The 88106-nt window shown below is 48.1% G+C and carries 82 protein-coding genes and 1 pseudogene (1 of these 83 running past the window's edge); 28 read left to right on the forward strand and 55 right to left on the reverse strand.

Annotated features, from left to right (window positions below; all coding sequences use genetic code 11):
- The 3 genes in view from metH to cobO are tightly spaced (each overlapping or abutting the next) and all read left to right on the forward strand, a layout consistent with a single transcriptional unit that may run on beyond the window.
- Window positions 1-3723: the 3' portion of a methionine synthase gene (gene metH / locus FJM67_RS00840; RefSeq protein WP_140586757.1), read on the forward strand. Its footprint begins 9 nt before the window's first position; only the last 3723 of its 3732 coding nucleotides appear in the window; its start codon lies off the left edge, out of view; the stop codon is at window positions 3721-3723.
- Window positions 3710-4162 carry an SRPBCC family protein gene (locus tag FJM67_RS00845; protein WP_140586758.1) on the forward strand — a complete coding sequence of 151 codons (453 nt, stop codon included), beginning with the start codon at window positions 3710-3712 and terminating at the stop codon, window positions 4160-4162. The genes metH and FJM67_RS00845 overlap by 14 nt, the downstream gene beginning before the upstream one ends.
- Window positions 4159-4767 carry a cob(I)yrinic acid a,c-diamide adenosyltransferase gene (gene cobO, locus FJM67_RS00850; protein ID WP_140586760.1) on the forward strand — a complete coding sequence of 203 codons (609 nt, stop codon included), beginning with the start codon at window positions 4159-4161 and terminating at the stop codon, window positions 4765-4767. The genes FJM67_RS00845 and cobO overlap by 4 nt, the downstream gene beginning before the upstream one ends.
- A 4-nt stretch (window positions 4768-4771) precedes the next feature.
- On the opposite strand, the gene FJM67_RS00855 is transcribed toward cobO, so the two are convergent.
- The 5 genes from FJM67_RS00855 to FJM67_RS00875 all read right to left on the reverse strand — a co-directional run bounded on the left by FJM67_RS00855 (window position 4772) and on the right by FJM67_RS00875 (window position 8658).
- A complete protein-coding gene (locus FJM67_RS00855; RefSeq protein WP_140586761.1) occupies window positions 4772-5269 on the reverse strand; it encodes a cyclic nucleotide-binding domain-containing protein in 498 nt (165 codons plus the stop codon).
- A 123-nt stretch (window positions 5270-5392) separates the two neighbouring features.
- Window positions 5393-6226, reverse strand: a complete 834-nt coding sequence (locus FJM67_RS00860) for an MOSC domain-containing protein (protein ID WP_140586763.1) — start codon at window positions 6224-6226, stop codon at window positions 5393-5395.
- A gap of 137 nt (window positions 6227-6363) precedes the next feature.
- Window positions 6364-7530, reverse strand: coding sequence for a type III PLP-dependent enzyme (locus tag FJM67_RS00865; RefSeq protein WP_140586765.1), 1167 nt, complete (start codon window positions 7528-7530; stop codon window positions 6364-6366).
- A gap of 279 nt (window positions 7531-7809) precedes the next feature.
- A complete protein-coding gene (locus FJM67_RS00870; protein ID WP_140586766.1) occupies window positions 7810-8250 on the reverse strand; it encodes a DUF6691 family protein in 441 nt (146 codons plus the stop codon).
- A 9-nt stretch (window positions 8251-8259) separates the two neighbouring features.
- Window positions 8260-8658, reverse strand: coding sequence for a YeeE/YedE family protein (locus FJM67_RS00875; RefSeq protein ID WP_140586768.1), 399 nt, complete (start codon window positions 8656-8658; stop codon window positions 8260-8262).
- A gap of 209 nt (window positions 8659-8867) precedes the next feature.
- Here FJM67_RS00875 and FJM67_RS00880 point away from each other — a divergent pair, with 209 nt between their 5' ends.
- Window positions 8868-9311: a tellurite resistance TerB family protein gene (locus FJM67_RS00880; protein ID WP_140586770.1), complete on the forward strand. Its 444-nt coding sequence runs from the start codon at window positions 8868-8870 to the stop codon at window positions 9309-9311.
- Window positions 9312-9377: 66 nt separating this feature from the next.
- On the opposite strand, the gene trmJ is transcribed toward FJM67_RS00880, so the two are convergent.
- Both trmJ and FJM67_RS00890 read right to left on the reverse strand, forming a co-directional pair.
- A complete protein-coding gene (trmJ, locus tag FJM67_RS00885; RefSeq protein WP_140586772.1) occupies window positions 9378-10163 on the reverse strand; it encodes a tRNA (cytosine(32)/uridine(32)-2'-O)-methyltransferase TrmJ in 786 nt (261 codons plus the stop codon).
- A 20-nt stretch (window positions 10164-10183) separates the two neighbouring features.
- Window positions 10184-11485, reverse strand: a complete 1302-nt coding sequence (locus FJM67_RS00890; protein ID WP_140586774.1) for a J domain-containing protein — start codon at window positions 11483-11485, stop codon at window positions 10184-10186.
- A 139-nt stretch (window positions 11486-11624) separates the two neighbouring features.
- Here FJM67_RS00890 and moaC point away from each other — a divergent pair, with 139 nt between their 5' ends.
- The 3 genes from moaC to FJM67_RS00905 are packed head-to-tail and all read left to right on the forward strand — an operon-like array spanning window position 11625 to window position 12804.
- Complete coding sequence (gene moaC / locus FJM67_RS00895; RefSeq protein ID WP_140586775.1) at window positions 11625-12110, forward strand: cyclic pyranopterin monophosphate synthase MoaC; 486 nt, start codon at window positions 11625-11627, stop codon at window positions 12108-12110.
- Window positions 12100-12351, forward strand: coding sequence for a MoaD/ThiS family protein (locus FJM67_RS00900; protein ID WP_181161395.1), 252 nt, complete (start codon window positions 12100-12102; stop codon window positions 12349-12351). Before moaC ends, FJM67_RS00900 begins: the two co-directional genes overlap by 11 nt.
- Before the next feature lie 3 nt (window positions 12352-12354).
- Window positions 12355-12804, forward strand: a complete 450-nt coding sequence (locus FJM67_RS00905; RefSeq protein WP_140586779.1) for a molybdenum cofactor biosynthesis protein MoaE — start codon at window positions 12355-12357, stop codon at window positions 12802-12804.
- 12 nt (window positions 12805-12816) lie between these two features.
- On the opposite strand, the gene FJM67_RS00910 is transcribed toward FJM67_RS00905, so the two are convergent.
- A complete protein-coding gene (locus FJM67_RS00910; RefSeq protein WP_140586780.1) occupies window positions 12817-14064 on the reverse strand; it encodes a tyrosine-type recombinase/integrase in 1248 nt (415 codons plus the stop codon).
- A 63-nt stretch (window positions 14065-14127) separates the two neighbouring features.
- Between FJM67_RS00910 and FJM67_RS17930 the strand changes: the two are divergent.
- Window positions 14128-14202, forward strand: a pseudogene (locus FJM67_RS17930) (hypothetical protein); the annotation flags it as partial.
- A gap of 31 nt (window positions 14203-14233) precedes the next feature.
- Here the strand turns inward: FJM67_RS17930 and FJM67_RS00920 are convergent.
- On the reverse strand, window positions 14234-14650 hold the full coding sequence (locus FJM67_RS00920; protein WP_140586782.1) for a thermonuclease family protein: 417 nt from the start codon (window positions 14648-14650) through the stop codon (window positions 14234-14236).
- A gap of 386 nt (window positions 14651-15036) precedes the next feature.
- Between FJM67_RS00920 and FJM67_RS00925 the strand changes: the two genes are divergently transcribed.
- The 4 genes from FJM67_RS00925 (at window position 15037) to FJM67_RS00940 (ending at window position 20814) form a co-directional block, all read left to right on the forward strand.
- On the forward strand, window positions 15037-15297 hold the full coding sequence (locus FJM67_RS00925) for a hypothetical protein (RefSeq protein ID WP_140586784.1): 261 nt from the start codon (window positions 15037-15039) through the stop codon (window positions 15295-15297).
- A gap of 231 nt (window positions 15298-15528) precedes the next feature.
- Window positions 15529-16224, forward strand: a complete 696-nt coding sequence (gene imuA, locus FJM67_RS00930) for a translesion DNA synthesis-associated protein ImuA (RefSeq protein WP_140586786.1) — start codon at window positions 15529-15531, stop codon at window positions 16222-16224.
- On the forward strand, window positions 16225-17721 hold the full coding sequence (locus FJM67_RS00935) for a Y-family DNA polymerase (RefSeq protein ID WP_140586787.1): 1497 nt from the start codon (window positions 16225-16227) through the stop codon (window positions 17719-17721). It abuts the gene before it with no gap.
- Between the two features lie 9 nt (window positions 17722-17730).
- Window positions 17731-20814, forward strand: a complete 3084-nt coding sequence (locus FJM67_RS00940) for an error-prone DNA polymerase (protein ID WP_140586789.1) — start codon at window positions 17731-17733, stop codon at window positions 20812-20814.
- A gap of 16 nt (window positions 20815-20830) precedes the next feature.
- Here FJM67_RS00940 and FJM67_RS00945 read toward each other — a convergent pair whose 3' ends face one another.
- Window positions 20831-21718: an AEC family transporter gene (locus FJM67_RS00945; protein ID WP_140586791.1), complete on the reverse strand. Its 888-nt coding sequence runs from the start codon at window positions 21716-21718 to the stop codon at window positions 20831-20833.
- Between the two features lie 139 nt (window positions 21719-21857).
- On the opposite strand from FJM67_RS00945, the gene FJM67_RS00950 reads away from it, so the two are divergent.
- The 3 genes from FJM67_RS00950 to FJM67_RS00960 all read left to right on the forward strand — a co-directional run bounded on the left by FJM67_RS00950 (window position 21858) and on the right by FJM67_RS00960 (window position 25298).
- Window positions 21858-22298 carry a MerR family transcriptional regulator gene (locus FJM67_RS00950; protein ID WP_140586793.1) on the forward strand — a complete coding sequence of 147 codons (441 nt, stop codon included), beginning with the start codon at window positions 21858-21860 and terminating at the stop codon, window positions 22296-22298.
- On the forward strand, window positions 22288-24846 hold the full coding sequence (locus tag FJM67_RS00955) for a heavy metal translocating P-type ATPase (protein WP_140586795.1): 2559 nt from the start codon (window positions 22288-22290) through the stop codon (window positions 24844-24846). Before FJM67_RS00950 ends, FJM67_RS00955 begins: the two co-directional genes overlap by 11 nt.
- Before the next feature lie 98 nt (window positions 24847-24944).
- Window positions 24945-25298: a hypothetical protein gene (locus FJM67_RS00960; protein ID WP_140586796.1), complete on the forward strand. Its 354-nt coding sequence runs from the start codon at window positions 24945-24947 to the stop codon at window positions 25296-25298.
- Between the two features lie 113 nt (window positions 25299-25411).
- Here the strand turns inward: FJM67_RS00960 and FJM67_RS00965 are convergent, their stop codons facing one another.
- Window positions 25412-25777: a rhodanese-like domain-containing protein gene (locus tag FJM67_RS00965; protein WP_219845849.1), complete on the reverse strand. Its 366-nt coding sequence runs from the start codon at window positions 25775-25777 to the stop codon at window positions 25412-25414.
- Between the two features lie 146 nt (window positions 25778-25923).
- Here FJM67_RS00965 and FJM67_RS00970 point away from each other — a divergent pair, with 146 nt between their 5' ends.
- Window positions 25924-27999: a putative bifunctional diguanylate cyclase/phosphodiesterase gene (locus tag FJM67_RS00970; protein WP_140586798.1), complete on the forward strand. Its 2076-nt coding sequence runs from the start codon at window positions 25924-25926 to the stop codon at window positions 27997-27999.
- A 246-nt stretch (window positions 28000-28245) separates the two neighbouring features.
- Entirely contained in the window at window positions 28246-28902 is a 657-nt protein-coding gene (locus FJM67_RS00975; protein ID WP_140586799.1) for a HEPN domain-containing protein, read from the forward strand.
- A gap of 3 nt (window positions 28903-28905) precedes the next feature.
- Here FJM67_RS00975 and FJM67_RS00980 read toward each other — a convergent pair whose 3' ends face one another.
- The 23 genes from FJM67_RS00980 to dinG all read right to left on the reverse strand — a co-directional run bounded on the left by FJM67_RS00980 (window position 28906) and on the right by dinG (window position 53627).
- Window positions 28906-29835: a LysR family transcriptional regulator gene (locus tag FJM67_RS00980; RefSeq protein ID WP_140586801.1), complete on the reverse strand. Its 930-nt coding sequence runs from the start codon at window positions 29833-29835 to the stop codon at window positions 28906-28908.
- Window positions 29826-30830 carry an ABC transporter ATP-binding protein gene (locus FJM67_RS00985; RefSeq protein ID WP_140586803.1) on the reverse strand — a complete coding sequence of 335 codons (1005 nt, stop codon included), beginning with the start codon at window positions 30828-30830 and terminating at the stop codon, window positions 29826-29828. The genes FJM67_RS00980 and FJM67_RS00985 overlap by 10 nt, the downstream gene beginning before the upstream one ends.
- Entirely contained in the window at window positions 30823-31827 is a 1005-nt protein-coding gene (locus tag FJM67_RS00990) for an ABC transporter ATP-binding protein (protein WP_140586804.1), read from the reverse strand. Before FJM67_RS00990 ends, FJM67_RS00985 begins: the two co-directional genes overlap by 8 nt.
- Window positions 31827-32753 (reverse strand): ABC transporter permease, encoded by a 927-nt coding sequence (locus FJM67_RS00995; RefSeq protein ID WP_407943540.1) that lies wholly within the window; start codon window positions 32751-32753, stop codon window positions 31827-31829. The genes FJM67_RS00990 and FJM67_RS00995 overlap by 1 nt, the downstream gene beginning before the upstream one ends.
- Before the next feature lie 2 nt (window positions 32754-32755).
- Complete coding sequence (locus FJM67_RS01000) at window positions 32756-33736, reverse strand: ABC transporter permease (protein ID WP_140586807.1); 981 nt, start codon at window positions 33734-33736, stop codon at window positions 32756-32758.
- Window positions 33737-33784: 48 nt separating this feature from the next.
- On the reverse strand, window positions 33785-35308 hold the full coding sequence (locus tag FJM67_RS01005) for an ABC transporter substrate-binding protein (RefSeq protein ID WP_140586809.1): 1524 nt from the start codon (window positions 35306-35308) through the stop codon (window positions 33785-33787).
- A gap of 14 nt (window positions 35309-35322) precedes the next feature.
- Window positions 35323-36291, reverse strand: coding sequence for a peptide ABC transporter ATP-binding protein (locus FJM67_RS01010; RefSeq protein WP_140586811.1), 969 nt, complete (start codon window positions 36289-36291; stop codon window positions 35323-35325).
- Window positions 36288-37256, reverse strand: coding sequence for a dipeptide ABC transporter ATP-binding protein (gene dppD / locus FJM67_RS01015; RefSeq protein WP_140586813.1), 969 nt, complete (start codon window positions 37254-37256; stop codon window positions 36288-36290). Before dppD ends, FJM67_RS01010 begins: the two co-directional genes overlap by 4 nt.
- 8 nt (window positions 37257-37264) lie before the next feature.
- Window positions 37265-38155 carry a dipeptide ABC transporter permease DppC gene (dppC, locus tag FJM67_RS01020; protein WP_140586814.1) on the reverse strand — a complete coding sequence of 297 codons (891 nt, stop codon included), beginning with the start codon at window positions 38153-38155 and terminating at the stop codon, window positions 37265-37267.
- Window positions 38156-38164: 9 nt separating this feature from the next.
- Window positions 38165-39175: an ABC transporter permease subunit gene (locus FJM67_RS01025; protein WP_140586816.1), complete on the reverse strand. Its 1011-nt coding sequence runs from the start codon at window positions 39173-39175 to the stop codon at window positions 38165-38167.
- A gap of 110 nt (window positions 39176-39285) precedes the next feature.
- Window positions 39286-40884 (reverse strand): ABC transporter substrate-binding protein, encoded by a 1599-nt coding sequence (locus FJM67_RS01030; protein ID WP_140586818.1) that lies wholly within the window; start codon window positions 40882-40884, stop codon window positions 39286-39288.
- A gap of 257 nt (window positions 40885-41141) precedes the next feature.
- Window positions 41142-42242 (reverse strand): chorismate synthase, encoded by a 1101-nt coding sequence (aroC, locus tag FJM67_RS01035; RefSeq protein ID WP_140586820.1) that lies wholly within the window; start codon window positions 42240-42242, stop codon window positions 41142-41144.
- Between the two features lie 41 nt (window positions 42243-42283).
- Entirely contained in the window at window positions 42284-43189 is a 906-nt protein-coding gene (prmB, locus tag FJM67_RS01040; protein ID WP_140586822.1) for a 50S ribosomal protein L3 N(5)-glutamine methyltransferase, read from the reverse strand.
- Between the two features lie 64 nt (window positions 43190-43253).
- Window positions 43254-44027, reverse strand: coding sequence for a DNA-binding protein (locus FJM67_RS01045; RefSeq protein ID WP_140586824.1), 774 nt, complete (start codon window positions 44025-44027; stop codon window positions 43254-43256).
- Window positions 44028-44110: 83 nt separating this feature from the next.
- Window positions 44111-45040, reverse strand: a complete 930-nt coding sequence (locus FJM67_RS01050; protein WP_140586825.1) for a patatin-like phospholipase family protein — start codon at window positions 45038-45040, stop codon at window positions 44111-44113.
- Window positions 45041-45078: 38 nt separating this feature from the next.
- Complete coding sequence (locus FJM67_RS01055) at window positions 45079-45882, reverse strand: DUF4892 domain-containing protein (RefSeq protein ID WP_235889953.1); 804 nt, start codon at window positions 45880-45882, stop codon at window positions 45079-45081.
- A gap of 25 nt (window positions 45883-45907) precedes the next feature.
- Window positions 45908-46768 (reverse strand): alpha/beta fold hydrolase, encoded by an 861-nt coding sequence (locus FJM67_RS01060; RefSeq protein ID WP_140586826.1) that lies wholly within the window; start codon window positions 46766-46768, stop codon window positions 45908-45910.
- 11 nt (window positions 46769-46779) lie between these two features.
- A complete protein-coding gene (gene sixA, locus FJM67_RS01065) occupies window positions 46780-47271 on the reverse strand; it encodes a phosphohistidine phosphatase SixA (protein WP_140586827.1) in 492 nt (163 codons plus the stop codon).
- The gene (locus tag FJM67_RS01070; protein ID WP_140586828.1) at window positions 47261-47542 is read right to left on the reverse strand and encodes a DUF4389 domain-containing protein; all 282 of its coding nucleotides are present in this window, start codon (window positions 47540-47542) and stop codon (window positions 47261-47263) included. The genes sixA and FJM67_RS01070 overlap by 11 nt, the downstream gene beginning before the upstream one ends.
- Window positions 47543-47546: 4 nt before the next feature.
- On the reverse strand, window positions 47547-48566 hold the full coding sequence (locus tag FJM67_RS01075; protein WP_140586829.1) for an NAD(P)H-dependent glycerol-3-phosphate dehydrogenase: 1020 nt from the start codon (window positions 48564-48566) through the stop codon (window positions 47547-47549).
- A 20-nt stretch (window positions 48567-48586) separates the two neighbouring features.
- The gene (locus FJM67_RS01080) at window positions 48587-50005 is read right to left on the reverse strand and encodes a protein adenylyltransferase SelO (RefSeq protein WP_140586830.1); all 1419 of its coding nucleotides are present in this window, start codon (window positions 50003-50005) and stop codon (window positions 48587-48589) included.
- A 5-nt stretch (window positions 50006-50010) separates the two neighbouring features.
- Entirely contained in the window at window positions 50011-51420 is a 1410-nt protein-coding gene (locus tag FJM67_RS01085; RefSeq protein WP_235889954.1) for a DEAD/DEAH box helicase, read from the reverse strand.
- Between the two features lie 77 nt (window positions 51421-51497).
- Window positions 51498-53627 (reverse strand): ATP-dependent DNA helicase DinG, encoded by a 2130-nt coding sequence (gene dinG / locus FJM67_RS01090; RefSeq protein WP_140586831.1) that lies wholly within the window; start codon window positions 53625-53627, stop codon window positions 51498-51500.
- Between the two features lie 69 nt (window positions 53628-53696).
- Here dinG and lexA point away from each other — a divergent pair, with 69 nt between their 5' ends.
- The gene (lexA, locus tag FJM67_RS01095; RefSeq protein WP_140586832.1) at window positions 53697-54317 is read left to right on the forward strand and encodes a transcriptional repressor LexA; all 621 of its coding nucleotides are present in this window, start codon (window positions 53697-53699) and stop codon (window positions 54315-54317) included.
- A 34-nt stretch (window positions 54318-54351) separates the two neighbouring features.
- On the opposite strand, the gene FJM67_RS01100 is transcribed toward lexA, so the two are convergent.
- Genes FJM67_RS01100 through topA form a run of 3 tightly spaced genes read right to left on the reverse strand, consistent with a single transcriptional unit; the run spans window position 54352 to window position 57720 of the window.
- Window positions 54352-54618, reverse strand: a complete 267-nt coding sequence (locus tag FJM67_RS01100; protein ID WP_140586833.1) for a hypothetical protein — start codon at window positions 54616-54618, stop codon at window positions 54352-54354.
- Between the two features lies 1 nt (window position 54619).
- Entirely contained in the window at window positions 54620-55093 is a 474-nt protein-coding gene (locus FJM67_RS01105) for a DUF6586 family protein (protein ID WP_140586834.1), read from the reverse strand.
- Window positions 55093-57720 carry a type I DNA topoisomerase gene (gene topA, locus FJM67_RS01110; RefSeq protein ID WP_140586835.1) on the reverse strand — a complete coding sequence of 876 codons (2628 nt, stop codon included), beginning with the start codon at window positions 57718-57720 and terminating at the stop codon, window positions 55093-55095. Before topA ends, FJM67_RS01105 begins: the two co-directional genes overlap by 1 nt.
- A gap of 188 nt (window positions 57721-57908) precedes the next feature.
- Between topA and FJM67_RS01115 the strand changes: the two genes are divergently transcribed.
- Complete coding sequence (locus tag FJM67_RS01115) at window positions 57909-58724, forward strand: DNA topoisomerase I (RefSeq protein ID WP_140586836.1); 816 nt, start codon at window positions 57909-57911, stop codon at window positions 58722-58724.
- On the opposite strand, the gene FJM67_RS01120 is transcribed toward FJM67_RS01115, so the two are convergent.
- Complete coding sequence (locus tag FJM67_RS01120; RefSeq protein ID WP_140586837.1) at window positions 58690-59064, reverse strand: hypothetical protein; 375 nt, start codon at window positions 59062-59064, stop codon at window positions 58690-58692. The two genes, FJM67_RS01115 and FJM67_RS01120, sit on opposite strands and share 35 nt — an antisense overlap.
- Before the next feature lie 146 nt (window positions 59065-59210).
- On the opposite strand from FJM67_RS01120, the gene FJM67_RS01125 reads away from it, so the two are divergent.
- A complete protein-coding gene (locus FJM67_RS01125) occupies window positions 59211-59648 on the forward strand; it encodes a universal stress protein (RefSeq protein WP_140586838.1) in 438 nt (145 codons plus the stop codon).
- A gap of 54 nt (window positions 59649-59702) precedes the next feature.
- Here FJM67_RS01125 and cysS read toward each other — a convergent pair whose 3' ends face one another.
- From cysS to FJM67_RS01150, 5 genes are all read right to left on the reverse strand, one after another.
- A complete protein-coding gene (cysS, locus tag FJM67_RS01130) occupies window positions 59703-61085 on the reverse strand; it encodes a cysteine--tRNA ligase (protein WP_140586839.1) in 1383 nt (460 codons plus the stop codon).
- A gap of 10 nt (window positions 61086-61095) precedes the next feature.
- On the reverse strand, window positions 61096-62766 hold the full coding sequence (locus tag FJM67_RS01135) for a glutamine--tRNA ligase/YqeY domain fusion protein (protein ID WP_140586840.1): 1671 nt from the start codon (window positions 62764-62766) through the stop codon (window positions 61096-61098).
- Between the two features lie 99 nt (window positions 62767-62865).
- Window positions 62866-63195 (reverse strand): AzlD domain-containing protein, encoded by a 330-nt coding sequence (locus FJM67_RS01140; RefSeq protein ID WP_140586841.1) that lies wholly within the window; start codon window positions 63193-63195, stop codon window positions 62866-62868.
- The gene (locus FJM67_RS01145; RefSeq protein WP_140586842.1) at window positions 63188-63910 is read right to left on the reverse strand and encodes an AzlC family ABC transporter permease; all 723 of its coding nucleotides are present in this window, start codon (window positions 63908-63910) and stop codon (window positions 63188-63190) included. Before FJM67_RS01145 ends, FJM67_RS01140 begins: the two co-directional genes overlap by 8 nt.
- Window positions 63897-64856, reverse strand: a complete 960-nt coding sequence (locus FJM67_RS01150; protein ID WP_140586843.1) for a bifunctional helix-turn-helix transcriptional regulator/GNAT family N-acetyltransferase — start codon at window positions 64854-64856, stop codon at window positions 63897-63899. Before FJM67_RS01150 ends, FJM67_RS01145 begins: the two co-directional genes overlap by 14 nt.
- Window positions 64857-65024: 168 nt before the next feature.
- Between FJM67_RS01150 and queC the strand changes: the two genes are divergently transcribed.
- The 4 genes from queC (at window position 65025) to FJM67_RS01170 (ending at window position 67770) form a co-directional block, all read left to right on the forward strand.
- Entirely contained in the window at window positions 65025-65684 is a 660-nt protein-coding gene (gene queC / locus FJM67_RS01155; RefSeq protein WP_140586844.1) for a 7-cyano-7-deazaguanine synthase QueC, read from the forward strand.
- 113 nt (window positions 65685-65797) lie between these two features.
- On the forward strand, window positions 65798-66448 hold the full coding sequence (queE, locus tag FJM67_RS01160; RefSeq protein WP_140586845.1) for a 7-carboxy-7-deazaguanine synthase: 651 nt from the start codon (window positions 65798-65800) through the stop codon (window positions 66446-66448).
- A gap of 36 nt (window positions 66449-66484) precedes the next feature.
- Entirely contained in the window at window positions 66485-66979 is a 495-nt protein-coding gene (locus FJM67_RS01165; RefSeq protein ID WP_140586846.1) for a peptidylprolyl isomerase, read from the forward strand.
- Window positions 66980-66981: 2 nt separating this feature from the next.
- Window positions 66982-67770, forward strand: a complete 789-nt coding sequence (locus FJM67_RS01170; protein WP_140586847.1) for a UDP-2,3-diacylglucosamine diphosphatase — start codon at window positions 66982-66984, stop codon at window positions 67768-67770.
- A gap of 35 nt (window positions 67771-67805) precedes the next feature.
- Here the strand turns inward: FJM67_RS01170 and FJM67_RS01175 are convergent, their stop codons facing one another.
- On the reverse strand, window positions 67806-68117 hold the full coding sequence (locus FJM67_RS01175; protein ID WP_140586848.1) for a hypothetical protein: 312 nt from the start codon (window positions 68115-68117) through the stop codon (window positions 67806-67808).
- A 111-nt stretch (window positions 68118-68228) separates the two neighbouring features.
- Window positions 68229-68840 (reverse strand): tRNA-(ms[2]io[6]A)-hydroxylase, encoded by a 612-nt coding sequence (gene miaE, locus FJM67_RS01180; RefSeq protein ID WP_140586849.1) that lies wholly within the window; start codon window positions 68838-68840, stop codon window positions 68229-68231.
- 95 nt (window positions 68841-68935) lie between these two features.
- Here miaE and FJM67_RS01185 point away from each other — a divergent pair, with 95 nt between their 5' ends.
- Both FJM67_RS01185 and acnB read left to right on the forward strand, forming a co-directional pair.
- Window positions 68936-70696 (forward strand): SUMF1/EgtB/PvdO family nonheme iron enzyme, encoded by a 1761-nt coding sequence (locus FJM67_RS01185; RefSeq protein ID WP_140586850.1) that lies wholly within the window; start codon window positions 68936-68938, stop codon window positions 70694-70696.
- A 195-nt stretch (window positions 70697-70891) separates the two neighbouring features.
- On the forward strand, window positions 70892-73492 hold the full coding sequence (acnB, locus tag FJM67_RS01190) for a bifunctional aconitate hydratase 2/2-methylisocitrate dehydratase (protein WP_140586851.1): 2601 nt from the start codon (window positions 70892-70894) through the stop codon (window positions 73490-73492).
- 117 nt (window positions 73493-73609) lie between these two features.
- On the opposite strand, the gene hpf is transcribed toward acnB, so the two are convergent.
- From hpf to leuC, 6 genes are all read right to left on the reverse strand, one after another.
- A complete protein-coding gene (gene hpf, locus FJM67_RS01195) occupies window positions 73610-74005 on the reverse strand; it encodes a ribosome hibernation-promoting factor, HPF/YfiA family (protein ID WP_140586852.1) in 396 nt (131 codons plus the stop codon).
- 307 nt (window positions 74006-74312) lie between these two features.
- Complete coding sequence (locus tag FJM67_RS01200; protein ID WP_140586853.1) at window positions 74313-76247, reverse strand: FAD-dependent monooxygenase; 1935 nt, start codon at window positions 76245-76247, stop codon at window positions 74313-74315.
- 315 nt (window positions 76248-76562) lie between these two features.
- Entirely contained in the window at window positions 76563-77681 is a 1119-nt protein-coding gene (gene asd, locus FJM67_RS01205) for an aspartate-semialdehyde dehydrogenase (protein WP_140586854.1), read from the reverse strand.
- Window positions 77682-77754: 73 nt separating this feature from the next.
- Window positions 77755-78834: a 3-isopropylmalate dehydrogenase gene (leuB, locus tag FJM67_RS01210; protein ID WP_140586855.1), complete on the reverse strand. Its 1080-nt coding sequence runs from the start codon at window positions 78832-78834 to the stop codon at window positions 77755-77757.
- An 11-nt stretch (window positions 78835-78845) separates the two neighbouring features.
- A complete protein-coding gene (gene leuD, locus FJM67_RS01215) occupies window positions 78846-79496 on the reverse strand; it encodes a 3-isopropylmalate dehydratase small subunit (RefSeq protein WP_140586856.1) in 651 nt (216 codons plus the stop codon).
- A 9-nt stretch (window positions 79497-79505) separates the two neighbouring features.
- Complete coding sequence (leuC, locus tag FJM67_RS01220) at window positions 79506-80933, reverse strand: 3-isopropylmalate dehydratase large subunit (RefSeq protein ID WP_140586857.1); 1428 nt, start codon at window positions 80931-80933, stop codon at window positions 79506-79508.
- A gap of 95 nt (window positions 80934-81028) precedes the next feature.
- Between leuC and FJM67_RS01225 the strand changes: the two genes are divergently transcribed.
- Window positions 81029-81934, forward strand: a complete 906-nt coding sequence (locus FJM67_RS01225) for a LysR family transcriptional regulator (RefSeq protein WP_181161396.1) — start codon at window positions 81029-81031, stop codon at window positions 81932-81934.
- Here FJM67_RS01225 and FJM67_RS01230 read toward each other — a convergent pair.
- Window positions 81884-83065, reverse strand: coding sequence for an MFS transporter (locus FJM67_RS01230; RefSeq protein ID WP_140586859.1), 1182 nt, complete (start codon window positions 83063-83065; stop codon window positions 81884-81886). The two genes, FJM67_RS01225 and FJM67_RS01230, sit on opposite strands and share 51 nt — an antisense overlap.
- A 128-nt stretch (window positions 83066-83193) precedes the next feature.
- Between FJM67_RS01230 and FJM67_RS01235 the strand changes: the two genes are divergently transcribed.
- Entirely contained in the window at window positions 83194-84828 is a 1635-nt protein-coding gene (locus FJM67_RS01235; protein ID WP_140586860.1) for an alpha-amylase family glycosyl hydrolase, read from the forward strand.
- Between the two features lie 48 nt (window positions 84829-84876).
- Here FJM67_RS01235 and FJM67_RS01240 read toward each other — a convergent pair whose 3' ends face one another.
- From FJM67_RS01240 to FJM67_RS01250, 3 genes are all read right to left on the reverse strand, one after another.
- On the reverse strand, window positions 84877-86166 hold the full coding sequence (locus FJM67_RS01240) for an NAD(P)/FAD-dependent oxidoreductase (protein WP_140586861.1): 1290 nt from the start codon (window positions 86164-86166) through the stop codon (window positions 84877-84879).
- Window positions 86167-86237: 71 nt separating this feature from the next.
- A complete protein-coding gene (locus tag FJM67_RS01245) occupies window positions 86238-86690 on the reverse strand; it encodes a YaiI/YqxD family protein (protein ID WP_140586862.1) in 453 nt (150 codons plus the stop codon).
- A gap of 86 nt (window positions 86691-86776) precedes the next feature.
- Window positions 86777-87835 carry an AraC family transcriptional regulator gene (locus FJM67_RS01250; protein WP_140586863.1) on the reverse strand — a complete coding sequence of 353 codons (1059 nt, stop codon included), beginning with the start codon at window positions 87833-87835 and terminating at the stop codon, window positions 86777-86779.
- Window positions 87836-88106 lie beyond the last annotated feature (271 nt).

Raw genomic sequence — 88106 nt, forward strand, 5'->3', positions numbered from 1 at the left:
TCTGAGTCATACGCTCTAATCGAGCAGCGATTAAACGAAAACATTCTCATACTCGATGGTGGTATGGGTACCATGATCCAAAGCTATAAGCTAGAGGAGCAGGACTACCGCGGTGAACGTTTTGCGGATTGGCAAAGTGAACTGAAGGGCAATAACGATTTATTGTCCTTGACCCAGCCGCAAATTATTCGCGCTATCCACGAGGCGTACTTGGAGGCCGGTGCGGATATTATCGAAACCAATACCTTCAACTCTAACTTTATCTCCATGGCGGATTACCATATGGAATCCTTAAGCCGGGAGATTAACCTGGAGTCGGCTAAACTCGCCCGTGCCGCCGCCGATGCTTTTACCGCCAAGAACCCAGCCAAGCCACGCTTCGTTGCTGGTGCGGTCGGCCCTACGAGCCGTACTTGTACTATCTCTCCAGATGTAAATGACCCCGGTTTCCGCAATGTTCATTTTGATCAACTGGTTGCCGCTTACACGGAAGCCATTGATGGTCTCGTTGCTGGTGGGGTCGATATCCTCCTCATTGAAACCATCTTCGATACCTTGAACGCGAAAGCGGCTATTTACGCCGCGCTAGAGTATTTTGAGAACACCGGCAAGCGTTACCCGATTATGATTTCCGGTACCATCACCGATGCCTCCGGTCGTACCTTGTCCGGTCAAACCACGGAAGCTTTCTGGAACTCTATCGCTCATGCCAAGCCGATCTCGGTTGGTTTGAACTGTGCTTTAGGGCCAAAAGATTTGCGCCAATATGTTGAAGAGCTTTCCCGTATCGCCGATGTCCGGGTTTCTGCCCACCCCAATGCGGGTTTACCCAATGCCTTTGGTGAATACGATGAAACGCCGGAAGAAATGTTGGAAGAGATTCAAGGTTGGGTCGACTCTGGCTTCTTGAACATTATTGGTGGTTGTTGCGGTACTGAACCAAGCCATATCAAAGCCTTCGCCGACGCCTTCGCCCATAGCACACCGCGGGTGGTGCCTGAGATTCCGAAAGCCTGTCGTCTAAGTGGTCTGGAGCCATTCAACATCGACGATACCACCCTGTTTGTCAACGTGGGCGAACGTACCAACGTTACTGGTTCCGCCATGTTCAAACGCCTTATTAAAGAAGGCGATTTTGATACGGCGCTGGATGTGGCACGTCAGCAGGTTGAGAATGGTGCTCAGATCATCGACATCAACATGGATGAAGGCATGTTGGACTCGCAAGCGGCCATGGAGCGCTTCTTGAAGTTGATCGCCTCTGAGCCAGATATTTCCCGCGTGCCAATCATGTTGGACTCTTCTAAATGGGAAATCCTCGAAGCCGGTCTGAAGTGGATTCAAGGTAAAGGGGTAGTGAACTCGATCTCCCTGAAAGAGGGGGAAGAGAAGTTTATTCAACAGGCCAAATCCCTAATGAAATACGGTGCGGCGGTCATCGTCATGGCGTTTGACGAAGTAGGACAAGCCGACACCCGTGAACGCAAGATCGAAATATGCCGTCGTTCCTACGATGTGTTGGTCAATAAAGTAGGCTTCCCGCCAGAAGACATCATCTTTGACCCGAATATCTTCGCTATCGCTACGGGCATTGAGGAACACAACCGCTACGCGCTGGACTTTATTGAAGCAACTGGCGATATCAAACGTGAACTACCTTACGCAAAAATCTCCGGTGGCGTTTCTAACGTATCCTTCTCTTTCCGGGGCAATAACCCGGTGCGGGAAGCGATCCACGCAGTATTCCTTTACCACGCCATCAAAAACGGCATGACCATGGGTATCGTTAACGCGGGCCAGTTAGCGGTTTACGAAGATATCCCAAAACGATTGCGTGACGCGGTAGAAGATGCGGTCTTGAATCGTACCCCAGAAGCCACCGATAACCTACTGGCTATCGCCGGTGAGTTTGCTGGCACGGGTGAACAGGCAGAAAAAGAAACCCAAGAATGGCGTTCTCTGCCAGTAAACGAGCGTCTTACCCATGCTTTGGTGAAGGGTATTACGGAATTTATCGACGAAGATACGGAAGAAGCGCGCCAGCAAGCTTCCCGTCCACTTGAAGTAATCGAAGGCCCATTAATGGATGGTATGGGCGTGGTGGGTGATTTGTTTGGCTCCGGCAAAATGTTCTTACCTCAGGTAGTGAAGTCCGCCCGGGTGATGAAGAAAGCGGTTGCTTACTTAATGCCTTATATCGAAGAAGAGAAAGCCGCGAACCAGAGCACCGAGAGCTCTAGCGCCGGTAAGGTCATTATGGCCACGGTAAAAGGCGATGTGCACGACATTGGTAAGAATATCGTTGGTGTGGTGTTGCAATGTAACAACTTTGAAGTCATCGACCTAGGTGTGATGGTGCCGTCGGAAAAAATCCTGCGTACCGCTAAAGAAGAAAACGCCGACATTATCGGTCTTTCCGGTTTGATCACCCCATCCCTCGATGAAATGGTACACGTTGCCAAAGAAATGGAGCGCCAAGGCTTTGATATCCCAGTCATGATTGGTGGCGCGACCACGTCGAAAGCACACACGGCGGTTAAAATCGAGCAGAACTACAAGCGCAACCAAGTGGTGCATGTGACTAATGCCTCCCGCAGTGTCGGTGTTGCCAGTGCCTTGTTGTCGAAAGATGCGGCGAAACGCCAAGCCTTTATTGACGAGATCAAAGCAGATTACGAGAAAACCCGGATTCGCTACAAAGACAGAGCCAGCGCCGGACGTCGTGTTTCCCTAGATAAAGCACGGGAAAACAAAACTCCGGTGAGCTTTGATCAGATCGTCACACCGAAACAGTTGGGTATCACCGTATTTAACGAGCAAGACATCGACTTCAATGTTGTAAAAAACTACATCGACTGGACGCCATTCTTCCAAACTTGGGAATTGGCTGGTGCCTTCCCGCGCATTTTGACCGATGAAGTTGTTGGTGAAGAAGCAACTCGTTTGTTTGAAGATGCCAAAGCCATGTTAGATACGGTTATCCAAGAAAGCTGGTTGGATGCCAAAGCGGTAGTGGGTCTGTTCCCTGCGGCTCAAGTGGATCATGATGATGTAGTTATCTATGCGGATGAAAGCCGCGAGCAAGAGCTTACGCGCTTGTCTTTCTTGCGCAATCAGAACGAACTAACTGCAGCAGGTAAATACAACCAATGTTTGGCTGACTTTGTGGCGCCCCTAGACAGCGGTAAGAAAGATTACATGGGAGCCTTCGCCTGTGCCGCTGGGTTTGGTATTGACTCGATCGTTGCCCGTTATGAAGCGGATCACGACGATTACAACTCGATTATGATCAAAGCCGTCGCAGACCGTTTAGCAGAAGCCACAGCGGAGTATCTCCATGAGAAAGTTCGTAAAGAGCTATGGGGCTATGCACCGGAAGAAAATCTGACCAACGAAGAGCTAATCAAAGAGCGTTATCAAGGTATTCGTCCGGCTCCTGGCTACCCAGCGTGTCCAGATCACACCGAGAAGGACAAACTATGGTCTTTGCTCGATGTAGAAAACCGCATCGGTATGCAACTAACGGAAAGTTACGCCATGCTGCCGACGGCTGCAGTCAGTGGCTGGTATTTTGCTAACCCAGAGTCTACTTACTTTGGAGTCGGTAAAATTGGCCCAGATCAGGTGGACAGTTATGCCGCCCGTAAAGGCATGTCGAAGGACGACGCCGAACGTTGGTTGGCACCGAATCTAGGGTACGATCCAGAGGATGACCGCGTATAGTCCGTTTTGTCTTACCGACGAATTGATTGTTAATCATCCCCCAGAGAAAGTTTGGGGGATGATTGCTGCACCCCAGCAGAGTCGGTGGAACAAAGCATTGCCTGAATTTAGTACCAGTATGGGGGCGTTAACCGGCTCCATCTGGCAGTTGGTATTGCAAACCTTGGCTGGCCCAAAGGCACTAGAACTAGAAGTGTTAGAAAGTCAGCCGCCACTGCATCTGCAACTTGAGCACCAATTTCGCTACTGGTTGCTATCCCATCGCCTAACGGTGTCGATTCATTGCCTTCCGATTGATCCAAATCGGACGCGGCTGAGTATGTCTTTCGCAATCGATGGCTATTTCGCTTCCCGCTACTGGCCGCGATTTGCCCATCAATTTCAATTGAGCCTCGATTTGTGGCTAAACAGTATAAAAGAGTATTGGGAGAACCAATGAGTAAGGCGATAAAAGACCCTGAAAAGCACGCAAAACGCATGCAGACCATTAAAGAACACGTAGACCGTCGTATTGCCAAAGCTCAACAAGACAAAGGTACTTTTGTATTACTAACAGGGAACGGCAAAGGCAAGTCTTCGTCGGCATTGGGTATGGTGGCTCGTGCTCTAGGCCATGGGATGAAAGTGGGTGTGGTGCAATTCCTGAAAGGCACTTGGGATACCGGCGAAATCGGTTTCTTTAAAGCACAACCGAATGTCACTTGGCATATCATGGGATCGGGCTTTACTTGGGAAACACAAAATCGTGCCGCTGACGAAGCTAGTTCGGAGGAAGCCTGGCAACATGCGCAGACCTTACTGCAAGACGAGAGCTACGATTTAGTGGTGCTCGATGAATTGACCTATCTATTGCACTACGAATACCTAGATGCCGAGAAGGTACTTAGCGCCTTAATGAATCGTCCAGAGAATCAACACCTAGTCGTCACTGGTCGTGGTGCATCCGATGAGTTGGTTGAACTTGCTGACACGGTTAGTGAGATTAAAGAAATCAAGCACGCCTTTAAGCGCGGTATCAAAGCACAAAAAGGCCTTGAGTTTTAGAACGTTAAAATACCGTTCGGGTGACGTCCGTTAAATCAGCAATGGTGCCAGACAGGCGCTGGATTTGACGGGCCATATCCCGTGATAAGTTCAAAATCATAATGCCGAAATCAAAGGAGTGCTCATCATGAAAAGCCGCAAAGACATGGCTGTCGATGCGTAACAGCAAGCTGTTTTTTTCGGTACGTGCGGTGCCGGCTCGCGGACTCAAAGCAATCATGGTGACATAGCCAAGCGCTTCGCCGGGAACAATGGTGCGAATGAGAGTAGGGCGCTCTGCGTGCCCCTTATAAAAAGCCACATCACCGTACAATAAGATATAGAAAGAATCCCCTGCTTCACCTTCGTGGAAGATGACTTCTTGAGCGGCAAATTCACATAGTTTCCCCTCGGACAGCAAAAACTCAATGGCGCTGTTACTTATTGCCCCAAAGATTGAGCCTTGCTTCAATGTTGCTGGCGATAGGTCATATTGTTGTTGTTTTATGCTGATGGTTTGCATAACGACCTCCACATCAGGGATTACCTCTTTAGCCTATGTGCTTAGGAGAAAATGCGCCATTACTGATCAAGGATATTTGGTAGTCAAACCGTAACAATACGTATAAGGACGTAAGTGCATGATTTAGCGTAAATCTTGATATTGTTCCGGCTCGCGCCATGTTAAGACTTCTACTTTATCCCCTTGTTCAATGATCCCTTCATTTAAGGCGACTAAATTAATACCAAAGGTCACGCCTTTTTTCTCCCAACGACGAAACTTCGATAGGGTGCGTAACGGCTCTCCATTTGGGCTGCGCTCTGCTGTTTGTGGGTTTAGCGTCGTAAAAACACAGCGCACACAGGGTTTTACATTTTCAAACTCAACCGTACCGATGCGAATACGGTGCCAACTGTCCTCGATAAAAGGCGTATCCGCTGCGACAACAATATTCGGACGAAATTGACGCATATCGGTTTGCTCGAGGGCGGTGCGGTTAAGCTCTCCGAGGGAAGCCTCATTGGCGAGTAAAAATGGATAACCGTCAGCAAAAGCCACCGGCTGATCCGGTCGCCTAGAGGTGTAACGTGCTGATTTATCGCCAAAAAACACCAGTTTGACTGGCGTGTTTAGTAATTGACTAAACCATTCATCCGCATGCTGATCCACCCAGCGACCAGCCACGTCATCCCCCCAAATTTGGGTAGACAGATAGTGATCGCTAAAACTACTGGGTCTAAGTATGAGAGACTCCGGCATTTGTTGATGGGTTAGGGTCAAGACATCGGTAGTACTTGGCAAAGCATGCACCAGCGATAGGGCAGGGAATTGCCGGGCGGTGATAAACTTGCCTTCCATGTCGATCAACATGTAGCGCCTATCGTGTAACAAGCCAGAGAAAGAAACTTGTGCCTGATGTTGTGGGATGCCCATTACGGATTTAATTGGATAAATATAGAGTTGGGTGACAGCGCTCATGGATACCTCTTTGATAGAAAGTTCAGCCTAACCACAAACCCAAAGATGGGCAACTAGCGCTGCATAAAATTTGCTTCAAGGGAGCCATAAAAAAAAGAGGCTCGGGGCCTCTTTTTTCAGCTAGTCTGGTTTACTGCTTAGATGCAGTACTGGGTCAACGGAGGGAAGCCGTTAAACTCAACTGCACTGTAAGTAGTGGTGTAAGCACCAGTAGACAACCAGTACATACGATCACCGATGGCTAGGTTCAATGGCAAACCGTATTTGTAGTGTTCGTACATGATGTCCGCACTGTCACAAGTAGGGCCGGCAATGATGACTTCTTCAAGCTCACCGGTTTTTTCTACGTGAATCGGGTATTTGATTGACTCATCCAAGGTTTCAATCAAACCAGAGAATTTACCCACGTCGGTGAATACCCAACGATTTAGAGCAGTGTGAGATTTACGGGAAATCAGTACCACTTCACTGACTAGGATGCCGGCGTTAGAGATCAATGAACGACCTGGTTCAAGGATAATGCGCGGCATATCATCACCAAAGTCTTCCTCTAGGAAACGAGTGATTTCTTCAGCGTAAGTGGCTAGATCATTGGTACGGCTGATGTAGTTTGCAGGGAAACCACCACCCATATTGATCATCTTCAGGTTAATGCCATCTTCGTTTTTCAAACGCTCGAAAATAACTTTAACGCTGGCAATAGCCGCATCCCAAGCACCGATATCACGTTGCTGAGAGCCTACATGGAAAGAAACACCGTAGGGTTCTAGACCAAGCTCTTTGGCAAGAATCAAAAGATCCATGGCCATATCAGGACGGCAACCAAATTTACGTGACAAAGGCCAATCTGCAGATACGGTGCCTTCTGTCAGGATACGAACATAAACGCGGGCGCCAGGAGCCGCTTTCGCAATATTGCGTAGATCCGCTTCGGAATCCGTAGCAAACATGCGTACACCTTTTTCGAAGAAGTAACGCACATCGCGAGCCTTCTTAATGGTGTTACCGTAGCTAACCTGTTCCGGCGAAATACCACCGATATTCAGTAGTTTGTCTAGCTCATAGCGGGAAGCAACGTCAAAGTTTGAGCCACGGTCACGCAATAGCTTAAGGATTTCTGGCGCCGGGTTAGCCTTGATAGCGTAGAAGATATCGGCAGTTGGAAAGCCTTTGGTCAACTCAGAGTAGGCTTCATCGACCATCTGAGTATCAATCACAACAAAAGGGGTTTCTTTAGTGTCTGCAAAAGATTTTAGGCGGTTAAATTGTTCTGCAGTGTAGAAAGAATTTACATCGATAGACATAGCGCATTGCTCCTATTTCTATATAAAACATAGTCCGAAAGTGATCACGCCTTTACCTCCCTCCATCCTACTTATGGCTGTTACTTATCCGGCTCTAGGGCCTTAAGCGACGAGCGCAGCAGTTGAAGCGGTGCGGAATATGTTCAGCAACGACGCGGATGCGAAATGTAGAATCCATCGACTTTATCGTCAAGGACTTTTTGATGAATTATAGATGAAAAAAAGGAGCTGGTGAGGCAGCTCCTTTTTAGGTGCAAGTTATAAACAGCTGTTTAAGGTTTATGGGGCCTGATTTGGTTGCCCGGCGCGGCTACCATCCCGGCGTAAATGGTACAAAGTACTCCCAGCGATGACGGCGCCAATAAAGTAAAAACCCTCAGCAGGATTGTTCACTAAAGCGGTTAAGCCAGGGCCTGGACAATAACCAGATAATCCCCAGCCAATACCAAACATAACCGCACCGGAGAGTAAGTCTTTATCAATATCTTGGCGGGTCGGGATATACCATTTGTCTGCTAACCAAGGTTTGCTGCGGCGGTTGCGAATCATGTAGCCGATCATGCCAACGGCGACAGCGCCACCCATGACAAAAATCAGAGACGGATTCCAGTCACCAAAAATATCCAGGAAAGCGAGCACCACAGCGGGATTGGTCATTTCCGCGATAGCTAGCCCTAGACCAAATATCAAGCCAGTCACAAAGGTGATGAAAGCAATCATGACAATCTCCTAGTAAACGATAGCGACCGTAATAATACCGGCGGCCATAAAGGTTAAGGTGGCAACGATGGAGCGGGGCGATAGACGGGAAATGCCGCATACCCCGTGACCACTGGTACAGCCACTGCCCAAGCGAGTGCCGTAACCTACCAGTAACCCAGAGGCGATCAGTAATAGGGGATGACGCGCTTCTGGAAAAGGCACGGTTTGTGTGGTGAGTACGCCATAGGCGCTACCACCAATTAGCAAACCGACGATGAACAGCATTGGTAAAAACCGTGCTTTGCTGAACAAGGTTTGAGCTAATATGCCGCTGATACCCACTACTTTGCCGGTTAGTAGCAGATAAGTTGCCACTGCGAGACCTATGATCAAGCCGCCACTTAAAGGGGTCAAAATGGATTCCATTTATGAAAAACCTCTTAATTAGTTTGATTTTAATCAGTATATACTAAAATAATGCCGCATTATAGGTTGATCAAAGTGGAAACTTTGTAGAAATGAGCTACGCCGCAAGGAACAGTGAAAACCCCCATTTGTTGCGTAATACTGACAACAAATAGGCGTTATCTGACGTATAGTTAGGGTTTTAAATTACGATCTCGGCACTCGATTTTATGATTCAAGTATTAAAACAACTATTCCAACAGTCGATTCCCCAGCAAGCACCGCAGCTTTCCTACCAACGTGCGGTAGCGGGTTTGTTAATGGAGGTGATGTTTGCAGATCACCATATCGCCCCTGAGGAGGAAATTGCCATTAAAACCTTCCTGAAAGAGGCGACCGATTTGGGCGATGATGTGGATGTGCTTTATGAAGAAGCCAAGCAAGGTTTCGACGAAGCGACGGATCTTTATCAGTTCACCAAGGTAATTAATGCCGATGCCAGTCATCTGCAAAAATTTGAATTAGTAAAAGGACTTTGGCATGTGGCCTATGCGGATGGGGACTTGGACGCCCACGAAGATCATCGCATTCGGCGTATCAGTGAATTGCTGTTTATGCCCCACTCGGAATTTATTCAAGCAAAGCTGGCGGTGCAGCAAGAGTTAGCCCAGTAGAGATAGTCCGATGAAGCAAGAGGAAGGCTGTCGAAACTTTCCTCTTGCGACCCTATTTGAACCGGATTATTCCGCCTTATCGTCCTGTTCAGTTCGTTCCGCTTGGCGGCGTTTAACTTCATGACTATTGCCTTCCGTGAGACCAGCTTCCCGCTGTACGGCGGCTAATACACCTCGCAGAATGCCTAACTCTTGTTTCTCTGGTCGAGAACGATTGAAAAAGCGTTTTAGCTTATCTAACACCTTACCCGGATGGTTACGGATAATAAAATTGATACCGTATAAGGTTTCTTCTAAGTGCTCGTAGAATAAATCCAATTCTTGCTTTTGTGGGTATTCCGGCAGTTCTTGCGGTTGTTTGTCCCGCTGTTGGTGAGCCATCCAGACCTCATAGGCAATGATCTGTACCGCCTGAGAAATATTCAACACCGGATACTCGTCGTTAGCATCAATATAAACTTGACGATTACATTGAGCCATTTCCTCGTTCAACAGCCCCATGGTTTCCCGCCCGAACAAAATCGCGATATTGCTGTTATCGGCTTCTCGCACCACCTGTTCCGCACATTCTCGCGCACTCATAATTGGCAGTTGGAAAGTACGGTGGCGAGCACTGGTGCCAATCACTAAGGAGCAATCACCAATCGCTTCCGCCAACGTGGGTACGATGGTGGCATGTTCTAAGACATCCACGGCACCGGCAGCACGGCTGGTGGCATCTTCGCTTGGGTAGTCATTGGGATCCACCAAATAGAGGTTGGTAAGCCCCATATTCTTCATGGCACGGGCGATAGCCCCCACGTTTCCAGGATGAAAAGTATTGATCAGTACGATACGAATATTGCTTAGCATGGGTAGAAAACAGAACCAAATCAAGGGTTAGTTACGGCAGCGCGCAGGGTCAAGGTTTGCTCAGTACTGGCAAAATCCACGTCATCCAAAATGATGCGGCTACGATTTTCAAACAGAAAATGTTGGCAGGCGCCATGATACAGGGAACCGGTTTCCAATACCAAACGATAACGCCCACGGGGAATGAAATTGGCGGCGAAAGGCTGCGCCGCATTGAGGTATATGGCGAAAGGGGCCTGACCATCTAAGGATTCAAAATGCAATAAACTGGGGCGTTCTAACTGATTCAGTAGTCGTAAACGGCTGGTTCCATCCGCTTTACCAATCACTTCACCATGGTCAGGAGCTAGCCCAGGTTGGCCGTAACAACCGGTTTGCTGGGCGTGCTCAACACTACCAAAGGCAAAATCTTCGGCCTTTGCCCAACCGGTGATGTCACCATAACGTAGGGTGAGCCAGTCCCCTTGCAGTTTAATCGCCTGTACATTGGTATGGGCGGGGATTGCCGTTACTTCGCTGGCATCCGCACTGGGTTCGCTATAAAGGGAGGCGTCCACTAGGCTGTAATTTTGACCTTCACGGAATTGGGGATACAAACCTGAAATATAAGCACTGGCGTTATCGGTTGGTGGTTGCTGAGAATCGAGCCAGAACAGGGTGCTATACACACCGGCACCAAAACAAGCCAAATAAGAAGCCGCAATATACACCATTTTTGCTACGTTACGACTACTTTCTGTCTCGGCTAGCGGTTTACTTGCCTCCGGTTGACTGGGTGGTTCCGGATCAAACTGACCTTGGGCGGCAGTGAAACCCTCGTAAAACGCCTGATAATCGCTTTCTTGCCGTGGCTGAGACGTGGCGTTGTGTTGATGCTTCTGCATTTCCTCATACAAGGCTTTCACTCGGCGCTCATGGAGGGTATTGCGTGCCGTACGCAAGGCTTCTTCCCGCACCCGATCCTGTTGGGCGCTATTGCGCTTCATTTCTTGATAAGCCCGTTGCTGCTCTTTAACAAAACGACGTTGTTGCGCATCCGTAGCAAACTCATAACCGGATTCGTCAAATTGGGAAGGTTTAGCGGTATTGGTAAATTCGTAGGGACGCCAGTTGGCTTGCCCGCCGGCATTCTGCGACTGCTTCATGGCCGCCAACACATTACGATAGGCGTCCTGAATGCGCTGAAAATGCTCCGTGGTATCCATCCCAGGGTTTTTGTCTGGATGATAGCGACGGGCCAAACGACGATAGGCGGTTTTGGCATCCTGCTCGGTTGCATTGGTGGGCAACTCTAATAAGCGAAAATCGTCGATGAGGCTCATGAAACGGTTCCAGTTAAAGTGCTTCCATTATGCCTGAATTATGCGCTTGAACAAACACGACACTGGGCTTGCAATTCTCTCAGGCTTTGCCACTATGGCGCCTAATTAGTTATTTAACCCGTAAGAGAACGATTTATCCATGTCCGATAGGCTTACACACCTCAACGACCAAGGTCATGCCCACATGGTGGATGTGTCCGATAAAAGCATAACCAAACGTGAAGCCACCGCCCGTAGCCGTGTCGTAATGGCACCAGCTACCCTAGCTGCGGTTATGGCTGGTGGACTACCAAAAGGGGATGTGATTGCGACAGCTCGTCTAGCAGGCATTATGGCGGCTAAGAAGACGCCGGAACTTATTCCACTATGTCATCCACTGATGCTAACCAAGGTAAGTGTCGAGATAGAAGCGATTAATGATACCTGTATCGAAATTCGCTGCACCTGTGCGTTGAGTGGTAAAACTGGGGTAGAAATGGAAGCGCTGACCGGCGCTAGTGTCGCAGCCTTGACGCTTTATGACATGTGTAAAGCCATTGATAAGGGTATCGTTATCCAAGAAACCTGCTTGCTCACCAAGCAAGGGGGTAAAAGTGGTGATTGGAGTCGTACCCATGAAAATTAATGTGCTGTTCTTTGCCTCGGCAAAGGACGTATTTCGCTGTGCCGCAACCGACGTAGTGCTTGAAGAGGCTTGTACCGTGCTAGCCTTGAAACAACAATTGGCTAGTCAGTTTGATGTGCCATTAGCAGAAGTAGAGAAACTACGAGCATCCATTGATCAAGATTTCGCTCGCGATGAAGATTTGGTTGATCCGCAGCAGCACCGGGAAGTGGCCCTATTTCCACCGGTAACCGGGGGATAAACCATGGTCTTGGTGCAAGAAGCAGATTTTAACGTACAAGCCCTTTATCAAGACTTATGCATTGCCAATGACACCGGCGCAGTGGCCATGTTTGTTGGGCGAGTTAGACAGTTTACCGAGCAAGTGGATCAAGATGCGTCCTTTTTGCTCGAACATTATCCTGGCATGACAGAGCGCAACATCGAAAAAATCGTCACCGAAGCCAAGCAACGCTGGCCGTTACTTGCGGTGACCGTCGTTCATCGGGTCGGTGAACTGCGGGTGGACGATCAGATTGTATTTGTTGGCGTCAGCAGCGCCCACCGTGCGGAGGCGTTTCAGGCCTGTGACTTTATTATGGATTACCTAAAAAGTCGGGCGGCTTTCTGGAAAAAAGAAACCAGCCAAGGCCAAAGCCACTGGGTGGAAGCCAAAGCCGCCGATGAAGCATCGCTGGAGCGCTGGTCGAAGTAGCTAGCCGCTATGCTAATGGGGGCGCAGTGGTTTTTTGCGGGCACTGGCATGGCGCTCGCGGTATTCGGTATCGATGTATCTGTCTGTGGTTGCCATGCTGGCGTGTCCGGCATCTTCTCTGACGTGTTCTTTCGGGCGCACTTTCACATCTTCGGAAATCCCCGTGTGGCGTAACCAGTGGACGGTTGCTACACGTAAATCTTCCGCGTCGGACTTCATGCCATCACTGCACATACGCTCGTAGGCTTGATCGAAGCAAAACTGCACAATATTGCGTATTTGCCGAGAACTGGTCATCGCACCTTGACCACGATTTTTCGGAATCAGCGCCGTCGTCTCGGCAACGGTGGGTAAATCCGGCAATTGCCGAAAGCGGCGGTAACGGACTAGGGCGTCTAGCATTTCATCGGACACACTGACAAGGCGCTCTTTATTGCCTTTCGACAGCACTTTGAACCACCAATGACCATCAGTATCCTTAATGAAATCCCCCATTACTGGGGCGGAGCGTTCATCGGCCACCAGTTCTGAAATCCGCAAATACATACCCAGTAGGGCGTTCATAATAAACAAAGTGCGCTCGTGGGTAGCGGGATCTTCTTCCGCTAATAATTCCGCCGTTTCGATCACATAATCCCATTGTAGATTCGAGATGCGACGCACTTGGCGGCGGGTTACTTCCTTTTTAATAAACTTGCTTTTCTGGCGAATTAACGCGACGGGATTTTGCTGCACCGCTTCTTCTTGCATCAAAAAGCCGTAAAAAGACGACAAAATCGAGAAAGTGGCGCGTATCGCCGCCTGGGAAAGATTGTAATGTTGTGATAGGGGCGCTTCCCCGTTACGAAACGCCAATTTAGAGACGTGGGCAACAAAGGGACGCCATTCATCATTGGGGACACGCTCCCCCATATGCGATTTAAAGCGCGCCACGTTCTTAGTGCCAATCCAGTCTTCCGGTGGTGAGACACAGAAGTGGATAAACTCCTCGATTTCATCCCGACGCAGATGACTAGCAGGTGAGTCTTTCACATGCCAAGCCCAGAGCAACAAACGCTCTACTTCGCGACGATAGGAGTTAAACGTGGCTTGAGAACCGTTGTAGCTGTAAATGAAGCACAAAGCCAGTTGTAGATCCCGACGAAAATCTGGGTTTTGCAGTTTAGGCTCTCCACCGACTAACGCACTGTGGATTCGCTCAAACTGGGTAAAAGGGTTAGCAAGATGCTCTAAGTTGTCGATTAAAGGATACGGTGCCATGCATCAGTCTCTTTCAGAATGTGCCAAGGTTACCACTTATCCCAAGGGGCATGAACACTGTATTTGCTCGGTTATACTGTAGAAGAAGTACCACGTCTAATATATCTTGAGGCGGTTGGGTCTCACGAAAACTTCTACTGGAATCTTAAGCGTTTGGTGCTTGTCGGTGTTAACACCAACCCTGCCGACTCCCCCCGTCGTAGGGGCGCGCTAAACCAGATTGGAGTAGGGCGTCGGTCAGTGAGTGGCCGTCCACATAGACATCGGCCAATAAGCGGAAATACTTGCCCCGCTGGATGTTTCGAAGTTCTATCACTTGGCCGTTGGCCAGGAATTGACGGGTAAAGTCACGGGCTTGGCGAGCCAGTTGTTTTTCCCCTTCGCATTTGCCGCGTATTTCTGCGGCATCTACGCCGTTCACGCGTACCGACATGTTCTTGCCGACGATATCGGGCCAACCGGCGATATCAACGCGAAAGGTATCGGCGTCATACACCGAAATCACTTTATCTACACGCACATTTTCGGCATAGGCAGTAAACGGCCATGACAACAGGAGGGCACCCACAAGGATTAAACCGCGCATTCGTACAACCTAATCGAACCCGCACATCCCGTGCTGAAAAGAAGTCCATGGCGCTCATTCTATAAATTGAAGGAGACTTCATCAATATCTATTGATCGTCAAACCATCGTCCTGCTGCCCCTCCCTGATCGCTCGTATCCGCCTTAAATTTTTGCACAATCAATGAAAACTGTTCTCATTTCATAAATTGGTCATTAATCTTGGCTTAATTAATAGGATATTTAAGGATTTTGTCACTTAAAGCATTAATATTGAAACAGAACTTTAGGGGCTTTTTTATAAATTTTTTCTAAATAATAATTAACTCACTGACAGGGGAAACCCAAGAGTTAATGCTCACAATATTTATTGAGCAGAATTTAAACAATTATTTGGAGTAACATGCAATGAAAAAATTAGTGAAATTATCTTTAGTAACTGCCATCTTTGCTGCTGCGACAGGCTCTGCATTTGCCTCTTCTTACGATGATATGCGTGAAGCGAAAGCCAAGGTTGACGCGCTTTCAGCGCAGCTTGGCACTATGGGTGTAACAGTTGAGCCGGTTTCTTTTGATCGTCCAATGACGTTCTCACAAAAAGAAGATGCTTACAACAATAAATATGCTGAACTTCAAGCAACATTCAATAAAATTCACTTCGCTAAATAATATATAAGAATATCTAGTATTCTATAATTGATATCTAAGAGTTTAAAAAAGCCGGCTAATAAATGCCGGCTTTTTTCGTTTTATTTATTATCTTTTAAATATTATCAAACGAAATATTTTAATAAATTGATCAAAAAAGCTGTTCTATTCATCATGTGTCTGTCGTTCTGGAGCTTGTCATAGGTTCGCACTTGTAAGATACTGTATGCATGTACAGTATTTGAGGTGTCTATGGGTTCTCTGGGGCAACTGTCAGAACAAGGGCTGATCTGGAAAGGGAATCAGACTCGGTCCGCCGATGGATTAAATCAACAAATCGCGCCAAATCGCTCAACGGGTTTTGAGGCGCTTGATCGGCTGTTGTTGTGTGGTGGCTGGCCCGAATCTGGATTGGTCGAGCTGTTAGTGCCTGCTAATGGGGTCGGCGAGTTGTCGTTATTGCTACCTTGGCTTGCTCGGACGATTCAAGAAGAAGGCAGAAAGGTGGCATTTATTAACGCGCCATTGATACCCAATATTGCCACTTTGGTTGCCTATGGTATTGCACCCCAACAGGTGTGGTTGCTGCGTGCTCAAAACCAGCGGGAAGTGCTCTGGTCACAGCAACAGTGCTTACAGGAAGGGCATTGTTGTGCTCTATTTATGTGGCATGACGCTAAAACTTCCCCGGCGACATTACGTAAGTTACACCATGCTGCCCAGCGAGGGCGCTGTTTGGGTATTAGTATTCGTCCTACCTCTGTTCAGCAATCTGCTACGCCAGCCCCTTACCGTTTGCAACTGGAATCCGTTGCGGGACAGGCTCAAGTAACCGCTTTAAAACGTCGTGGTGGTTGGGGTGGTGAAAGTGTTCGGCTGGATTTGACTGCTAAGCCTAAATTACCACCTTTGCCAGGGAACAATGTCGAATTACGGAGTCTCAACTAAATGTGGCTTGGCTTTCATTTTCCGTTATTACCCCTTGATGCCCACGGTGCTGGTGTTGTCGAAACACCATCCATTGTGCTCAATCGACGTGGTAATCGAGTTGCGTTGGCCAATCCTGCTGCTTGTCACCAAGGCATTAAAGCCGATATGCCGTTAGCCCAAGCTTTTACCCTGAGCCCCGAACTACAGGTATACGAAGTCGATCCTCTCGCTGAACAGCAATTACTCGACAGTTTGTGTCAATGGTTGAGCCAATACTCGGCTACTGTTTGTCAGCGGGGGGGTAATGCCATTGTCATTGAAGTAGCTTCCATGTGTCGCTACTTTCATGGGTTGGCGACATTAATTTCCGAGCTACAAAACACCATTCCAAATTTCATTTCTGGCTGTGATATAGGGCTAGCGCCGACGCCGCTATTGGCCCTTTGGCGTGCTCGGAGTCACTTGGCACTTTGGCCCCAAGAAGACGTAAAAGACCTAGCAGACTTACAAACCATGGCCATTGAAACTTGGTTAAGTAATTTACCTATTACGGCGATAGGATGGTCACAACAAGAAGTGCAACGATTATCCGGTTTAGGAATAAAAAGCATAATATATTTACATAAATTACCTTTTTCGGATCTCAGGCGTCACCTTGGCGAGTCACTTTATCAAGACTTCGGTAAAGCGGTCGGCGTTATCAAGGACCCGCAACCTCTCTATGTACTTCCTGACCAGTTTGAAAGGCATGTCACTTTTGATCGTGAAATTGAATACAGTTTAGGTCTGCTATTTCCTTTGCGTCGGATTGTGGAACAACTCGCTTTGTTTCTACGTCGTCATCGGTGGCGTTTGTTTGATTTGTCTCTGACTTTAAAGCTGGCTTGGCACGCAGAAGGGCAAGACGAGGTTGTCCTGTTACTGCGCCATGATCTTGGTAGTGACAGGGCCGAATTATGGTTAGAACTTGCGGAGCTAAAGCTCGGCAAAATGCTATTGCCAGCACCGGTACGTGAACTCACGGTGGTTAGCGGGCGTTGGGAAGCGAGCCATGAGGAAAATGCCGATCTTTTTGATGACAACCGACAACGCAAGGCTGACGAAGCCATATTTCTCAGTCGGCTAAGGGCGAGACTTGGGGAGCAGGCCTTGAGCGTGGCCCATTTTTCAGGGCATCACCTGCCTGAAATGAGCGGCAGCTATGTTCCATATCATCTGAAAAACAGCCAGCCGATACCGGAAGAACGCCCTGAAATCCATGGACCTCTGCTCCGCGCTTGGCGCTATCAGCGCCCGAATTGGTTATTGCCTCAACCCCAAGCGGTGAATATTGCAGAATTTACCCAATTAAAAGTATCAGAGCGGGTGGTAGGGCATTGGTGGCAAAAGCAACCTACGGAAACGCTGCAACCCTACCGACGGGATTATGTTATTGCTCGAAGCCAAGATGGTCGCTTAGCTTGGTTATTTCGCGATGATCAGGGTATCTGGTACTTACATGGCTGGTTTGGATGAGGTGTAGCCATGGACATTCCCTACATCGAATGGCACTGCCGGAGTTGCTTTAGCTTTCAACAGGGGGCTTCTCACCCGGAAGAATTGGTCAGTCGAGCCATGCAAATCGGCTATCACGGCATTGGGATAACCGATGAATGCTCCCTTGCGGGAATTGTGCGCGCCTATCGTACCGCCAAGGAATTAGAATTCCCCTTTTATATCGGTAGCGAATTTCGCCTACAGGATGTGATCGTAATCGCCATCGTCACCAATAAAAACGGCTACCATCAGCTTTGTCAGCTGATCAGTCAGTGTCGACGCCGAGCTCCCAAGGGCAGTTACCAAATTGAGTTAGATGACTTTGCCTGTTTACAAGATTGCTTGGTTATCGCGCTACTGGAACCCATGGCCTTGCTGGATAATCATGGTCGATACCATGATCAATTAACCCGTTTACGTCAGCTATTTCCAGAGCGAATGTGGCTTGGGGTAAGGCAACGTTTAAACCTCTACGATGACGATTTATTAGCTTTAACCCAGCGCAGCGGGCAATTATTGCAATTGCCTATCGTCGCTATTGGTAGTGTGGATATGCATGTGCCGGAGCGACAGCCCCTTCGGGATGTGATGTACGCGATTCATCACCATACCAGCGTGGCAAAGTTAGCGTCCCGACAGGCCTGCAACGGAGAAAGCCATTTACGATCCAAACGCAAACTTCAGCGTCTCTTTCCCAAAGAGTATTTGGCGGAAACCTTAGTTATTGCCGAACGCTGCCATTTCTCTTTAGAAGAGCTGCGTTATGACTACCCCAAGGATCTGGTGCCCGCCCATACCAGCGCCGCCGCTTATTTACGCTTGCAAACCTATATTGGTGCGGAACTACGTTACCCCAATGGTATTCCCGCCGGTGTGCAAGCTCAGTTAGAAAAAGAGCTGCAAATCATTCATGAACTGGAATTTGAGCATTATTTCCTGACGGTTTGGGATTTGGTGCGCTTCGCCCGTAGCCAAGATATCTTGTGCCAAGGGCGCGGTTCCGCTGCCAATTCTGCCGTTTGCTATTGTTTGCATATCACCGAAGTGGACCCAGCCAATACTCAGCTGTTGTTCGAGCGTTTTATCTCGAAAGAACGCCACGAGCCACCGGACATTGATGTGGATTTTGAACACGAGCGCCGGGAAGAGGTGATTCAATATATTTACCAACGCTATGGTCGTGAGCGAGCTGGGCTCACTGCCACTGTGATTCGCTATCGGGTGAAAAGCGCCGTGCGAGAAGTTGGTAAAGCCCTAGGGATTGATGGGCACTACTTAGGTAAATTGCTAAAGCAACTGGACCGACGGGATAAGGCCGAGCCTTGGCAACAGCAGTTACGCCAATTAATTGGCGCTAGTGGGGATCACCGGCTACAACAGTTATTGCACTTGAGTCAGGAAATTTTAGGGTTCCCCCGGCACTTGTCACAACATGTGGGTGGTTTTGTGATCGCCGCAGATCGGGTTGATCGGCTGGTGCCGGTGGAGAACGCTGCCATGGCGGAGCGCACCATTATCCAATGGGATAAAGATGATTTGGAAACCCTAGGGCTATTAAAAATCGATGTATTGGCATTGGGGATGTTATCCGCTATCAAAAAAGCCCTTAAATTATTGAGTGGCCGTGATGGGCGAGTTTGGCGGCTGCAAGATATTCCGCGAGAAGACCCCGCCACCTATCGTATGTTGCAGCAGGGGGATAGTGTCGGGGTGTTTCAGGTGGAATCCCGCGCCCAAATGAATATGCTGCCTCGGTTAAAACCCCAGCAGTTCTATGATTTAGTGGTGCAGGTGGCGATTGTACGCCCAGGACCAATTCAAGGGGGAATGGTGCACCCATATTTGCAACGTCGCCAAGATGCAAGTTTGGTCAGTTATCCTAGTTCGGCGGTCAAAGAAGTATTGGAGCGAACTCTCGGCGTTCCCATATTTCAAGAGCAAGTGATTAAACTGGCCATGGTGGCAGCGGGCTTTAGTGCCGGTGAAGCGGATAAATTACGCCGAGCAATGGGGGCATGGAAACGCACCGGTCAACTTAAACCCTTTCAAGACAAGCTCAAGGCAGGCATGTTAGAACGGGGTTATGATAGCGAATTTGCCGATCGCCTTTGTTTGCAAATTCAGGGGTTTGGGGAATACGGTTTCCCCGAGTCCCACGCAGCGAGTTTCGCTATCTTGGTCTACTTTTCTGCTTGGTTAAAATGCCACGAACCGGCGATCTTCTGCTGCGCCTTGCTAAATAGCCAGCCTATGGGATTTTATAGCCCCTCCCAATTGGTACAAGACGCCATGCGTCATCAGGTGCAGGTTTTGCCCCCCTGTGTGAACCATAGTGAATGGGATCACACCCTAGCTGATCCCAACAGCCAAACATTACGATTAGGCTTACGACTTGTGAAAGGCTTGAGCCAAGTAGCGGCTGATCAGTTGGTCACTGAGCGCCAGCGATCGGGTAATTTCACTTCTTTAGAGCAATTGTTACAGAGAGTGAGCTTAAACACCCGCGACCGGGAAGCATTAGCTGCCGCAGGGGCATTGGCACAGCTGGGCGGTCATCGTTATCAGACCAGATGGCGTATGCTGGGATATCAGCAACCTACAGCATTACCGTTATTACTGGAACAAAACCCTGAGGTGGAATTTAACGCTCCAACTGAGACCGAGAATTTGTTGGAGGATTGGCAAACCCTAGGGTTGTCTTTGCAGCGTCATCCCTTGGCTATTCTGCGCGAACAGGGCAAATGCTACCGCTGTACCCCTAGCAATGAATTACTGCATCACCCCCATGGTAGCCTAATTCGTGTTAGTGGCTTAGTCACCGGTAGGCAACGCCCCGGTACGGCATCCGGTGCGACTTTTGTCACCTTAGAAGATGAATTTGGCAATATCAATGTAATTGTGTGGCTTGCGACCGCACGGGCACAGCGGCAAGCCCTGCTAGGGGCGCAACTTCTCGAAGTACATGGTGTTTTGGAAAAGGAAGGGCAGGTCTGCCACGTGATCGCTGGGCGTTTGCTTGATCGATCCGATTTATGGCATGGGCTTAATGTTGCGTCACGGGATTTTCATTAAGCCCAAGATAAGTCTGTTAAACTTGTGCGAGCCACCAGACACTGCCGGCAGCGATCAGTGATACCGGCAAGGACAGCAAAATCATCAAGGCGATTTCGTCCTTCGGGCCTTCATAACGGGTTGCCAACATATAGCTAATCACCGCCACCGGCATGGTGTGTAACATCACAATAGTTGCAGCTTCAACCGGCGACAGCGGCAAGAATAACACTAGGGTCGAGGCAACAATGCCTCCAAGAGCGGGTCGACTTAGGGCAAGTAAACCGGCACGTTTAAGCATACCTCGATTTTCAAAGGTTAAATCGGCTAACGAGCGACCCAAGAGCATCAGCATGATGGGCAATGTGATATTACTGAGCATGCTCAAGGTTCCCATAATAGGGGCAGGTAAGGTTATATTAGTGATCAGCAAAAGTGCCCCTAATATCAATGCAATGACGGGGCCATTTTTAAGCAACTGCTTTGGGTGATAGCTGCCGGACATGAACCCCACCCCTAAAGTGAAGTGGCTGATTTGCACCACGGACGACACCACTACCGCCACTGCAAGCCCTTCCTGCCCAAATAAAGCGAAGGCCATAGGAATGCCCAGATTGCCAGTATTGGGGTTGACCAACGGCGGTAAGTAAAAGCGGAGCGGTAAGCCAGCTAGCTTTAAACCAACGCCCGCTATAATGGCGACACTCGCCAGAATAGCGACAGTCGCGCCAATCAACAGCAGCATACCAGACGCTTCCATTTCCATTTTGAGCACAGAGTTGAGCAGTAGCGCCGGTACGCCCACATTTGATACCAACTGACCCAGCTGCGGTGGACTGAGGTAGTCGGTTTTCTTAGCAAGCACAAAACCGAGACCCGCTAGGAGTATTACCGGCACCAGTGCTTGAGCAAAAACAGTGAGCATAGGGATTCCTTTATCAATTAGGAAGTTAGGGATAAATAATGTAACAGCAAAGCTAGGAGCTTGACCTTGGTGTTAGGCAAAGGTTTTATGCTACAAACATTGATGAATACCAACAATTAGACGAATGTTTGGAGCACCTATGAAAGTCAGTGAACTCGCCAAAGCGTGTGGCGTGACCCCAGATACAGTGCGGCATTATACCAAAGAGGGTTTGATCACGGCGGATAAAAACCCAATTAACGGTTATCACGAGTATAACCGGGCGGCATTACAGCGGGTTAAATTTATCCAACAGTCTCGAACTCTTGGCTTTAGTTTGAAGCAAATAGCGGAAATTTTAGCCGAAGCTGACAAAGGGGATTCTCCATGCCCCCTAGTGCGCGAGCTGCTGGAACAAAAAGTCCCAGAAACCAAGCGCAAAATTGCCGAGTTACAGGCTCATCTTGCCAAAATGGAAGCCGCCTTGGCTACTTGGGCAACCATGGCCGATGGCACCCCCAATGGTCATTCCATTTGCTGTTTAATCGAAGAGTGGGAGCAAAACCAAGACTCCCAAGGAGCGTGTTGTCATGGCAACTAACGTTAACCAGTATGATTGGCATGTCACCGGCATGAATTGCCAGGGCTGTGTCAAAAAAGTCCGCACTGCCATTCAGGAGCAAGATCCAGACGCCAATGTGGTTGGCACCCCGAAAGCTTTTCGTCTGGAAGTGGAAACCCAGCTTACTGCGGAGGCCATTGATGGCGTATTGGCGCAATTTGGCTATCAACATCATGGGGACTACGTGCCCACCGAGTCCGGTGATCAAACCCAAGCAGAGGTTAAGGAAGCTGTAGAAACGCTGGCAGAGCCTGAACAAGCCGCTATTCCAACACCGACAAAAGCTGTGCCAGTTACATCGACCAGCTCAAATAACGCCATTCAGCTGTCATTGCAGGGGATTACCTGTTCCGGCTGCGTGAATACCATTCAAAAAGCCTTGAGTAATGTCCCTGGCGTTGACCAGGCAGAGGTAAACTTTGCTACTCGCACGGCTCAAGTGATGACCGACGTAGATGCCGCCACCCTAATAGCAGCCGTGCAGCAAGTAGGGTACGGGGCGGAGGAAATCGAAGATCCTAATAAAGCCTACGACAAAAAAGCCCAACAAGAAGCCCAGGAATACCAGCGCAAACTGCGTAATACTTGGCTCGGTGTAGGGTTAGGCGTACCTATGATGCTGTGGGGTTGGCTCGGTGGCAGCATGATGGTAACGACGCCGACCGATCAAATTACTTGGGGGGTAATTGGCCTCGTCACTTTGATCGTGATGGTATTGTCTGGCAGACACTACTTTAGCAACGCGATCACAGCGCTACGCCACGGTCATGCCAATATGGACACCTTGATCGCCATGGGCACAGGGGCAGCGTGGCTCTATTCCATGTTTGTGGTGTTGTTCCCGGAAAGCCTACCGAACCATGCACGTCACCTTTACTTCGAGGCCAGTGTGATGATCTTAGGTTTGATTAACCTTGGACAAGCATTGGAAGTACGCGCCCGCGGCAAAACCAGCGATGCCTTACGCCGCTTGCTTGACCTGCGTCCGAAAACCGCTTTAGTCGAACGCTCCGGTAGTTGGCATACGCTGGACGTTCACCAAATACAAGTAGGAGATCGCATCCAAGTTCGTGCTGGCGAGAAGATTCCTGTAGATGGCACCGTAACATCGGGTGAGTCTCAAGTGGATGAGTCCATGCTCACCGGTGAACCCATGCCAGTCAGTAAACAAGCGGGGGACTCCCTTGCTGCGGGTACGGTTAACGGTAATGGCGTGATAACGTACCAGGCAACTCGAATTGGTAGCGATACCTTATTGGCTCAAATCATCGACATGGTGGGTAAAGCACAAAACTCTAAACCCCCAATTAGTCGACTAGCCGACCAGATCTCCGCCATTTTTGTACCAGTAGTGGTATTGATCGCATTGCTGACCGCCGCCCTTTGGTATGCCTTCGGCCCACAGCCAGTAGTGGTCAATATGTTGGTTGCGGCAGTTTCGGTGCTGATCATTGCCTGTCCTTGTGCACTGGGTCTGGCAACGCCCATATCCACTATGATCGGCGTAGGTAAAGCCGCAGAGTACGGGGCGTTAATCCGCAACGGGGAAGCGATGCAAACCGCCACCCGTATCAATGCCATCGTATTGGATAAAACCGGTACCATCACGGCTGGGAAGCCAACGGTTACCAAAGTAGACTGGCTCACCAGTAACACCGACCAAGCCCTAGCTTTAACCATCGCCAAAGAGTTAGAGCAAAGTACTCAGCATCCATTAGCTGATGCGGTCATTGCCTACTGTGAACAACAGGGCAGCGCTGCGCCAATTTCTTTAGATCAGGTGCAAACCTTGTCCGGTAAAGGCGTCACTGGTGTTTATCAGGGTAAAAAATATGGCATTGGCAACCAGGCTTTGCTCAGTCATCTAGGAGTAACTTTACCTAGCGTTGCTACAACTCAGCCAGCGGCATCCTTGGTTTATTTAACGGATGGCGTCGAGGTTCTTGCTTTGTTGCAGATTGAAGACCCAATTAAACCGGGTGCCAAAGCCGCGATTGCTCGCCTGCATGAGCTAGGTATCCACATCACTATGCTAACCGGCGACCAAGAAAGCGCCGCCCAATATGTAGCCAGCGCCGTAGGCATCGACCAATACCGTAGCCAGCAGACTCCAGAAGACAAGATTCGAGCGGTGGAAGCCCTGCAGCGCGAAGGCTATATGGTCGGCATGATTGGGGATGGTATTAATGATGCTCCAGCACTAGCACAGGCAAACGTCGGTTTTGCCATGGGAGCCGGAACGGATGTGGCGATGGAGAGCGCAGATATCACCCTTATCCGTAATGATTTGAATAATGTTTCCGACGTAATCGCTATTAGCCGTGCCACCCTCGGCAATATTAAGCAAAATCTATGGGGGGCCTTCGCCTACAATAGCTTGGGGATTCCTCTGGCGGCAGGAATTCTATTCCCTGTTACCGGTTGGTTGCTTAGCCCAGTGATCGCCGGAGCGGCCATGTCCCTGTCTTCCATTACGGTAGTCTCCAACGCGAATCGACTACGACTTTATCGTCCTAAACAGCGTTAAAGAAAATTCTTGACCCAAAGCAGCAAAAAGAGCTTTCTTGATTGCTGCTTTGGGTTTATTCCCCTAGATTGAACCCCTTAACTTTACTGGATTCGCCAATGTCTACTGGTCGCTCGATACTGTTTTTTGTCTGCTGGTCAGCGTATTTCGCTGTGCCACTGGCAAATGGTATGGGCGAAATCAATGGACGCCAGTTGATCTTATGTACCACCGCTGGCACACAAGTTATCTATGTAGACGAGCAGGGGGCGAGCACCACATCCCAAAGTGCTACCACTCATATCAACCAAAGCTGCCCTTGCACGCAATTTTTCTATGATACCGCTACGGTATTTCAATCTAACTTAGGGAACTTGGCCGCCATCGCCAGCAACGATTGGCAACAGCCAAGCCCCGCCAAAGATGTACTCAGAATACACAGCGCCAGAGGGCCACCGATTTTAGTCAGTTGAGTGTGTATTGAAAAACTAGCAGAAGGCGTTTTGGAGAGATCCAAAGCGCCTTTCTAGTTTTATAAGGTTTTCAAGGAGGAGCTACTTTGGAGAATAAGTAGCTATAGAAAAAATTACTTCGGCTCAGCCTCAAGCATTTCGCTCACGCCACCACCGTTGTGGACTTTGGTAAAGCCGTTTTGCAGCAAGAAAGATTGTGCCTGTCCTGAGCGATTGCCAGAACGGCAGTAAACTACAATGTTGGTGTTTTTATCGTACTTGGCGAAGCCTTGGGCGACTTGATCAAGGGGGATGTTGATCGCGCCTTTGACGTGTCCGCTAGCAAATTCCGCTGGTGTACGTACATCAACCACCACAGCACCTGATGCGATTTCCTGCCAAGCTTGTTCAGCACGGGCCGATGGCCCTGAAGCAAATAGTGAACCAAATAGACCCATAATGAATACTCCTACGAAGGCAAATTTAAGATACTTAGACATTAGAACTCCCTAATCAATGAATCTGATGGTAATAGTATTTCTTTTGTTTAGCAATATCTAATATATAAAAATCGTTAATATCTGTAGCGAACCTCCTAGACACCAACTATACATAAGAAAAGCATTGATAAGTTCAGGGACTGTATATGGATCGACTCAAAATACAAAGTAGTGACTTGATGCACCTGATCGAGGCTTTCCCCGCTGCTTGTTGCATTTTCGACAAAGAGACCGGTAAGGCGAGATATTACAACGAGGCCTTCGCTAGCTTGTGGCAGCTACCACGTTACTTAGAGTCAGAACGTATACTCACTACACATACCATAGAGCAACGGATAATAGAGGACTTTCTTCCTGTTCATGTTGATCGGGCTCTTGTTCAAACGACGGTAAATAAAAGTCAGCCGATCCGGGACTACTCTCACAAAAAGGCAGAGATAAGCTATCGGCGAGCTACGTTTGAGATGACCTTCACTAACGGTATGGTCGGAGAAATCGAAGTTTGGCGTGATGTGACCCATGAGTACAACCTATACAACAAACTTCAAGATGAACATGCCTTGTTGGTTTCCTTGATTAATACCATCCCAGAGCAAGTCTATATCAAAGACAACCAATCACGGTTTTTGCGTATCAACCCAGCATTGGCGCAACGCTATGGCATAGCCGATCCCAATGAAGCGATAGGACGCAGCGATGCGGACTTTTATACTCAAGAGCATGCCAGTGTGACAGCCAAAGAAGAGCAAGAAATTATGGCGACAGGGAAAGGAATCTTTAATCAACTACATCATGAGACTTGGCAAGATGGGCACGAGACCTGGAACCTTTCTACCAAGTTGCCGTTAAAAAATAGGTTAGGGGAGATCATCGGCATTATCGGGATTTCACACGATATTACTGAACATAAAGAAAATGAAGCGCGTATCTGGCAACAGGCTAACTTTGATGCTTTGACTGGGCTGTCTAACCGAACCCATTTGAAGGCAGAATTTCAGCGTATTCAGCTAAAAAGCCGGCAACAGCATTTACCCATGGCGGTGATCTTGCTGGACTTGGATGGTTTTAAAGAGGTAAATGATACCTACGGCCATGAATGTGGCGATCTTTTACTAACTGGCGTAGCCAAACGATTGCAAACCACCTTGCGCTCAAGTGATGCCATTGCTCGGCTTGGTGGTGACGAGTTCGCTATTATTATCGGAAATATCAAAGATCAAGCGGATCTCACTCGGGTTGCCGATAAGTTATTAGAGTGTCTAACCGTGCCGTTTGAAATCGACCAACATATCATCAATATCAGTGCCAGCTTGGGTGTCGTATTGGGTAACCCCCAGTTTGCCACGCTAGAAACCCTAATGCGCCAAGCTGATCAGGCTATGTACCAGGCCAAGGAATGCGGTAAAAGCTGTTATAAATTGTTCACCAATGAATTGGCAATAGAAAACTCTCGGCGCAATTATCTGTCTGGAGAGATCAATAAGAGTATTCAAGCGCATGAGTTTTCCTTGGAATTTCAGCCGTTGCTGTGTGCTAAAACCGGTGACTTTGCCATATTTGAGGGCTTAACCCGCTGGCGTCACAGTAAATTTGCCCGCATCGAGCCCAAAGAGTTTCTCCCCATTGCAGAAAGCACTGGGGCGATCATTAAGATCGAGTCGCTCAATATCATCAAAGCGGTTGAGTTGATTAATCATCTGAAAAAACGGGAGTTTGAGATCGAAATATCGCTCAATATTTCCCCATTGTTTCTAGCGCAGCCAGAAGAAATGGAGGCCTGTTTACTACAATTGGATGTGGAAGGTAACTCACTGAGTCAATTGTATTTTGAAGTGGATATGGACATTTTGTTTCAGCCATCGGAACGTATTATGCAAACTTTAGCGGTAGCAAGAAGCTATGGTATTGGTTTGATTTTGGATAATGTTGGTGAAAGCTATTTTTCCATCGAGCTTATTAGTGAGCTGGATGTGAAGCTGATTAAGTTGGCTTCTAATCTGACGATTGAGGCAGAAACGAATCCGATTAGAGCCAAAACTGTGGCTGCCGTGTGCGCTATGGCAAAAGCGATGGAGGTCGATGTGGTGGCTAAGCATATTGAAACGCCAGCTGAAATGACCAAGATGACAGAACTAGGGTGCGATTATTTACAAGGGCATTTTATCCAGAACCCAATTAGCCATGAGTTTATTTTAGAACTGGGTCAAACTGAGGTTTCATGAGCTTGATAAACGGAAAAAGCTGAGAAATGGGCCTAATTCCTAATATTTCACTATTTCCGATAATAACATTTATCGGAAATATCATGGCTAAAATCAGCCTATCAAAGCGATTCTTGGAATTACACGGATAAAACCTCTCGTTAGATCAAGATTGTCAGTCATTCTTAAAAGTTTCATCGGTTTGCAGTTGATTTATTGGCGGTTGTCTTCAATCATCAGACTATTCAAGGACACAAGGAAGCTCACATGACGTACACCTTCGCCGCATTAAAAGATCAGCACCGTTTAGTACGAGCGCAACAGCAAGAGTCTTTATCCCTGCGTATTCATCGATCCCTAAGTTGGTTAGGTAAAGCCGAAGATAGCAACGATGAGGATTCACGTTTTATTTTTCTGTGGATTGCCTTCAATGCAGCCTATGCGCAAAAGCATCAGGAGCGCACGTTTTTTACAGAGCGTGACCGTTATGGTGCCTTTATCAGTAAATTAGTGGATTTGGATAAGGATGATCTATTGGCTGACCTAGTGTGGTCAGAGTTTTCTAATACCATCCGAATTATCTTGAATAATGAGTTTATTTTTCCCGATTTTTGGCGCTACCAATCCGGGGAAATATCCAACCAAGAATGGCAACTAGCACGGCATAACGCTACCGCGGCGGCTCACGCAGCACTAGGCCAATCGGACACGGCCACTGTACTGGCGATCACCCTCTCCCGCTTATATATCCTGCGCAACCAAATTATGCACGGGGGTGCTACCTACAACAGTCAAACCAATCGTAAACAGCTTAAAGATTGTACACAGTTGTTAGGCAAGCTAGTGCCGCGAATTATCGCTATTATGATGAATAGTAACCACACCCTCTGGGGCGAAGCGGCTTATCCCGTGGTGAAGGATTAATACTCACTCTTGGCGTGATATTGTCGCTTGTAGGCGTTGCCAAAACTGGTTGGCTTTGGGGTGGGGATTGCGTTTGTCCCGGTACAAGCGTATCTCTAATGGAATATGCCAGCTTGTATCACCGGCTTTGACTAATGACCCAAACTGAAGGGAATCGGTCACTAAGCGCTCGGGCAGCCAACCAATCCCGAAGCCTTCTTTTACTAGCGCTTTGATGCTCGCTGCGTGCAAATCACTAGTTTGCACCTGTAGCTGGGCCATTTCAGGTTGCCGTTTTAAATGTTCACTTACTACCGGTGCCAAAAATGCACCGTCATCATAGGCAATGTATGGTAGTGGCTTTTGCCGAGTTCCAGGAAGTTGGTGGCGTGGTTGGCCGGCATTATCAGCTGCGACACAAGGAATGAGTAACTCTTTATCCAGTAAGATAAATTCAACATGCTCTGGGTCTAAACCAGAGAAAAAATCCATGGCAGGATGCCAAAAGCACAGCATCACGTCACATTCGTTACCGTTAATGGCATCAATAAACATGCTGCTGGGCCAGGAGCTTGCTTGCATGTTGACTTCAATATTCAGCTCTAGTTTCTGGCATAGGGGCTCGAAAACATCTCGGAAATAGCCTAGCAACAGAGACTGAGTTGTCACCAGGCGAACAGTAGATTGGTCTTGCTCTTTAATCGCCTGACAACGGGCCTTGGCTTCACGTATTTGACGGGTAATTTGCTCTGCGCTTTGCAGAAATATCTCCCCAGCAGGCGTTAACGTCAGTGGCAGTGTATTACGATCAACCAAAGTGACCCGCATTTCTTCTTCCAATAATTTAATGCGTCGGCTAAAAGTCGGTTGGGTAACATTCTGCTCGTCTGCAGCGCGGGAGAAATGCCGGGTGCGGGCTAAGGCAATGAAGTCTTCAAGCCATCTTATTTCCATGCTCGCCCCTCCTCAACCGCATGGCAGGCAACCATGCTACCGTTGCGCTGGGGCAGTAATCGCGGCACTTCTTCGTAGCAGCGTTGGTTCACTAACGGGCAACGTTGACAAAAACTGCAGCCACTTGGCTTGCTTGTCGGGGGCGGAACTTCACCTTCCAACTGCAAAGGGGCATTATCAAGAGAATCAAGACGTGGTATTGAAGCCAACAATGCTTGCGTATACGGGTGTTGTGGTTGGGAAAATAAACTTTCCCGACTGGCAATTTCACAGATACGCCCCAGATACATGACAACGACACGGCTAGCTATATGTTCTACTACCGCTAAATCATGGGTGATAAATAGGTAGGTCAGACCTCGTTCTTGCTGCTTATCCATGAGCAGATTCAGAACTTGTGCCTGCACCGACACATCTAGGGCGGCTAACGGTTCGTCGGCGACGATAAATTCTGGCTCCACAGACAAAGCTCGGGCGATGGCGATACGCTGACGCTGGCCACCTGAAAATTCTCCCGGTAACCGATCCTGAATGTCCAATGGCAACCCTACCGAGGTCAGCAATTCGTTGATGCTGTCTTGAACTTGCTGACGTCCATAGCTTGGGTGATGCAGTTTTATCGCTTCGGCCAAGATTTGATAAACCGTCATGCGCGGATTTAAGGAGGCATAAGGGTTTTGAAAAACCATTTGCATCTGGCGGCGATATGGCATGCGCTCTTGTTCGGATAACTGATCAATGCGCTTACCCCGATAATGAACTTCACCCGCGCTCGGTTCTACCAGCCCCATCAAGACACGGGCTAGAGTGGATTTGCCGCAACCGGTTTCCCCAACCAAACAGAGCGTTTCCCCCGAATGAACCGTCAGGGTTACGCCATTTAGGGCGTGTATATCTTGCCCAGGGCTGGGTTTGAGCCAGTTAAACCAATGTCCTCGCCGTTTACCACGGAATGATTTTTCAATCTGTTGTAATGCAATAAGGGGCTTAGTCATGGTTGTCATCCCCCTCTTCAAGATTTGTTTCTGCTAGCAATTCCTCGATAGCAAAACAAGCTACCGTAGAAATACCGCTATATATCGGGCGAGGACGCTGCCATCGACATTTCTCAGTGGCATAAGGGCAACGGGGATGAAAGGCGCAGCCAGATGGATGCTCCCCAAGACTTGGCATATGTCCGGGAATCTGATTCAAACGCTGTCCTGCTAATGCCATTTGTGGCAATGCATTGAGTAAGCCTTGGGTGTAAGGATGCTGGGGATCGTTAATGATTTCTAAAGTGGGCCCCCGTTCTACAATCCGTCCTGCGTACATGACCAAAGTACGCTCTGCAATACGAGAGACAACACCAAAATCGTGGGTGATGAGTATTAGCGCTACCCCCTGCTCTTCGCATAGCTGTTTTAGCAGGTGCAGAATTTGCGCCTGAATGGTCACATCTAGTGCGGTGGTGGGTTCGTCGGCGATCAGAATCTCTGGATTAAGCAACATAGCGATAGCGATCACTACCCGTTGCCGCATCCCGCCGGAAAGCTCATGGGGATATTGTTCGAAGCGTTGCTCGGCAGCACTGATTTTTACCTGACTCAGTTTATGAATAGCCAACTGCTTTGCTGCCTGAGCGCTAATCTTTTGATGTGCTCGGATAGCCTCTACCATTTGCTCCCCTACGGTAAGAACGGGGTTTAACGTCACCATAGGATCTTGAAATATCATGGCGATCTTCTTTCCACGGATTTGCTGCCATTGGCGGCTACCTAGCTTGGTAAGGTTTTGTTCATGAAAGTGGATTGCCCCGGCACTGATATAACCTGGTTGGCGTAATAGGTTCACAATGGCATAACCAAGCAGTGATTTACCCGCACCGGACTCCCCTACAATGGCCAGCCGCTCCCCAGGACTCAGCGTAAAGCTAATGTCATATAGAGCCGTTAGTGTTTGCTGGCGCAAGCGAAAGTCTACTTGTAGATGCTCCACGGTCAGTAACGCCATCAACGCCATCCTCCATTGGGATTGAGATGATCACGCAACGAATCCCCCAACAGGTTCATGGCAAAAATGAGAATGACTAGGGTAATGCTGGGAAATACGGCAATCCACCACGCACCAGCAAAAATGTAATCGAAGCCTGAAGCAATGAGTGCACCAAGTGAGGGTTGCGACGGCGGCATACCCAACCCCAAGAAAGATAAAGCAGCTTCGGCAACAATCGCGTTGGCGATTTGAATGGTGATGATCACCATCAAGGGGGAAACCGTATTTGGCAAAATATGGCGAAACATTATCCGGGAGCGGCTTACGCCGAGTATTCTTGCGGCATCTACATATTCTTTATCTTTTTCAGCAAGCACGCCTGCCCTGACCATTCGGGCGAATATAGGCCATTCCGCCACACCCAATACTAGAATTAACATCAGCATCGCCAGTTGCTGATAGGCCGCACCGCCAAACATGGATTGAAAGACAGCTAACACAACAATGGCTACCATCATGGTGGAAAAAGACAACTGAATATCCGCGTAACGCATTAAGAAAGCGTCTAATTTCCCCCCTAAATAACCGGACAGCAGCCCAATACAAATCCCCAAACAAAGCTGAATGAGTACGGCTCCGATTCCTATGGTAAGTGACAGTCTAGTGCCATACAAAATACTAGAGAGAATGTCCCTACCCTGCACATCTGTACCAAGGAAAAAGGCGGCGTCACCGCCGAGCCATACCGGAGGTAATTCACCGTTGATAAGATCCATAAATGCAGGGTTATCGATATCATAAGGGGCAAGGAATGGAGCCAATAGCGCAACCAAGCAATAAAAGCTAAAGATACATAGGGCAAGCAGGGCTAATTTGTCACTCTTAATGGCACCCCAAAGATGAGATAACCGCGTTGGTGCTGTTGGCGGCTGCCGCTCGAACATATTCATTGACCGTACCCCGGAATTCTCACGCGGGGATTAACCCAGAGATAGATCAAATCCACTAGCGTATTGATCAATACGAAGATCAATCCAACCACAATCAGATAGGCAGAGATCAAGGGCGCATCGACGCGGCTAACCGCTTCCATAAACAGTAGTCCCATTCCCGGCCACTGAAAAATGGTCTCCGTCAATATGGTATAAGCGATTAAGGTGCCTACTTGAATCCCACCCACGGTAATCACCGGCAACATAGTGTTTTTTAAGGCATGAACAAAATACACCCGGTGCGCTGGAATGCCCTTTGACCAAGCATAACGAACATAATCGCTGTCGAGTTCTTCTAACATCTGTGCCCGTATTAAACGTACAAATATGGGGGCAAGCACAAAAGCGAGGGAAACAGAAGGCAATAAGAGGTGTTGTAAACCATCTTTAGTGACCAGGCCAGAAGACCAAAATCCGAACAGTAAGTGCGTTTCTCCACGGCCAAAGCTGGGTAACCACTGCCACTCTACGGCAAAGAAATACACCAGAAACATCGCCACCACAAAAATAGGCACCGACAAACCTAGGGTACTAACGATAACAATCAGTCGTGACAGGATATGACGGGGGCGAATAGCCGCGAACACACCTAATGGGGTCGCAGTTAACAAGACGATTAGCAAAGCGCAAAAAGATAACTCAAGTGTGGCTGGCAGACGATCACCAATCACGGCTAAAGTGGCTTGCTTATGGTAATAGGATACGCCGAGATCTCCCGATAAAGCATCAGACAAATAACGGGCATACTGTTGTAGCAGTGGATCATTTAGGCCAAGACTTTCTGTCAGTTGCGCGCGCTCCGCTAAGGTGACATTTTGACCAACCATTTGCGTCACCGGATCACCCAGTTTCCCTTGTATAACAAAACTGGCAAAGCTAATGGTCAACATTACCAAAACAGCTTGCAGCAAACGTCGCAAAATAAAACCGATCATTCGTCCTGTTCCATCCGTTTCCCATTAATCGCTCTTACCAAGCGAACCTCAAGGTACTGTCAAATCGCCCCAATAGGGAACGTTTAGGAAGTTTATCACGCTTTCAAGGGGTACTTCTTGCTTAGATGCCCACACCAGTGGTTGCCAATAAAGCGGTAGCACAGCTTCTTCTTCACGGGCGGTACGCTCTATCCGTTGTAGCGTCCGTACCCGTTGTTCCGGATTCATTTCTCGGTTGGCTTGGGCGATGTCACTGTCGATTGCCGCGGAACAAAAGCCTGCGGAGTTGTAGACGCCCGTCCCCTTGGTAATATCAGAGCAGGCCAAGACAAACTCAAAGATATTGTTGGAATCAAAGGTATCCGCTTGCCAGCCGAGCATTAAGATATCGGCGGCACGTTGGTCATAGAACTGGAAATATTGCGCTTTGGGAAATGTCTTGAGATCCACATGAATATTGATTTTCGCCAACATGGCAGCCACCGCCTGAGCAATTTGCTCATCCGCCATATAACGATTGTTGGGGGCCATCATGGTCAAGCGAAATCCTTTTTCATACCCGGCTTCGCGCATCAAGGCACGGGCCAAGTCTGGATTATATTCCGGTTGTAGATCCTCCAAGTGTCCGAGAAAGCTAGGGGCGCTCAACTGCCCTGCTGCCGTCCCCATGTTGCGCAACACTTTTTGTACTAGCAAAGGTTCATTGATGGCTAAACGAATAGCCTTACGTATGCGGGGATTTTTAAGCTCTGTGCGACGTTGCTGGTTAAGCTGTAACATCACAATACGAGTCCCCGGTTCCACAAACATCTTAAGAGCAGGATTTCGCTGAACTCGCTCAATATCCACTGGAGCAATAGGGCTTGCCACATCCACTTCGCCAGAAAGCAATGCAGCCAACCGGGTTGAATCGGAACGAATTGGAATAAAGGTTAGCGCATCCACATTACCGGTAGCTTCGCTATCCCAATAACGGGGATTGCGAGTAACCTCTAGTACTTGTCCTACAATGCGTTTGGTAACTGTGTAAGGGCCACTTCCTGAAGCGTGCTGCGAGGCAAACGTCGCTTGGTACTTTACCACCTCGTCTCGCCCTGCATAGAACTTACTATCTAGGATAAAGGCATAGGCCAATACATTTAGTAACAATGGGTATGGATGTCGAGTGTGTAAATCGACGGTGTAGTTGTCGATCTTTTCCACTCGTTCAATCACATTGAATAAACCTTTGAAATCAACCGAACGTTGTAGCCGCGCCAGTGAAAACAACACGTCATCGGCAGTCATGCCGTTGCCTGAGTGAAACAGTACGTCTTTTCGCAGGAATAACCTTAGAGTGCTCCTATCCAGTTGCGCCCAGCTAGTAGCCAGACGGGGCTCAAAAGTACCGTCTTGCCGCCAACGCACTAAGGGGTCAAATACCGTGTGGGCGTATTGTTCGCCGGTCTCAGACAGCTGTTCATGGGGGTCAAGGGAGACGAGAGCGCCTTCCACCGCAATGCGCAGCTGCTTACTTTGGGCGTGGCTTAACCATACCGTTAATACCAAGCAAATCAGCGTACGCATTACCATGTTTTACTCCTAGGTTATTGGTTGACTAAATGACAGGCGATCAAATGACCATCAGCAAGGCTGCGTAGGGATGGCATCTGACTGCGGCATTGATCCTCGGCGTACTGGCAACGGCCATGGAAGGCGCAACCACTGGGTGGATTTAATGGCGAGGGCAATTCTCCTTGTAATTTAATACGCTGTCGTCGTTTCTCTGCTGCCAATTGTGGAGTACTGGATAACAAAGCCTGAGTGTAAGGATGCTTTGGCTGTTCAAATACTTGAGCACAGGAACCATGCTCAACCACCTTGCCAAGATACATGACCATCACTTGATCAGCAATGTGCTCCACGACAGATAAATCATGGGAGATGAACACATAGCTTAGGCCAAATTCCTGCTGTAAATCCATCATCAAGTTCAATACTTGTGCTTGAACTGACACATCCAAAGCGGAAACAGGCTCGTCCGCCACAATGATATCTGGGTCCAGCATCAGCCCCCTAGCGATAGCAATACGTTGCCGTTGACCACCAGAAAACATATGGGGGTAACGTTCATAATGCTCAGGTTTCAGACCTACTTTTGCCATCATTGCAAAAGCCTTTGCCTTGCGTTCCCCTGCTGAAAGCTTGGTGTTAATTACTAGGGGCTCTTCCAAAATAGCACCGATTTTTTTGCGGGGATTTAATGAGCCATAAGGGTTTTGGAAGATAATTTGAATTTTCTGGCGCAACCTTGCTTGGGCCTGTTTCGATAGGCTTAGCAGGTCTTCATCCCCATATTTCAGCTCCCCGGAGGTTGGAGTTTCAATCATGGTGAGCATCCGCCCTAAGGTCGATTTGCCACAGCCAGATTCCCCAACCACGGCTAAGGTTTCCCCTTTACCAAGGGAAAAACTCACGCCATCCACTGCTTTTACATGGGCGTCAGGTTTGAATAGCCCTTGTTTGACCTGATAATGCTGCTTCAGATTTCGTGCATCTAGGATTGTCTGCTTCATTTAATTGGGCTCCCGTTCATATCTAGCGGCGTATGGCACTTCACTTGTCGAGTTAAAGGTCCCTGCGCTGGAGGGACTTCTTCATGACAGCGCTCTGTTGCATAGGGGCAACGGGGACTCAAAAGGCAGCCGCTTGGGCGATCAAACTGTCCCGGTACCACACCAGGTAATGCCATTAAACGGGACTTTCCCGCCGCGGATTCTGGAAGGGATGCCAGTAATGCTTGGGTATAAGGATGTTTGGGGGTGCTGAATACTTCTGCTGCTGGTCCGCTTTCAACGATTTGTCCGGCATACATGACGATGACTCGATGAGCTACTTCCGCAACTAAGGCTAAATCATGGGTGATAAGCACCAATCCCATTTGTTTTTGCTGTTGCAAATTGATCAAGAGGTCAATGATTTGCGCCTGAATGGTAACATCAAGTGCCGTAGTCGGCTCGTCAGCGATCAGTAATTTGGGGTTGCAGGCAATGGCAATAGCGATCATCACCCGCTGACTCATACCGCCGGAAAGCTGGTGAGGATAAGCACTCATGCGAGTTTCGGGCGCTGGGATGCCGACTAAAGTTAACAACTCAATGGCCCGTTGTTGTAGCTGCTTTTTATTGCCACCTTGGTGCGTTTTCAACGCCTCGATGATTTGATAGCCCACGGTATAACAGGGATTCAAGCTCGTCATTGGATCTTGAAATATCATAGCGATATCGGAACCGGTTATTTTGCGACGCTGTTTTTCCCCCATAGCGAGCAAGTCTTGACCCATAAAGGTTAACTGCGCTGCCTTCACTTTGCCTGGATGGTCAATCAGTCCCATCACAGATAGGGAGCTCACGCTTTTGCCCGAGCCGGACTCCCCTACTATGCCCAAGACCTCGCCGGCTTCGACGCTGTAACTAATTTGATCGACGGCGCGAAAGTTACCGAACGTCACAGAAAGTTTGTCTAAAGTTAGTAATGACATAACGGCTCCTACTGCTTCAATTTCGGGTCAAGGGCATCACGCAAGCCGTCACCCATTAGGTTGAAGGCCAACACGGTCAGCAAAATCATCAGGCCAGGGAACGTAACGACCCACCAAGCTCGCTGCACGAATTGCAAGGCATCAGCCAACATGCTGCCCCACTCAGGGGTGGGAGGTTGCGCTCCTAAACCGAGAAAACCCAGTGCCGCCATATCCAAAATCGCGGAGGAAAACCCCAGCGTTGCTTGCACAATAAGTGGTGCAAGACAGTTTGGTAAAATACAGATAAACATCAGCCGCAGAGGGCCCGCACCAATAACGCGAGAAGATGTCACATAATCCCGAGACATCTCCGCCATGGTTGCTGCCCGGGTCAAACGTACATAGTGGGGTAAAGAGACAATAGAGATCGCCAGGGCGGCATTGACGATACTAGGGCCAAGCACCGCAACAATGGCAATCGCCAATAGCAAGCTCGGCATGGCTAGCATGATGTCCACAATACGCATAATGATGGTGTCGATCATGCCTTTGAAATAGCCAGCCACTAAGCCGAGCAATATTCCCATGGCGAGGGAAGCCGTTACCGCCACCATCCCCACGGCCAGAGACAGACGCGCCCCATGGATCAAACGGGATAAGATATCTCTGCCTACGTCATCTGTCCCAAGTAGATAAGCCCAATTTCCCCCTTCCATCCAAGCGGGAGGCAAGAGTAAGGCGTCCCGTGCTTGATCCGATGGCGAATGGGGGGCAATCACATCGGCGAATATAGCCATAAAACCAATGACTACAATAAAGCCAAGTCCAGCGACGGCCCCTTTGTTGCTGCTAAAGTAATACCAGAACTCTTGTAATGGTGTTCTTGGCGTCGGAGCAGAAAGTGTTTGCGTTGTCATAGGTGCTCCTTAACGACTGTGACGAATACGTGGGTTAACGATGCCGTAGGTAATATCCACCAACAGATTGACCACAATAATGATGGTGGCGACGATAAGTATCCCGCCCTGTACGACCGGATAGTCACGGCGACTGATGGACTCAATTAGCCATTTACCGATTCCTGGCCAAGCAAATACGGTCTCAGTTAGGATTGCACCGGACAACAATATCCCGACTTGCAAACCGATGACGGTAATGACGGGGATGAGCGCATTGCGCAGAGCATGAATAATAATGACACGCCACGGTGCGATGCCTTTGGCTCTAGCCGTACGAATGTAGTCCTCGCTCAACACCTCCAACATAGAGGAGCGCGTCATACGTGCAATCACGGCCATGGGTATGGTCCCAAGAACAATACTGGGCAGAATCAAATGGGCGACAGCAGAACCAAAAGCCCCTTCTTCACCGGAAAGAAAGGCGTCGATCAACATAAAACCGGTGACATCATCAATCCAATACACTACGTCAATACGTCCTGATACCGGCGTCCATCCTAAATTTACAGAAAAAATAAGCATTAATAGCAGTGCCCACCAGAATATGGGCATCGAATAGCCGGTAAGAGAAAAGGTCATCACGCTGTGATCAAATAATGTCCCCCGCTTAACCGCAGCGATAATGCCAGCAGGTAGTCCTACTAATATGGCGAAAATAGCGGCACACAGGGCCAGCTCGATCGTTGCAGGAAACAAGGTTAAAAATTCCCTCATGACCGGTTCCTTAGTGACCAGGGAATTGCCTAAATCACCTTGCAACACACCACTAACATAACGGAAATATTGTAAATAGAGGGGCTGATCAAAGCCTAGTTGGGCACTTAGCTCCGCATGACGTGCGGCGCTAACGCCCCGCTCCCCTGCCATCACTTCGATGGGATCGCCGGGAATTAGCCGAATTAGGGTAAAGGTCAGTAAGGTGATACCGATAAAGGTCGGAATGACCAGGCTCAAGCGGCGTAAAATAAACTGAATCATAACAGACTTGCTCTTGGGCTAGAGAGGTAGCCGCCCTTGGTAAAATCAAGAGCGGCTATATTTCACCCAGCTAGTTGGGTGAAGCTTCTAGGGTTCAACGATAATTGAGCCTATTTTTCTAGGCTGACGTTGTAGAAGTAGTGACCGCCAAGTGGGTCAATTTTGTAGCCTTTCACTTCTTTACGGATCGGCTCGTATACGACGGAGTGAGCCACTGTGATCCATGGCGCTTCACGTTTAAATACTTGCTGAGCATCCTCGTAGTACTTGGTACGTTCGGCCTTGTCAGCCGTGCGTTTAGCAGCCAACAGCAAATCGTTAAACTCATCGTTACACCATTGGGCACGGTTTGAACCGCCAACTCCATCACAACCTAGTAACACATAAAGGAAGTTATCTGGGTCGCCGTTGTCACCGGTCCAACCTAGTAGAACGGTATCGTGCTCACCTTTTTTCGAGCGGTTTAGGTATTCCCCCCACTCATAGCTGACGATTTCCGCGTCTACACCAATTTTCTTCCAATCTTCTTGGATGATTTCCGCCATACGGCGTGCATTTGGGTTGTAGGGACGCTGTACTGGCATTGCCCAAATATTGGTCTTGAAGCCATTCTCGTACCCTGCTTCTTTCAACAACGCTTTGGCTTTAACCGGATCGTAGCTGTAGTCCTTAACTTGCTTGTTGTAAGACCACATAGTTGGTGGAATTGGGTTTTTGGCAACTTTACCGGCACCTTGGAATACGGCGTCGATAATGGCATTTTTATTGGTAGCTAGACTCAATGCTTGGCGCACTTTGGTATCGGTAAAAGGAGCTTTTTGAGTATTGAATGCCAAATAGCCAACGTTCAGGCCTTCCTGACTCATAAGATTGATGTTCTTATCCGCTTCCATTTGGGCCAAATCAGCTGGATTCGGATATGGCATAACATGACACTCACCCGCTTTTAGCTTGGCGTAACGTACTGATGCATCTGGAGTAATAGAGAAGACTAAACGGTCGATTTTGGCTTTGCCTTGCCAGTAGTCTTCAAATGCGGTGTAACGGATCAAAGAGTCTTTTTGATACTGGACTTTCTGGAATGGACCAGTGCCCACTGGGTTGATATCAAGTTGCTCCGGCGTCCCTTTTTTCATTAGGTAATCGGCCTGTTCTGCCGAGAAAATTGAGGCGAAGTCCATAGCGAGGTTCGCAACAAATGGCGCTTCTGGTTGATTAAGCACGAATTTCACCGTGTAGTCATCTACGCGGACGATATCCTTGATCAAGTCCTGCATACCCATACCATTGAAATACTCGTATGCACCACCGGATACGGTATGGTAAGGATGGTTTTTGTCCCACTGGCGAGCAAAGGAGAAAATGACGTCATCGGCATTGAAGTCACGACTTGGCTTAAAGTCCTTGCTGCTGTGGAATTTCACCCCTTTTCGCAAATGGAAAGTGTATTCCAAACCGTCTGGCGAGACTTCGTAGCTTTCCGCTAAGCCTGGCTCAGTTTCCGTTGTGCCTAGTTTGAACTCGACCAAGCGGTTAAACATATTTTTTGAACTGGCGTCGAAGGTGGTACCTGAGGTGTAAAAAGTTGGGTTGAATCCTTCAGGGCTTCCCTCTGAGCAATAAACCAAGGTAGTTGCTGCGTGGGCCGAAGTGGCAATGGCACCGGCAGCCATAAGCGCAAGAGGTAATGCCGCTAACTTCATTTTCATAGTAACTCTCCGTAATTATCATTATGTCGATCTACTGTTCCTCATACGAAGCGCATCAGAATAGGTAGTCGGTTCTTTGTGATATGACCGCGCTATACAAATCAGCAAGGAAGTTGCACAGATCGCGTACAGGAAGAGTACTGAAGCAAGGTGAATGGAGACAATCGAAATAGTGACATGCCTTATGCGTCAGACGCATAAGGCAGTAGAGAGAATCTGCACAGGCTGCCACAAGCGGCCTATGCAGAGAACACCAATTAGTCGGCTTGCGCTTTGATTACCGGCGTTTGGCAATCCACTTCGAGGTTCTGGCCGCGGTGACGCAATAGATGATCCATTAGGGTCAATGCCAACATGGCTTCGGCGATTGGGGTCGCGCGAATACCTACGCACGGGTCATGACGACCTTTGGTGATGACCTCAATGGCGTTCCCTTCACGGTCAATACTGCGGCCCGGGATAGTAATGCTAGAGGTTGGTTTAAGAGCCATGTGAACCACGATATCTTGCCCAGAGGAAATGCCACCAAGCACACCACCGGCATGATTACTGAGGAAGCCTTCTGGCGTCATTTCATCCCGATGCTGGCTACCCTTTTGCTCTACCACATCAAAGCCATCACCGATTTCCACGCCTTTAACCGCATTGATACTCATCATGGCTTTGGCAATATCCGCATCCAGACGATCGAATACAGGCTCACCTAACCCTGGCATAACGTTTTTCGCGATCACAGTGATTTTAGCGCCGACGGAATCCCCTTCACGGCGCAAGTTGGTCATGTATTCTTCAAGCTGAGGAATGGCATCAGGATCTGGGCTAAAGAAGCTGTTTTCGTATACTTGAGACAGGTCTTTCGCTTCGAGTTTGATTGGCCCAAGTTGTGAAAGGAACCCTTGAATCTCAATACCATAGGTGGTTTTCAGGTATTTCTTAGCGATAGCACCGACAGCCACACGCATGGCTGTTTCACGGGCTGAAGAGCGGCCACCGCCCCGGTAATCACGGAAACCATATTTTTGATCATAGGTGTAATCCGCATGGGCAGGACGGAAGGTATCTTTGATATTACCGTAATCTTTGGAGCGCTGGTCCGTGTTTTTAATTAATAGACCAATGGAGGTGCCGGTAGTTTTGCCTTCAAACACCCCTGACAGGATTTCAACCTCATCCGGTTCGCGACGTTGGGTTGTGTGCTTAGAGGTCCCCGGTTTACGTAGATCAAGATCCCGCTGTAGATCGTCAACAGAAATTTCTAACCCCGGTGGGCAACCATCAACAATTGCTCCTAACGCTACGCCGTGACTTTCACCAAAGGTAGTGACGCGAAAAAGTGTTCCAAATGTATTGCCAGCCATGTGCTAGTTACTCTTTATCAATGTTCTTGTAATGCTGGATACTAATCCAACAGTGCTTCTAATTCTTCTTTGCCGAGCACAAAGACGCCGTTGCCGCCATTTTCCAAATCTACCCACATGAAGGGCACATCAGGATAAGCTTCTTGCAAGGCGACTTCACTGTTGCCTACTTCATAAACGATGATGCCACCATCGTGAAGATAATTCGCCGCTTGGGCAAGGAACTGCCGGGTGAAGTCCAAGCCGTCATCGCCGGAAGTGAGTGCCAATTCCGGCTCGTTATGAAATTCCGCTGGAGCGGTAGCAAAATCTTCTGCATCTACATAAGGTGGGTTACAAATAATCAAATCGTATTTGCGTCCTTCTAAGGCCGCGAACATATTAGATTCAAAGGCCGCAACCCGATCTTCTACTTCGTGTAGTGCGATGTTCTTCTCTGCCACTTCAAGCGCCTTGGGGGAAATATCGGTAATATCCACCTGGGCATCTTCAAAAGTCAGTGCAGCAGCGATACCTAAACACCCAGATCCGGTACACATGTCCAAGATACTTTGCGGGTAACCACCTAGCCATGGAGCAAATTCATTCTCGATCAACGCCATAATCGGAGAACGAGGAATTAATGTGTCTTTAGTGACGTAGAATGGCAGACCCATAAACCAAGCTTTGCCAAGCAAATAGGGTAACGGCTCCCGTTTGGTAATACGGGTGTCGATCAGTTTAACTATGCGTTTACGCTCATCGGTGGTAAGGCGTGCATCGAGCATATCCCGATCAAAATCAAGGGGCAGCTCCAGTGCACCAAGCACCAGATGTACGGCTTCATCCCACGGGTTGTCAGTGCCATGTCCATAAAACAAATCCGCTTTACGAAAGCGGCTATAAGTCCAGCGTAGAAAATCTTTAATCGAATGAAGGTCGCGAATCGCGGATTGATGTCGGCTCATTGGGCTCTGTTAACTGATTGAATTTGTTGCGTAGTATAACGTGAACCCGCACTCGACTCTATCGTTACCGTTTTTTTCCATGTACTTCGGCATGTTCCAACACCTGCATTTTACTAACAATCTCATCCAATTTTTGCTGCATTGCACTGCTACTAGCATACTCTTTGAGTAGCTGACTTATATAGCTTTCCCGTTCCGCCAGCGTGCCCACAAGTTGCTCGTTGTTTTGGCGTAGCTGTTGTAGCTGGATATCTTGTTTAGCCAACTCTACCTGTTGCTGGTGGTAGCTATGGAGCAGTTCCTTGTGGCTTTGCTGACTTTCGCCCAACTCTCGCTCCAATAATTGATTGCGGCTAGCGGTATATTGAAGTTTCTCCGTCAAGGTATGGTTTTGTGCACCGACTTCGGAGAGCTGATTTTCAAGCTGTGCCAGCTTTGTCTTTAGCTCGGTGTTTTCAGATTCTGCCGCGAGTAAAGCTTCCGTCAGGCTATCGTAACGCCCTTCTATCGCTTGGGTTTTTAAGCTCTGTTGTTGCGACGTTTGGGCAAGATGCTCATCCACCACCGTCATCATGACTTGCAGGGTATCTCGCTTAAATCTATCAATAGCGGGCTGTAAGTAATCTGCATATTCCTTGAGCTCGTTTTGCTGATGCTCCCGGTAGGCCTCTTCCCATTCACTAATGGCATTTTGCAAGGTTGTGTTAGAGCCCCGGCGACCATCAAGCGCTTCGAAGTATTCTGCAACTCGTGGAATATTCGGATAACGATGCTGGTCGAGTAAGACCCAGCAGGCCTCGATAATTTCTTCACGGCTAATATTCGCTTTACGTGCCATTTGTTTGCACCTTGAATTTTAAAGATAAAATAGATAGATTAATTTTTTATTTTATCTTTAGTTCGCGTTTGAGGAAAGCAACACTAATAGCCTTTGGGGAACGAATGTAACGGGCGCTTGCCTGCCGTTAAATCAGTCAGTGCCTTGGTGGCAGCTTCGTAACCAAGATCAATCAGTTCTTTTGCACGCCAAAATTCGTAGAAGCCACTGGCATCTTTAGGGATGGAGATAAGGAGATCCGGCGGATAGCCTGCCAACTTGTATTGGGTCAGGGATTCTTGCATGGTCTCGAACATCATATTAATAGTCTGAATACGCCCCCAACTTTCGGGGTCATAACGCTTAGGCAGAACCTCTTCAGATTCATCGTCCCGATTGAGGCCAAACAAGCCTTTGACTGACGACCACCATTCTGGCTCATTATCATCAATGGGTTGGGGCAAGTGGCTTTCCTCGCCGTGCATAGCAGGGCCATTCAAATCCACCGCAATGATGTAATCCGCATTAGCGGCAACCGTTGGGATAATGGGCAAAGGATTGAGCACACCCCCATCCACATAGACACGACCATTAATCTGCACCGGGGTGACAATGGAGGGCACGGCTGAAGATGCCCGCATAGCAGAAATCAGACTGCCCCGCTGAAACCAACATTCCTTTTGACTCAACAAATCAACAGCAACGGAGGTATAAGGAATAGTAAGATCTTCGATATTAGGATTACCGGTTATTTCTTCTATCGCATGAAAGTAACGATCACCGCGAATGTAAGCCCCGTGAAACAGAGACATATCCAACATGCGTAGCACATCCACTCTGTCGAGGGATTCGCTCCATTCCTGAAACTGGTTAAGGGTTCCGGTGGCATAGGCACCAGCGACTATGGAGCCGATGGAACACCCAGCAAGACTGACAATCTCGTAACCCTGCTCCAATACTGCGTTAATCACACCGATATGAGCATTACCGCGGGCAGCACCACTTCCTAACACCAGCGCAACTGTCTTCTTCATGAAGCTTCCTTTAGTCTGTGCTTATTAGATAGCCGGTATTAATTGTCTGGGGAAAACATGAATAATACGCGGTTGCTGCCATATCGTTCCGCCGCAATCTGGGCACTATTGATAAAGCGCACTTGTGATTGTGCCTCAAGCGGCAACAGTTCACGTAATTTACTAATATGTTCATCGCCGCTAACAATAGCGGACTCCGGCGTATTGCGATCCCCGATGACCAAGGCAATAAGGTGGCGATCCGGATAATCATTTAAAAATCGTCGAATACGCGGGATGTCGGATACGTCCATCTGGGCGATGATGCCATCATCAACCGAATTCTGCTCTGGTAAGACTTCATCCAGACGCACCATCACATCACCAGCACCCCGGCGATTGATGTATATGGTCAAATAGTTACCAGCATTGTCTTGGGCTGCCGCTAACCACTGACTGCCATCTGCTCCGTATAACAGATAATCGCCAAAGAAGTTATTCGCCCAAGCATTAGCGCTACCACAAGCACGAGCTTCACACTGGTATAGAATGGAATAGTCGGTAAGCTGAGTTTGATAATGGCGAATCACCTCTTCCAAATCGGCATTGCGATCTATCTTGTAGAGAGTCGCAGTTTTCTCGCCAGCGATTCTGGTAACTTGCTCTGGCTCCCAGCCACGACCAACTCGTGCGATCTTGGCGAGAGGAATTTCAATAAAAGGCGCTTGCGCAGATTCGCTTTTGACTAGTTGAGCTGCCCGAAAGGGTTCTAACATGGCGGCCATTGAGGACATGGAGACACTAACAGAACTGCATATCGCGGCAGCACCGATAAGGTGCTTGTAAGTTACCTTCATAGCCATAAAACTTCCCCTTAAGTCACCAAACTTAGTTCTGATCAATAAATTTGGTAATCTGCTGTGCCACTAAAGTGGCGGTGCTTGGCTCCAAGTGAAAATGATGCCCACCGGGCAACCATTCTAGTTTGATCCACGGGAAGGCTTCTGATCGCTTTTTCACCAGCGTTAAGTTGTCTTGGTAAATACCCTCTTCGGCCACTAACGCCAATGTGGGGCATTTGATCTCACTAATAAAGGCTTCCACTGCCGCCTCATCCATACGAAATGGAGACGGAAAGGTCAGCTTCGGATCATGGCGCCAATGCCAACCATGTTCCGTTTCTTGTGCAGCTCGACGCACAAGGGGTGTTGCAGCCGCTTCGCTCAGTTTCGTCATACCTTGCATTCGTGCATGAACCAGATCTGCCAGTTGCGGGTAACGCACCTGGCGATCACCACGATACTTGAGCATTTTTTGCATGGCGCGCTGCATTGTCACCACGCGCTCATGTGGACTGGCAGAGAGTGGCCCCATGTTATCTAAGATAATTAAGCCACGTACTTTTTCAGGCGCTAATGCTGCAACCAGCATAGCGACTGCTCCCCCCATGCTATGACCAATTACCCAGCTACTTTGCGTGCTATTTTGTAACACTCGGATAGCGTCTAGCGCATGATCCCATAGGTGATAAAAACTTCCGTCAGGCTTATGATCCGACAGGCCGTGCCCAGATTGATCCAGAGCAACATGATTAAAGTCACTCAGATACGGAGCAAGGTTATCGAAACTGGCCGCATTATCTAGCCATCCATGTAAAGACAATACGCGCAAAGCACTTGGATTGGATGATAGCCACTGCTTACCGGCTAACTTGCTGTAGCCTAGATTAAAGACAACTTCTTTTGCCATTTTCTCCCCAGCTAAGCACGTTGTTTTAATTTAGGTAAGATTCCCCAACGAAATTGGCAGCATGCTGTGGCGAATAAATCCCCTTCCATTGCCGCTAAGGCAGCCGTTTCCATGCTAAATTGATGGGGCAAAGGAGCATCGGCGAGCATATCAACTAACTGATAGGCAAATGGCTGATGGGTTACGAGTAAAATGGACTGATAGGGCAGATCGTTTAACCACAATGCCACATCGAGCTCGCGACCACTTGGCGTGATCGTATCGACAGTTTGTATCTCAGCTTGTGTGCCGAATACTTTAATAAACTCATTGGCGGTTTGTTGCGCCCTAAGGTAAGGACTCACAAAAATTGCATCAAAGTCTTCACCCGTTTCGGCGAATTGCATGGCGGTTGACTGAACCTCTGCCATCCCGAGCTCGGTAAGATAGCGAGAGGCATCATTCTCGTAGCCAGATGCTTGAGCATTACCGTGACGGAGTACGTAGAGGCGCTTAGTGGCCATTGTCATCACCATTCGGCCAAGCTTGGAACGGGAAAGGCTTTTCTTCGGTTTGGAACGCTAAGAAGCGGAAGCTCTGCTGAATGAAAGTTGACAGACTTGTTAACCAACCGCCAAGGGTATAAGGCTCGTATCGAGACGCCAATTTAATAATGGTAACGATGACTAAAAGAAAACCAAATACACATACTGCTAAGTTGATTAAACCCCAGTACAGTGCCATAAATACTAGGCGAATCCACATGCTTTGATCTTTGTAACCAGGCTTTGACATGGCCTTATTCTCCTGCCGTTGCAAACTCAACATCCCATTTTTGCTCTCCGGTCATTAGGCTACCGATAAGAGATTCTAGGGACGCATTTTCAAAAATTAACTTATATAATCCCGCCGCCAATGGCATGTAAAGCCCATGTTTCTGGGCTTCATCTACAACCATCTTCAGGGTGTTGACCCCTTCCGCCACTTCGCCAATTTCGGCAACTGCGTCCTCTAGTTTTTTTCCAGAACCGAGGGCAAAACCTACTCGATGGTTACGACTTAGCGGTGACGTACAGGTAGCGATTAAATCCCCCATGCCCGCCAAACCCAAAAAAGTCATGGGATTAGCGCCAAAATGCACGGCAAAACGACTCATCTCCGCGAGACTACGGGTCATGATCATCGCCATGGTGTTTTCACCAACTTTAAGTGCTTTGGCGAGTCCACAAACAATGGCGTAGATATTTTTTAGCGCTCCAGCCAACTCGACACCGGTGGCATCTTCATTTTCATAGACACGAAAAGTTTTGGATTTGAGCAGTTCGATAACCGTATCGCGCACCCCTTCATCGGCGCTGGCGATCACAGAACCAGTGAGCTGTCCTGCCGCAATTTCTTTTGCCAAATTTGGACCGCTTAACACACCGATTCGTTCCGTGACGCCATTGCGACGCAAGATATCGCTCATCAACTCAAAGCGGCTTGGATTGAACCCTTTAGTTGTACTAATCAATAGTTTTTGGGGAGTTAACAGTGGGCGAATTCGCTCCACTACCTGCTCAAATGACTTGGAGGGAATAGAAACAAAAATAGTATCGCTGGCTCTAATGGCGGATTCTAAGTTACTAGTGGCTAGCAATTCGCGGTGCAAAGGAGCATTTGGTAAATAACGGCTGTTGAGGCCAGTTAAATTTATCTCTTCGACTTGCTGCTCATTACGCATCCATTGGCTAACTTGATGTCCATTCTGAGCCATGATGTTCGCCAAAGCAGTACCAAAACTACCACCACCCAGTACACAAACTGATTGTTTATCCATTTCTGCAATGTGCCTTATTGTTATGATGAACAGCTGACCTCAAGCTTGCGTCCCCAATCAGGGGGGCGTTTGGCAAGCTGCTCACTGTCACTATGCTCGTCGAAGGGCGTTGCCAAAACCTTTAGTAACTGGCGCATGGGTAAATAATTGCCCTGCTCCGCCGCCTCTATAGCATGGTGAGCGAGATAATTTCTAAGTATAAATTTGGGGTTGACGGCATACATTTCAAGGGCAACTGCGTGCTGGTCGCGACTGTCATCACGGCGTTCCCAGTACTGCTCTAGCCAGATCTGTAAACGTTGGCGATCAATCACCTCATCTAGGACAGGACTATTGTCGATACGGGAACAGGCGCAAAGTTTACGCCAGAAGAGAGTGTAGTCCATCTGCTCTTGGCGCAGAATCGTCCAAAGTCCATCAAGTAACGATTCAACATCTTTACTGCTGGATAGACCCAATTTAGCAGCCATTAGCTGGTCGTAGGTACTTTGCAACTTAGGTTCGTACTGCTGTAAGGCGTTGATTAGCTGCTCACGACTTAAGCGTCTTGAAAAACAGCGAGCTAGGCAATTTAAATTCCAGAGGCCGATACTTGGTTGATTTTGAAAAGCGTAGCGCCCCTCATAATCTGAATGGTTACAGATCCATTTAGGATCATAGTCTTCCATAAAACCAAACGGACCATAATCGATAGTATCGCCGATAATAGAGAAATTATCCGTATTCATCACGCCATGCTGGAAACCAACGGCTTGCCAGTTGGCAATCATAACCGCGGTGCGCTCTACAATATCGATAAACATCGCCTCAATAGGGTCACGAGCGGTAGCACATTGCGGAAAAAGGTTGGCTAACGTGTAATCTATTAGCTGATCAAGATTGTCGTAACGTTGATGGGCAAAGAAATATTCGAAGTGACCAAACCTAATATGGGTTCGTGCAGTGCGAACCAGCATAGCCCCTGGCTCTGGCTTTTCACGATAAACCGCCTCACGGCTATCAAATAGTGCCAGTGCGCGCGTTGTTGCAATGCCTAAACCATGCATAGCCTCGCTACACAAGTATTCTCGAATACAAGAACGCAGCACCGCGCGACCATCACCCATGCGACTGTAAGGCGTTTGCCCAGCTCCTTTCACGTGGAGATCGTGAAAACTACCATCGGCCGCTTGGACTTCGCCAAGTAACACACCACGACCGTCACCCAACCGGGGGGTGAAACCTCCAAACTGATGACCAGCATAAACCATACTGAGCGTTTCAGGGATGTCGATGGCACCGCTAAGGACAGCCTTAACGGAGTCATCTTTTAGATCCACACCTAGAAAATTAGCGAGGTCGGCGTTGCCTTCTACTAAACGCTGTTCAGCCAACGGCTGCACACGAGTGTGAAGAAAAAAATCATCGCCTAATGCTGCAAAACGATGGTGTAGCTGCATAGGGATTAGCCGTTATCGACCATGTATTCGCAGCGAATACTCTCTCCGACCACCTTCTCAATTTCAGGGATCATAAAAGCATCGTCTTCGCTGGCAAAACTGACGGACTTACCCGTCTCGCCACCACGACCAGTACGACCAATACGGTGAACATAGTCCTCTGGGTCTTCCGGCAGGGTGTAGTTGACCACAAGCTCGATGTTGTCCACATGGATTCCACGACCGGCAACATCCGTCGCCACAAGTACCTGAATCACACCATCTTTGAAGTTCTGGAGTGTCTTAACTCGTTTATCTTGGGAAACTTCTCCAGATAGCATGGCGCAGCTAAATTTCGCATCTTTTAAACGCTCATAAAGATCGCGAGTCTCATCGCGACGATTGGCGAAAATGATGGTGCGCTGGGAGCCATTCTCTTCGATCAAAGACTTCAATACCGGCCATTTTTGTTCAGCTTCAACCGTGTAAATGACTTGATCGATATTTTTGTTGGTAGTCTCTTTTGGAACCACAGATACTTCTTTAGGCAAGTAAGTCCATTGGCGCGCCAAATTTTGAATGTCCCGTGGGAACGTGGCACTAAACAACATGGTTTGGCGACGTTCCTTGTGCGGAGTCATTCGGATGATGCTCTTGACATCCGGGATAAAGCCCATGGACAGCATTCGATCCGCTTCATCCAACACCAAGCACTCAACTTTGTTCAGCATGACTTTTTTGTTGCGGGCGAAATCTAACAGACGTCCCGGAGTCGCAACCACAATATCAGCAGATTCGCTTTCTAAAGCTCGTTGTTGTTTGTCATAACTCATACCACCCACTAAAGAAACCACGTTTAGGTCACAGTTAGTGGTTAGTTTTTCCGCCTCGTCGGCGATCTGTAGCGCAAGTTCTCGTGTCGGCGCAATGATTAGGCCTCGGGCAAAGTGACTTGGACGCTCTTCTTCAAGTGGGTAATCAAGAAAGTCACTGATCATCGCAATTAGAAAAGCGGCCGTTTTGCCAGTACCGGTTTGCGCTTGGCCAATCAAGTCATAGCCCTGTAGGGTAATCGGTAATGTTTCAGCCTGAATTTCACTGCAGTACTCAAACCCCATTTCCTGAATGGATTTAAGAACACGGTCAGGAAGATTTAAATCGTGGAAGCGAGCCTTACCAGTCAACTCTGGTACCTGAAACTGGGCTAACGACCAAGGTTGCTGATCATTGCTTGTGTTAGGCTTTGGCCCTTTGTCGGCTCGCTTGGTTGGCGCTGCTTCGGCTTGTAGAGGCATTGACTTTTCTTCTATGGTTTCATCATTGCCTTGATCCACACGTTCACGATGGTATTTTTGACGTGGTGACTTATTACGTGGACGGCGAGAGCGTTTTGGGCCCTTGCGTTCTGAGCTGGCGTCTTTTTGGGTATTTTCCATTATGTATTGTTTCGTTTCTCGTTGGAGATTTAGTGAGTTTGGGCTGAGTGTATCAATATGCACTACTTTTATCACCCTTAGTTTTGTAGTCGCCGATAGGGAGGCAAACTGTTTATTAGCTGGGAACCATATCGTTTAGTGAGCAAGCGCTTATCTAAAATATGAATTTCCCCTTCGTCCTGTTCACTACGCAGCAGCCTACCGGTAGCTTGTACTAAGCGTAATGACGCATCCGGTATGGAGATTTCCATAAAAGGATTGCCGCCCCGCTTTTGTATCCACTCAGCCAGTGTCGCTTCAACTGGGTCATCTGGCACGGCAAATGGGATTTTGGCAATATACACCCTCGTCAAATAATTGCCTGGCAAATCTACCCCTTCGGCAAAACTGGCCAGTCCAAAAAGAATACTCCCTTTTCCTCCGTCGATGGCCTTGCGGTGGGCGTCCAAAGTAATGCGTTTTGATTGCTCTCCCTGAATCAGCAGCAGATCTTTAAGTGGCTCATTCAGCCCCGCAGCCACCTCTTCCATCTGACGCCGGGAGGAAAATAGCACCAGACTTCCGCGACTCACATCTAGGTGGTCGTTTAAATAACGAATTACCTCTTTGCTATGCAAATCACCAGCGCTGGGTTCCGCTTGCATATTGGGGATACATAAGGCTCCTTTGTTAGCAAAATCGAAAGGACTCAGCACCCGCAGGTATTCGCTAGTGCGTGGCACGCCGGAGCGCATATTGAAACGGTGAAATTCATTCAGAGCAGTCAAGGTAGCGGAGGTTACCACCGCACCAAAGCATTTATCCCATAACTGCATACGTAATGTATGGGCTGCCAATATGGGAGAGCCACCCAATTCAATATCTTGGTCTAGCCCTACTCCTGTTACGGCCAACCAACGTGCATTCGGCGGATAGGTGGGATCGTCTTGCAGAGAAAATAATAGCCACAGCTCTCGGGAGGCTTCCAAACGGCCTAAAATCACACCCAATATGGGCTGCCAAGCCTCGCCTACCTCTGCAGTGATCCCCATACCCTCGTTTTGTTTCGCTTTTTTGCACTCATCGAGAATGCTATCAATTTGTCCATGTAGCTTCTGATAGGAGGTTGCTAAGCTATAAGCCAATTGTCGCAACTCATCGGGTATTACACCGAACTCAAACCGATGAAATCGGGTTTCTTGATCCAAGCCTAAGTTTGCAATATACGGTGCAAGTCCCTGCTGCGCGTATTGAATAAAGTTAACAATGCTGTTGATCTGTTGGGGGATCTTTAGCAGTAGTTGCCCCGTCACACAAACCTCTTCCGTCAACTCTTGGCGCAGGTTAATCAAGTTCTTATCAAGCTGCTTTAGCCATTGGATACTCTGCTGTAGCCGTACTTCGTGCCGAAAATGGGAAATGGCTTTATCTGGCAGGTGGTGTCCTTCATCAAATATATAAATAGTTTCTTCCGGTGCAGTGAGGATGGCACCACCACCTAATGACAAATCCGCCAGTACTAAATCGTGGTTCGCGACTATGATGTCCGCCGTTTCCAGTTCGGCTCTCGCTTTGAAAAAAGGGCAAGCAGAGAAATTGGCGCAGTTGCGATTAGTACACTGTTGATGGTCGGTGGTAATCCGTTGCCAATCCTGTTCACGTAAGCTGCCTTCCCAGTTGTCTTTGTCGCCATCCCAATTACCGTCCCGTAGCGCCTTATCCATTTCTTGATACAACACAGTATTGATTTCGTCCGGCGATAAATGCTGTTCAATTAGACCGGCAAACATGTCTTCCATGGGGGTATCTTCGGTACTGAGCAGACTGTCTAATTGGTTAAGACAAAGATATCTGCCACGGCCTTTCGCAAGGGTGTAGCGAAACTGCAAATCGGTTAGGGAGAGCAAATCAGGTAGCTCTTTGTGCAAAATCTGTTCTTGCAAAGCCACGGTAGCGGTGGAAATAACTAATTTGACGCCCTTTTGTTTAGCAATCGGAATCGCTGATAAACAATAAGACAAAGTTTTACCAGTACCCGTTCCGGCCTCGATCACGGCAATGTGCTTTTCGCCCAGCCGCTCCCCTTCGGAACCCTGCGTTATCCCGCCTAGGGTGCGCGCGATGGTCGCGATCATGTGGCGCTGGCCTACACGGGCGTTATGGCCCTTTGACTTGAGATATTGGCGGTAGGCATGTTGAATACTTTGTTTTAATTCGTCGGAAAGCATGAGAACTATTGAGAAACCTAAACTTTGCTGTATATAATACCAGTACCTGTACAAACAAACAGATGCTTTATGATTAAATTAACCAAAAGACAGTCCGACGTATTGGAAACCATCCGTGCCTTTATCGATGAAACCGGCTTCCCACCGACCCGCGTTGAAATTGCTAAACGGCTAGGTTTTCGCTCACCTAACGCCGCCGAGGAGCACCTCAAAGCCCTTTGTAAAAAAGGCGCAATTGAAATGCTTTCCGGCGCTTCCCGCGGTATTCGTCTTGTGGAAGAAGCCCCCGATGCCGCTAACGACGAGGGCACTTTGCCAATTATTGGTCGAGTCGCCGCAGGCTTTCCCATTTTAGCTCAGGAAAATATCGACTCCCGCGTGGCGATTCCTGCCGATATGTTCTCTCCTAAAGCCGACTATTTATTATCAGTAAGTGGCATGAGTATGAAGAACGTCGGAATTTACGACGGCGACTTGATTGCGGTACATAGAACTCATGCTGTACGAAATGGGCAAATCGTTGTGGCCCGGATCGGTGATGAGGTCACCGTTAAGCGGTTCCAAAAACAAGGGCGCATGGTTCACTTAATTCCTGAAAACGAGGAATTTGATGACATCATCGTAGACTTAGAAAGTGAAGAGCTCACCATTGAAGGTCTCTCCGTAGGTGTCATCCGCCGCGGTCATTAAGCTCGGCACTAACTGCTAGCAAGGATGCTAACAGTTAGTGGAGTATTCTGGGAAGTTCCTCTTCTTCGAGCTCGTCATAATCATCAAGGTCCTCGAAACCCTCCGAATAGACGAAATCGATACCTGCGTGAAACATGCGTTTTGCTAGTTCAAAATAACGATCTTTTAGATAATCCTTAGTGTCGTCGGAAATTTTTAGTACCGCTAAAGGCGGGCACTCCTCTTCCCCTTCATCGTGGGCTGGGCGCAGCACGATATCGCCATTTTCCAGTTCTACAATTTCTAAAAAGGTATCTTTCATATCAGTACTCTGACGCATCTTCGCGGTAGCGCAAGACTAACTCTACTAGTGCATCTAGGATAAATTTGGTCGAGGCTCCCCCGTCGGAGCCTTTACCAATTAGCTGTGCAGGAGTGGCAGTTTGTACCGGCGATTGACGACACTCGAATTGGGTATCGTAACGCTCGAACAATTGCCGCAACCAAGATTGAGGTTGCGATAATTGCTGGCTAAGTTCATTCAGTACCGGAATACTCTGCTCTGCGGTCGCTGCCGCCTGCTGCAACTGCTCTATAGTCAGTTGATCAGCCTTCAGGCGATAGCCTTGCTTAATCTCCTGTAGTAGCCCATTTACCGCGCTGCGAAGCTGGTACACAGCGGAAGACTCTAAACTGCCAACCAGCCATTGGGCCTGTTCCATTTGACTTTGCTGGAGTAGGCGTCGTGCCGCATCAAGGCGCTGATTAGTCGCACTAGCATGACTGACTTGGGACATTATTTCTTTTTCCCTTCCTCGACTAGCCACTGCTTACCATTGTAAAAAGCCTTCCAACCAGTTGGTTTACCATCCACTTCGGTCATAATGTATTGCTCTTTAGTCTTGCGGCTAAAGCGAATGACAGTTGGATTGCCCTCGTTATCTTGGGTGGGAGCCTTGGCGAAGTAAGCGTACTTAGGATCAATTTGATCCATGTATGGCAGCAGCTCTTTGACTAACGGCGGGCGGGTCTCGCGCTTCTTCGGAAATTGGCTAGCAGCCAAAAACAGTCCCGTCGCCCCATCACGTAATACGTAGTGGTCTTCGACCTTTTCGCATGCCAAATCCGGCATTGGGACTGGGTCCATTTTCGGTGGTGCAACTTCCCCATTTTTGAGCAGTTTGCGAGTGTTGCTGCAAGCCTCATTCGTACAGCCGAAGTACTTACCAAAACGGCCCGTTTTTAGCTGCATGTCGTGACCGCATTTGTCACACTCGATAAGCGGGCCATCGTAGCCTTTGATTTTGTAGTTACCCTGTTCTACTTCGTATCCATCGCAACTTGGGTTGTTACCACAAACATGTAACTTGCGGTGTTCATCCATCAAATAACTATCCATGGCAGAACCACATTTCTGGCAGCGGCGCTTGTTGATGAGAGCTTTGGATTCGCCTTCTTCGTCGTCAACCGCAATAGCTTCGTCACCGCTAATCAAGTTAATAGTAGCTTTGCAGCGTTCTTTCGGTGGCAAGGCATAACCAGAGCAGGATAGAAATACGCCGGTGCTGGCAGTACGGATTTGCATTGGACGACCGCATGTGGGACAAGCGATATCAGTGGGTGTAGGCTCATTGGGTGCCATGCCCCCGTCCTCACTTTCTGCCACGGTCAGTGTGTTACTGAAATCGCTATAAAAATCGTCTAACACCTTAATCCAGTCTTTTTCGCCTTGGGCGATATCATCCAACTCCTCTTCCATCTGCGCGGTAAAGCTATAGTTCATCAAACTATTAAAGCTTTGTACCAAACGATCGGTGACAATATCCCCCATCTTCTCTGCAAAGAAACGGCGATTTTCTACCCGCACGTAGCCGCGCTCTTGGATCGTGGAAATAATGGACGCATAAGTGGACGGACGACCAATGCCGCGTTTCTCCAATTCTTTTACTAGGCTAGCTTCGCTGTAGCGGGCTGGCGGCTTGGTGAAATGTTGGGCAGGCAATAATTCTTGTAAAGCTAACACTTCACCCTTTTGCATTTCGGGCAAGATAGTGTCTTCGCCCTTACGCCCCATTGGCGTAAGTACGCGGGTGTAACCGTCGAAACGTAGAATGCGCCCCTTGGCTTTTAGCTCATATTCCCCTGCTGTCACCGTAACCGTGGTAGAAGTGTACTGGGCTGGTGTCATTTGGCAGGCGATAAACTGATTGCGAATCAAGTCGTATAGACGGTGCGCATCCTTGTCCATACCCTGTAGCTGGCTCTCGACAACATGAACATCAGATGGGCGAATCGCTTCGTGGGCCTCTTGAGCACCTTCCTTGCTGGAATAACGAATAACGTCTTTCGGCAAGTAGGCGTCACCAAAACGCTGCTGAATAAAGTCACGTACCGCCTCGGTCGCTTCAGCACTTAGGTTAGTGGAGTCAGTACGCATGTAGGTAATGTAACCTGCTTCATATAAGCGCTGAGCCAACATCATGGTTTTTTTCACCCCGAAGCCTAGCCGAGTACTAGCGGCTTGTTGCAACGTAGAGGTGATAAAGGGAGCGGAAGGTTTAGAACTGGTTGGCTTATCTTCCCGCTGCGCTACTGTAAAGGCTAACTGTTGCAAACGCGCTAGGTGCTCGTCTGACTGGGCTTTGTTAACTGGGCGATATTCTTTGCCTTGGTATTTGGTAGTAGCAAAAGTGACATTGCTGCTATCCGTGGTAAGCAGGTTAGCATCCAGTTCCCAAAATTCCTCCGGCACAAAGGCGCGAATTTCTTTTTCACGCTCCACAATCAAGCGCACGGCCACTGACTGCACACGGCCAGCCGACAGACCTCTGGCAACTTTCGCCCACAACAAGGGCGACACCATAAAACCGACCACACGATCTAAGAATCGACGGGCTTGCTGGGCATTAACCCGATTCATATCAAGATCAGACGGGGTCTCGAATGCCGCTGTGATGGCATTTTTAGTGATTTCGTTAAACACTACGCGCTTATAGCGGGCATCGTCACCGCCAATAGCTTCACGTAAGTGCCAGGCTATAGCTTCCCCTTCCCTATCCAAGTCCGTTGCGAGATAGATGGTGTCGGCATTTTTCGCTAAGCGCTTAAGCTCATCTACTACTTTTTCTTTGCCTGGTAGTACTTCGTAGTGGGCTTCCCAGTTACTTTCCGGGTTTACCCCCATGCGTTCAATAAGCTTCTGGCGGGACTTTTGGCTTTTATAGGCAGCTTTTTCTTCGGGGCTCATTTTGCGGGTGATAGCCGCTTGCTTAGCACGCTCTTGAGGGGTCGTAGTCGCAGTAGATCCGGTCGGTAGATCGCGGATATGACCGACACTCGATTTCACCACAAAATCGTTGCCGAGGTATTTGTTGATGGTTTTCGCCTTCGCCGGCGACTCCACAATAACCAGAGATTTTCCCATTGAGAATTAAAAGCCTTATTTGATCAAAATAAAAAAGCAGATAGCATACGCGTTGAGCCACGGGGCGCAGATATTAAGCAAAGCGCTTTTATATGACAAGCTATCGCTGTATTGTTTGCGACTTCAGTGTAAAGCATATTTTTGTAAATTCGCCTACACCATACTGAAATCATAGACAAAGGACAATCATGGCTTTACTGCAAATCCTGACAATTGCTGTACTCTTTATCATTGTTATCCTATCTGTAGTGATCGGCAGTCGCGCGCAACAAAAGGAGCGGGAGTTAACTGAACGGCGCTTCAAGCAAATGCAGTTAACCAACCGAGCAGATCGTATTGAGCAACATATTAAGGGCTTAGCCCCCATTAACACCGACAATATCGTTAGTGATGTCTTTTACGACTTTTACCTTGATTGCTTGCGGGAGCTACTAGACTACACCGACGATGCTGAGAAGATAGAAGCCCGTATCGCAGCTGCCGAGCGAGAGCGTGAGCACGAGCCAAATCCTATCGAACCAGAACCAAGCGAGCTGTCTTTTCAAGAGAAAAGCAAATACAAAGAACGCCTGACAAAAGCGGCGAAAATGTTGCTATATATGCGTCGTAAAGGGCGTATAAGCCACACTCACTATAAACTGTGTTATGACTATTTACGTTGGTTAAACGTATGGATTCAGCTTAATCGCCAGCTCGTTCAAGCCGCCAAGAACTTCCATACTGGCGATATGCGCGTGGCACAAACCCTCTATGGAGTGGTTCACTCCCACTTAAAATCCAATAATTTAGATCGTCCGGAAAAGAAAGAGTTAGAGCAGTTTGTGCACAAACGCATCCAAGAGATTATAGCTCCTCAGATTATGGCACTGCAGAATTCTGAACACCCTGAAGAAGCCCTAGCAGACTTACTCATTAGCATGGATGGTATGTCTGATGCTGAACTGCTAGAAGAGGCGGAAGCACCTAAAACTAACGCCACGCCAACAAAAGGCGCAAGACATTAGCCAAATGATCTACCGTCTCTTGGCTGCCCTGCTCTTTCCAGTAAAGACTTACCCCTTCTGCTTTTATTTCGATAGCAAATAACGGAACAGGGATCTGTTCCAGAGCTTCACGCAACTCTTGTTCTATCGCCATCGGAGCGCTGACATACCAGCCACTAACTAGTAATTCATGCTTCCAGACTTCAAATGGATACAGATTGATTTGTGTAAAGTCTTTGAGCGGCTTGTCTCGGTGTAGATGATAAGCACAAGCAGCTTGCTTAGTCGTGACCTTATCCCATTTATCAGGCAAGGTGACCTGCGTAAGTTGCACTTGAATCCCGTGTTTACGTGCCCGCATACGCAAATCCATTATTTGTCGTTCTTTTTTTGACGGAAGTATCCATAATGCGGATCCCATCAATGAAAATACAATTAATACTACGATTATTTCAGTCATTGTTTTACTCTTAAAGCTACCCCATCACGGAACACTGGAGGCACGTTATGTCATTTAAGCATGTGGTACTGGCCGTCGACTTGACCGAGGAAAGCATCCTGGTCGCTAATAAAGCCGTTGAAATCTGTAAAGCCTTCGAGGCAGATCTTACCATTATTCACGTTATTGAATCTCTAAACTACGCCTATGGCGGTGACGTACCAATCGACATCACCGACATACAACAGCAATTACAAAACGCGGCTCACGAGAAGATGACTCTACTAGTGGACCAGCTAGGTATTCCGGTGCGAGAAACTCAAGTCACCCAAGGAGGTATCGAGAGCGAAATTCATCGTATAGCTGAAGACAAAGCGGCTGATTTAATTGTTGTCGGTAGTCATGGTCGCCACGGCTTAGCGCTGCTGTTAGGTTCGACTGCGAACGGTGTACTACATGGGGCGCCTTGCGACGTACTTGCAGTGCGGGTAAACGGCAATAAATAGTTGCCAAAATAAAAGGGAGACTTACACGTCTCCCTTTAAACTTTTCCAAATTGACTAGTTGCGCGTCCAAGTAGTCCCTTCGCGACTATCAAGTAGCGTAATCCCCTGCTCCAGCAGCAAATCACGAATTTCGTCGGAACGAGCGAAATCCTTGGCTTTACGGGCTGCAGCACGTTCAGCTATGTAGCCTTCGATTTCTTCTGCCGAGAGGCCTTCTGCAATCGTACTGTTTTGCATAAAGTACTCTGGATCTTGATACAAAAGACCAAGCACTTCAGCCAACGTTTTTAACTCCGCAGCAAGCAATGGGGCTTCAGCACTGCCTTCCGCTCGGGCTTTATTCAGGTCACGTACCAACTCGAACATGATCGATAGCGCTACTGGAGTATTAAAGTCATCGCACATGGCTTCTTTAAAACGCTGAGTGAACTCCGAAGGAGTAAACTCGGAAGCAACCTCTTGACCACGCAGTGCCGTATATAAACGCTCTAATGCCGTTTTCGCGTCTTTCAAGCTAGCGTCAGAATAGTCGATACTGCTGCGGTATTGGCTAGATACCATTAGATAGCGAACAACCTCGGGATTGAACTTCTCTAACACTTCGCGAATGGTGAAGAAGTTACCCAAAGATTTGGACATTTTTTCATTATTCACGCGCACGGCACCGCAGTGCATCCAGTAATTTACGTATTGCTCGCCGGTAGCCGCTTCGGATTGTGCAATTTCGTTTTCGTGATGGGGGAACTTAAGGTCCGGTCCACCACCATGGATATCGAAATGTGCGCCAAGACAGTGAGTAGACATGGCCGAACACTCGATGTGCCAACCCGGGCGTCCTTTACCCCAAGAAGACTCCCAAGCCACTTCTCCGGCTTTGGCAGGCTTCCACAACACAAAATCCGCCGGATGCTCCTTCGATGCTTCCACTTCGATACGAGCGCCAGCCAGCATTTCTTCAAGTTTGCGATTATTCAACTTACCATATTCGGCGAATTTACTGGCTCGGTAATAAACGTCACCGGTTTCACCTTGGTAAGCAAAACCCTTATCCACCAACACCTGAATCATGTCGATGATCTGCTGCATAAATTCGGTGGCCCTGGGCTCAATATCCGGTAGTTTATTGCCAAGGGCCACTTCATCTTCATGCATGGCATCAATCATACGCGCTGTAAGCTGCGCCGGTGTTTCACCGTTCTCATCAGCACGCTTGATGATTTTGTCATCCACATCCGTGATATTGCGCACATAGGTCAAGTCGTAACCAATATGACGCAAGAATCGGGTAATCACGTCGAAAGAGATCATCGCCCGGGCATGACCGATATGACAGTAGTCATACACAGTAATGCCACAGACGTACATCTTGACCTTGCCTGGCTCGATGGGCTTAAACTCTTCTTTCTTCCCCGATAGGGTATTAAATACTTTTAACATGAGTCGCTGATTAACCTTTCGCTTCGATTTTTGCCCAAGAATCACGCAGTGTAACGGTGCGGTTAAACACCATACCTTCTTCCTTTAGATCACGGCAGAAATAGCCTTCACGCTCAAACTGGTAACCCACGCCTGGTTCCGCGTTGGCAAGGGATGGTTCTAGTTTTGCATTAGTAGCCAAAGTTAATGAATCTGGGTTGATAAAATCTAAGAAGGTTTTGCCTTCGTGTTTCGCATCAGGGGATTCATGGTTAAACAGACGATCGTACAATCGCACCGTAGCATCGACCGCATGTTTTGCACTGACCCAGTGAATAACGCCATTAGGCTTGTATCCTTCAGGATTCACGCCAAGGGTATTTTCATCGTAGGTACAAAGTAGCTCAACCACGTTACCTGCTGCGTCGCGAATCACTTCGTTACAAGTAATCACGTAGCCACCACGTAGACGCACTGCCGCATTGAGGCTCAAGCGTTTCCATTTACGGGGGGCAACTTCTTCGAAGTCAGCCGCATCAATGAAAAGCTCTTTGCTGAATGGTACTTCGCGGGAGCCTGCTGCTTCGTTTTTCGGGTGATTACCAAGCGTGAAGATCTCTTCTTTATCTTCTGGATAGTTAGTGAGTGTCACCTTGATTGGGTTAAGTACCGCCATAGCACGGTTAGCATTGGCATCCAAATCCTCACGAATAGCATGTTCCAGCATGCTCACGTCAACCACACCGTCAGCTTTCGTTACGCCAATACGGTCACAGAAATTACGGATCGACGCAGGAGTAAAACCACGACGACGCATACCAGAAATGGTTGGCATACGAGGGTCATCCCAGCTTTCAACGTGTTTTTCGTCGACCAACTGCTTCAACTTACGCTTACTGGTCACCGTATAGTTAAGATTCAGGCGAGCAAATTCGATTTGCTGCGGATGAGCCGTACCAAGCGTTTCCAAAGTCCAATCGTATAGTGGACGGTGATCTTGGAATTCCAATGTACAAATGGAGTGAGTGATGCCTTCTAATGCATCAGACAAACAATGAGTGAAATCGTACATGGGGTAAACGCACCATTTATCACCGGTTTGGTGGTGATGAACATGGCGTACGCGATAGATAATTGGGTCGCGCATATTGATATTGGGGCTTGCCATATCAATCTTGGCCCGTAGCACTTTCTCACCATCCGTGTATTTGCCATCTCGCATTTCCAAGAATAGCTGCATGTTTTCTTCAGGAGTACGGTCACGGTATGGGCTGTTTTTACCGGGCTCTTTTAATGTGCCACGATATTCGCGCATCTGCTCGGGAGTCAGTTCACACACATAAGCCTTACCCATTTCGATCAAACGACAAGCAAAATCAAACAATTGATCGAAGTAATCTGATGCGTACTTCGGCTCGTCTTGCCATTGGAAGCCCAACCACTCTACATCTCGCTTGATGGATTCCACATACTCAACACTTTCTTTTTCAGGGTTGGTATCGTCAAAACGAAGGTTACATTGACCCTGATAACGCTGGGCAATACCAAAATTCAAGCAAATGGATTTGGCATGACCGATGTGTAAATAGCCATTTGGCTCCGGTGGGAAGCGAGTAACGACCTTGCCGCCGTGCTTGCCAGTTTCGTTATCTTTATCAATGATTTGGGTGATGAAGTTCCCGGTTTTTGACGTGTCTGACATGTTGAATGTGGGTCCCGTGAGGTGTTCTGGAAACGTTTATAAATAAGCGCCTAAGTATATCTGATTTTCTTTAGCAATGGGTACGCCCTAACGGGTTTTCTAGCCACCAACAAATAATTTCATTAAGAAAAACACCAACACCCCTACACAAATGGTAAGCAACTGACGTTTAAACACTAAACCAATTAAGAGTGAAGTCAGCGCACCGACAAACCACGGATTCAGCAAGCTTAGCGCCAGACCTTCGCTGTTGGTAAGGGACATAGGAGCAATAATGGCAGTTAACACCGAGATAGGTACAAACTTAAGTGCTTTATCAAGCCACTCTGGAATTTCTGCTCGATGAGCGCCAGCAAATAAAACCACACGAATACCGTAGGTCACTATAAACATTCCCAGAATAATCAGTGCCAATTCAAGGTTAGACATTTGCAGCTCCTCGCTTCTTATCTACTTCTGAATATCGATCAAGGCAATATCCAACCAGCACGGCCAGCAGTGTGGCAAGAATCAAACCAAGGTGATTAGGCATCTCTTTAAGTGTTACTGAAGCAATAATCGCTACACCAAAAGCTCCCCAATATGGCACGCTCTTGAGGTATGGCGTTACGATTCCGATGAATGTTGCCACCATAGCAAACTCTAAACCCCAGTCACTAATACCCGGAATAAGCTCCCCTGCCAATGCACCCAAAACGGTAGTGACGTTCCACATAAGATAAAAACTCAAAAAGGAACCGATGTAGACTTGGTGGCCATCGGCTTTATTCGCCGACCCCATATCGTACATAGGGCGCACTGCTGCATAGGTTTCGTCAATCAACCCAAACCCCATCAGTAAACGCAGCCTTAAGGGCAAATGCCTTACAAAACGCAACATATCCGCCGCATACAGAATGTGACGCAGGTTGACTACAAAAGTGGTCAATATGATCACCCACAATGGCGCGTCTGCCGCAATTAGCCCCAGCGCCACGAATTGCGCCGACCCTGCAAAGACAATGCTCGACATGGCAATCGCAAACCAGATACTCAAATCATTCGCAGCCGCCAACGAGCCAAATAATAGGCCGAACGGGACGCCACCTATGATCATCGGGATGGAGGCAAAAGCGCCTCGCTGTGCATTTTTATAGGCGTTCATGGCTGCCCCCCAAGTGCTTGATCATGCGAATATTTGCCCGTGGCACACTAAAACTCGAACTTGAAGAATCTACTGCAAAACCAAATTTCTGATACAACCCGAGCGCAGGCTCAAGTAAAGTGTGAGATTCAAGTACCAGGGCTACTGCATTCATGGCGGTCGCTGCTGAGATAGCATCCTCCAGCAATCGCTCCCCCACGCCTAAACGCTGAAATCGCTCATCGACTGCCAGTTTGCCCAGTTCCATCATGTTTCTATCTGTTGGCATGATAAAATACGTACCAATTGCCTTGTTATCGAGCGTAGCAACTTTGACTTTCCCCCCTTTGGCGAGAATGTGTGTTTCGGGATTATTCAGCAATAAATGGTCTTTCTCATAAATGTCATCGGAAAAAAAGCGTTCCAGCCATGCCATATTAAGTGCTTTGAAAGCCGCATAGTCTTCACTTGACTGACAATCGCGAATTTCCAGCAATTCTGGATGTAGCCTTAAAATAACGCGTTTTGCATAGGGGCCATTCAGCAATTTCGATTCGAGTCCTTCAAGCTGCATCAGAAAGGGGCCTGATAGCTGCCGAAGATAGAAATCCAACTCCATTCCAATAGCCATCAAAACTGGCTCAGCCTTATGCATTTCCTGCTGTGATAGCTCCGATAGACAGATAGCTGAACGCCGCAGATCGCTCTCATCTTGAATCTTAAGTAGTAAACCTTCTTTTAGCATTTTTGCGACTTGCTTACTGACTGCGGGGTGAGACAACCCTAGTCGCTCAGATATTTGAACGACGGATAAAGAGCATTCCTGTTGCAACAAACGCAGGATCGGAAAATAGGTCGAAGAAATCATGAGAGATTCATTGCCATAGACTGCTTGAACTTCACTGTAGAGAAAATCACTAAGACGCTTTAAACGACTACCTAGTGACAAAATGCCAAACTGCTCCATAAACAACACCCTCAACACAACAATGTAACTGGTTACGAATGATATATGCGTAACCAGTTACGCACAAGTGCTCCGACGAGTATAAAATAAGGTAATTTCCCGTTAAGACTGGCCAGCCAATGCCTATTTGCTATAATTCGCGCCCTTGATTAGAAGGGGTAAAAATCCATGTCAAACAGAGCTGTAGTTGTCTATTCCGGAGGGATGGATTCTTATACCGTGCTACACAAAGCACTTGCTGAAGGCAAAGAGGTGTACGCACTTTCATTCAACTATGGTCAGCGCCATAGCAAAGAATTAGAGGTTGCCGCTCTAGTTTGTGCCGAATTGGGTGTTTCGCACAAAATCGTTGATATCTCTGCTATTAACCAATTAATGGCAGGGTCATCCCTGACTAGCGATATTGATATCCCAGAGGGACATTACGCCGAAGAAAGCATGAAAAATACCGTCGTGCCTAATCGGAATATGGTGTTGCTATCCATGGCGATTGCCTATGCAGTGTCACTTGAGGCGCCAGAAGTCTATTACGGCGCTCATTCTGGGGACCATCATATTTATCCAGATTGTCGACCTGAATTTGTCCATGCCATGAATGCGGTTGCAGGTATTGCTAACTATCAAGCAGTGGAAATTGTCACCCCGTTCTTAAATTCCAGTAAGGGTGAAATCTTAGCTGCCGGTTTAGCAATGGGGTTGGATTACAGCAAAACTTGGACTTGTTATAATGGCCGTGTACAGGCTTGTGGTAAATGTGGTGCCTGTAATGAACGTCTGGAAGCTTTTGCCGAGCAAAACACCCAAGATCCACTTAGTTATGAAATTTAAGATCACTAAATCTTAAACGCTTTGCCGTTGGGTTCCGGTCGCCGGCTCGCTGATGGTTATTTTGATTAACGCAGCCTCGACTGTCTTCGAGTGATTGTAGGTATTCAAGCTCTATGTACACTGTCAAAGAAGCCTTTTACTCTCTTCAGGGGGAAGGCGCCCATGCTGGTCGTCCAGCGATTTTCTGTCGTTTCACCGGATGCAATCTATGGAGTGGCAAGGAAAAACACCGTTCCAGCGCTCAATGTCAATTTTGCGATACGGACTTTATTGGCACCGATGGCCAAAACGGTGGTCGTTTTGATACCGCTGAGGATCTCATTGCCCACCTAAATACCCTATGGCCAACCAACGCAGCCCACAAGTATCTAATCTTCACCGGCGGTGAACCAGCACTCCAATTAGATGAAGCCCTTATCGCTTGCGCCAAAGAGCATGATTACACCATCGCCATCGAAACAAACGGTACACTTTTGCTACCAGACGGTATTGACTGGATTTGTGTCAGCCCGAAAACAGCCGCCCCCCTGATGGTCACGCAAGGTAATGAGTTAAAACTGGTTTACCCTCAAGCCCACTTGCCCCCTGAATTATTCACTGGGCTAGAATTTGACCATTTCTATTTACAACCGATGGATCAGAGCGCCCTACCCGATGGTTACATCCTTGTAAATGATAGCCAACAGGCAACGATTAGCTATTGTTTAGCACATCCACAGTGGCGACTTAGCTTACAAACACATAAAATGCTGGGCATTGATTAATATCGATACCCAATCTATCTATTTTAGGAATTTATCATGATCGTATTTCATACCAATTTTGGTGATATCCAAATCGAACTAGACTACGAAAAAGCACCAAAAACGGCCAAAAATTTCGAGGAATATGTGACTTCTGGTTTTTACGACGGCGTGATTTTTCACCGTGTAATCAATGGCTTTATGATCCAAGGTGGCGGTTTCGAGCCTGGCATGAAACAAAAAGATACTCGTGCTCCAATCGAAAACGAAGCAGACAACGGTCTAGAAAACACCGTAGGCACGCTAGCTATGGCGCGCACCATGGATCCACATTCCGCTTCTGCTCAATTCTTTATCAACGTTGCCAACAATAGCTTCTTGAACCATCGCAGCAAAACGCCAGACGGCTGGGGTTACGCGGTATTTGGCAAAGTTACTGCAGGCATGGATGTTGTAAACAAAATCAAAGAAGTGCAAACCACTATGAAAGCTGGCCATCAAGACGTGCCAGCGGAAGACGTGATCATTGAATCAGCTGAACTGATCAAATAAACATGTCTGCTTGCTTCATTTCAGATTTACATCTAAGTGACGCGCGCCTGGAGCTCATCCGGGCGTTTTGTTTGCTGCTCGCAAGAATGGATCAACAAGGGTGTGAAAAGCTTTATATTCTTGGGGATTTTTTCGAAGCCTATATTGGTGACGACTATGAACCCGAATGGATGGAGCCGATCAACGACGCATTAAAAAAATTCAATTCCCCTGTCAAACGCACCTATTTTCTGCATGGAAACCGGGATTTTCTGGTCGGTGAAACCTGGGCAGCCAAGTGTGGTTGTCTATTGCTACCAGAGCAATATCAGGTCGAGCTTGACGGAATAAAACTCTTTCTATGTCATGGGGATGAATTTTGCGTTGATGATGTGGCTTATCAGCAATTTCGTGCATTGGTGCGCTCACCACAATGGCAGCAACAGACCCTGGCATTACCAATAACAGAACGGTTACAGCTGGCACGCAAGTTAAGAGACGACAGTCGCAGCCAGTCTAGTGAAAAAGCCAGCTACATAATGGATGTTAATCAAGGGGCCATTAGTGAAAGATTAGCTCAAGAGAAGGCAGATCTGTTAATTCACGGACATACCCATCGACCAAATCTGCACCTAAACGATAAAACACCGCGACTAGTTCTTGGCGACTGGGATGAATTCATATGGTATGCCTTCCTAAACATGGAAGAGATCAGACAGTATGCTACCTCAGTGTCTGATTTAGTTGGTAGCAATTGGGACAATGTGACCCAACGGCATCACTGGCAAATAGCGGGCAAGCAAAGAGAGTGACAGGCAATTGCCACTCTCTAAGTGTTTTGCATCGGCTATAAATGTAACAGTTCTTTGACCCAGCCAGTTTCGGCTCCATCTCGGGAGCGTTTGTATTCCATATTACGATCGTGCAACAGAGCAATGGCCCGGAAAAAGGCATTGTTTACTGTCACCGGACTAAGTTCTACTCCGTAAGTAGACCACCAATGTTGCTGCGCTTTGCTGGTCAGTACTTGATAGAGATAATCCAGTTCCACCGTACCCTGATACACCTGCTCTAGGTCGATACCGGGTTCACTCTTAGCGATCTGTAGCGTTAGCCAGTAGGTCACATCCGGCAATAAGTCATTCATATTGGTACTCATTGTGCTGCCCTCCCGTTGTTGGAGCCTACCCTTGCAGTGTAGCAGCACAATGGCACTTGTGAAGTGAAAAACTTCTTAAGATGCGTTAACCAATGGTAATAATTTGTTTAATTAGGCCGCTTTTGGTGGCCCGCTATGCACTCGAAACTCATTATCCGGCGCAACGATTAGCTGATGTTCCAGCGCTCGAAAAAAGGCGATACGCTCGTCAATGGGTTCTCCGGCATATTCTTCCGCCAAACTGAGGTAGTCTTCAAAATGACGTGCTTCCGACTTAAGTAGAGAGCGGTAGAATTTAGCCAATTCATCATCTAAGTGGGGAATCAGCACCGCAAAGCGTTCGCAGGAGCGAGCTTCCACAAAAGCGCCGATAATCAGGGTGTCGACTAACTTGGCAGGCTCATGGGTACGAATATGCTGGCGTAAGCCGTGAGCATAACGGGAAGCTTCTAAGTGAACGTACGGGATATTACGACGACGCATAATTTTGTGTACTTGTTCAAAGTGCAGTAATTCTTCCCGCGCTAGCTGAGACATTTTTGTCAGTAGATTGTCTCGATCTACATAGCGATACATGAGACTCATCGCTGTGGAAGCCGCTTTTTTCTCACAATGGGCATGATCAACCAGTAGCAGCTCTTCATTTTCCAATGCCCATTGCACCCATGCTTGGGGAGATTCGCAGGGCAAAAAGGCGACCAGCTCAGGATACTCGCTTAACATGACTAAACCTTTATCTTTTGAAAAAGGAGATTATACTCGGTTTAAGTTTTGCTAGCAGCACATCACAAGCCATTGATTTGGAAATCAATTCATTAATGAACCAGTTTTATGACGTCAGTAAGCTAACCATTGGACAGCATGTGGGAGTCGAAATAGACCCCCATGTACTGAACTACCCCCTGAGTGCCGATAAAAGCATATGGGTAGCGGATCAGGGAGACCGTTCATTTGTGCTGCGTTTTTTCCGTCCTGACCGTGGCGAGCTAGACGATTTCATTCGCACAGCAAGGCGCTATGCCGCCGTAAAACACCCTGCGATTACCCCAAGTTACCCGCCCTTCTATTCTGATCTTTGGGTGTTTGCTTTATCGGCAGTATGTGGTGGGGAGCGACTATTTAGCTTTTTGGGGAAATATCCCGAAGGCGCCCCACTCAATGTCATTCTTAGCGTGTTCGACCCAATCGCCAAAGCACTAGATCAGGTTCATCAACGGGACTATGTGCATGGGCATCTAGATCTCAATAGCGTCCATGTAGTGAATGGCATCGGCGTGATGACTGGATTTGGGTCTCATCATTGGCTTGAACGTATCACTGAAGAAGATATGGATCGGCGCTTTATGCCGCCGGAGTATTTGAAACGCAAACAAAAGCGCACCCCCGCATCGGATCGCTATATGTTTATGCGCTTGCTGGTAGCGGCTTTTGCCGGCGAATCTTGGTTAGACCAAGGCAGTCTTCACGATCTCCCAGACAGCTTGCCGAATTTGTCAGACGATGCTTGGCATGCAATACGCAATTGGACACGTCCCGCTGAGCGTCATCGTCCTAAATCCTTAGTAGAAGTTATGCGACTCTTGCGGGCGAGCTTATTCGAAACCAGCAATAAAGCGAACGCCAAGCCGGTAAAGTCCCGTGTGCTAACTGCTAAGCGTAGACGTCAACTAGCCAAGGGGGCAGCCTATAGCAGTGCTGCTGGCGTTGCCCTGCTTGCTACTGCTCTGCTCTGGCCCAGTGCTGAAGAACTTCCAACCAATAAGGGCAAAAAAGCTACGGCAAAGTCAACGCCGACGCAAACGAGTTTTGACGGTCTTCCTCAAACCTTGGAAGAAGCCCTACAAGTTGGCGGCACCGCTCCTAAAGTAGAAAAGGTTGCTCCTGCCACTTTCTCAATGGGCGACCTCAATGGGGTGGGAGATGATAATGAATACCCAGTACGTAAAGTCCTGATACCAAAAGGCTTTTACTTTAGTAAGCATGAAGTGACCTTTGCCCAGTACGATCATTTCGCGCGCACCACCGGACGAGCATTACCACCAGACAATGGTTGGGGACGCGGCCAGCGTCCGGTAATCAATGTGTCTTGGTATGACGCCAAAGCCTATACAGCATGGCTTTCTGATCAAACTGGCGCCGAATATCGTCTGCCGACGGAAATTGAATGGGAATATTCCGCCCGCGCCGGATCAGATACGGCGTTTTGGTATGGCAATGAACTTAAACCGGGCTATAGCGTATGCGATAGCTGCGGTAGTCAATGGGATGGTGTCTCCTCTGCCCCGGTTGGCTCACAAGTTGCTAATCCATTCGGGTTATTCGACATGCACGGCAATGTGGCCGAATGGGTCGAAGATTGCTATCACGATAATTACGAGGGAGCGCCTACTACCAATCAGGTCTGGCTTTCAGATAGCTGCTCTGGTCGCGTATTGCGAGGCGGTTCTTGGTATGACATACCCGCGGTGGGCCGCAGCGCCACACGCTATCGTGCGGATGCAGCCCTTAAAGCGAGCAACTGGGGGTTTCGCGTAGTCCGCGTTATTCCTGACTCTCAGGCGCTTGCAAATAGCGAATAAGCGTCATAAATATCACCTATTCTAAATTAAAATGGTGAATACCCTCTCGGAGGCGACATTTTTATATAGAATGTCGAAACAATGAAATTAGCCAGTGTGCGCTCTCTTGGTGATCTTTACCGGAGCACCATGATTCAGAGCCAACGCTTTAACACGTCAGCTAAATAGGCTGATGTCTAACAAAGGGGAACTATTGTGTTAGAAGCATACCGTAAACACGTCGAAGAACGTGCCGCCCAGGGCATCCCACCAACCGCACTTAACGCAGAGCAAACCGCTGCGCTAGTTGAGCTGCTTAAAGCGCCCCCAGCAGGCGAAGAAGAATTTATTGTAGACCTTTTTAAAAATCGTATTCCTGCCGGTGTAGACGAAGCTGCTTATGTAAAAGCAGGCTTCCTAGCTGCGATTACTAAGGGTGAAGCCGCTTCTCCTTTGATTGACAAAGCACAAGCGACTGAAATTTTGGGTACTATGCTTGGCGGCTACAACGTACAGCCATTGATTGCATGTCTTGATGACGCAGCGATCGCACCGATTGCAGCAAAAGCACTTTCTCACACTTTGCTAATTTTCGATGCCTTCCATGACGTGCAAGAAAAAGCCGACGCCGGCAATGAGTTTGCTAAGCAAGTTATTCAGTCTTGGGCTGATGGCGAGTGGTTTACGAGCAAGCCACAGCTAGCCGACAAAATCACGGTTACTGTATTCAAAGTAACTGGCGAAACCAACACCGACGACCTATCTCCTGCTCCTGATGCTTGGTCTCGTCCTGACATCCCACTACACGCTAATGCCATGCTAAAAATGGCTCGCGATGGTATCGTGCCAGACAAAGACGGTGAAATCGGCCCGATCAGTAAAATCAATGAGCTGAAAGAGAAAGGTTTCCCTCTTGCCTACGTCGGTGACGTGGTAGGTACGGGTTCTAGCCGTAAGTCTGCGACTAACTCTGTGCTATGGCACATGGGTGACGACATTCCATTTATCCCGAACAAACGCGGTGGTGGTGTGTGTATCGGCGGTAAAATCGCTCCAATCTTCTTCAACACAATGGAAGACGCAGGTGCATTACCGATCGAAATGGATGTTAGCAACATGGAAATGGGCGATGTTATCGACATCTACCCATATGAAGGCGTTGTTAATAAACATGGCACTGATGAAGTTATCACGACGTTTGAACTAAAAACTCAGGTAATCCTAGACGAAGTACGCGCTGGTGGCCGTATTCCTTTGATCATCGGTCGTGGCCTGACTGCCAAGGCACGTGAAGCACTAGGTTTGGCACCATCTGATTTATTCATTATGCCTGGCTCTGTGGCTGACAGTGGTAAAGGTTACACCCTAGCACAGAAAATGGTTGGTAAAGCTTGTGGCGTAGCGGGTGTTCGTCCTGGCACCTACTGCGAACCTAAGATGACGACAGTTGGCTCGCAAGATACTACTGGCCCAATGACCCGTGATGAGCTTAAAGACCTAGCGTGTCTTGGCTTCAGTGCCGACCTAGTGATGCAATCTTTCTGTCACACTGCTGCTTACCCTAAACCTGTTGACGTGGTAACACACCACACGCTACCAGACTTCATTATGAACCGTGGCGGTGTTTCCCTACGCCCAGGTGACGGTATCATCCACTCTTGGTTGAACCGTATGCTACTTCCTGACACGGTAGGTACTGGTGGCGACTCTCACACTCGTTTCCCATTAGGTATTTCTTTCCCTGCAGGTTCTGGCCTAGTGGCTTTCGCTGCTGCTACTGGGGTAATGCCATTGGATATGCCTGAGTCTGTATTGGTACGTTTCAAAGGTAAAATGCAACCAGGTATCACCCTACGTGACCTAGTACATGCTATTCCTTACCAAGCGATCCAAGAAGGCCACCTAACAGTTGAGAAGAAAGGTAAGAAAAACATCTTCTCTGGTCGTATCCTTGAGATCGAAGGTCTTGAGCACCTAACCGCGGAGCAAGCATTCGAACTTTCTGATGCTTCTGCCGAGCGTTCTGCAGCGGGTTGTACCATCAACCTATCTGAAGAGTCTGTCGCTGAGTACCTAAAATCTAACATCGTAATGCTACGTTGGATGATTTCTGAAGGTTACGGTGACCCTCGCACACTAGAGCGTCGTGCTAAAGCCATGGAAGAATGGTTAGCTAACCCTCAACTAATGCGCGCTGATGCGGATGCAGAATACGCTGCTGTTATCGAAATTGACCTTGATAACCTAAAAGAGCCTGTTCTTTGTGCTCCAAATGATCCAGATGACGCTCGCCTATTGTCTGATGTGCAAGGTGCTAAGATCGATGAAGTATTTATCGGTTCTTGTATGACTAACATCGGTCACTTCCGCGCCGCTGGTAAACTTCTAGATGCTGCAGGTAAAGTGGTTCCTACTCGTCTATGGGTATCTCCACCAACTAAGATGGATCAACAGCAACTAACTGCTGAAGGCTACTACAGCATCTTCGGTAAAGCGGGTGCGCGTATGGAAATGCCAGGATGTTCACTATGTATGGGTAACCAAGCCCGTGTTGCTGACAAAGCAACGGTGGTTTCTACCTCTACTCGTAACTTCCCGAACCGTCTTGGTAACGGCGCTGACGTTTACCTAGCTTCTGCGGAACTGGCGGCTGTGGCATCCCTACTTGGCAAGCTTCCAACAACTGAAGAATATTTGGAATACGCTAGCAAGATCGACAGCATGGCATCTGAAGTTTACAACTACTTGAACTTCGATAAGATGGGCGATTACGTCAAGAAAGCCTCATCTGTGATTGCTACCGACGCGACAGCGTAAGGGCCATACCTGATAACAAAATACCCGCCTTGCGCGGGTATTTTTTTGTCATTCGCTTTCTCGAGATATAAAAAAGGCTCCGCTTGGGAGCCTTTCAGTTTTCGATAGGATAACTAACTATATCGCACCGCGATCCGCAAGTTCGTTAAACTCGTCTTGCTGCTCTCGCTCATCATCACTTTCTACGTCGTGGGCATCAGGATGGTGTTTGCGACCTTCGTGTTTAGATTTATGTTTTAGTAACTGCTTTTCTAATTTCTCGGCGACCATATCAACTGCGGTGCTGAGCTGCTTGTCGGTAGTAACAGAAGCGAACAGATCATGACCAGGAATATGGACCTTAGCTTCTAAAATCAATTCGCTCTTGTTGTGATGAGTCTCGGAATTAACGATAACTTTGATGGAAGTAATGTGGCTATTGATGTCAGCCAAGTGATCCATACCGTCTTTGATGATTTGTTGAACTTCTTCAGTAGTGTGAACGTGGTGACCGCTGATATCTAGTGTGTACATATATTATATTCCTTCTACCAATCTCTTCTTGTTGAGAGATGTTTAGCGTTGCGTTGTCACATCTATAAAGCTAAGGCCGTTTACGGACTTTTTCAACTGATAAACCGCAAAATAACGTAAAAATACCGATAAAATCACAGACTTAGTACAAAAAATGCGCAACAGGTCGAATAAAATGAAATGTCAAACAGCAACTAGCGTTCTTCAAAGTGTAAGTAAGCAGCGTACACCTATCGGTGTACGCCTAAGATCAATCTCTTCCCTGAAATCAGTAGCTCGTAAACAGGACGTTTACGAGCCACAAAATTTAGTCCTGCTCAATCATAAAGTAATCAAAGAAGTCTGCCAGTTCCTGACGCGCATTGATTGGCAAAATCGCGGCAATGTGTTGGTCAGGACGTACAATCACCATACAACCTTCTTTACGATTTACACTACGTAGATCATATACATCGTTACCGATCTGGGACTGATATACCTTCTCGTAGTCGTGCAAACCATACTTGCCTTTCGCGGGCCACAGGTAGGGGTGTAGGTCGTGCATGGATAGATCTTGCTGCTGGAACACCGCGTAAGTATCAATCACCGAGTCAACATCCGCGCCGGTAGGCGTAAATTTCACTACGGGAGACGCTTTGTCATTGGCCAAGAAATCCACCAACTTATAAACGTCCGAATTGGTTTCCGTTGGCGACTGCTCCCCCCCAAACACGAACAAACGCCAGCGACCGTCCGCTTTGACCAGATGTCCCAAATGCTCGATGCGACCATCTGCTGTACGTTGAGCTTGGGCGGAGTGGAACCGCTGACCAATTTTGAACCCAGGGGCCAAATGCTGATTTTCCTGGCCGGTACAGATATAGGATGGGTAGTACTCTATCGCCGTGCCGGATACAAATCCGCTTTGACGCTTCATAAAGGCTTCGATTTTGGCGGTGTTGACCTGAGCCTGCTCAGAGTTATCGCCAGCAGCAGGGCGTGTCGCCACTATGCGAGAAAGCTCTCGGTCGGCATCAATAAGTTGCTGAGCAACTTTGCGACGTTCGGTCTCGTAGGTGTGGAGAATCTTCGGTGCCACTTTACCTTGAAGTACCGCTGCTAATTTCCAACCAAGGTTGAAAGTATCGGGTAACGAGGTATTCAACCCCCAACCACCTTTTGGACTATGGGTATGGCAGGCATCCCCCGCAACAAAAGCTCGGGGAATCACGTCCTCAGAACTACCTAGTGGGCGATTATCGAAACGCTCGGCAATCCGCTGCCCTACTTCGTAGATTGACCACCATGCGGTTTCTTTTACGTCTAAAGTGTAAGGCTGGAAAATCTTCTGGGCCTTCGCAATGATGTCTTTATCCGTTAGTTTGACGTCAGCAGCTCGTTTATCTTTGTCGAGCAAATCCAGCTCAACGTAAAAACGGCACAGGTAACCGCCCTCCCGTGGAATGGTCATAACCGCGCCATGATCTTTAGACTGGATGAAGCTCTTAACACGGATGTCAGGGAAATCCGTATTCAACAGAATATCCATTACCCCCCAAGCTTTGTTCGCTGAGTCACCCTTCAGTTCAATTCCCATGCCTTTACGCACACGGCTACGACCGCCATCAGCGCCAACCAGATAACGTGCTTTAATGGTCTCTAGTTTGCCGTTTCCAGCTTCGTCGGTACGCTTGAAGGTCGCAGTAATTGGGTAGGCACTGAGGTCTTGAGTCAAGCTATCATCAATGTCCAGTTCAATTAATTCGCGGCTGTAATGGGGTTCTAGGTTGGTAATGGAGTTACGCATACCATCTAGTAGCAACTCGTGTAAACGAGCTTGGTTGACGATGCCATGGGTGAACTCAGATAACCCAGCACGGGCATCGGCAATCTTCTCCGTACGTTTGATATGTTGCGGGTTTTGTGGGTCTGGTTCCCAAAATGTGTTTTGTTTGAGCTGATAGGTTTCTTTTACCACCATCTCACTGCTATTGAAGGCTTCCATAATCTCCATAGTACGGCAGGAAATGCCATCAGCACGGCCAAACAGCAGCGGCCCCGGTGCCTTGTCCACAATGCAGGTTTTAATATCTTCAAACTCTGCCAACTGACGCGCCATTGTTAGTCCAGCGGGGCCAGTACCGACGATCAGCACATCGACCTCTTGCGGTAAATTCACGATAGGAGGATTAGGATAAGGCTTACGGGCCTTATCAGGCACTTGGTAATTACCAGGCTTAAAGCCATTTAAGTGATATTGCATCTCACGACCCTCTTATAATTATTACAGTATCTAATGCAAGTAGCATAATAGATAACATGTTAATTAAATTTTTTCCAGATTAAAGGGTCTTTTGTTTGGATCAAGAGCTACGATCTGAGTGAGATGATAGGGGTGAAGCTGAAAATGAGGCCATGAGCGGGATCGTCAGATCAACCAGCTCTTTAACCTGTTCAAGTGGTCTTTCTTTTAAGAGCTCGATCAGCGTATTTGCCAATTTAACTTACATAAAATAAAAAACCCGCTACCTTTCAGCAGCGGGTCTTTCTAACTCAATCTAACACTAACCCAAAGACCTTAGTCTTCGATCAGGATACGCAACATACGACGTAGTGGCTCTGCTGCACCCCAAAGTAGTTGGTCACCCACTGAGAAGGCGCTGATATATTCAGGGCCCATGTTGAGTTTACGGATACGACCCACTGGGATATTTAGAGTACCAGTAGTCACTGTCGGAGTTAGTTGCTCCATAGTGGCTTGTTTGTCGTTTGGTACAACGTTAACCCATTGGTTGTGCTCAGCCAGCAAGCCTTCGATGTCCGCTACTGGGATATCTTTGTTTAGCTTGATGGTGTAAGCCTGACTGTGGCAACGCATGGCACCGATACGGACACATAGACCGTCCACTGGGATTGGTTTGCCATTGATACCTAGGATCTTGTTACACTCAGCCTGTGCTTTCCACTCTTCACGGCTTTGGCCGTTATCAAGTTGGCTGTCGATGTAAGGAATCAAAGAACCTGCTAGTGGTACGCCGAATTGGTCAGTCGGCAGTGTACCAGAGCGCATCTTCTCCGCGACTTTACGGTCGATGTCTAGGATCGCACTGGCTGGATCAGCAAGCTCAGATGCCACTTCTGCGTTTAGTAAACCGAACTGAGTCAGTAGCTCACGCATGTGACGGGCACCACCGCCAGAAGCCGCTTGGTATGTCATAGATGACATCCACTCGATATGGCCTTTCTCGAACAGACCACCAAGAGCTAGAAGCATCAAGGAAACCGTACAGTTACCGCCCACATAGGTTTTCACGCCATCTTTTAGACCTTGTTTGATGACGTGTTGGTTTACTGGATCAAGTACGATGATGGCATCTTTTTCCATACGCAAAGAAGATGCCGCGTCGATCCAGTAGCCATTCCATCCTGCCTCACGCAACTGTGGGTATACGGCTTTGGTGTAGTCGCCGCCCTGACAGGTAATAATGATGTCCATCTTCTTCAAGGACTCAATATCATTGGCGTCTTGAAGTACTGGAATATCTTTACCGATATCTGGGCCAGCTTGACCTGTTTGAGACGTGGAGAAAAACACCGGATCAATATGATCGAAGTCGCTTTCTTCACGCATACGTTGCATTAGCACAGAACCAACCATTCCGCGCCAGCCGACTAAACCTACAGTTTGTTTTGACATGATTTCATTTACCTTTTTAGTGTGGGCCTACTCATACCAAGAGCAGTATCCCGGTTAATGCCTAATAGTTTGATTAGGCGTCTAGAGCTGCAAGTACGGCGTCACCCATTTGGACAGTACCTACAGTTGTGCATCCTTGTGATGCAATATCAGCAGTACGCAAGCCTTGATCTAGGACGTTGCTAACCGCTTGCTCAATGGCATCAGCCGCTTCTTTTGCGTCCAATGAATAGCGCAACATCATAGCGACAGAAAGAATCGTCGCCAATGGGTTTGCGATACCTTTTCCAGCAATATCTGGTGCAGAACCGTGACATGGCTCATACATACCACGACCTTCTGCGTTTAGAGAAGCAGAAGGTAACATACCGATAGAGCCTGTCAACATGGCTGCCGCATCTGACAAAATATCACCGAACATATTGCCGGTAACCATCACGTCGAATTGTTTTGGCGCACGAACAAGCTGCATGGCAGCATTGTCCACTAGCATGTGCGAAAGTTCTACATCAGGGTATTCTTTCGCCACTTCTTCCATGATTTCCTTCCAGAGTACCGTCACTTCCAATACGTTGGATTTGTCGATGGAACAAACACGCTTACCACGCTGACGGGCTGCTTCAAACGCAGAGCGACCGATACGGCGAATTTCCGATTCGCTGTAGACGTAGGTGTTAAAACCTTCACGTTCGCCGTTCTCTAGGGTACGGATACCGCGGGGCTGGCCGAAGTAAATACCACCGGTCAGTTCGCGCACGATCAAGATATCCAAACCAGACACGATTTCTGGCTTCAAGCTCGATGCTTCCGCTAATTGTGGGTAAAGGATTGCTGGACGTAAGTTTGAAAATAAATCCAAGTTAGAACGTAGCCCCAAGAGACCTTTTTCTGGACGCGCCGACATATCGAGTTTATCCCACTTAGGGCCACCTACGGCGCCAAGTAAAATGGCATCGGCTGCCTTGGCTTTCGCTAGGGTATCTTCCGGCAACGGAGAGCCGGTTTCGTCGTAAGCAGAACCACCAACAAGAGCAGATTCGTGGGTGATACCCAAGTTAAATTTTTCGTTTACCTTATCTAGTACGCGAACCGCTTGGGCCACGATTTCTGGGCCAATGCCGTCACCCGGTAAAACCAATACATTTTTAGACATAACAAAATTCCTTATAGTGAACGTGGCGCGAATAACCAAGGCGCAGTTTGTTGACGTTTCTCTTCGTAAGCGCGGATGCGGTCTGCTTCTTCAAGAGTTAAACCAATATCGTCTAAACCTTTTAGCAAGCAGTGTTTACGGAACGTATCCACCAAGAAACTAAAGCTAGTGCCACTTGGTGTAGTCACTGTTTGTGCTTCTAAATCAACGGTCAATTGGTAGCCTTCGGTACTATTCACTTCACGGAATAGTTGATCGACTTCTTCTTCGTGAAGCACGATGGGTAGCAAACCGTTTTTAAAGCAGTTGTTGTAAAAAATATCTGCAAAGCTTGGGGCGATGATGACGCGGATACCAAAATCATCCAATGCCCAAGGCGCGTGTTCACGGCTAGAGCCACAACCAAAGTTTTGGCGCGCTAGCAGGACGCTGGTTCTTTGGTAGCGTGGTTGGTTTAACACGAAATCCTGACGCAATGGACGACCGGTACACTCTTGGTCTGGTTGACCTTCGTCTTCGTAGCGTAATTCGTCAAAAAGGTTTTTACCGAAGCCAGTACGTTTGATGGATTTCAAAAACTGCTTCGGGATAATCATATCGGTATCCACGTTGGCTAAATCCAATGGTGCTGCGATACCTGTATGTACTGTAAATGGACGCATGCTGATCTCCTATTGTTTAACCAAATCGTTTACGTCGACAAAGCGACCGGCAATGGCCGCAGCCGCAGCCATGGCTGGACTTACCAAGTGAGTGCGACCGCCGAAGCCCTGGCGACCTTCGAAGTTACGGTTAGAAGTAGACGCACAATGCTCGCCCTGCCCCAATTTGTCGGCGTTCATCGCCAAACACATAGAACAGCCTGGCTCACGCCATTCGAGGCCTGCTTCGGTGAAGATCTTGTCCAAACCTTCTTGCTCAGCCTGAGCTTTCACTAAACCTGAACCAGGAACGACGATGGCTTGTTTCAATGTCGAAGCCACTTTACGGCCTTTCACTACCTCCGCCGCAGCGCGCAAGTCTTCGATTCGAGAGTTAGTACAAGAACCGATAAAGACGCGATCTAAAACGATATCGCCCAAGGTTTCTTTGCCTTCTAAGCCCATGTATTTCCAAGCGCGGGCATAGCTTTCCCGTTTCACTGGGTCGGTTTGGTCCTCGGCTTTAGGAATAGGCTGGTCAATGGCGATCACCATTTCTGGTGATGTACCCCAAGTAACCTGTGGCTTGATATCTTCTGCTTTTAGTACGACGACTTCGTCAAATTCCGCGTCAGCATCAGAAACAAGGTCTTGCCATGCGGCAACGGCCATATCCCACTGCTCGCCTTTTGGCGCGTAAGGGCGGTCTTTCACGTAGTCGATAGTGGTTTGGTCAACGGCAATCAAACCAACACGGGCACCTGCTTCAATCGCCATATTACAAACAGTCATGCGGCCTTCCATTGACAGGGACTGAATCGCAGAGCCACCGAACTCAATGGCAAAACCGGTACCACCAGCGGTGCCGATTTTACCAATGATCGCCAATACTACGTCTTTAGCCGTTACATAGGGATTCAGCTGGCCATCTACACGTACCAACATATTGCGCATTTTCTTCGCAACCAAACATTGGGTCGCCAATACGTGTTCTACTTCCGAAGTACCGATGCCATGGGCCAACGCGCCAAACGCACCGTGGGTAGAAGTATGGGAGTCACCACACACCACTGTCATGCCCGGCAAGGTCGCGCCCTGCTCTGGACCCACGACGTGTACGATACCTTGGCGGATATCGGTCATGTTGAACTCAGTGATACCAAATTCATTACAGTTGTCGTCTAGGGTAGTTACCTGAATTTTCGATACAGGGTCAGCAATACCGTCGACACCGCTTTTGCGCTCTAGCACGGTGGTCGGTACGTTGTGATCCGGTGTAGCTAAGTTAGAAGACACACGCCATGGCTTGCGACCCGCTAGGCGCAAACCTTCAAACGCTTGGGGTGAGGTTACTTCGTGCAGTAATTGCAAATCGATGTAAAGCAACGCACTGCCGTCGTCACGCTGTTGCACCAAGTGGGCATCCCACAACTTATCGTAAAGTGTTTTACCGGACATACTCTCTCTCCTGTATTGTCGTTGTCCTATGCTAGCGTTTGCGCTTTAATTACTCCAATTCATATTTTTCATGTTTTGGATAATTTTTAGGAATCATGGATATTGCCGAACTACTGACCTTTATTAAAGTCGCCGAAACAGAATCATTCTCCGAGGCAGCGGAACGTCTTTTTTTGACGCAACCTGCCGTTAGCAAGCGTATTGCTGCTCTGGAAAGCAATTTGAGTGTGCGCTTATTTGATCGCATCGGACGCCAAGTGCAGCTTACCGAAGCGGGTCGCAAACTGCTGCCAAAAGCGAAACAAATTGCTGAAGACTTGGCGGATATCAAACGCAGCATGAGTTTGCAGATGGAAGACGTGGTTGGGGAGCTACAAGTGGTGACGAGTCATCATATTGGTTTGCACCGTTTACCCTCAACGTTGAAGCGCTTTGAGCAGGATTATTCCAACGCCAAGCTGATGATTGAATTTACTCAATCAGAGGAAGCCTACCGCCGAGTAGTGAAAGGTGAAGCGGAGCTTGGGGTGATTACCTTGTCGCAAGTAGAAGACAGCCAGATAGCGGCATTACATATCTGGTCCGATACCCTCGCCTGTGTCGTCAGTCCCGAGCACCCGCTGGCAAAACTCCCGATTCACCAATTGAGCGTCATTGAGCTAGCCCAATATGAATGTGTCTTGCCCCACGAGAACACCTTCACCCGACAAATTGCCGAGAAAGTCTTTCTTGGTCATGGGGTAAAGCCCAAAGTGCGGATGAATACCAATAACTTGCAGACATTAGCCATGCTCGCCGGTATTGGCTGGGGTTGGTCACTGATCCCGGCAACCATGGTGACCAGTGACTTGATCGTGTTGAATATTGAAGCCCTAAAAATAGAACGCAAGCTTGGGGTCATTTACCACCGCCAGCGCACCCTAAGCCGCGCAGCCCAGGCGTTCATCGACTTAGTGCGTTTGCACGCGGATAGCGCTGCCCCGACTAAACTGGTTCAATAGCAAAATAACTAGTGCCAAACCACATACTAATGAGGCGGCGGTGAAGGTCCAGCCGCCGCCGAACCAATCCCATAAATACCCAGCGCCAACAATGCCTAAACCGCTACCCAAACCGGCGGAAATACCGCTATAGGCCGCCTGTCCCTGACTCACGTATTGATCGGGCACCAAGTCTTTCAATTGCTCGATAGACACCACATGAAACAGGGCAAAAGTAATGCAATGTAGCAACTGGGTAGCAAGCACCACCCAGAAGATTTCTGCAAACCAACCAATGCTCACCCAACGCAGTCCACCACAAATGAAACACAAGGCAAACAGATATTGGCGGTTAACGCGTTTTACATAGTTGCCTAAGAAAATAAACAGCACAATTTCCAGTATCACGCCAAAGGCAATCAGCAGACCTACCACATCATTGCTATAACCAGCATTAAGTAAATGCACTGCAAAGAAGGTATTGAAAGGCGCGTGGGACATATAAGACAAAAATGCCAACGCCAAGAAAATCACAAATTGGCGCTGTCTCAGCAATTTCAAGAACTGCCCTTTCACCTGTACCGATGCAGATTGGCTAGTCTGTTCCTTCAGAAAGAAGGTGGCGATAAAAGTCATCCACACACAGCCAATCACGGCGTAAATAATCGTGCTTGGGCCAAACCAGCCGATCAGTGCACCGAAGATAGTGACCGAAAAAATATAGCCAATAGAGCCACCAACCCGCACCCTTGAATACGGCACATCTAAATGGCGAGTGCTGCGCACGGCTAACGCATCCCCCATTGGTGTCAATGCGCTATAAAACAGCGCTACGGTTATTGACAGCAACCAGAGCCAGATAAATTCCCCAACCCATACAAATGGCAGTAGCGCCAGACCACAACCGAACGCTGCTATTTGCAAGGTGCGCTTTGGTCGCCCAGTTTTGGTGGTTAACCACCCCCAAAAATGCGGTACAACAATGGCCGCTAAGGTAAAACTGGACATGAGACGACCAATTTCTGAGCCAGTTAAGCCGATGGATTGGTAATACACCGACATATAGGGCATCAGAACCCCGATGACACTACAGAAAAAGAAGAAATAGAAAAAGAGTGGCCAAGCCACTGGAGCAGACGCTTTACTAAACATGCAATCTTAACCTTTCGGTCTAAATTAGTTTTAAGCGGTGAAGTATGGGGCAAGTAAGCTAAATTTGCATCTAACAATCTCTGAGGGAATTGCTAAACTAGCTTTAACAAACCGCCATAGGGGGCAACATGCAACACAATCAACAAACGGACTGGTGGCGTGGTGCCGTCATCTATCAGGTTTATCCCCGCAGCTTTTACGATGCCAATGACGACGGTATTGGCGATCTCAAAGGTGTTACGGAAAAGCTCCCCTACATCGCCAAATTAGGTGTAGATGCCATCTGGCTGTCACCCTTCTTTACGTCACCGATGAAAGATTTTGGCTACGATGTATCGGACTATTGCGATGTGGATCCCATTTTTGGCGATCTAGCGGACTTTGATGAGCTAATTGAACGGGCTCATTCGCTAAATATTAAAGTCATCATCGATCAGGTGCTTAATCATACTTCAGATCAGCACCCTTGGTTTATTGAATCGCGCAGCAGCCACAATAACCCTAAGGCAGACTGGTATGTGTGGGTTGATCCGAAGCCTGATGGCAGTGTCCCCAATAACTGGCTGTCGGTATTTGGCGGTCCCGCTTGGCGCTGGGATAGTCGCCGTCGCCAGTATTACCTGCATAATTTTCTCGATAGTCAGCCAGACCTGAACTTCCACAACCCTGCGGTGGTGGATGCGGTGTTAGACACGGTTAAATTCTGGTTGGAACGGGGTGTCGACGGCTTCCGGCTGGATACTGCCAATTACTATTTCCATGATGAACAACTGCGGGACAATCCTCCGCAACCTCATATTGCCGAAGGTAGTATTGGTGTTAGACCAGACAATCCCTATGCCTACCAGCTTCATCTTTACGATAAATCCCGCCCGGAAAATATTGCGTTCTTAAAGCGGTTACGCGCCCTACTCGACCAATACCCAGGCACAACGACTGTCGGGGAAATAGGTTGCGACTTTTCCCTAAAGACCATGGCGGCTTACAGTCAAGGGGGAGATAAGCTACATATGTGCTACTCCTTTGACCTACTTACCCATGACAGTTCTATGGAGCATATTCGCAATACGGTAGAAACAATGGAAAAAGGCTTAGGGGACGGCTGGCCTTGCTGGTCCATTGGTAATCATGATGTGGAGCGGGTGATTTCCCGCTGGCGTAGAGGTAAAGAGGTTAGCCAGGCTCGGGCTAAGGTCTATATGGTCATGCAGCTTTCCCTTCGTGGTAGCGTGTGCCTGTACCAAGGGGAAGAGCTAGGTTTACCAGAAGCTGAACTTACCTTCGAACAACTAGTTGACCCGTTTGGCATTAACTTTTGGCCAGAATTTAAAGGGCGCGATGGTTGTCGCACCCCGCTACCTTGGGAAAACACAATGCCCAATGGCGGCTTTAGTCAAACTGCTGAGCCTTGGCTGCCAGTGTCCGACACCCACTTACCTTTAGCGGTAGCAGAGCAGGAAGGTGAACGTCACTCCGTGCTCCATGCCTATCGGGATTTCCTGCATTTCCGCCGCCATCATCCGGTGTTAATTCAAGGAGACATCACCTTCCATCACCATGATGAACAATGCTTGGTGTTCAGTCGCCACTTGGGACAGGAGAGTATGCTTATCGCCATAAACTCGGGGGATGAAACGGAAATTTTGCCCTTGCCAGTCAAACAGGCCCAGCAAATTACCTTGCCGGAGGGCATCAAGGAAGGACATATCGAGCACTCCAGCTTGGTATTGCCAAGCTGCTCAGTACTGATTGCAAAATTATAGATAACAGTTGCTCACCCTTGCCTCAAGCACAAGGGTGAGTAGCGCACCTTAGTGTAGCTTCAATTTCGGCTTGACAACTTTGGCAATGCGCTGGGCTGCCATAATAATCATGGCTTTGAACCAACCGTGGATGGCAATCAGGTGCAAACGATATAATGAAACGTACACAAATCGCGCGATACGGCCTTCCACAAACATGGAGCCTTTCATTAGATTCCCCATCAAACTTCCGACCGTGCTGTAGCGGCTAAGATTGACCAAAGAGCCATAGTCCTTGTAGATATAGTCATTTAAGGGCTCAGAACGGAATTGGGCTTTGATGTTGGCGAACACGATATCCGCCATTTGATGGGCCGATTGGGCTCGCGGCGGCACCATCTTACCGTTGGGCTGCTGACAAGCACAGCAATCGCCAATAACAAATATCTTATCGTAGTTTGGTACCTGTAACGTCCCTTTCACCACAATTTGGTTGGTGCGAGTGGTCTGGAAGCCTGGGATTTGCTTGATGAAGTCGGGGGCTTTCACGCCTGCGGCCCATATCATCAAGTCCGCTCTAATCAATTCATTATCGGCAGTGGTAAGACCTTCATCACTGGCACTAACAATACGGGTGTTTTCTTTCAACTCTACACCCAATTTCGCCAGTTCTTTGCGGGCATTATTGGCAATCCGATCTGGTAGCGCCGGTAAAATACGCGGCCCCGCTTCTACTAAGGTGACGCGAATACGTTTACCCGACATTAGAGGCATACCGTAAGTGCGTAGCAAATCCGCCACATGGAATAGTTCCGCCGACAGTTCTACCCCGGTAGCCCCTGCCCCGACAATGGCAATATTTAAGTGACTGTCTTCCCCTTGCTGATTGATCCGTAAAAACTGATTCAACAGGGCCTGTTGAAACCGCTCCGCTTGCTGGTGAGAATCAAGAAAATAGCAGTGTTCGGCCACGCCGGGGGTGCCAAAATCGTTGCTCACACTACCGACCGCCATAATCAGGGTGTCGAATTTAACCGTCCGTTCCGGCAAGACCGAGTGGTCTTTGTCATCACGAATTTCTTGCAGCGTTAGCTTCTTATTATCAGGATCGACGGCAATCACATTACCCAACTGAAACTTATAGTAATGCTTGGCCGCATGGGCGCGATAGTTAATACCATCAGTATTCACATCCAATGATCCAGTGGCCACTTCGTGGAGCAAGGGCTTCCAGATATGGGTGAAACTGCGATCTACTAAGATCACTTCAGCCTGTTTAGACTTGCCAAATTGATGACCAAGTTTAGTCACCAATTCTAATCCCCCGGCTCCACCACCGACGACGACAATACGTTGCATGTTATTACCTCAAGCTATGTGTTTAGCTAACCGCTATCAAGTAGATACTAATAACAGTTAGCTAAACACACCTAGGGGCGTGCTCGCTGGGCTAAAAGTCGATCAAGACTATTGGCAAAGGCCATTCGATCTTGCTGGCTAAAAGGTGGTGGCCCACCCGTTTGCACCCCGGAGGTACGCATGGTCTCCATGAAATCCCGCATATTGAGCCGTTGGCGAATATTCTCTTTGGTATAGTGTTCACCACGGGGATTAATTGCCGTCGCGCCTTTATCAATACAATCGGAAGCTAGCGGAATGTCCGCAGTCACGACGATATCGTCCGGTTCAATTTTTTCGACGATATGACCGTCAGCCTCATCAAAGCCGGAACTCACCACGATACGACTGATCCATCTTGATGGAGGTACAGCAACGGGACGGTTGGCGACCAGAATACATTCAACCTGAACGCGCTCAGCCGCCCGAAACAAAATGGTTTTTATCACATTTGGACAAGCATCCGCATCGACCCAAAGTTTCATAGGGATCCTTAATAAAATAAAGGGCGTTTATACCAGCCACCGCATGGACTGAAAAGAGCCGGAGCCAGAATTCATAGCAATTGCCATCATCCTACTTCTGGCTCATGTAAGTGCATGGCCTTACGATACTCTCCCGGCGTCATTCCCGTCCATTTTTTGAAGGAACGGAAAAATGCGCTGGGTTCATCAAATCCCATCAATCGGGCAATTTCATTGATAGCGAGCTGGGGGGCGTTTAGAAAGGTGATTGCCGCTTCTTTACGACATTCATCTTTAATCTGTTGATAGGAGGTATCCTCTTCAGCTAATCGGCGCCTCATAGTGGAAACGCTCATACACATGGTTTGAGCCATTTCTTCGGCACTTGGCAAATCGCGAGAAAAATCCCGTCCTAGCACCGCCATTACCTGAGATTTCAATGAGTTATCATCATCCACCATCACCAACAACTGATATGGAGCCGTTTTTAGAAATGACCGTAGACTATCTTCAGATTGAACCAGTGGCATATCCAAATAGTCCCCATTAAACACTAGGGCATTAGCATGCTGATCAAATTTCACATCCGCCTGAAATAAGGTTTGATAGTAGCTGGCATCGTCCGGGCGAGGGAAAGAAAAATAGGCAGCCTTTAATACTAAGCGTCGCCCTATAAGCCAACTGATAAAGTGATGCCACATGGATAAGGTGGAACGAATCGTTTCGGGATCGCTGTTGGCTAGAAAGTTCGAATCAGTGCCTTGGGAAACATTGAATATTGGCGCGAAAGTGACTTTGGCATGGCGTCCCTTACGAATCAGCACCGGCTTAATCGTCGGACCGCGACAAATTTCGTAAAAGTCACTACAGCGATGTAAGGCACTTTCCAAGTTACGAGCATGGAGTATCGCCAAGCACATCATGCGAAACGCCCCGTTTGGAATCCGACCACCAGATAAAATGCCAAAAGACTCATCCTTCATTAGCAACAGGATCTGCTGGTAAAGTAAGCCATATTCGTAGGCACTCATCTTTTCTTGCTGGAAAATGGCCTGGTGACAAGTTCCGGCAGCAGCCAATAAGGCGTGAATATCATGACCATGACGCTCCACAGCCAATAACATTTGTCTGAGATAAGAGGTAGGCACTTGGGTACGTTGTGGCATGAATCTCTCCTAGATTCGTTCAACAATCATACTTTTTTAACAAAAAAAGAGCTGCAAAGGCAGCTCAGAGTGTCGATAAACCCCAGCTTTTTGCTGGGGTTTTGTTTTTTTGCGGTGCATAACCTTAAAATAAGAGCTTAACCGCCGGTTTCGGTTTAGGGCACTCCCAACCGATCCATGTAGTGGTCAAGTAAATCTGGCCACGGTTTTAGAGTTTTTCCAATACAGCCGCTCACTCTCATTAGGAGATAAACCACCATTATGCCGATGA

This window comes from Maribrevibacterium harenarium, from assembly GCF_006385675.1.
GTDB lineage: Bacteria > Pseudomonadota > Gammaproteobacteria > Pseudomonadales > Marinomonadaceae > Marinomonas > Marinomonas harenarium.

Excerpts from the sequence above, each read along its gene's own strand:
- FJM67_RS01185 (WP_140586850.1), top strand. The coding sequence starts at position 68,936 with ATGAACCAGTTTTATGACGTCAGTAAGCTAACCATTGGACAGCATGTG.
- leuC (WP_140586857.1), bottom strand. The coding sequence starts at position 80,933 with ATGTCCGGTAAAACACTTTACGATAAGTTGTGGGATGCCCACTTGGTG.
- asd (WP_140586854.1), bottom strand. The coding sequence starts at position 77,681 with ATGTCAAAACAAACTGTAGGTTTAGTCGGCTGGCGCGGAATGGTTGGT.
- leuD (WP_140586856.1), bottom strand. The coding sequence starts at position 79,496 with ATGCGTCCATTTACAGTACATACAGGTATCGCAGCACCATTGGATTTA.
- queC (WP_140586844.1), top strand. The coding sequence starts at position 65,025 with ATGTCAAACAGAGCTGTAGTTGTCTATTCCGGAGGGATGGATTCTTAT.
- FJM67_RS01225 (WP_181161396.1), top strand. The coding sequence starts at position 81,029 with ATGGATATTGCCGAACTACTGACCTTTATTAAAGTCGCCGAAACAGAA.
- queE (WP_140586845.1), top strand. The coding sequence starts at position 65,798 with ATGTACACTGTCAAAGAAGCCTTTTACTCTCTTCAGGGGGAAGGCGCC.
- FJM67_RS00955 (WP_140586795.1), top strand. The coding sequence starts at position 22,288 with ATGGCAACTAACGTTAACCAGTATGATTGGCATGTCACCGGCATGAAT.
- FJM67_RS00875 (WP_140586768.1), bottom strand. The coding sequence starts at position 8,658 with ATGGAATCCATTTTGACCCCTTTAAGTGGCGGCTTGATCATAGGTCTC.
- FJM67_RS00845 (WP_140586758.1), top strand. The coding sequence starts at position 3,710 with ATGACCGCGTATAGTCCGTTTTGTCTTACCGACGAATTGATTGTTAAT.
- miaE (WP_140586849.1), bottom strand. The coding sequence starts at position 68,840 with ATGTTAAGCGAGTATCCTGAGCTGGTCGCCTTTTTGCCCTGCGAATCT.
- prmB (WP_140586822.1), bottom strand. The coding sequence starts at position 43,189 with ATGAGCCGACATCAATCCGCGATTCGCGACCTTCATTCGATTAAAGAT.
- FJM67_RS01025 (WP_140586816.1), bottom strand. The coding sequence starts at position 39,175 with ATGATTCAGTTTATTTTACGCCGCTTGAGCCTGGTCATTCCGACCTTT.
- FJM67_RS01240 (WP_140586861.1), bottom strand. The coding sequence starts at position 86,166 with ATGCAACGTATTGTCGTCGTCGGTGGTGGAGCCGGGGGATTAGAATTG.
- leuB (WP_140586855.1), bottom strand. The coding sequence starts at position 78,834 with ATGTCTAAAAATGTATTGGTTTTACCGGGTGACGGCATTGGCCCAGAA.
- FJM67_RS01120 (WP_140586837.1), bottom strand. The coding sequence starts at position 59,064 with ATGCGGGCACGTAAACACGGGATTCAAGTGCAACTTACGCAGGTCACC.
- FJM67_RS00990 (WP_140586804.1), bottom strand. The coding sequence starts at position 31,827 with ATGGCGTTACTGACCGTGGAGCATCTACAAGTAGACTTTCGCTTGCGC.
- FJM67_RS01080 (WP_140586830.1), bottom strand. The coding sequence starts at position 50,005 with ATGCAGCTACACCATCGTTTTGCAGCATTAGGCGATGATTTTTTTCTT.
- lexA (WP_140586832.1), top strand. The coding sequence starts at position 53,697 with ATGATTAAATTAACCAAAAGACAGTCCGACGTATTGGAAACCATCCGT.
- FJM67_RS00865 (WP_140586765.1), bottom strand. The coding sequence starts at position 7,530 with ATGTCTATCGATGTAAATTCTTTCTACACTGCAGAACAATTTAACCGC.
- topA (WP_140586835.1), bottom strand. The coding sequence starts at position 57,720 with ATGGGAAAATCTCTGGTTATTGTGGAGTCGCCGGCGAAGGCGAAAACC.
- FJM67_RS01165 (WP_140586846.1), top strand. The coding sequence starts at position 66,485 with ATGATCGTATTTCATACCAATTTTGGTGATATCCAAATCGAACTAGAC.
- FJM67_RS01175 (WP_140586848.1), bottom strand. The coding sequence starts at position 68,117 with ATGAGTACCAATATGAATGACTTATTGCCGGATGTGACCTACTGGCTA.
- FJM67_RS00995 (WP_407943540.1), bottom strand. The coding sequence starts at position 32,753 with ATGTTCGAGCGGCAGCCGCCAACAGCACCAACGCGGTTATCTCATCTT.
- FJM67_RS00925 (WP_140586784.1), top strand. The coding sequence starts at position 15,037 with ATGAAAAAATTAGTGAAATTATCTTTAGTAACTGCCATCTTTGCTGCT.
- FJM67_RS00945 (WP_140586791.1), bottom strand. The coding sequence starts at position 21,718 with ATGCTCACTGTTTTTGCTCAAGCACTGGTGCCGGTAATACTCCTAGCG.
- FJM67_RS01145 (WP_140586842.1), bottom strand. The coding sequence starts at position 63,910 with ATGAACGCCTATAAAAATGCACAGCGAGGCGCTTTTGCCTCCATCCCG.
- hpf (WP_140586852.1), bottom strand. The coding sequence starts at position 74,005 with ATGTACACACTAGATATCAGCGGTCACCACGTTCACACTACTGAAGAA.
- FJM67_RS01125 (WP_140586838.1), top strand. The coding sequence starts at position 59,211 with ATGTCATTTAAGCATGTGGTACTGGCCGTCGACTTGACCGAGGAAAGC.
- FJM67_RS01105 (WP_140586834.1), bottom strand. The coding sequence starts at position 55,093 with ATGTCCCAAGTCAGTCATGCTAGTGCGACTAATCAGCGCCTTGATGCG.
- FJM67_RS01135 (WP_140586840.1), bottom strand. The coding sequence starts at position 62,766 with ATGTCAGACACGTCAAAAACCGGGAACTTCATCACCCAAATCATTGAT.
- FJM67_RS00960 (WP_140586796.1), top strand. The coding sequence starts at position 24,945 with ATGTCTACTGGTCGCTCGATACTGTTTTTTGTCTGCTGGTCAGCGTAT.
- FJM67_RS01235 (WP_140586860.1), top strand. The coding sequence starts at position 83,194 with ATGCAACACAATCAACAAACGGACTGGTGGCGTGGTGCCGTCATCTAT.
- FJM67_RS00880 (WP_140586770.1), top strand. The coding sequence starts at position 8,868 with ATGATTCAAGTATTAAAACAACTATTCCAACAGTCGATTCCCCAGCAA.
- imuA (WP_140586786.1), top strand. The coding sequence starts at position 15,529 with ATGGGTTCTCTGGGGCAACTGTCAGAACAAGGGCTGATCTGGAAAGGG.
- FJM67_RS00935 (WP_140586787.1), top strand. The coding sequence starts at position 16,225 with ATGTGGCTTGGCTTTCATTTTCCGTTATTACCCCTTGATGCCCACGGT.
- FJM67_RS01045 (WP_140586824.1), bottom strand. The coding sequence starts at position 44,027 with ATGGCACGTAAAGCGAATATTAGCCGTGAAGAAATTATCGAGGCCTGC.
- trmJ (WP_140586772.1), bottom strand. The coding sequence starts at position 10,163 with ATGCTAAGCAATATTCGTATCGTACTGATCAATACTTTTCATCCTGGA.
- FJM67_RS01150 (WP_140586843.1), bottom strand. The coding sequence starts at position 64,856 with ATGGAGCAGTTTGGCATTTTGTCACTAGGTAGTCGTTTAAAGCGTCTT.
- FJM67_RS00860 (WP_140586763.1), bottom strand. The coding sequence starts at position 6,226 with ATGAGCGCTGTCACCCAACTCTATATTTATCCAATTAAATCCGTAATG.
- FJM67_RS01050 (WP_140586825.1), bottom strand. The coding sequence starts at position 45,040 with ATGAAGAAGACAGTTGCGCTGGTGTTAGGAAGTGGTGCTGCCCGCGGT.
- FJM67_RS00900 (WP_181161395.1), top strand. The coding sequence starts at position 12,100 with ATGAAAATTAATGTGCTGTTCTTTGCCTCGGCAAAGGACGTATTTCGC.
- aroC (WP_140586820.1), bottom strand. The coding sequence starts at position 42,242 with ATGGCTGGCAATACATTTGGAACACTTTTTCGCGTCACTACCTTTGGT.
- FJM67_RS00950 (WP_140586793.1), top strand. The coding sequence starts at position 21,858 with ATGAAAGTCAGTGAACTCGCCAAAGCGTGTGGCGTGACCCCAGATACA.
- FJM67_RS01055 (WP_235889953.1), bottom strand. The coding sequence starts at position 45,882 with ATGGCTATGAAGGTAACTTACAAGCACCTTATCGGTGCTGCCGCGATA.
- FJM67_RS00940 (WP_140586789.1), top strand. The coding sequence starts at position 17,731 with ATGGACATTCCCTACATCGAATGGCACTGCCGGAGTTGCTTTAGCTTT.
- cobO (WP_140586760.1), top strand. The coding sequence starts at position 4,159 with ATGAGTAAGGCGATAAAAGACCCTGAAAAGCACGCAAAACGCATGCAG.
- FJM67_RS00985 (WP_140586803.1), bottom strand. The coding sequence starts at position 30,830 with ATGACTAAGCCCCTTATTGCATTACAACAGATTGAAAAATCATTCCGT.
- cysS (WP_140586839.1), bottom strand. The coding sequence starts at position 61,085 with ATGTTAAAAGTATTTAATACCCTATCGGGGAAGAAAGAAGAGTTTAAG.
- dppD (WP_140586813.1), bottom strand. The coding sequence starts at position 37,256 with ATGTCATTACTAACTTTAGACAAACTTTCTGTGACGTTCGGTAACTTT.
- FJM67_RS01085 (WP_235889954.1), bottom strand. The coding sequence starts at position 51,420 with ATGGAAAATACCCAAAAAGACGCCAGCTCAGAACGCAAGGGCCCAAAA.
- FJM67_RS01030 (WP_140586818.1), bottom strand. The coding sequence starts at position 40,884 with ATGAAAATGAAGTTAGCGGCATTACCTCTTGCGCTTATGGCTGCCGGT.
- FJM67_RS00970 (WP_140586798.1), top strand. The coding sequence starts at position 25,924 with ATGGATCGACTCAAAATACAAAGTAGTGACTTGATGCACCTGATCGAG.
- sixA (WP_140586827.1), bottom strand. The coding sequence starts at position 47,271 with ATGGCCACTAAGCGCCTCTACGTACTCCGTCACGGTAATGCTCAAGCA.
- FJM67_RS01140 (WP_140586841.1), bottom strand. The coding sequence starts at position 63,195 with ATGTCTAACCTTGAATTGGCACTGATTATTCTGGGAATGTTTATAGTG.
- FJM67_RS00905 (WP_140586779.1), top strand. The coding sequence starts at position 12,355 with ATGGTCTTGGTGCAAGAAGCAGATTTTAACGTACAAGCCCTTTATCAA.
- FJM67_RS01200 (WP_140586853.1), bottom strand. The coding sequence starts at position 76,247 with ATGCAATATCACTTAAATGGCTTTAAGCCTGGTAATTACCAAGTGCCT.
- FJM67_RS01060 (WP_140586826.1), bottom strand. The coding sequence starts at position 46,768 with ATGGCAAAAGAAGTTGTCTTTAATCTAGGCTACAGCAAGTTAGCCGGT.
- FJM67_RS00870 (WP_140586766.1), bottom strand. The coding sequence starts at position 8,250 with ATGATTGCTTTCATCACCTTTGTGACTGGCTTGATATTTGGTCTAGGG.
- dppC (WP_140586814.1), bottom strand. The coding sequence starts at position 38,155 with ATGACAACGCAAACACTTTCTGCTCCGACGCCAAGAACACCATTACAA.
- FJM67_RS01100 (WP_140586833.1), bottom strand. The coding sequence starts at position 54,618 with ATGAAAGATACCTTTTTAGAAATTGTAGAACTGGAAAATGGCGATATC.
- FJM67_RS01070 (WP_140586828.1), bottom strand. The coding sequence starts at position 47,542 with ATGTCAAAGCCTGGTTACAAAGATCAAAGCATGTGGATTCGCCTAGTA.
- FJM67_RS00980 (WP_140586801.1), bottom strand. The coding sequence starts at position 29,835 with ATGGAAATAAGATGGCTTGAAGACTTCATTGCCTTAGCCCGCACCCGG.
- FJM67_RS01170 (WP_140586847.1), top strand. The coding sequence starts at position 66,982 with ATGTCTGCTTGCTTCATTTCAGATTTACATCTAAGTGACGCGCGCCTG.
- FJM67_RS00855 (WP_140586761.1), bottom strand. The coding sequence starts at position 5,269 with ATGCAAACCATCAGCATAAAACAACAACAATATGACCTATCGCCAGCA.
- FJM67_RS01075 (WP_140586829.1), bottom strand. The coding sequence starts at position 48,566 with ATGGATAAACAATCAGTTTGTGTACTGGGTGGTGGTAGTTTTGGTACT.
- FJM67_RS00975 (WP_140586799.1), top strand. The coding sequence starts at position 28,246 with ATGACGTACACCTTCGCCGCATTAAAAGATCAGCACCGTTTAGTACGA.
- FJM67_RS01115 (WP_140586836.1), top strand. The coding sequence starts at position 57,909 with ATGGCTTTACTGCAAATCCTGACAATTGCTGTACTCTTTATCATTGTT.
- moaC (WP_140586775.1), top strand. The coding sequence starts at position 11,625 with ATGTCCGATAGGCTTACACACCTCAACGACCAAGGTCATGCCCACATG.
- FJM67_RS01250 (WP_140586863.1), bottom strand. The coding sequence starts at position 87,835 with ATGCCACAACGTACCCAAGTGCCTACCTCTTATCTCAGACAAATGTTA.
- FJM67_RS01010 (WP_140586811.1), bottom strand. The coding sequence starts at position 36,291 with ATGAAGCAGACAATCCTAGATGCACGAAATCTGAAGCAGCATTATCAG.
- FJM67_RS00965 (WP_219845849.1), bottom strand. The coding sequence starts at position 25,777 with ATGTCTAAGTATCTTAAATTTGCCTTCGTAGGAGTATTCATTATGGGT.
- FJM67_RS01230 (WP_140586859.1), bottom strand. The coding sequence starts at position 83,065 with ATGTTTAGTAAAGCGTCTGCTCCAGTGGCTTGGCCACTCTTTTTCTAT.
- FJM67_RS00910 (WP_140586780.1), bottom strand. The coding sequence starts at position 14,064 with ATGGCACCGTATCCTTTAATCGACAACTTAGAGCATCTTGCTAACCCT.
- dinG (WP_140586831.1), bottom strand. The coding sequence starts at position 53,627 with ATGCTTTCCGACGAATTAAAACAAAGTATTCAACATGCCTACCGCCAA.
- FJM67_RS00920 (WP_140586782.1), bottom strand. The coding sequence starts at position 14,650 with ATGCGCGGTTTAATCCTTGTGGGTGCCCTCCTGTTGTCATGGCCGTTT.
- FJM67_RS01005 (WP_140586809.1), bottom strand. The coding sequence starts at position 35,308 with ATGGTAATGCGTACGCTGATTTGCTTGGTATTAACGGTATGGTTAAGC.
- FJM67_RS01245 (WP_140586862.1), bottom strand. The coding sequence starts at position 86,690 with ATGAAACTTTGGGTCGATGCGGATGCTTGTCCAAATGTGATAAAAACC.
- FJM67_RS01000 (WP_140586807.1), bottom strand. The coding sequence starts at position 33,736 with ATGATCGGTTTTATTTTGCGACGTTTGCTGCAAGCTGTTTTGGTAATG.
- FJM67_RS00890 (WP_140586774.1), bottom strand. The coding sequence starts at position 11,485 with ATGAGCCTCATCGACGATTTTCGCTTATTAGAGTTGCCCACCAATGCA.